The organism is Mesorhizobium sp. L-8-3, from assembly GCF_016756615.1.
In the GTDB taxonomy this organism is placed as follows: domain Bacteria; phylum Pseudomonadota; class Alphaproteobacteria; order Rhizobiales; family Rhizobiaceae.
Map to the genome: position 1 here is coordinate 4,732,112 of NZ_AP023262.1, position 111,773 is coordinate 4,843,884.

Annotated in this window: 108 protein-coding genes and 1 tRNA gene (2 of these 109 running past the window's edge); 60 read left to right on the forward strand and 49 right to left on the reverse strand. The window is 64.7% G+C overall.

The window, feature by feature from the left end; genetic code table 11:
• Positions 1–186, reverse strand: partial view of a GTP 3',8-cyclase MoaA gene (gene moaA / locus JN302_RS21905; RefSeq protein WP_244741867.1) — the 5' portion only. Its footprint begins 822 nt before the window's first position; only the first 186 of its 1,008 coding nucleotides appear in the window; the start codon lies at positions 184–186; the stop codon falls past the left edge of the window.
• A 207-nt stretch (positions 187–393) separates the two neighbouring features.
• Here moaA and JN302_RS21910 point away from each other — a divergent pair, with 207 nt between their 5' ends.
• From JN302_RS21910 to JN302_RS21920, 3 genes are all read left to right on the forward strand, one after another.
• On the forward strand, positions 394–744 hold the full coding sequence (locus JN302_RS21910) for a gamma-butyrobetaine hydroxylase-like domain-containing protein (protein WP_202305044.1): 351 nt from the start codon (positions 394–396) through the stop codon (positions 742–744).
• Positions 745–822: 78 nt separating this feature from the next.
• The gene (locus JN302_RS21915) at positions 823–1,434 is read left to right on the forward strand and encodes a pyridoxamine 5'-phosphate oxidase family protein (protein ID WP_202329072.1); all 612 of its coding nucleotides are present in this window, start codon (positions 823–825) and stop codon (positions 1,432–1,434) included.
• A gap of 111 nt (positions 1,435–1,545) precedes the next feature.
• Positions 1,546–2,409 (forward strand): sulfite oxidase heme-binding subunit YedZ, encoded by an 864-nt coding sequence (locus tag JN302_RS21920; protein WP_202329074.1) that lies wholly within the window; start codon positions 1,546–1,548, stop codon positions 2,407–2,409.
• 19 nt (positions 2,410–2,428) lie between these two features.
• On the opposite strand, the gene JN302_RS21925 is transcribed toward JN302_RS21920, so the two are convergent.
• Positions 2,429–2,884, reverse strand: coding sequence for a MarR family winged helix-turn-helix transcriptional regulator (locus tag JN302_RS21925; RefSeq protein WP_202305047.1), 456 nt, complete (start codon positions 2,882–2,884; stop codon positions 2,429–2,431).
• 47 nt (positions 2,885–2,931) lie between these two features.
• Between JN302_RS21925 and JN302_RS21930 the strand changes: the two genes are divergently transcribed.
• Both JN302_RS21930 and JN302_RS21935 read left to right on the forward strand, forming a co-directional pair.
• Positions 2,932–3,843: an alpha/beta hydrolase gene (locus JN302_RS21930; protein ID WP_202329076.1), complete on the forward strand. Its 912-nt coding sequence runs from the start codon at positions 2,932–2,934 to the stop codon at positions 3,841–3,843.
• Between the two features lie 198 nt (positions 3,844–4,041).
• Entirely contained in the window at positions 4,042–5,904 is a 1,863-nt protein-coding gene (locus JN302_RS21935; protein WP_202305049.1) for a L,D-transpeptidase family protein, read from the forward strand.
• Between the two features lie 27 nt (positions 5,905–5,931).
• On the opposite strand, the gene JN302_RS21940 is transcribed toward JN302_RS21935, so the two are convergent.
• The 3 genes from JN302_RS21940 to JN302_RS21950 form a co-directional block, all read right to left on the reverse strand.
• Positions 5,932–8,472, reverse strand: a complete 2,541-nt coding sequence (locus JN302_RS21940) for a M10 family metallopeptidase C-terminal domain-containing protein (protein WP_202329077.1) — start codon at positions 8,470–8,472, stop codon at positions 5,932–5,934.
• Between the two features lie 712 nt (positions 8,473–9,184).
• Positions 9,185–9,259: transfer RNA gene (locus JN302_RS21945), tRNA-Val, on the reverse strand.
• Positions 9,260–9,358: 99 nt separating this feature from the next.
• Positions 9,359–10,042 (reverse strand): phosphoglycolate phosphatase, encoded by a 684-nt coding sequence (locus tag JN302_RS21950; protein WP_202329078.1) that lies wholly within the window; start codon positions 10,040–10,042, stop codon positions 9,359–9,361.
• Between the two features lie 146 nt (positions 10,043–10,188).
• Between JN302_RS21950 and rpiA the strand changes: the two genes are divergently transcribed.
• From rpiA to gor, 3 genes are all read left to right on the forward strand, one after another.
• Positions 10,189–10,890 (forward strand): ribose-5-phosphate isomerase RpiA, encoded by a 702-nt coding sequence (rpiA, locus tag JN302_RS21955; RefSeq protein WP_202305052.1) that lies wholly within the window; start codon positions 10,189–10,191, stop codon positions 10,888–10,890.
• 15 nt (positions 10,891–10,905) lie between these two features.
• The gene (locus JN302_RS21960; RefSeq protein ID WP_202305053.1) at positions 10,906–11,475 is read left to right on the forward strand and encodes a DUF2059 domain-containing protein; all 570 of its coding nucleotides are present in this window, start codon (positions 10,906–10,908) and stop codon (positions 11,473–11,475) included.
• A 216-nt stretch (positions 11,476–11,691) separates the two neighbouring features.
• On the forward strand, positions 11,692–13,083 hold the full coding sequence (gene gor / locus JN302_RS21965) for a glutathione-disulfide reductase (protein WP_202329079.1): 1,392 nt from the start codon (positions 11,692–11,694) through the stop codon (positions 13,081–13,083).
• Positions 13,084–13,320: 237 nt separating this feature from the next.
• Here the strand turns inward: gor and JN302_RS21970 are convergent, their stop codons facing one another.
• Complete coding sequence (locus JN302_RS21970) at positions 13,321–14,187, reverse strand: alpha/beta hydrolase family protein (RefSeq protein ID WP_202334401.1); 867 nt, start codon at positions 14,185–14,187, stop codon at positions 13,321–13,323.
• A 159-nt stretch (positions 14,188–14,346) separates the two neighbouring features.
• A complete protein-coding gene (locus JN302_RS21975; protein ID WP_202329080.1) occupies positions 14,347–15,555 on the reverse strand; it encodes an ISAzo13 family transposase in 1,209 nt (402 codons plus the stop codon).
• 362 nt (positions 15,556–15,917) lie between these two features.
• On the opposite strand from JN302_RS21975, the gene JN302_RS21980 reads away from it, so the two are divergent.
• Positions 15,918–17,294: a class II 3-deoxy-7-phosphoheptulonate synthase gene (locus tag JN302_RS21980; RefSeq protein ID WP_202329081.1), complete on the forward strand. Its 1,377-nt coding sequence runs from the start codon at positions 15,918–15,920 to the stop codon at positions 17,292–17,294.
• A gap of 181 nt (positions 17,295–17,475) precedes the next feature.
• Here JN302_RS21980 and JN302_RS21985 read toward each other — a convergent pair whose 3' ends face one another.
• Together JN302_RS21985 and JN302_RS21990 are read right to left on the reverse strand one after the other, a co-directional pair.
• The gene (locus JN302_RS21985) at positions 17,476–18,555 is read right to left on the reverse strand and encodes a GGDEF domain-containing protein (RefSeq protein ID WP_202329082.1); all 1,080 of its coding nucleotides are present in this window, start codon (positions 18,553–18,555) and stop codon (positions 17,476–17,478) included.
• A 275-nt stretch (positions 18,556–18,830) separates the two neighbouring features.
• Positions 18,831–19,082 carry a hypothetical protein gene (locus JN302_RS21990; protein ID WP_202329084.1) on the reverse strand — a complete coding sequence of 84 codons (252 nt, stop codon included), beginning with the start codon at positions 19,080–19,082 and terminating at the stop codon, positions 18,831–18,833.
• Between JN302_RS21990 and JN302_RS21995 the strand changes: the two genes are divergently transcribed.
• The 3 genes from JN302_RS21995 (at position 19,075) to JN302_RS22005 (ending at position 20,839) form a co-directional block, all read left to right on the forward strand.
• Positions 19,075–19,494: a GFA family protein gene (locus JN302_RS21995; protein WP_202305061.1), complete on the forward strand. Its 420-nt coding sequence runs from the start codon at positions 19,075–19,077 to the stop codon at positions 19,492–19,494. The two genes, JN302_RS21990 and JN302_RS21995, sit on opposite strands and share 8 nt — an antisense overlap.
• A gap of 104 nt (positions 19,495–19,598) precedes the next feature.
• On the forward strand, positions 19,599–20,399 hold the full coding sequence (locus tag JN302_RS22000; protein ID WP_202329086.1) for a DODA-type extradiol aromatic ring-opening family dioxygenase: 801 nt from the start codon (positions 19,599–19,601) through the stop codon (positions 20,397–20,399).
• An 80-nt stretch (positions 20,400–20,479) separates the two neighbouring features.
• The gene (locus JN302_RS22005) at positions 20,480–20,839 is read left to right on the forward strand and encodes a diacylglycerol kinase (RefSeq protein WP_202305065.1); all 360 of its coding nucleotides are present in this window, start codon (positions 20,480–20,482) and stop codon (positions 20,837–20,839) included.
• Between the two features lie 215 nt (positions 20,840–21,054).
• Here JN302_RS22005 and JN302_RS22010 read toward each other — a convergent pair whose 3' ends face one another.
• Positions 21,055–21,633, reverse strand: coding sequence for a DedA family protein (locus tag JN302_RS22010; protein WP_202305066.1), 579 nt, complete (start codon positions 21,631–21,633; stop codon positions 21,055–21,057).
• Positions 21,630–22,193, reverse strand: coding sequence for a DUF1003 domain-containing protein (locus tag JN302_RS22015; protein WP_202334402.1), 564 nt, complete (start codon positions 22,191–22,193; stop codon positions 21,630–21,632). Before JN302_RS22015 ends, JN302_RS22010 begins: the two co-directional genes overlap by 4 nt.
• A 110-nt stretch (positions 22,194–22,303) precedes the next feature.
• On the opposite strand from JN302_RS22015, the gene JN302_RS22020 reads away from it, so the two are divergent.
• Positions 22,304–23,017, forward strand: coding sequence for a DNA-3-methyladenine glycosylase I (locus JN302_RS22020; protein ID WP_202329088.1), 714 nt, complete (start codon positions 22,304–22,306; stop codon positions 23,015–23,017).
• A 51-nt stretch (positions 23,018–23,068) separates the two neighbouring features.
• A complete protein-coding gene (locus JN302_RS22025) occupies positions 23,069–24,772 on the forward strand; it encodes an NAD+ synthase (protein ID WP_202329090.1) in 1,704 nt (567 codons plus the stop codon).
• A gap of 279 nt (positions 24,773–25,051) precedes the next feature.
• Here the strand turns inward: JN302_RS22025 and JN302_RS22030 are convergent, their stop codons facing one another.
• On the reverse strand, positions 25,052–25,315 hold the full coding sequence (locus JN302_RS22030; protein WP_202305069.1) for a hypothetical protein: 264 nt from the start codon (positions 25,313–25,315) through the stop codon (positions 25,052–25,054).
• Positions 25,316–25,778: 463 nt separating this feature from the next.
• Here JN302_RS22030 and JN302_RS22035 point away from each other — a divergent pair, with 463 nt between their 5' ends.
• Both JN302_RS22035 and gltX read left to right on the forward strand, forming a co-directional pair.
• Entirely contained in the window at positions 25,779–27,581 is a 1,803-nt protein-coding gene (locus JN302_RS22035) for an ABC transporter ATP-binding protein (protein ID WP_202329092.1), read from the forward strand.
• Positions 27,582–27,710: 129 nt separating this feature from the next.
• Complete coding sequence (gene gltX / locus JN302_RS22040; RefSeq protein WP_202334403.1) at positions 27,711–29,084, forward strand: glutamate--tRNA ligase; 1,374 nt, start codon at positions 27,711–27,713, stop codon at positions 29,082–29,084.
• Here the strand turns inward: gltX and JN302_RS22045 are convergent.
• The 3 genes from JN302_RS22045 to JN302_RS22055 all read right to left on the reverse strand — a co-directional run bounded on the left by JN302_RS22045 (position 29,002) and on the right by JN302_RS22055 (position 33,365).
• Positions 29,002–30,057 carry a DUF2865 domain-containing protein gene (locus tag JN302_RS22045; RefSeq protein WP_202329094.1) on the reverse strand — a complete coding sequence of 352 codons (1,056 nt, stop codon included), beginning with the start codon at positions 30,055–30,057 and terminating at the stop codon, positions 29,002–29,004. The genes gltX and JN302_RS22045 overlap by 83 nt on opposite strands.
• 62 nt (positions 30,058–30,119) lie before the next feature.
• Positions 30,120–32,444, reverse strand: a complete 2,325-nt coding sequence (locus JN302_RS22050; protein ID WP_202305072.1) for an NADP-dependent malic enzyme — start codon at positions 32,442–32,444, stop codon at positions 30,120–30,122.
• Between the two features lie 156 nt (positions 32,445–32,600).
• The gene (locus JN302_RS22055; protein WP_202329096.1) at positions 32,601–33,365 is read right to left on the reverse strand and encodes an SDR family oxidoreductase; all 765 of its coding nucleotides are present in this window, start codon (positions 33,363–33,365) and stop codon (positions 32,601–32,603) included.
• Positions 33,366–33,483: 118 nt separating this feature from the next.
• Between JN302_RS22055 and JN302_RS22060 the strand changes: the two genes are divergently transcribed.
• Together JN302_RS22060 and JN302_RS22065 are read left to right on the forward strand one after the other, a co-directional pair.
• Positions 33,484–34,296: a UDP-2,3-diacylglucosamine diphosphatase gene (locus tag JN302_RS22060; RefSeq protein WP_202305075.1), complete on the forward strand. Its 813-nt coding sequence runs from the start codon at positions 33,484–33,486 to the stop codon at positions 34,294–34,296.
• 163 nt (positions 34,297–34,459) lie between these two features.
• On the forward strand, positions 34,460–35,710 hold the full coding sequence (locus tag JN302_RS22065; RefSeq protein WP_342215851.1) for an MFS transporter: 1,251 nt from the start codon (positions 34,460–34,462) through the stop codon (positions 35,708–35,710).
• Here the strand turns inward: JN302_RS22065 and dgcA are convergent.
• Positions 35,662–36,645, reverse strand: a complete 984-nt coding sequence (dgcA, locus tag JN302_RS22070) for an N-acetyl-D-Glu racemase DgcA (protein WP_202329100.1) — start codon at positions 36,643–36,645, stop codon at positions 35,662–35,664. The genes JN302_RS22065 and dgcA overlap by 49 nt on opposite strands.
• 168 nt (positions 36,646–36,813) lie before the next feature.
• Between dgcA and JN302_RS22075 the strand changes: the two genes are divergently transcribed.
• The 4 genes from JN302_RS22075 to JN302_RS22090 all read left to right on the forward strand — a co-directional run bounded on the left by JN302_RS22075 (position 36,814) and on the right by JN302_RS22090 (position 40,889).
• A complete protein-coding gene (locus JN302_RS22075; protein WP_202305081.1) occupies positions 36,814–38,001 on the forward strand; it encodes an ABC transporter permease in 1,188 nt (395 codons plus the stop codon).
• 13 nt (positions 38,002–38,014) lie between these two features.
• Positions 38,015–38,830 carry an ABC transporter ATP-binding protein gene (locus JN302_RS22080; protein WP_202329101.1) on the forward strand — a complete coding sequence of 272 codons (816 nt, stop codon included), beginning with the start codon at positions 38,015–38,017 and terminating at the stop codon, positions 38,828–38,830.
• Positions 38,831–40,204 carry an MlaD family protein gene (locus JN302_RS22085; protein ID WP_202305084.1) on the forward strand — a complete coding sequence of 458 codons (1,374 nt, stop codon included), beginning with the start codon at positions 38,831–38,833 and terminating at the stop codon, positions 40,202–40,204. It abuts the gene before it with no gap.
• Positions 40,205–40,331: 127 nt separating this feature from the next.
• Complete coding sequence (locus JN302_RS22090; protein ID WP_244846691.1) at positions 40,332–40,889, forward strand: ABC-type transport auxiliary lipoprotein family protein; 558 nt, start codon at positions 40,332–40,334, stop codon at positions 40,887–40,889.
• Between the two features lie 345 nt (positions 40,890–41,234).
• On the opposite strand, the gene JN302_RS22095 is transcribed toward JN302_RS22090, so the two are convergent.
• Positions 41,235–48,821 carry a hypothetical protein gene (locus JN302_RS22095; protein WP_202329107.1) on the reverse strand — a complete coding sequence of 2,529 codons (7,587 nt, stop codon included), beginning with the start codon at positions 48,819–48,821 and terminating at the stop codon, positions 41,235–41,237.
• 289 nt (positions 48,822–49,110) lie between these two features.
• Between JN302_RS22095 and JN302_RS22100 the strand changes: the two genes are divergently transcribed.
• The 3 genes from JN302_RS22100 to JN302_RS22110 all read left to right on the forward strand — a co-directional run bounded on the left by JN302_RS22100 (position 49,111) and on the right by JN302_RS22110 (position 51,059).
• The gene (locus tag JN302_RS22100) at positions 49,111–49,485 is read left to right on the forward strand and encodes an Hpt domain-containing protein (RefSeq protein WP_202305088.1); all 375 of its coding nucleotides are present in this window, start codon (positions 49,111–49,113) and stop codon (positions 49,483–49,485) included.
• Between the two features lie 162 nt (positions 49,486–49,647).
• Positions 49,648–49,968, forward strand: coding sequence for a 2Fe-2S iron-sulfur cluster-binding protein (locus JN302_RS22105; protein ID WP_202305090.1), 321 nt, complete (start codon positions 49,648–49,650; stop codon positions 49,966–49,968).
• Between the two features lie 65 nt (positions 49,969–50,033).
• Positions 50,034–51,059: an NAD(P)/FAD-dependent oxidoreductase gene (locus JN302_RS22110; protein ID WP_202305091.1), complete on the forward strand. Its 1,026-nt coding sequence runs from the start codon at positions 50,034–50,036 to the stop codon at positions 51,057–51,059.
• A 48-nt stretch (positions 51,060–51,107) separates the two neighbouring features.
• Here JN302_RS22110 and JN302_RS22115 read toward each other — a convergent pair whose 3' ends face one another.
• The gene (locus JN302_RS22115; RefSeq protein WP_202329111.1) at positions 51,108–51,725 is read right to left on the reverse strand and encodes a DUF922 domain-containing Zn-dependent protease; all 618 of its coding nucleotides are present in this window, start codon (positions 51,723–51,725) and stop codon (positions 51,108–51,110) included.
• 154 nt (positions 51,726–51,879) lie between these two features.
• On the opposite strand from JN302_RS22115, the gene folP reads away from it, so the two are divergent.
• Genes folP through folK form a run of 3 tightly spaced genes read left to right on the forward strand, consistent with a single transcriptional unit; the run spans position 51,880 to position 53,597 of the window.
• Positions 51,880–52,734, forward strand: a complete 855-nt coding sequence (gene folP / locus JN302_RS22120; protein ID WP_202329113.1) for a dihydropteroate synthase — start codon at positions 51,880–51,882, stop codon at positions 52,732–52,734.
• 4 nt (positions 52,735–52,738) lie between these two features.
• A complete protein-coding gene (folB, locus tag JN302_RS22125; RefSeq protein WP_202305094.1) occupies positions 52,739–53,098 on the forward strand; it encodes a dihydroneopterin aldolase in 360 nt (119 codons plus the stop codon).
• Positions 53,082–53,597 carry a 2-amino-4-hydroxy-6-hydroxymethyldihydropteridine diphosphokinase gene (gene folK / locus JN302_RS22130; protein WP_202329115.1) on the forward strand — a complete coding sequence of 172 codons (516 nt, stop codon included), beginning with the start codon at positions 53,082–53,084 and terminating at the stop codon, positions 53,595–53,597. The genes folB and folK overlap by 17 nt, the downstream gene beginning before the upstream one ends.
• 149 nt (positions 53,598–53,746) lie before the next feature.
• On the opposite strand, the gene JN302_RS22135 is transcribed toward folK, so the two are convergent.
• A complete protein-coding gene (locus JN302_RS22135) occupies positions 53,747–55,600 on the reverse strand; it encodes a monovalent cation:proton antiporter-2 (CPA2) family protein (RefSeq protein WP_202329123.1) in 1,854 nt (617 codons plus the stop codon).
• Positions 55,601–55,824: 224 nt separating this feature from the next.
• Here JN302_RS22135 and JN302_RS22140 point away from each other — a divergent pair, with 224 nt between their 5' ends.
• From JN302_RS22140 to JN302_RS22150, 3 genes are all read left to right on the forward strand, one after another.
• Positions 55,825–57,021, forward strand: coding sequence for an alpha/beta hydrolase (locus JN302_RS22140; RefSeq protein WP_202329125.1), 1,197 nt, complete (start codon positions 55,825–55,827; stop codon positions 57,019–57,021).
• The gene (locus tag JN302_RS22145) at positions 57,018–57,602 is read left to right on the forward strand and encodes a protein-S-isoprenylcysteine O-methyltransferase (protein ID WP_202329127.1); all 585 of its coding nucleotides are present in this window, start codon (positions 57,018–57,020) and stop codon (positions 57,600–57,602) included. Before JN302_RS22140 ends, JN302_RS22145 begins: the two co-directional genes overlap by 4 nt.
• A gap of 93 nt (positions 57,603–57,695) precedes the next feature.
• Positions 57,696–58,370: a thioesterase domain-containing protein gene (locus tag JN302_RS22150; RefSeq protein ID WP_202329129.1), complete on the forward strand. Its 675-nt coding sequence runs from the start codon at positions 57,696–57,698 to the stop codon at positions 58,368–58,370.
• Positions 58,371–58,397: 27 nt separating this feature from the next.
• Here the strand turns inward: JN302_RS22150 and JN302_RS22155 are convergent, their stop codons facing one another.
• From JN302_RS22155 to JN302_RS22170, 4 genes are all read right to left on the reverse strand, one after another.
• Positions 58,398–58,943 carry a hypothetical protein gene (locus JN302_RS22155; RefSeq protein ID WP_202329131.1) on the reverse strand — a complete coding sequence of 182 codons (546 nt, stop codon included), beginning with the start codon at positions 58,941–58,943 and terminating at the stop codon, positions 58,398–58,400.
• A gap of 144 nt (positions 58,944–59,087) precedes the next feature.
• A complete protein-coding gene (locus JN302_RS22160) occupies positions 59,088–60,167 on the reverse strand; it encodes a YcjF family protein (protein ID WP_202329132.1) in 1,080 nt (359 codons plus the stop codon).
• Positions 60,164–61,642: a YcjX family protein gene (locus JN302_RS22165; RefSeq protein WP_202329136.1), complete on the reverse strand. Its 1,479-nt coding sequence runs from the start codon at positions 61,640–61,642 to the stop codon at positions 60,164–60,166. Before JN302_RS22165 ends, JN302_RS22160 begins: the two co-directional genes overlap by 4 nt.
• Before the next feature lie 73 nt (positions 61,643–61,715).
• Positions 61,716–62,219: a SixA phosphatase family protein gene (locus tag JN302_RS22170; RefSeq protein WP_202305119.1), complete on the reverse strand. Its 504-nt coding sequence runs from the start codon at positions 62,217–62,219 to the stop codon at positions 61,716–61,718.
• 292 nt (positions 62,220–62,511) lie between these two features.
• On the opposite strand from JN302_RS22170, the gene dksA reads away from it, so the two are divergent.
• Positions 62,512–62,928, forward strand: coding sequence for an RNA polymerase-binding protein DksA (gene dksA / locus JN302_RS22175; RefSeq protein ID WP_202305125.1), 417 nt, complete (start codon positions 62,512–62,514; stop codon positions 62,926–62,928).
• A 97-nt stretch (positions 62,929–63,025) separates the two neighbouring features.
• Here the strand turns inward: dksA and JN302_RS22180 are convergent, their stop codons facing one another.
• A complete protein-coding gene (locus JN302_RS22180; RefSeq protein ID WP_202329140.1) occupies positions 63,026–64,111 on the reverse strand; it encodes a citrate synthase/methylcitrate synthase in 1,086 nt (361 codons plus the stop codon).
• A gap of 75 nt (positions 64,112–64,186) precedes the next feature.
• On the opposite strand from JN302_RS22180, the gene JN302_RS22185 reads away from it, so the two are divergent.
• Positions 64,187–65,338: a citrate synthase gene (locus JN302_RS22185; RefSeq protein ID WP_202329142.1), complete on the forward strand. Its 1,152-nt coding sequence runs from the start codon at positions 64,187–64,189 to the stop codon at positions 65,336–65,338.
• A gap of 2 nt (positions 65,339–65,340) precedes the next feature.
• Here JN302_RS22185 and JN302_RS22190 read toward each other — a convergent pair whose 3' ends face one another.
• On the reverse strand, positions 65,341–66,138 hold the full coding sequence (locus JN302_RS22190; protein WP_202305128.1) for a flagellar biosynthetic protein FliO: 798 nt from the start codon (positions 66,136–66,138) through the stop codon (positions 65,341–65,343).
• A 322-nt stretch (positions 66,139–66,460) separates the two neighbouring features.
• Between JN302_RS22190 and cckA the strand changes: the two genes are divergently transcribed.
• The 8 genes from cckA (at position 66,461) to JN302_RS22230 (ending at position 76,450) form a co-directional block, all read left to right on the forward strand.
• Positions 66,461–69,076 carry a cell cycle histidine kinase CckA gene (cckA, locus tag JN302_RS22195; RefSeq protein ID WP_202329149.1) on the forward strand — a complete coding sequence of 872 codons (2,616 nt, stop codon included), beginning with the start codon at positions 66,461–66,463 and terminating at the stop codon, positions 69,074–69,076.
• Positions 69,077–69,187: 111 nt separating this feature from the next.
• Complete coding sequence (gene deoD, locus JN302_RS22200; RefSeq protein ID WP_202305131.1) at positions 69,188–69,913, forward strand: purine-nucleoside phosphorylase; 726 nt, start codon at positions 69,188–69,190, stop codon at positions 69,911–69,913.
• A gap of 333 nt (positions 69,914–70,246) precedes the next feature.
• Positions 70,247–71,551: an urea ABC transporter substrate-binding protein gene (gene urtA, locus JN302_RS22205; protein ID WP_202305133.1), complete on the forward strand. Its 1,305-nt coding sequence runs from the start codon at positions 70,247–70,249 to the stop codon at positions 71,549–71,551.
• Positions 71,552–71,630: 79 nt separating this feature from the next.
• Complete coding sequence (gene urtB / locus JN302_RS22210) at positions 71,631–73,244, forward strand: urea ABC transporter permease subunit UrtB (RefSeq protein WP_202329160.1); 1,614 nt, start codon at positions 71,631–71,633, stop codon at positions 73,242–73,244.
• On the forward strand, positions 73,241–74,392 hold the full coding sequence (urtC, locus tag JN302_RS22215; protein ID WP_202329169.1) for an urea ABC transporter permease subunit UrtC: 1,152 nt from the start codon (positions 73,241–73,243) through the stop codon (positions 74,390–74,392). The genes urtB and urtC overlap by 4 nt, the downstream gene beginning before the upstream one ends.
• Positions 74,393–74,395: 3 nt before the next feature.
• On the forward strand, positions 74,396–75,160 hold the full coding sequence (urtD, locus tag JN302_RS22220) for an urea ABC transporter ATP-binding protein UrtD (protein ID WP_202329176.1): 765 nt from the start codon (positions 74,396–74,398) through the stop codon (positions 75,158–75,160).
• A 173-nt stretch (positions 75,161–75,333) separates the two neighbouring features.
• Positions 75,334–76,029: an urea ABC transporter ATP-binding subunit UrtE gene (urtE, locus tag JN302_RS22225; RefSeq protein WP_202329184.1), complete on the forward strand. Its 696-nt coding sequence runs from the start codon at positions 75,334–75,336 to the stop codon at positions 76,027–76,029.
• Between the two features lie 244 nt (positions 76,030–76,273).
• Positions 76,274–76,450 carry a hypothetical protein gene (locus JN302_RS22230; protein ID WP_202305144.1) on the forward strand — a complete coding sequence of 59 codons (177 nt, stop codon included), beginning with the start codon at positions 76,274–76,276 and terminating at the stop codon, positions 76,448–76,450.
• A 79-nt stretch (positions 76,451–76,529) separates the two neighbouring features.
• On the opposite strand, the gene JN302_RS22235 is transcribed toward JN302_RS22230, so the two are convergent.
• From JN302_RS22235 to JN302_RS22245, 3 genes are all read right to left on the reverse strand, one after another.
• Positions 76,530–76,967 carry a hypothetical protein gene (locus JN302_RS22235; protein ID WP_202305146.1) on the reverse strand — a complete coding sequence of 146 codons (438 nt, stop codon included), beginning with the start codon at positions 76,965–76,967 and terminating at the stop codon, positions 76,530–76,532.
• A 222-nt stretch (positions 76,968–77,189) separates the two neighbouring features.
• A complete protein-coding gene (locus JN302_RS22240) occupies positions 77,190–78,722 on the reverse strand; it encodes an acyl-CoA carboxylase subunit beta (protein WP_202329186.1) in 1,533 nt (510 codons plus the stop codon).
• Between the two features lie 117 nt (positions 78,723–78,839).
• Positions 78,840–79,280, reverse strand: coding sequence for a VOC family protein (locus tag JN302_RS22245; RefSeq protein ID WP_202305150.1), 441 nt, complete (start codon positions 79,278–79,280; stop codon positions 78,840–78,842).
• Positions 79,281–79,520: 240 nt separating this feature from the next.
• Between JN302_RS22245 and JN302_RS22250 the strand changes: the two genes are divergently transcribed.
• From JN302_RS22250 to JN302_RS22265, 4 genes are all read left to right on the forward strand, one after another.
• On the forward strand, positions 79,521–80,114 hold the full coding sequence (locus JN302_RS22250) for a cold-shock protein (RefSeq protein WP_202305152.1): 594 nt from the start codon (positions 79,521–79,523) through the stop codon (positions 80,112–80,114).
• 274 nt (positions 80,115–80,388) lie between these two features.
• Positions 80,389–80,907, forward strand: a complete 519-nt coding sequence (locus JN302_RS22255; RefSeq protein WP_202305154.1) for a DUF192 domain-containing protein — start codon at positions 80,389–80,391, stop codon at positions 80,905–80,907.
• A gap of 22 nt (positions 80,908–80,929) precedes the next feature.
• Entirely contained in the window at positions 80,930–81,685 is a 756-nt protein-coding gene (locus JN302_RS22260; protein WP_202329188.1) for an alpha/beta fold hydrolase, read from the forward strand.
• A gap of 68 nt (positions 81,686–81,753) precedes the next feature.
• Positions 81,754–82,623, forward strand: coding sequence for an alpha/beta fold hydrolase (locus JN302_RS22265; protein ID WP_202329190.1), 870 nt, complete (start codon positions 81,754–81,756; stop codon positions 82,621–82,623).
• Positions 82,624–82,782: 159 nt separating this feature from the next.
• Here JN302_RS22265 and JN302_RS22270 read toward each other — a convergent pair whose 3' ends face one another.
• Positions 82,783–83,172 (reverse strand): SPW repeat domain-containing protein, encoded by a 390-nt coding sequence (locus JN302_RS22270; protein ID WP_244845816.1) that lies wholly within the window; start codon positions 83,170–83,172, stop codon positions 82,783–82,785.
• 166 nt (positions 83,173–83,338) lie between these two features.
• A complete protein-coding gene (locus JN302_RS22275; RefSeq protein WP_202305161.1) occupies positions 83,339–84,214 on the reverse strand; it encodes a LysR family transcriptional regulator in 876 nt (291 codons plus the stop codon).
• A gap of 99 nt (positions 84,215–84,313) precedes the next feature.
• On the opposite strand from JN302_RS22275, the gene JN302_RS22280 reads away from it, so the two are divergent.
• Positions 84,314–85,198, forward strand: coding sequence for a DMT family transporter (locus JN302_RS22280; RefSeq protein ID WP_202329192.1), 885 nt, complete (start codon positions 84,314–84,316; stop codon positions 85,196–85,198).
• A 64-nt stretch (positions 85,199–85,262) separates the two neighbouring features.
• Here JN302_RS22280 and JN302_RS22285 read toward each other — a convergent pair whose 3' ends face one another.
• From JN302_RS22285 to JN302_RS22295, 3 genes are read right to left on the reverse strand one after another with little or no spacing between them, the layout of a single operon-like run.
• Positions 85,263–85,670, reverse strand: coding sequence for a GNAT family N-acetyltransferase (locus JN302_RS22285; protein ID WP_202329194.1), 408 nt, complete (start codon positions 85,668–85,670; stop codon positions 85,263–85,265).
• Entirely contained in the window at positions 85,667–86,275 is a 609-nt protein-coding gene (locus JN302_RS22290) for an HD domain-containing protein (RefSeq protein WP_202329196.1), read from the reverse strand. The genes JN302_RS22285 and JN302_RS22290 overlap by 4 nt, the downstream gene beginning before the upstream one ends.
• Positions 86,272–87,054 (reverse strand): enoyl-CoA hydratase-related protein, encoded by a 783-nt coding sequence (locus JN302_RS22295; protein ID WP_202329198.1) that lies wholly within the window; start codon positions 87,052–87,054, stop codon positions 86,272–86,274. The genes JN302_RS22290 and JN302_RS22295 overlap by 4 nt, the downstream gene beginning before the upstream one ends.
• A gap of 129 nt (positions 87,055–87,183) precedes the next feature.
• Here JN302_RS22295 and cysE point away from each other — a divergent pair, with 129 nt between their 5' ends.
• Positions 87,184–88,032: a serine O-acetyltransferase gene (cysE, locus tag JN302_RS22300; RefSeq protein WP_202305167.1), complete on the forward strand. Its 849-nt coding sequence runs from the start codon at positions 87,184–87,186 to the stop codon at positions 88,030–88,032.
• 167 nt (positions 88,033–88,199) lie between these two features.
• On the forward strand, positions 88,200–88,403 hold the full coding sequence (locus tag JN302_RS22305) for a DUF3126 family protein (RefSeq protein ID WP_202329200.1): 204 nt from the start codon (positions 88,200–88,202) through the stop codon (positions 88,401–88,403).
• 199 nt (positions 88,404–88,602) lie between these two features.
• Here JN302_RS22305 and JN302_RS22310 read toward each other — a convergent pair whose 3' ends face one another.
• Complete coding sequence (locus JN302_RS22310) at positions 88,603–89,334, reverse strand: hypothetical protein (protein WP_202305169.1); 732 nt, start codon at positions 89,332–89,334, stop codon at positions 88,603–88,605.
• A gap of 342 nt (positions 89,335–89,676) precedes the next feature.
• Here JN302_RS22310 and JN302_RS22315 point away from each other — a divergent pair, with 342 nt between their 5' ends.
• On the forward strand, positions 89,677–90,204 hold the full coding sequence (locus JN302_RS22315) for a gamma carbonic anhydrase family protein (RefSeq protein WP_202305170.1): 528 nt from the start codon (positions 89,677–89,679) through the stop codon (positions 90,202–90,204).
• A 428-nt stretch (positions 90,205–90,632) separates the two neighbouring features.
• Here the strand turns inward: JN302_RS22315 and JN302_RS22320 are convergent, their stop codons facing one another.
• From JN302_RS22320 to JN302_RS22330, 3 genes are all read right to left on the reverse strand, one after another.
• The gene (locus tag JN302_RS22320) at positions 90,633–91,241 is read right to left on the reverse strand and encodes a transglutaminase-like cysteine peptidase (RefSeq protein ID WP_202329202.1); all 609 of its coding nucleotides are present in this window, start codon (positions 91,239–91,241) and stop codon (positions 90,633–90,635) included.
• A gap of 1,052 nt (positions 91,242–92,293) precedes the next feature.
• Positions 92,294–92,911, reverse strand: a complete 618-nt coding sequence (locus JN302_RS22325; protein ID WP_202314970.1) for a PilZ domain-containing protein — start codon at positions 92,909–92,911, stop codon at positions 92,294–92,296.
• A gap of 115 nt (positions 92,912–93,026) precedes the next feature.
• Entirely contained in the window at positions 93,027–93,665 is a 639-nt protein-coding gene (locus JN302_RS22330; RefSeq protein WP_202329204.1) for a PAS domain-containing protein, read from the reverse strand.
• 596 nt (positions 93,666–94,261) lie between these two features.
• Here JN302_RS22330 and JN302_RS22335 point away from each other — a divergent pair.
• Positions 94,262–94,969 carry a rhomboid family intramembrane serine protease gene (locus JN302_RS22335; RefSeq protein ID WP_244845818.1) on the forward strand — a complete coding sequence of 236 codons (708 nt, stop codon included), beginning with the start codon at positions 94,262–94,264 and terminating at the stop codon, positions 94,967–94,969.
• A gap of 149 nt (positions 94,970–95,118) precedes the next feature.
• Positions 95,119–95,550, forward strand: coding sequence for a CBS domain-containing protein (locus JN302_RS22340; RefSeq protein WP_202305174.1), 432 nt, complete (start codon positions 95,119–95,121; stop codon positions 95,548–95,550).
• 161 nt (positions 95,551–95,711) lie between these two features.
• Here the strand turns inward: JN302_RS22340 and JN302_RS22345 are convergent, their stop codons facing one another.
• The gene (locus tag JN302_RS22345) at positions 95,712–95,969 is read right to left on the reverse strand and encodes a YjhX family toxin (protein ID WP_202305176.1); all 258 of its coding nucleotides are present in this window, start codon (positions 95,967–95,969) and stop codon (positions 95,712–95,714) included.
• A gap of 381 nt (positions 95,970–96,350) precedes the next feature.
• Between JN302_RS22345 and gatB the strand changes: the two genes are divergently transcribed.
• Positions 96,351–97,853: an Asp-tRNA(Asn)/Glu-tRNA(Gln) amidotransferase subunit GatB gene (gene gatB / locus JN302_RS22350; protein ID WP_202329208.1), complete on the forward strand. Its 1,503-nt coding sequence runs from the start codon at positions 96,351–96,353 to the stop codon at positions 97,851–97,853.
• 28 nt (positions 97,854–97,881) lie between these two features.
• Entirely contained in the window at positions 97,882–98,364 is a 483-nt protein-coding gene (locus tag JN302_RS22355) for a GNAT family N-acetyltransferase (RefSeq protein WP_202305180.1), read from the forward strand.
• Positions 98,365–98,500: 136 nt separating this feature from the next.
• On the opposite strand, the gene JN302_RS22360 is transcribed toward JN302_RS22355, so the two are convergent.
• Positions 98,501–98,719 (reverse strand): dodecin, encoded by a 219-nt coding sequence (locus tag JN302_RS22360; protein WP_202305182.1) that lies wholly within the window; start codon positions 98,717–98,719, stop codon positions 98,501–98,503.
• Positions 98,720–99,168: 449 nt separating this feature from the next.
• Here JN302_RS22360 and JN302_RS22365 point away from each other — a divergent pair, with 449 nt between their 5' ends.
• The gene (locus JN302_RS22365) at positions 99,169–99,774 is read left to right on the forward strand and encodes a HupE/UreJ family protein (RefSeq protein ID WP_202329210.1); all 606 of its coding nucleotides are present in this window, start codon (positions 99,169–99,171) and stop codon (positions 99,772–99,774) included.
• Between the two features lie 122 nt (positions 99,775–99,896).
• Here JN302_RS22365 and ureC read toward each other — a convergent pair whose 3' ends face one another.
• From ureC to JN302_RS22390, 5 genes are all read right to left on the reverse strand, one after another.
• Positions 99,897–101,600, reverse strand: coding sequence for an urease subunit alpha (gene ureC / locus JN302_RS22370; RefSeq protein ID WP_202329212.1), 1,704 nt, complete (start codon positions 101,598–101,600; stop codon positions 99,897–99,899).
• Between the two features lie 3 nt (positions 101,601–101,603).
• The gene (locus JN302_RS22375) at positions 101,604–101,915 is read right to left on the reverse strand and encodes an urease subunit beta (RefSeq protein ID WP_202305188.1); all 312 of its coding nucleotides are present in this window, start codon (positions 101,913–101,915) and stop codon (positions 101,604–101,606) included.
• A 10-nt stretch (positions 101,916–101,925) separates the two neighbouring features.
• Positions 101,926–102,228 carry an urease subunit gamma gene (ureA, locus tag JN302_RS22380; protein ID WP_202305189.1) on the reverse strand — a complete coding sequence of 101 codons (303 nt, stop codon included), beginning with the start codon at positions 102,226–102,228 and terminating at the stop codon, positions 101,926–101,928.
• Positions 102,229–102,250: 22 nt separating this feature from the next.
• Positions 102,251–103,141, reverse strand: coding sequence for an urease accessory protein UreD (locus tag JN302_RS22385; protein ID WP_244845820.1), 891 nt, complete (start codon positions 103,139–103,141; stop codon positions 102,251–102,253).
• A gap of 175 nt (positions 103,142–103,316) precedes the next feature.
• The gene (locus tag JN302_RS22390; RefSeq protein ID WP_244845822.1) at positions 103,317–104,003 is read right to left on the reverse strand and encodes an urease accessory protein UreF; all 687 of its coding nucleotides are present in this window, start codon (positions 104,001–104,003) and stop codon (positions 103,317–103,319) included.
• A gap of 247 nt (positions 104,004–104,250) precedes the next feature.
• On the opposite strand from JN302_RS22390, the gene JN302_RS22395 reads away from it, so the two are divergent.
• The 6 genes from JN302_RS22395 to JN302_RS22420 all read left to right on the forward strand — a co-directional run bounded on the left by JN302_RS22395 (position 104,251) and on the right by JN302_RS22420 (position 107,703).
• Positions 104,251–104,784, forward strand: coding sequence for an urease accessory protein UreE (locus tag JN302_RS22395; protein WP_202329224.1), 534 nt, complete (start codon positions 104,251–104,253; stop codon positions 104,782–104,784).
• Positions 104,785–104,797: 13 nt separating this feature from the next.
• Positions 104,798–105,418: an urease accessory protein UreG gene (gene ureG / locus JN302_RS22400; RefSeq protein WP_202305198.1), complete on the forward strand. Its 621-nt coding sequence runs from the start codon at positions 104,798–104,800 to the stop codon at positions 105,416–105,418.
• A gap of 127 nt (positions 105,419–105,545) precedes the next feature.
• Positions 105,546–106,022: a GNAT family N-acetyltransferase gene (locus tag JN302_RS22405; RefSeq protein ID WP_202305200.1), complete on the forward strand. Its 477-nt coding sequence runs from the start codon at positions 105,546–105,548 to the stop codon at positions 106,020–106,022.
• Positions 106,023–106,130: 108 nt separating this feature from the next.
• Positions 106,131–106,529, forward strand: a complete 399-nt coding sequence (locus JN302_RS22410) for an NADH:ubiquinone oxidoreductase subunit NDUFA12 (RefSeq protein ID WP_202329226.1) — start codon at positions 106,131–106,133, stop codon at positions 106,527–106,529.
• A 164-nt stretch (positions 106,530–106,693) separates the two neighbouring features.
• The gene (locus tag JN302_RS22415) at positions 106,694–107,146 is read left to right on the forward strand and encodes a DUF2155 domain-containing protein (protein ID WP_202305203.1); all 453 of its coding nucleotides are present in this window, start codon (positions 106,694–106,696) and stop codon (positions 107,144–107,146) included.
• Between the two features lie 188 nt (positions 107,147–107,334).
• Complete coding sequence (locus JN302_RS22420) at positions 107,335–107,703, forward strand: hypothetical protein (protein WP_244845824.1); 369 nt, start codon at positions 107,335–107,337, stop codon at positions 107,701–107,703.
• On the opposite strand, the gene aat is transcribed toward JN302_RS22420, so the two are convergent.
• From aat to JN302_RS22445, 5 genes are all read right to left on the reverse strand, one after another.
• Positions 107,700–108,311, reverse strand: coding sequence for a leucyl/phenylalanyl-tRNA--protein transferase (aat, locus tag JN302_RS22425; protein WP_202329228.1), 612 nt, complete (start codon positions 108,309–108,311; stop codon positions 107,700–107,702). The two genes, JN302_RS22420 and aat, sit on opposite strands and share 4 nt — an antisense overlap.
• Before the next feature lie 281 nt (positions 108,312–108,592).
• Positions 108,593–109,945: an acetyl-CoA carboxylase biotin carboxylase subunit gene (gene accC, locus JN302_RS22430; protein WP_202329229.1), complete on the reverse strand. Its 1,353-nt coding sequence runs from the start codon at positions 109,943–109,945 to the stop codon at positions 108,593–108,595.
• Between the two features lie 19 nt (positions 109,946–109,964).
• Positions 109,965–110,435: an acetyl-CoA carboxylase biotin carboxyl carrier protein gene (gene accB / locus JN302_RS22435; protein WP_202329230.1), complete on the reverse strand. Its 471-nt coding sequence runs from the start codon at positions 110,433–110,435 to the stop codon at positions 109,965–109,967.
• A gap of 34 nt (positions 110,436–110,469) precedes the next feature.
• Positions 110,470–110,904, reverse strand: a complete 435-nt coding sequence (gene aroQ / locus JN302_RS22440) for a type II 3-dehydroquinate dehydratase (RefSeq protein ID WP_202305207.1) — start codon at positions 110,902–110,904, stop codon at positions 110,470–110,472.
• Positions 110,905–111,025: 121 nt separating this feature from the next.
• On the reverse strand, positions 111,026–111,773 hold the 3' portion of the coding sequence (locus tag JN302_RS22445) for a DsbA family protein (protein WP_202329231.1). 59 nt of this gene lie beyond the right edge of the window; the window shows 748 of its 807 coding nt (coding positions 60–807); the start codon falls outside the window, past its right edge; its stop codon occupies positions 111,026–111,028.

Consider the following 111,773-nt stretch of genomic DNA (forward strand, 5'->3'; position numbering starts at 1 on the left):
CTTCTCGATGAAGACGGTGCAAAGCCGGTCGAGTTCTTCCAGCGTCAGCAGGTCCTTCTTCGGCAGGAAGGCCATGTCCTCGGCCATGCAGTATGTGCAGCGGAAATCGCAGCGGTCGGTGACCGACACACGCAGATAGTTGATCGCCCTGCCGAACGGATCGATCATCGTGTCGTGAAAGCCCATGCGTCGCGTCCGTCCTGGCTGGCCCCTTGGGCACTTGTTACCCGCAATGTCGTAAATTCCACGCCGCGCTTCAAGTCCGCGGGTCAGCCATTGCCTGGCTTTTCCGCTGTATCGAACGCAATATATCGGATTCCGCCGAAAAATCCTCGCTTCCGCAACGTCGTGAAGCAGCGTAGGAACGACATCGCAAGCGCAGAGGAGACGTCCATGACCGCCCCGACCGAACTTCGCGTCTCGAAGGACCGGAGGCTGCTCAAGGTTACGTTCCCCGCCCACGCTCCGTTCGAGCTGTCCGCCGAGATGCTCAGGGTGCTTTCGCCCTCGGCGGAAGTCCAGGGACATTCGCCGGAGCAGCGCGTCACGGTTCCGGGAAAGAAGAACGTCGCCATCCTGAAGATCGAGCCCGTCGGCAACTATGCCGTGCGCATCACTTTCGACGACTTCCACGACACGGGCATCTTCACCTGGAACTATCTGCATCAACTCGGTCACGAGAAGGCGCAGCGCTGGCAAGCTTATCTCGACGAACTCGCCGAGAAAGGCCTCTCACGCGACTGATATCGGCGACATCGTCTGGTCTTGTCGCAAAAGCTTCATGAAATGGGTGAATGAGGCTGACATCGGCTGGAAGGATCCATGAACACCATCACCACGATCGAACAACTGGAAGCGCTCTACGGACGGCCCGGCGAAACCTCGCTGGTCAAGGAGCTCGACCATATCATCCCCGAATACGCGGCCTTCATCGAGTCTTCGCCCTTCGTGTCGCTGGCGACGAGCGGACCGGAAGGGCTCGACTGCTCGCCGCGTGGCGACAAGGCCGGCTTCGTGCGCATCCATGACGACAGGACGCTGATGATGCCCGACCGGCGCGGCAACAACCGGGCCGATTCGCTGAGGAACATCCTCCGCGATCCGCGCGTCGGGCTGCTGTTCCTGGTTCCGGGTTCGGGCACGACGTTGCGTGTCAACGGCCGCGCGGAGATTTCGATCGATCCCGAACTTTGCGCTTCCTTCACGGTTGAGGGAAAGCCGGCGCGGTCCGTCACCGTCATCGCGGTCGAGGCCGTCTACTTTCAATGCGCCCGCGCCATCCATCGCTCCGAACTGTGGAACCACGAGCGCCATGTCGATCCCGCGAGCCTGCCGACGCCGGGAGAGATCCTCGCCGTCACCAGCCGTCATCGCATCGACGGAGAGACTTACGACAAGGAATGGCCGGAGCGGGCAAAGAACTCGATGTGGTGAACACATCACGTTCGAGGGCACGTCAACTCACCGACACGTGATCGGGAGGGGCTGCAACATCGCCGGGTTGCGGGCGTATATCATCGCATTATGCTCGCTAAGCACTCTTCCATGATGCCCTGGACCGACCGCGCAGGGCGGTTCTCGCCGCTGAAGGCCGTCGTCTTCGTGGGGACGCTGGTGCCGGCCGCTATGATATGGTGGTCCTGGGAAGCGCGGCTGCTCGGGCCGCGACCGCTCACCGTCGCCATTCACGAAACCGGCGACTGGGCGATCCGCTTCCTGCTTCTGTCGCTGGCCGTCACGCCGCTGCGGCGCATCGCCGACTGGCCGAAGCTGATCGTGGTGCGGCGCATGTTGGGCCTTGCGGCCCTGTTCTATATTCTTGCACACCTGCTGCTCTATGTGATCGACCAGAAATGGGACCTCTGGCGTGTTGCCGGCGAGATTGCGCTCAGGCTCTATCTGACGATCGGTTTCGTCGCGCTGCTCGGACTGGTGGCTCTCGGCCTCACTTCGACCGACGCAATGATCAAGCGGCTTGGCCGCAACTGGAATCGGCTGCACAGCGCCGTCTATGCGATCGGTGTACTGGGCGCTGTCCATTTCTTCATGCAGACCAAGGCCGACGTCTACCAGGCGACCCTGATGTCGGGCATCTTCATCCTGCTGATGCTCTATCGCATCGCCCATTGGCGGGGTTTCCCGATGGCCAATCCGCTGGTGTTCGCCGCCGTCGCCGCGCTGGCCGCCGTCGGCACCGCCGCTGCGGAATTCGCCTGGTATGGCCTGGCGACGGGCGTGCCGCCGCTTCGGGTGCTCGAGGCCAATCTGCACTTCGCCTTCCAGATCCGGCCGAGCTGGTGGGTGCTGGCCATCGGGCTGGGCGTGTGCGTGCTCGCCTTCGCGCGGCGCCGGACCGGCGCGGGCAGGGCGCCCCGCGGCAGGCGGCAGGCCGCTGGAGCGGCCGCCTGATCGGATATCCACGAATGGATCAGTCGTCCGCCTTCAGCATCTCCTCGATGCGCCGCATCTGCTCGCCCATCGTGTCGCATTCGCTCGGGCTCGATTGCGCCATCACCCGTTCGATCAGCGTCGAATAGATCCTCAGCGCCTTCATCAGCAGCGTCTCACCGGTGTCGGTCAGATAGAGGCGCATGATGCGCTTGTCCTTGGGGTCGCTCTCGCGGCGCAGCAGGCCCTGGGTTTCGAGCTGCGGCAGCAACATGGTGATGTTCGAGCGGCCGACCAGCAGACGGCGGGCGACGTCGTGCTGCGACATGCCCGGGTGTCGGTAGAGATTCATGAGCACGTCGAGCTGGCCGATCTTCAGGTCGAGCGGGGCCAGGGCCTTCGTCAGGGCGCGCACCACCGCCTTTTCGGCGCGCACCAGCGCGATCCAGTTGCGGAATCGCGGATTGTCCCAGGGCAGGTCTTGCTTATTGTTCATGATTGAACTAATATGTTCATGTTTGAACCATTTTGTGGATTCTCACTATGCCATCATTCGCCGTGAAGGTCATCCGCAGTGCATTTGGGGTCGCGGAGCACGTTGCACCAGGCCTCACCGGGCGCGCCGCCTTCGAGCTTTTCTGCCGCACGCCCAACCCGAAATCGCTCTCGGCGGGCGAGCGGCGCGCCGTCGACCAGGCGGTGCGCTTCATGGCCGATGCCAGGCGCCACCGCCTCACCGCCAGGAGCGGCATGGTCATGGCGTTCGAGTTCAAGCCGGCGACGGGAAGTCGCCCCGTGGGCACCATGCTGGTCGTCCATGGGTGGCGTTCGCGCACGGAACATATGAAGTCGCTGATCGAAGGGTTCCGCGACGCCGGCTATCGCGTCATCGCGCTCGACCTGCCGGGGCACGGGCACTCGTCGGGACGCCGGCTCAACATGGCCATCGCCGTCGATGCGGTGCGCGTCGCCGCCGAATGGTTCGGACCATTCGCGGGCGTCGTCGGTCACTCTTTCGGCGGGGCCGTTGCCCTCAATTCAGCGGTGGGTTCGGTCACTGGCATCGAACCGATCCCGGCGTCCCGGCTGGTGCTGATATCGGCGCCGAGTTCGATGCCTGCGCTGTTCGAGGATTTCGGACGCTTCCTCAATCTCGGGCCGCGCTCGCAGGTCGCGGTCGCGGCCCAGGTCGAGCGCGTCGCCGGCCGGCCGCTCGAGGATTTCGTCGGCGCCGCGCAACTCGCGTCGATGCCGATCCCCACCTTGGTGATCCATGCGCCCGATGATCGTGAAGTACCGGCCGACGACGCCAAGGCATTGGCCGCGGCGGGCGACCATGTGAAGCTCTACTGGGCGCGCGGGCTCGGTCATCGCCGCATTCTCTACGATCCCGAGGTCGTGACGCAGGCGGTCGGCTTCGTGGAACGAAAGCAGAAGCTCGCGCTCGTGAACTGAGCGGTGGGATGCAAGGGCCGACCGCGCCGCATGTCGGCGCGGCGGTCACAAACCTGTGTGCGCCCGGCTGGCAGGGTCCAAATTCACACAATCTTAACGATGCCAAGTTGTATCGGTATGATCACGTCTCGCCGCACAGCGGAATCATCTCCGTAATGCGGCCAAGGCAGCGGATTTCCCGGCTGGATGGGGTGATCGATGAGACTCTTCGGCAGGAAAGCAGCCCTGCTTCCTTTCGTGGCGCTTTCGGCGGTGCTCGTCGCCGGCGTTCCACAGGCGAGCGCCCAGAACTTCTTCGAAAGGCTGTTTGGGGGCGGTCTGCGGGAGCGCCCGCGCCAGGGCGGGTTGCCGCCGGCGCCCTCCAAGCCCAGGCCGACGGCGCGGCGTGCGGTTCCGAAGATCTCGGGTCCTTCGTATTACGACTACAAGGTCGATCCGCTTGTGAAGGTCGACTTCTCGCCGCTGCTCGCCGCACCGCAGCCGGCCGGCCTCGAGCCGATCCTAGTCGGCGCCTCGTTTCGTGAGGCGGTCGCCGGCCTCGAGGGATTCGACCTGGCCGCCGAGAAGGACATCGCCGGGGCGCTGGTCGCCTACTACGCGCAAAATCCCGACTTCATCTGGGTGTCGGGGCTCGATCTGAACGCGCGTGCCGTCGAGGCCGTTCGTACCTTGAGCGATGCCGGCAGTTTCGGTCTGGCGGCGGACGAATATTCGATCGTTGTCCCGCCCGCCAACATGTCCCTGGAGAACCAGGGTGCGCGGCTGGCCGAGCTGATCCGTTTCGAGATGGCTCTGTCTGCGCGCGTGCTTCGCTATGCGCGCGACGCGCAAGGCGGCCGCATCGATCCGAACCGGTTGTCCGGATATCACGACTTTCCCGCCAAACCGTTCGATCCGGCCGGTGTGCTGAAGACGCTGTCCCGCACCTCCGAGGTGCGCACCTATCTGGAATCCCGGCATCCGCAGAACGCCGAATACCAGGCATTGCGGGTCGAGCTCGAAGCCTTGCGCGCCAGTGCCGAGAACGAGGTGGTCGTCGACCCCAAGCTGCTGCTGAAACCCGGCGGGTCCAGCCTCGACCTGCCGAAGCTGCTCGGCGTGATCGCGCGCGGACTCGACGACGAAACCGGCGCCGACTTCGGCGAAGTGCTCGCAAGGCTGGGCGGCAGCGAAACCTATTCCGAGGAACTGGTTCCGGTGATCCGGGCCGCGCAGGAGAAGGTCGGGCTGAAGCCCGACGGGGTGATCGGCCCGCGCACCGTCGCGGCGCTGGTCGGGACCTCGAAGGCGGACCGCATGGACAAGGTGCTCATCGCGCTGGAGCGGCTGCGCTGGCTGCCTTCGGATCTCGGCAGCCCGCGCGTCTTCATCAACCAGCCGGCCTTCACGGCGAGCTATGTCGAAGGCGGGGAAACGAAGCTGCTGACGCGCACCGTCATCGGCAAGCCGACCAACCAGACCAGCTTCTTCTTCGACGAGATCGAGCAGGTGGACTACAATCCCTATTGGGGCGTGCCGCAATCGATCATCGTCAACGAGATGCTGCCCCGCTTGCGCCGCGATCCGGGTTATCTTGACCGGGCCGGTTATGAAGTGACGGATTCCAAGGGACGCCGAATCCCGTCGTCGTCGATCAATTGGGGCGCCTACGGGGCACGGGTGCCGTTCAACGTGCGCCAGGCGCCGAGCGAGGCGAATGCGCTGGGCGAACTGAAGATCCTCTTCCCCAACAAGCACGCGATCTACATGCACGACACGCCGTCGAAGGATCTCTTCCGCCGCGACGTCAGGGCGTTCAGCCATGGCTGCGTCAGGCTTCAGGATCCGCGCGGGATGGCCGCCGCCGTGCTCGGCACCACGGTCGATCACGTGGTGCAGAAGCTGGGACAAGGCCATTCAACCGAGAAGGTCATGCGCAAGATTCCGGTCTATGTCGCCTATTTCACGGCCTGGCCTGATCCATCCGGGAACGTCGAGTATTTCGCCGACATCTATGACCGTGACGCGCGTCTCCAGACCGCGATCGACAAGACCGACGCGGTGCGCCGGCCGAGTACCTGAGCGCGACGCGGCTCTCCGCGCCCGCTCTCAGATCACGAAGAAATCCGCATGGGTGAGGGCGAGATGGGTGCCGACCCTGGCGAACAGGATCGCGCCGCCCGCGGCCGAACCATTGGCGTCGTAGAACAGCGCGCCGCTGTCGATATCGTAGATGATGCGGTCGTCTGCGTCATGCGCCACTCCGGCATTGCTCTTGAAGAACTGCGCCGCCGGTAGAAGCCCCGTCGTCCTCAACGCGGGGAAGACCGCGTTCTCCAGCCGGATCGTGTCGCTTGGCACATAGAAATCGGTGATCCTGTCCGTGTTGCTCAGGGCGTTCGGAAAGGTGTCGAAGACGAATTGATCCGCCCCGGAGCCACCGCTGAGCGTATCGTTGTCGGCGCCGCCAAAAAGAACGTCGTTGCCGCTTCCTCCCCAAAGGTGGTCGGCGCCGCGGTAGCTGCGCAGGACATTGTTTCCGGCGTCGCCGGCCAGCCGGTCGGCGTGGCCGGAGCCGATCAGGTTTTCAATGCCGGCCAGCGTGTCGCCCTTCGCGTCCCCGGTCGAGCCGAGACGCGTCGTCAGGCTCACCGAGACACCCGAAGCCGAAGTCGCATAGCTCGCGGTGTCGCGGCCTGCCCCGCCAACCAGACGGTCGGCCCCGGCGCCTCCGGTCAGCAGGTCGTTGCCGCCCGAGCCGTCGAGCGCATTGGCTGCGGCATTGCCGAAAAGCCGGTCGCCATAGGCCGAGCCCGACAGATTCTCGATCGAGGAGTTGAGGTCACCCTTGGCTTCGCCCGCGTTCGTCGCCGGGCTGGCCAGGCTGACGGTCACGCCGCCCGCCGCGGCGTAATAGGAGGCCGTGTCGATGCCGGTGCCGCCATAGAGGCGATCTGCCCCGGCGCCGCCCACCAACAGGTCGTTGCCTGCGTCGCCATGGAGCTGGTCGTTGCCCGCGCCGCCGAAAAGAAGGTCGTTGCCGACATGGCCGAGCATTGCCACGGAGATGTTCAGCGCGTAGGTGGCCCCGGCCGGGACAGAGGCGGCGAAGCCGCCGGTGGCGCCGTCGAAGGTCCCCACGGCGACGTAGTAGGTGCCGGTGCCGGGAACGGTGAAGGCAAGCCGGGAGTCCTGGGTGCGGCCCGCATACGGTTTCGAGCCGGGATCGCTCACGCCATTGTCGTCATTGCCGCTGAGCGGAACACCGGCGGCGTTCCTCATCTGGACGTAGCTGTCGAAACCCACGGCGTGGTCTATGTCGAGGGTGACCGTCATGCCCTCCGTCAGCTCGATCCGATAGAATGCCGCGCGGCCGTTGCCGGTCGCGTTGACGCTTGTGTGCGGCACATTGGTGGCGTCGGCGATGTCGGGATCGGGCGTCAGCGTGAAATTGCCGGTCAGGTCTCTTGCGGTCTGCAGGCTGTTGTTCGCTGTTCCTGCCGCCAGCGTCACATACCCCGTCCCGAAGCCGAGTTTGGTCGGCAGGAAATCGCCGCGCAGCACGTCGTTGCCGTTGCCTCCGTAGAGCCTGTCGTTGCCTCCCTGGCCGATCAGCGCATCGTTGCCGGCGTTGCCTTGCAGAGTATTGGCGGCCTGATTGCCCGATATCGTATCGCTGCCGGCGCCGCCGATGGCATTCTCGATCAGCGATCGTTGGTCGGTGCCGAATTGAAGCGCGTTGTAGATATTGGCCCGTGCGAAACTGCCGTCGCCGAGATCTGCGCGCTGCCATGCGGAGAACAGCGACCAGCCGCCGGGCGCGAGGCTGATCCGCATGCCGGCCGAATAGTTCGAGAAGTCATAGGTGTCGATGCCGTTGCCGTCCCAGATCGTCCGGAAGATCCGGTTGGAACCAGGTCCGCCCTGGCCAACGCCGTTGATGAACATCTCGCCCGTGTTCGGCGAAAAACGATAGACATCGTTGCCTGCGCGGGTGGTGAAGTTCGCGCCGTAGAGATGCTGGATGGCCGCTATGTCGTACATCATCAGCGTCTGCGCATAGCCGGAGGACTCGTTGGTGTAGCTGCCCGTGCCGCCCTCGACGTGAGAACGGTAGGTCATGACGGAGAATTCCATCGAATCCCGGTCCGGTGTCAGGGCCTGGTGGGTCAGGCCGTGATTGTTCTGATGACCGTGCTTGAGACCGAGCGTGTGGCCGATCTCGTGAAGGACGGTCACCCAGGCGAAATTGCTGCGGGTGGGGCGGTCGTAGTCCGTCGCGTTGAACCAGATGTCGCCCTCGTTCGCCCAGGTCGGGAAACGCGCGTCGGCGGTGAAGTCGATCGCCGCCCTGGCCGCGGTCAGGTCGGCCTGAACGCTGCTCCCGACTTCGGTGAAAGTCAGGCGGGAAACCGCCTCATACTGGCGGGTGGCCGCGCGAAAGGCGTCCGCGAGCTGTGGCGTGACGGGCAGGAAGTGAGCCGTTCGCGTGTCGAAATGGCCGGGCTCGCACTCATAGGAGGCGGGGTAGTAGGAGGCCGAGATTGGAAAGGTATAGGTGAGGCTGGTGCTGCTCCAGCGCGTTCCGAAAAGCAGGGCGTCGACGTTCTGGTTGCCCGTCACTGTGGTGGCGTAATCTCCGGCCGACATGCGCCAAGCTGCCAAGTGAATTCAACATGCTGACCGACACTGACGGCTCGGCCCGTTGGAAAGGCTAGCACGGGCGCCTCGCATTCGGTCCGGCCCAATAGGGAGCGAAACGGGCGCTGATGGTGGGCCGGCCTACAACGGTCGAAGGAGCGTCCGATACGTCTTTCGGAGGAGGGCAGGGCTGCTTTTGGCCATGAGCACCCCTGCGGCAGGGTGCAAGGCGTAAAGCGATCCGCCCCTCATGCGACGTTCCGCGAGGGATGGATCTTGGTCTTTTCTTTCAAGTTGTATGAAACATCGCGGGTTGAGCAATCGTATCTGAAGAGTGGAAGCCCTCACATCTCCGCTTTCCCCAACCCGGTGATCCGGGGCTTCCCCGCATTGTCCCGCGTCCTCGGTCCCTTCACCGGGGGCGCGGGCGTCTCGAGGCGTTAGGGGGGTTGCCGGCCAGGCAATTCGTGCGGCTCGAATCCGCATGGGGTCGGAGCGCAAAGCTGCGGGCTGGCCCAGGGGAGGCCATTCACCAAGATGTCGCCGATGTTGCCAAGTTCGTCATGGCCGAGTCCGACAGTACCGGCGGCTCGGCCGGGATCGAAAGGCAATCGCGTCGAAGCCGGTCTGCAATCCGGAAAGCGGAAGCGCCTGGCTCAGGAAACATTCCTCTGCGCCTGCTCGGCGCTTTCCACCCAAGCCCTGGCCTCGCTGGCTTGGATGGTGGGCGATGCAGGGATTGAACCTGCGACCCCACCCGTGTGAAGGGTGTGCTCTCCCGCTGAGCTAATCGCCCGCCAATGGCCAGAGGGGCCAAGCGAGCCGCGATATAAGGGGTCATGCCGGGGCAAGTCAAGGACGACTTGCCGTCATTTTTCCCCAGGTCCGATAGGGTCTATCCCCGGCTTGCGGCGATCAGCTTTTCGGCAAGCTGCAGCGTGAGCTCGTCGAAACTGGAGATGATCGTCGACGGCTCGAATTCGCGAACATGGCGGTCGGTATAGCCGAAATCGACGGCGACGACAGGAATGCCGGCCGCCTTTGCCGTGTCGATGTCGGTGCGCGAATCGCCGACCATCAGAGCATGGTCGCAGTCGCCGTCCGCACGCGCGATTGTCTCGATGAGATGGCGCGGATCCGGCTTGCGGAACGGGAAGGTATCCTGGCCGGCGATGAAGGCGAAGCGGTGCGCGATGCCCAGTTCCGTCAGCAGCCGCACAGCCATCATCTCGAACTTGTTGGTGCAGACGGCGAGCAGGTAGCCGGCATCGGCGAAGCGGTCGAGCGCGGCGACGGCGCCGCGGTAGGGCTGCGACTTGCCCGGCATGTTGTTGCTGTAGTGCTCGACGAAAAGATCGTAGAGACGGTCGTGCTCGGCGCCCGCGAGCGGCCGGTTCTGCGCGGCAAACGCCTTCTCGATCATCACCTTGCCGCCATGGCCGACGAAGCCGTAGAGGGCGGCGGCCTCCGCCGCGGCGAGCCCGCCTGCAACAAGGCTGTGGTTGAGGCTGTCGAGCAGGTCGGGTGCGGTGTCGACGAGCGTGCCGTCGAGATCGAAAACGATGATTGGCCGGGTCATGCGATCTTCCTTGCTGTCGGGACCGCCGATAGCGTGGTTGCTCGCCCGCCCGCAAGAGCGCGGCGCGCTCCTGCCTATAAAACCTTTGCCCTTCCGGACAAAAGTGATAGGAGCCGCAGCGGGAACAGGGGCATGCGGTCAATTCGATGGATGCGAAGGCGCTGAAGATAGAAGCCGCACGCGCGGCGCTCGAGCATGTGAGCGACGGCATGAAGCTCGGCATCGGCACCGGCTCGACCGCCGAAGAGTTCGTCAGGCTGCTCGCCGAGAAGGTCGCCGGCGGCATGACGATATCAGGCGTGCCGACATCGGAGCGCACCGCGAAGCTCTGCGGCGAACTCGGCATCACTCTGTCGACTCTCGATGAGACGCCCGAACTCGACCTGACGGTTGACGGCGCCGACGAGATCGACCCGGCCTTGTCGCTCATCAAGGGCGGCGGCGGCGCGCTGCTGCGCGAGAAGATCGTGGCGGCTGCCTCGGCCAGGATGATCGTCATCGCCGACCGCTCCAAGCTTGTCGACGCGTTGGGCGCGTTTCCGCTACCGATCGAGGTCAACAAGTTCGGCCTGAAGGCCACGACCATCGCGATCGCCAAATCCGCCAACGGCCTCGGTCTTGCCGGCTCGCTCACATTGCGCATGACGGATGGCGCGCCTTTTGTTACTGACGGCGGACATTTGATCCTCGATGCATCTTTTGGCCGCATTCCGGATACAAGAGCCCTGTCATTCGCGCTTCACGCCATCCCCGGCGTGGTCGAACACGGATTGTTTCTCGGGATGGCGACTGCGGCGATCGTCGCGGGAAAGAGCGGCATCGAGACCCTGCAAGCCACCCGCCAATAGGGAGTTTTATTCGTCATGACCTTGGCCGATCGTGCCCGCTGTCTTTCCGTTGCCTTTGTTTCCGCCGCGGTCCTGGCGTGCGCTCTTCCCGCCGCCGCACAGGACATCTCCGAATCGCACCTCAAGGCGGCCCGCGCCGCGGTTGATTCGATCAATGTCACGGATCAGTTCGACTCGATCCTGCCGCAGGCCGCGGCCGCGCTGAAGGCGGAGCTGATCCAGAAGAACCCGGATCGGCAGCAGCTCATCCTGCAGACGGTGGACGAAAAGACGCTGTGGCTGGCCGGACGCCGCGCCGATCTCGAGAAGGAGGCGGCCATGGCCTATGCTCGCACTTTCTCGGAGGAGGATCTCAATACGATCTCGACGTTCTACAATTCGGGCGCCGGCAAGAAGCTCCTGGCCGACGGCGCGATCGTGATGCGCCAGGTCATGCAGGCCGCGGAAATCTGGCAGCGCGGCGTTGCCCGCGATCTCGCCCAGTCCGTCGGCGAGGTCCTGAGCAAGGCTCCGGGCGCGCAGGCACAGCCGCTTTCTCCCGCCCCTGAGGCCCAGGCCGCACCGGCGCAGAACAACGCCAACTGACTTCGGCCTGGAGCGCATCGCGTCCGCCTCCACGCGCCAAAGGACGCTCCAGCGCTGCTATCGGCGCATCGGCCTTCCGAAGGTCGGATACGATTCCCCTGGGCCCATGCGGCAGGCGAAAACCCAGGCAGAAACGAGCCCGGTTCGCAGCCGGGCTTTTCTTTTGGCGTCGTCACCTCTACCTGTCTGTTCGCGCAGAATAGAGGGACCGCATCGATGGGCAGCTACGACTACGATCTCTTCGTCATCGGCGGCGGTTCGGGCGGCGTGCGCGCCGCACGTATTTCCGCCGGCCTCGGCAAGCGTGTCGCGATCGCCGAGGAGTTCCGCTTTGGCGGCACCTGCGTGATCCGCGGATGCGTGCCGAAGAAGCTCTATGTCTACGCCTCGCAGTTCCCGGAGCATTTCGCCGATGCGGCAGGCTATGGCTGGACCGTGCCGGAGGCGCGGTTCGACTGGCAGACGCTGGTCGCCAACAAGGACAAGGAGATCGCCAGGCTTGAGGGCCTCTACAGAAAGGGCGTGGAAGGATCCGGCGGGCAGGTCTTCCAGTCGCGCGCCACGCTGGTCGATGCGCATACGATCCGCATCGAGGCGGAGGACCGCACCGTGACGGCCGATCAGATCATGATCGCCACCGGCGGGCGTCCCAATCCACATCTCGCCCTTCCCGGCCATGAGCACTGCATCTTCTCCAACGAGGCCTTCGACCTGCCGGAACTGCCCGGGGCCATCATGATTGCCGGCGGCGGTTACATTGCCGTGGAGTTCGCGAACATCTTCCACGGTCTCGGCGTCGAGACCACGCTGGTCTATCGAGGCCGGGAGATCCTCAGCCGCTTCGACATGGATCTCAGGCGTGGCCTTCACGAGACCATGGAGAAGAAGGACATCCGCATTTTGTGCCATACCGTCGGCGAGGCAGTCGACCGGCGCGACGACGGGCGCCTCGACGTGCACCTGTCCAATGGCGAGCGCCTGGTCGTGGACCAGGCGATGCTGGCGCTCGGCCGCATTCCCAACACAGAGAATCTCGGCCTGGGAGAGGCTGGCGTCGAAACCGGCAAGATGGGAGAGATCGTCGTCGACGACTTTTCGCGGACCAACATCGAGAACATCTGGGCCATTGGCGACGTCACCAACAGGGTTCAACTCACCCCTGTCGCCATTCACGAGGCGATGTGCTTCGTCGAGACGGCATTCAAGAACAATCCGACCAGGCCCGACCACGACACGATCGCCACGGCCGTTTTCTCGCAGCCGGAGATCGGCACCGTCGGGCTTTCCGAAGACGAGGCGAGTACCCGTTTCGAGGAGATCGACATCTACCGCGCTGCGTTCAGGCCAATGCGCAATATCCTGGCCGGCCGCGACGAAAGGATGATGATGAAGCTCGTGGTCGATCGCGCAACGGACCGCGTGCTTGGTGCCCATGTGCTCGGCCCCGACGCCGGGGAGATGGCCCAGTTGCTCGGCATCGCCGTCAAGGCGCGCCTCGGCAAGCAGGATTTCGACCGCACGATGGCGCTTCACCCAACGGCTGCGGAAGAGTTGGTGACCATGTACAAACCGAGCCACAGCATCCGCAACGGTGAGCGCGTGGGGTAGGGGCGTCCCTGCTCACCGGCAACGTCGTCGGTGAGCGAGACGGCGCCCGGGCTCCCGGTTTTTCTGCGAGACCCGGTCGCAGCGACGCCCTTCAATCGGCAGGGAAGTGGCTTCGGGGCGGCACCTACGGTCATTCCTGGTTTGTCGGCGGGCGGCCGGGTTGACCATGGCCGCCTTTGCGAACACAGCCACGGCGGGAATGTCGGGCTCGTTCCCCGACGCCTTGGGCGATGCGATCTATGCCTGAGCGTCCGATGTCGTCCCTATCGTCATGGGTGTGCCGTCCAGCAGCCAGGCGGCGAACTGCGGCCATAGCGTTTCGGCGAAGCGGGAGCGGAAGAAGCCGAGATGGCCGATCTTCTGTCCGCCGCCGTCGCTCGGCGACAGCCAGCGCTCCTCGACATGCGCATTTTCGTAGTGCCGCATCAGCGCCCGGACGGCGCGTCTCGTGCCCCAGGGGTCGTCGGTGAGGCCGATAGCCAGGATCGGCGTCCTGACGTCGCGATAGCGCGCCGTCTCGGGTAGGCTCGGGTCGTCGAAGAAATAGTCCGGCATGCGGCACCAGCGCGCCCAGTCGCGGAAGACCGAACCGGGGATCGGCTCGCCGACGCCCAGCCGGCGCGGCATGTCGCGAAAGAGCAGCGAGGCCGGCACGCCGACCAGGAACATGCGCGGCCCGGCGAGGCGGTCGTCCAGGCCGCGCCAGTAGCCGGACATGGTGGCCACCATGCCGTAGCGCAGGAAGCGCCCTGGAATCCCCGACAGGCCCAGGGCCTGGCCGCCATAGGACTGGCCGACCCCGACCATCGGGTGGTCGGGCGACACGGCATCCAGTGCCCGCGCGGCGGCCGGCAGATCGAGCAGCGCCCAGTCCTTCATGCCGATACGCTTCTTCCAGCCGGCCGGGCGCGATGAGCCTCCCGTGCCGCGATAGTCGTAGATCAGCGCGGCTCGCGCGCCGGCCCTGACGACCGCTTCCGCAAAGCCGGCATAGAGACCGCGGGGCACGGCGGTTGCCGATGAGATCAGCACCAGCGGCCTGGTACCGCTGCCCTCGAACAGCGTGCCCTTGAGCGCAAATCCATCGTCGGCGAGGAAGGAAATGTCGCCGCGGCGGATGGCACTGCCGGGTGCGTGGGCCGAGTTTGCGGGTCTGGCTGCATTCCGGGAAGAAATGGCGGCATCGTCTGACATCGGCTGCACCTTTCGCAGGGAAGCGAGGAAAAGCTACCATTGACGTTAGGACAGCTGCAACGATAACCGCTACGCTATGGCCGACCGCCGCGGTTTGATTGTGTAATTCCATTCTGGATGGAACTGGTCGCCGGTGATATCGAGGGTCGCCATCTCGGCAGCCGAGACCTTCACGCCCTTCTCATAGGTGGTGGCGTCGAGCGCGCACTCGACCTTGAGCCCGGTCTTGGTCGTGGTCGCGCCGATCAACTCGACCACGGCGAGGCGATCCGTCAACGGACGGCCGCGCCAATTCTGCGTGATGTGGCAGAACAGTCGGTGCTCGATCTTGTTCCACTTCGACGTGCCCGGCGGATAGTGATGGACGTGGACGACAAGCCCGGTCTCGTCGGCGAGCTTCTGCAGTTCCACCTTCCACAGCCGCACGCGCGCCCCGTTGGAGCCGCCGCAGTCGGCGGTGATCGTCAGCGCGCCGGCCGAGGGATAGCGCTGGCGGCCCATGCGCTCGAGCCACGTGCGGATCGAGTGGACCGCGAACTCGGCGGTGTCGGCGGTGATGCCGACGCTGACCCAGCCCTCGTTGGCGGCCACGTCGTAGACGCCGTAGGGGACGACCTTGCCAAGCGTCTTGTCGACGAAGTCGTGCACCTTGACGCGCTGCGGGTCGCCCTTCGGGCGATAGTCGCTGCCGCCATTCTTGAAGGCGCCGACGAGCTCTTTCTTCTTTGTATCGACGGAGATGACGGGCTCACCGGCCGCCTGCGCGGCGACCACCTTGGCGTTGATGTGCGCGAACTGGGCATCGCGGTCGGGATGGTGCGCGCCTTCATCCGTCTTGCGGTTAAGCTGGCGCGAGAAGCCGAGCTTGACAAGCAGCTTGCGCACGCTGTTGGGGCTGATCGCATGGCCCATGTCGCCAAGCGCGCGCGCCAGCTTGTCCAGGCTCTTCGACACCCACAACAGAGGCCGCTCCGGATCACCCAAGGTCGCCGGCTCAACGAGGCGCTCAAGGTCGGCAAGCAGCGTCGGATCGCGCGCCGTCAACGGCCGCGGGCCGCCGCCTTCCCGGCGCACCCGACCGCGCGGCGGCGCCGCGTCGAGGTCTTTCAGCCCGCGCCCGATCGTCGAGCGGGCCAGCCCTGTGATCTCCGAGACCGCCGCCAGCCCACCCCGGCCCGCAGCGCGCGCCTCGCTGGCGGCGAACACGCGCCGGCCGCGCTCGTCGCGCTTCGAGCCGTCCGCCTCCCACCGCTGCTGGATCCCGCGCCGGTCGATCATGTCGCTACCGCTAGCGCGCCTCGCTCCGGCAGGGAATCCCTGCCGGGTGAGTCACACCGCCGCAGGTCGAGACAACCGACCGATTCAATTATCGTTGCAGCTGTCCTTAGCGTCAAAGTCAATAGCGATTCCCTGTACAGTTGTTCAGAAATATTGACGTTATTGTAAGACGGATCGTTTGCGGTACAGACATTCGCTGTCGTTCGAGCGCTCTTGTCGACCGCTGCGGGCGCGCATGCGCCATTCGCCTCACACTCAAATGCGGGCTAGAATAGGTGGCCGGCTTCGTGTAAGGAGCCGCGTTCCCGTAGAACGGGTCTGGCCGGCAATAGATGCCGGAAAGAAGAGCTTTGGGTGCTGTCATGACGAAATGGTCGCCGAATTCCTGGAGAGCAAAGCCTATCCAGCAGGTGCCGGCCTATCCGGATCCGGTCGCTCTGGCCGAGACCGAGGCTCGTCTGGCGACCTTTCCGCCACTGGTTTTTGCAGGCGAGGCGCGCAAGCTGAAGAAGCAACTGGCGAGTGTCGCGGAAGGCGAGTCTTTCCTGCTGCAGGGCGGCGACTGCGCCGAGAGCTTCGCCGAGCACGGTGCCGACAATATTCGCGACTTCTTCCGCGTGTTCCTGCAGATGGCTGTCGTGCTCACCTTCGCCGGCTCGCAGCCGGTGGTGAAGGTCGGCCGTGTCGCCGGGCAGTTCGCCAAGCCGCGTTCCTCGGGTTCCGAGACCAAGGGTGACGTCACGCTGCCGTCCTATCGCGGCGACATCATCAACGGCATCGAGTTCGACGAGAAGTCGCGGGTGCCCGATCCGGCGCGCCAGGAAATGGCGTATCGACAGTCGGCGGCCACGTTGAATCTGCTGCGCGCTTTCGCCCAGGGCGGCTATGCGAGCCTCGAGAACGTCCATCGCTGGATGCTGGGCTTCGTCGCCGACAGCCCGCAGGGCGACCGCTACGAGGCGCTCGCCAACCGCATCACCGAGACGATGGATTTCATGCGTGCGGTCGGCATCACGTCCGAGACCAATTTCGCGCTGCGCGAGACGGATTTCTACACCAGCCATGAAGCGTTGCTGCTCGGCTATGAGGAGGCGCTCACCCGCGTCGATTCCACCTCGGGCGACTGGTATGCGACGTCGGGCCACATGATCTGGATCGGCGACCGCACGCGCCAGCCCGATCACGCGCATGTCGAATACTGCCGCGGCATCAAGAACCCGCTCGGTCTGAAGTGCGGCCCGTCGATGACCGCCGAAGGCCTGCTGCAGCTGATCGACCTGCTCAATCCGGAGAACGAGCCGGGCCGCCTCACGCTGATCGCACGTTTCGGCTACGACAAGGTCGAAGATCACCTGCCGAAGCTCATCCGGGCGGTGAAGCGCGAAGGCCGCAAGGTCGTGTGGTCCTGCGATCCGATGCATGGCAACACCATCACGGCGGCCGGCTACAAGACGCGTCCCTTCGAGCGCATCCTCAAGGAAGTGCAGTCCTTCTTCGACATCCATCGCGCAGAGGGCACGCATCCCGGCGGCATCCATGTCGAAATGACCGGCAAGAACGTCACCGAATGTACGGGCGGCGCCCGCGCCATCACGGCCGAGGAGCTTCAGGATCGCTATCACACGCATTGCGACCCGCGCCTCAATGCCGACCAGGCGATCGAACTCGCTTTCCTGGTTTCCGATCTGCTCCGCAAGAGCCATGCCGGCGTGCCGCACAAGCAGGCCGTCAACAGTTAAGGGAACAGGCAGTCGCCAAACACCACGGGCCGCGGCAATACCGCGGCCCTTTGCTTGAAGCAGGTCTCCCGGAAGCGGGAACCGGTTTCGGGACAAAGACACGCGCAAGAAAATCGAGTCCTGAAGCGCGCAAAACGAATCTGAAAGATCGTGGCGCACTTTGGGGCGTCCGCCGACGGCTTCAGTCCTTCCGGTAAAGCAGCCAGCTCTTTCCGGGGCGGGTGTCCGGAATGGCGGAGAACTTCGTCACGCGGTTGCGGCCGGCGATCTTCGAGGCATAGAGCGCGCGGTCGGCCTTGGAGTAGAGGTCGTCGGGACCATCGGCGTCGCTGGCCATGCATACGCCCATCGAGATGGTGATCCGGCCGTAGTTCACGCCGGTCTGGGGGTTGGCAAAGGTCGCCTGTTCGATCGCGATACGGATCCGGTCGGCGATCTGGGCCGTGGTCTCCTCGCCGCTGCCGGTGACGATCAGCGCGAACTCCTCGCCGCCGGTGCGCGCCACGAACATGTCGTCGCGGATGCCCGACCGGAAGATGCCGGCGATCTTCTGTATGATCCTGTCGCCGACGGGATGGCCATAGCGATCGTTGATCTCCTTGAAACGGTCGATATCGGCCAGGATCAGCGCGCTGAAGGCGATGCTCTTCTTGTCGTTGTAGACACGGGCGATCTCCTTGTCGAAGGCACGCCGGTTCCAGATGTGGGTGAGCGGATCGGTATCGGCCAGGCGTTTGTATTCTTCGAGCTTGGACTTGACGTTCTCGAGCTCGCTCGTCTTTTCGCCGATGGTCGCGGCGACTTGCCTCCCATGCTCGATCGTCGAGCTGGTGGCGGTCGCCATCACGCCCACGATCTTCTGTAGGAGCTCGCGGCTCAGCGCACTGCGATTGTCCAGCCCGCTCGATGTCTCGCCGAGGATGCTGCCATATTTCCGGATCTGGTTCTGCTCGCTGCGCAACAGGCTCGCGACCTCCTCCAGTTCGCGGGCGATCACCTCACGGGCGTTCTCCACGATGCCCTGGCCGTGGCTCTGGGCGAAATATCTGCGTCCGATGCGATCGAGATCCGCCTGCGACGGGCGCTTGGCGAGTGACACGAATTCCAGTGCGAGCTCCGGATTGGAGCCGGTCATCGCCTCGTAGAAGATCTCGTAGTTCCGGGGTAAGCCGACAACACCCATCTGCCGCATCGTGGTGGCGATGGTGGTCGCTATGTCGGTCGCCGCTTGACCGTTGTCCTGGACAGTCGTCGGTTGCATCGTGCCGTTCCAACTCCCTCCGACGTGCATACCGCACTGGAACACCGCGCAGCCCTGTGGAAGCGCAGGGATGCCCTGTCGCTCTTGATCCAGGCATCGTGCCTTCAGAAAACCGATGCCGATTCTCGAGCCGATACAGTAGGGCCGCGCATCCACTTCAGGATGAGCGGCCATGCGTATCGGATCTCTCTGTGTGCATCTTTGGCACAGTTGGTTGAAGTTTCCGTAAATGTCGGTTGCAAAGAGCTTGCTTCGGCAGCGCTACTCAGAAACCCCTAATACAGAGGGCGCAGGCCGATTTCATTGGTCGGCAAATCTTCATCGAGCCCGCGTCCGGCAACCACGCGGAGCGTTTCCGCTCTCATGGATTGAGATGCGTTTCTCGCATCAGGGATATGGAGGACGCGCCTGTTCATCAAGCCGCGGTCGCAATCGCAGTTCCGTCCGGTCGCGATCTCGCGACCATCCGTCTTGAAGCTCTGGTTTGCTGGCCGGTGCGACAAGCCGGAGGAGACGACGATGACCAAGACCCATTCGGGCGGCTGCCTGTGCGGCGCGGTGCGTTACGAGACGAAGGGCGCCTTGCGCGAAGTCGTCTATTGCCACTGCTCGCAATGCCGCAGGCAGAGTGGCCTCTATTATGCGGCCACCGATGTGGCCGACGCCGACATCGACATCACCGGCGAAGACAACCTGACCTGGTATGCCGCTTCCAACGATGCGAGGCGGGGTTTCTGCCGGACGTGCGGATCGGCACTTTTCTGGAAGCACGATGAGCGGGACCATGTGTCGATTCTTGCTGGCTCGTTCGACCAGCCTTCCGGCCTGACGCCCGGCTACCACATCTTCGTCGCCGACAGGGGCGACTATTATTCGATCGACGACAACCTGCCGCAATTCGAGCGCTCGACACCTGCAATCACAGTCGCCGGAGATTGAACGTGTCTCTCGGGTGCGTTCTCTCCTGTTGAACGCTGCGTCGAGAAAACCTTGCCTGCCGGACACGGCGTGTCGGCGCTATATCATGGTCAAGGAGAAAGCCCATGACCGCGATGCCGACGCTCTTTATTTCCCATGGCGGCCCGAACATCGTCACCGACGACTCTCCGGCACGTGAATACCTTCGGACCTTGTCCGAGTTGCTGCCGGCGAAGCCGAAGGCCATCGTCATCGTCTCGGCGCATTTCGAGACCGACGGCGTCGCCGTCGTCACCGATCCCAATCCCTGCATGATCTACGATTTCGGTGGTTTCGCGCCGGAACTTTACAAGATGATCTATCCGGCCAAGGGCGATCCCGCTCTCGCCGAGCGGGTGTTCAAGAGGCTGGAGAAGGCAGGCCTTTCACCGCACACCTATGAGAAGCGCGGCTATGACCACGGCACCTGGACGCCGTTGCTTCTCGCCTTTCCCGATGCCGACATTCCTGTCGTACAGGTTTCCATCGATCCGAAACGCGATGCCGCCTGGCACTACGCTCTCGGCACGGCGCTGGCTGGCTTGCGCGACGAAGGCATATTGCTCGTCGGCTCGGGACACATCACGCACAATCTGCGCGCTTTCTTCTCGATAATGCGCAACGGCGCCGCGGCCGATCCGGTGCTCGCCGGCAAGGTCGACGCCTTCACCGGCTGGTTCGCGGAGAAATTCGCCGCCGGCGACAGGGATGCGATCCTGCATTGGAAGGAACTGGCGCCGTTCCCGGCGGAGAACCATCCCACCGACGAACACCTGATGCCGATCTTCTTCGCTTATGGCGCGGCGGGCGACGGTGGCAAGGCGGAGCGCGTGCACGCCTCGAAGCAGATGGGTTTCTTCGCCTTCGATTCCTATCTGTTCCGTTAGGCGATTACCATCTGTTCCACTGGGCAGCATTTGCGGTAAACGGATCGCCTTCCGACTGCGCGGCAAGGGATCCTGTCTTCATGGAGCGGCTGATCAAGGCATTTCAGAACTCGGTGCGGGCATTCGGCAAGCTGATCCGCACCGAGAAGGCGTTCCAGCAGGAGATCGCCCTGCTGGTCCTTGCGCTGCCGCTCGGCTGGTTCATCGCCGACAGCTGGCGCGGCTTCGCTCTGCTGATCGGATCGATCCTGCTGCTGATCATGGTCGAAGTGCTGAACACCGGCATAGAGGCGACCTGCGATGCCATCAGCCGCGAGTTCAACATCGATATCCAGCTTGCCAAGGACTGCGGCTCGCTGGCGGTGCTGATCTCGATCGTGATCGCGCTCGGGGTCTGGGGCATCGCCCTGGTCGAGCGTTTCGTCGGGCTGTCAGTCTAGACAAGGGCATGCGAAAGCTAAAGCATGTCTCCCGAAAGCGGGTACCGGTTTTCGGGAGAAAGACATACGTCAAATCAAAGACCTACAGCGTTGCGTGAATCCGTTTGCACGCAACACGCTGTAGTCTCGGTTTCGGATGAACCCGATGCGACAACAGACGGATAGAGCGGCAGCACCGATCTTGGCGGTGCGGCCGCCGCTCTGAGACAGCCCGTTCAGTCGCGATGTCGCCTGACGAGGCGGTGCGCCAGATACCACCCGGCAAAGCTTGACGCGAGGCCGATGCCGAGCCCCGCCAGCAGTTTTTCGTGCTTGGCAAGGGCCGCGCCGAAAATCTGCTCGGCGCCCAATCCGAAAACATATCCCAAGCCGGTGAAGGCGGCTGCCCAGACCAGCGCCGACAGAGCGTTGAGGAGCACGAATTTCGACACCGCAATGCCCGAGAGACCGGCTGCGACGCCGCCGACCAAGCGGAAACCGTAGACGAAGCGGTTGCCCAGGACATAGAGCGCCGGGTGCGCACGCACCAGGGCATAGGCATGGCTGAAACCTGGCTTGCCGCGCAGCCGGACCACCCAGGCATGATCCGAGAAACGCCGCCCGGCGAGGAAGAACAGCGTGTCGCCGATAAAGGCGCCGAGGAAGGCCGCGCCGAAAGCGTTCGATGCCGCGAAGACATGCTGATGGGCGAAGAAGCCGCCAAGGATCGCCGCGCTCTCGCCCTCCGCCAGGCAACCGAGGAAGATGGCGATGAGCCCGTATCTCTCGACCAGCAAGTGGATCGTGTCGGTCATGCGGCGGTCGGTCCGGAGCCCAGCCGCGCTTCGATACGGGCAACGCAGACCGCGATCCGGTCGACGTCCTCGCGCATGGCAATCAACTCGCTATGGTGCAGGGCGTCGAGCTTCTCATGCAGCGCCATGATTTCGATCTCGGCCTTGAGGTTGACCTCGTAGTCGTGGGCGGCGTCGAGGCGATCCCGCTCGGCCTGGCGGTTCTGCGACATCATGATGACAGGCGCTTGAAACGCGGCGATCATCGACAGGACGAGGTTGAGGAAAACGAACGGGTAGGGATCGAACCGATCCTGCCCGAGAAGCCAGGCATTGGCTGCCGTCCACGCGATCAGGAAGGCCATGAAGCCGAGGATGAAGTTCCATGAGCCGCCGAACCGGGCGATCCAGTCGGCGACGCGCTCGCCGTGGCTTCTGGCTTCGGCCAGACTTTCATTGACGTTGCGTGACACGGGTTTTCGTTCGACGGCGCTCCGGAGCACGCGCTGCTCGCTCTCGTTGAGCGCTTCGGGTGTGCGGCTCAGCCAACGCTTCGCCAGATCGGCCACGCTTACTTTCATCATCGCCTCCTTCTCGCCGTGCCTGCTTGGCAGCCGCGATTCCTTATAGGAAAATGAGATCGGCGCCGCGACAAGGGCGGCGCGGGGAAAGGTGGGGAAGGAGCGTCGTCATGTCCGGTTTTGCCAGGATTCGCGCCCGCGCGGCGGACCGCAAGGGCGGGGACAAGGTCTTGGCGTCGTTGCTCGGGCCAAAGTTCGACAATGCCAAGGTTGCGGCTGTGTCCGACGATCGCATCCTGTCGACCATGGCGGAGCGTGTTTTCGCCGCCGGATTCGTCTGGCGGGTGATCGAGCAGAAATGGCCGGGTTTCGAAGAGGCCTTCCTCGGCTTCGAGCCCAAACGGCTGCTGTTCCAGCCCGACGATTTCTGGCACGAGCTTACCGGCGACAGCCGCATCGTGCGCAATCCGCAGAAGATCAAATCCGTGAAGGAGAATGCCGCCTTCGTCGAGCGCGTCTCGCGGGAGCATGCCGGCTTCGGCAGGTTTCTGGCGTCATGGCCGGCCGGCGACCAGGTCGGACTGATGGACTATCTCGGCAAGCACGGCAGCCGCCTCGGCGGCAATACCGGGCAATATTTCCTGCGCTGGGTGGGGTGGGATACGTTCATCCTGTCCGCCGACATGGCCGCGGCGTTGCGCGATTCCGGCCTCGACATCGCCGAAAGTCCAAGCTCGAAGCGTGACCTTGCGCGCGTCCAGGAGCAGATGAATGCCTGGAAGGCGGAGACCGGGCTGCCATACGCGCATCTGTCGCGCATCCTGGCCATGTCGATCGGCGAGAACCATTCGGCCGAGTCGCTTCGCCAATATATGGGCGAATAGGCCTGATCGATCGGCATTGCCGCTCGCTTGTCGGCACGCTACACGGGTTGCATGACCAAGAAGCCCGACATCCTCCGCATTGCCGTCGCCCAGCTGAACCCAATCGTCGGCGACGTCGCCGGCAATCTCGCCAAGGCGCGCGAGGCTCGCGCCGACGCTGCCCGGCAGGGCGCCGACCTCGTGCTCTACACGGAGCTCTTCATCGCCGGATACCCGCCGGAGGATCTGGTGCTGAAGCCCGCCTTCCTCGCAGCTTGCGAGACGGCTGCGCAGGAGTTCGCGGACGATACAGCGGACGGTGGCCCCGGCGTCATCATCGGGACGCCGCTGAAGCGCAAGAGCGGCATTCATAACGCCGTCATCGTTGCCGATGGCGGCAAGATCATTGCCGAGCGTCTCAAGGTCGATCTGCCGAACTACGGCGAGTTCGACGAGAAGCGTGTCTTCCAGGCAGGGCCGGACATGCCTGGACCGGTGAATTATCGCGGAGTCCGGCTCGGCATTCCGATCTGCGAGGATATCTGGGGCGAGCTCGGCGTCTGCGAAACCCTTGCCGAGAGCGGGGCGGAAATCCTGCTCGTTCCAAACGGTTCGCCCTACTACAGGAACAAGGTCGACATCCGCCATCAGATCGTCATCCGCCAGGTGATCGAGAGCGGCCTGCCCATGCTCTACGCTAATCAACTCGGTGGCCAGGACGAGCTCGTGTTCGACGGAGCGTCCTTCGCCATCGGAGCGGACAAGTCGCTTGCCTTCCAGATGAGCCAGTTCGAGGCGGCCGTCGTCTTGACGACGTGGAAGCGGGGAAGGGACGCGGCCGGTGTCCCGAACGGCGAGGACGGCTGGGTGTGCACCGACGGGCCGAAGTCGAAGATCCCCGACACGGAGGAGGCCGACTACCGCGCCTGCATGCTGGGCTTCCGCGACTACGTCAACAAGAATGGCTTCAAGAACGTCGTGCTCGGCATGTCCGGCGGCATTGATTCCGCACTCTGCGCCGCCATCGCCGTCGATGCGCTCGGCGAGGAGCGGGTGCGCGCCGTGATGATGCCCTACCGCTATACGTCGGCCGATTCCTTCAGGGATGCCGAGGATTGCGCCCGCGCCCTCGGCTGCCGCTACGACATCGTCCCCATCTTCGAACCGGTCGACGGATTTGCGCATGCGCTGACGCAGCTCTTCGAAGGAACCAAGGAAGGCATCACCGAGGAGAACCTGCAGAGCCGCGCCCGCGGCACGATCCTGATGGCGATCTCCAACAAGTTCGGTTCCATGGTTGTGACCACGGGCAACAAGAGCGAGATGTCGGTCGGCTACGCCACGCTCTACGGCGACATGAACGGCGGCTTCAATCCGATCAAAGACCTCTACAAGATGCAGGTCTACGGACTGGCGCGCTGGCGCAACACCCACGTTCCCCCCGGGGCGCTGGGGCCGTCCGGCGAGGTGATCCCGCGGAACATCATCGACAAGGCGCCGTCGGCGGAGCTTCGGCCGAACCAGACCGACCAGGATTCGCTTCCGCCCTATCCGGTTCTCGACGACATCCTCGAATGCCTGGTCGAGCACGAGATGGGGGTCGAGGACATCGTCAGGCGCGGTCACGACAAGGCGACGGTATCGCGTGTCGAGCACCTGCTTTATGTCGCCGAATACAAACGACGTCAGGCGGCGCCGGGCGTGAAGATCACCAAGAAGAACTTCGGCCGCGATCGAAGGTATCCCATCACGAACCGGTTCCGCGACGGCGGGTGAGCTTGCAGTCGCCGTTCCGGGAACCGGGTTCGTGCGGGCCTGCCTGTGCTCGTTTCATTCGTTCGTGAAATGGCGTCGCCCCCGGGAACAGCCTTGCATCGGTCATGGCTGGCGCGGCCGCCGGTGCTCTGTTCTGTGATGCTGGCGGCAACGGCGAGGGGGCGCAGATCCGGTTCGCGACGCTGCGGGTGGGGAACGGCGACGTCTGCGGATTTCCCGTTGTGTGGTCCGCGCTGAGCCAGGTCGGCCGCAAGACAAGAAAACCCGCGTTGCGGGACTTCAAGAGAGCTCTGGGGGAACCCGTTCCACGGGTTCCTTGTGCTCAGCCGGGGACCGTCCCTTCAGCATGTTCCGGCTGCGGAACAGCAGCCGGCCCAACCACGGCAGCAGGCGCGGACGTGCCTGTTGCCGGCTGGCGAAGGCGTTGGCTTTTGCCGCAAGCGCATCCAGATCTCGGATGCGTGTCACGTGTTCGGCGCAGCCGCAGCCTTCGCCAAGCCCTACCTTCTCGTAGTAAAATCGGTCGAAGCCATCCTGGCGCATGAGCAGCCCCGTTCGTTGTCGGCGCCGGTTCGAGCCTAGCATAGCCGGTTCCCGGCGCAACAACCGGCGCAGGTCGCTCTCAGGTCGCTCCCGAATGTTGCAACCTGGCCGCATCATTAGTCCAACGACGCTTTTCTCTTCGCGTCGGCTTGGCGAGGCGGATCGTCTCGCCTATAAGCAGCCTCCCGCGAATCCCTTACGGGAGGGCACGAATGCCAGGATTTGACATCTCTACACGAGGCCGCGAAGCGTAGTTCCTCGGCGCCGTACCGACCGGTCATCGACCGCGTCGGGCAAGGACGCGCCATGAACTAGGCTTTTGCCTCCCCCGGTCACCGCCAGGTCTCGGCCTGGCGCCATCCTCGTTCGCCTTCCGCCATTCGAGTGACGATCAGGTCCTCTGCGCGGCATTTCATTCAGACATCATAGTGGGATCGGGTGCTTTGCCGCACCCGCAAAAATCATGGCTCGTTTTCGTATCGACATGCGCGGTGGCGCATTCCGGAACGTTTTTGGTTTCACCGCGGCGCATTGGCGCCGCCAACCCGGTCGACTCGTAGTGATCGCGCTCGCCGTGCTCCTGTCAACACTGGCCGACGTGCTGACGCCGCTCTATTCGGGCCGGCTGGTCGACGCCGTGGCTGGCGGCGCGGCGAGCGACGCGGCCGCCTGGAATGCGGCGCTCGCCGCCTTCGTCATGCTCGTCGCGCTCGCACTCGGGGCGATCGTCATGCGCTACATCTCCTTCCAGCTTATCATCGACCTGACGCTGAAGATGATGTCCGACATTGCCGCCGACGCGTTCCACCGCGTCCAGCGCTTCTCGACCGACTGGCATGCCAATGCCTTCGCCGGCTCGACCGTGCGCAAGGTGACGCGGGGCATGTGGGCATTGGATCTCCTCAACGACACGCTGCTGATCGCCCTGTTTCCGTCGCTGGTGATGCTGGTGGGCTCGACCCTGCTGCTCGGCTGGTATTGGCCGATGATGGGCGTCATCGTCGCCGCCGGCTCGCTCGTCTACATCGTCCTCACCGTGGCCCTGTCGCTCGCCTATGTGGCGCCCGCCGCGAGCCTCGCCAATCGCTGGGACACGCGGCTCGGCGGCGCCCTTGCCGATGCGGTGAGCTGCAACGCCGTGGTGAAGGCGTTCGGTGCCGAGCAACGCGAGGATGAACGCCTGGCGGCGGTCGTCGACAAGTGGAGCGACCGCACCCGGCGCACCTGGCGGCGCGGCACCATCAACGGAACGGTGCAGGGCGCGACCCTGCTCGTCCTGCGTATCGCCGTGATAGGCTTCGCCCTGCTCCTGTGGTCGAGAGGAGAGGCGAGCGCCGGGGACATCGCCTTCGTCTTGACCTCGTTCTTCGTGCTGCAAGGCTATCTGCGCGATGTCGGCATGCATGTGCGCAACCTCCAGCGTTCGGTGAACGACATGGAGGAACTCGTCGATATCCAGGGGCAGGATCTGGGCATCGAGGACAGGCCCGGTGCCGGACCGATCGCCATCGGCCACGGACACATCGAGTTCAGCAACGTCACCTTCCACTACGGCAACCATCTCGCGCCGCTCTACGAGGATTTCTCCGTCACCATCAAGGCGGGCGAGCGGGTAGGCTTGGTCGGGCATTCGGGATCCGGGAAGACGACCTTCGTGAAGCTCATCCAGCGGCTCTACGATGTCAGCGGCGGGCGCATCCTGATCGACGGACAGGACATTGCCGCCGTCGCACAGTCGTCTCTGCGCCGGCAGATCGCCATCGTCCAGCAGGAGCCGATCCTGTTTCACCGCTCGCTTGCCGAGAACATCGCCTATGCCCGGCCGGATGCGACCCAGGCGGATATCGAGCGGGCGGCCCGCCTGGCGAGCGCACACGACTTCATCGCCAGACTGCCGAAGGGTTACGGGACGCTCGTCGGCGAGCGTGGCGTGAAGCTCTCCGGCGGCGAGCGCCAGCGTGTGGCCATCGCCCGCGCCTTCCTGGCCGATGCGCCGATCCTGATCCTCGATGAGGCGACATCGAGTCTCGATTCGGAATCGGAGGTGCTGATCCAGAAGGCGATGGAGCGCCTGATGGTGGGACGCACCACGCTGGTCATCGCGCACCGCCTGTCCACCGTGCGGGCGCTCGACCGGCTGCTGGTGTTCTATCGCGGCAGGATCGTCGAGGAAGGCGACCATCAGGCGCTGATCCGCATTCCCGACGGCATCTATCGGCGGCTGTTCGAACGACAGGCGCTGGAACTGACCAAGGGCCTGGCGTGACGCCGCCGGGCAAGGCCGGGTGGCCCGTGGCCCGGCCGCCTTCTCATGGCCACGGTAATCGGCTATCTGTCGATTGGTGCGGGGGCGCACCACCTTGCCAAGAGGGGAGCCATTCGCTACGCCCCGTTCATGACAGTCACCGTCCGTTTCGCCCCGTCGCCGACGGGCCACATCCATATCGGCAACAGCCGCACGGCTCTGTTCAACTGGCTCTTCGCGATGAAACATCGCGGCCGCTTCATCCAGCGTTTCGACGACACCGACGTCGAAAGGTCGAAGCAGGAATATGCCAACGCGATCCTCTACGACCTGCATTGGCTGGGCATCTTCCCCGATGTCATCGAATACCAATCCCGACGCTTCGATATCTACGATGCCGCCATCGAGCGGCTGAAGGCGGCGGGAGTGCTTTATCCCTGCTACGAGACGGCCGAGGAACTCGACCTGCGCCGCAAGATAAGGCGCACGCGCGGCCTGCCGCCGGTCTACGGGCGCGAGGCGCTCAATCTGACCACGGAGGAGAAGGAAGCTTTCGAGCGCGATGGACGCAGGCCGTACTGGCGCTTCCTGCTGCCCAATTTCGATACCGACCCGTTCGAGACCCGGCGTACCGAGGTGCATTGGAACGACCTGATCCGGGGCGAGGAAACCGTGGACCTCGCATCGCTCTCCGATCCGGTGCTGCGGCGCGAGGACGGCACTTACCTCTACACCTTGCCGTCCGTCGTCGACGACATCGATTTCGGTGTCACCCATGTCATCCGGGGCGACGACCACGTGACCAATACGGGTGTCCAGATCGCGCTGTCCAAGGCGCTGGGGTCCAAGCCGCCCGTGTTCGGCCACCACAACCTGCTGACGACCACGACGGGCGAGGGCCTGTCGAAGCGCAGCGGCGCGCTCTCGGTGGCAAGCCTGCGGGAGTCGGGCATCGAACCGATGGCGCTGGCGTCGCTCGCGGTGCTGGTCGGTACCTCCGAGAATGTCGCGTCCGTGCCGACGATGGCGGAACTCGCCGATCGCTTCGATCCGGCCAAGACGTCGAAATCGGCGGCGAAATTCGATCCCGCCGAGCTCCAGCTTCTCAACAAGGCGCTGCTGCACCACATGGCTTTCGAGGCCGTGCGCGAGCGGCTCGCAGCGCTCGGCATCTCCGGCGACGACGCCGAGCCCTTCTGGACCACCGTACGAGGCAATCTCGACACGCTGGCCGAGGGGGTGGTCTGGTGGCGAATCGTGAAGGAAGGGCTCATCCACCAGCCCGACCTGTCGGAAGCGGATCGCACCTTCGTCCGCCAGGCTTTCGACCTGCTGCCCGACGAGCCCTGGGACCGGACGACGTGGAAGACCTGGACCGACGCGGTGCGTGAGGCGACCGGACGCAAGGGCAAGGCGCTGTTCATGCCGCTCCGGCTCGCGCTTACCGGGCTTGCCTCGGGGCCGGAGCTCGCAGATCTATTGCCGCTTCTGGGGCGGGAAGGAACGTTGGCCCGACGACCCTGACCTTGCGGTCGTCCATCGGCCGGGCCTCGGCTTGCGGCGGGGCCGCCGGCGTTGATTGGACCGGCACGGCAGGTTCTTTCTCTTCGCTTTCCGGAGGGCTCTCGGTCCCGAGCGTTATTATGGAGCCGCCGGTCTTTTCCGCCGCCGCCGCCGGCCCACCGGCGGTAGTAGAGGGATCATTCGCCGCGCCGCAGCCGCATCCTGCCGGGCGCGGCATGCCTTCGACCTTGTAGAGAAAGGCATTCGGCAGAGCCGTGTAGGCTTCGCCGGTGACGGTCGACATCATGCCTTCGGCACCCGCGCCTTGCCGGTAAAGCCGCATTTCAGCGCCGGGGCAGGCGGCTTCGCAATTCTTCTGGTCGCGCTGGAAGTCGGACCACCTCGACGCGTTCGACATCGGGAAGAAATAACCGTCGCAGGTCCTGACGCAGACCGTGCGGAATTCGCCTTCGGGACCGGCAGCGACACTGTCTGTTCCCTCATTGGCGTCGGGTGGCGCGGTATTCTCGTCGGGCCCTTCCTCGGACGGTGGGGCTGACCTTGCCATCGGCCTGGGCCGGCGGCAACCGTTGGCGTCGAGCTCCGCCAGTATGCGCAGCCGGGTGCGCCGAGGCGCCCCCGGGGCCAGTTGCGCCCGCTTGCGCCGCAAGGTGGAGAGATTGCTCTCCATCCGGCCGATCCTGTCGTCGAGAGCGTTGCAGGCAGCGCTGGTGCCGAGGATGCGAAAGCCGCAGCCGGCGGCGCGCGCCTGACGCCTTGCGATCGCGATCTGCTCCGCTTGCGCCGCGACGGCGCGGTCGTATTTTCGATGGAGGCCCTGTTTGATACCGCCGCGGGCCGCGGCCAGTTCGGCTTCGAGCTGACGACAGACGCGGCTTGCCGCTGCTGCGGGTTCGAGCTGCGGCGCTATCAGCAGCAGCGATGCGCATAGCACTGCGCCGATCCGCCCCGCTGCTGTCCAAGCCGCCGACATTCGCCCTCCGGTCGAGACAATCACCAGGTCGCGCATCCTGCCTTTGCGCGACCGCGCCACGTTCAATCGGCCTTGAGCAGAGCCTGCGCCTTGTGGGACGCTTCCACGACCGCAAGCGCCGTCATGTTGACGATGCCGCGGGAGGTGACCGACGGCGTCAGAATATGCGCCGGCTTGTCGGTGCCGAGCAGGATCGGTCCGACATGAAGCGCGTCCATCATGCTCTTCACGGTCGTCAAGGTGATGTTGGCGGCGTCGAGATTGGGGAAGACGAGCAGGTTGGCTTCCCCTTTCAGGGTCGAATGCGGATATGCGCGATGGCGCAGCGTCTCGGACAGGGCCGCGTCTCCATGCATCTCGCCATCGCCCTGGAGACCCGGCGCGATGCGTTTCAGGATCTCGGAGGCCTCGCGCATCTTCTTGGCGCTCGATGTGTCGCGCGACCCGAAATTCGAATGCGACAACAGCGCAGCCTTCGGTTCTATGCCGAAACGGCTGATCTCCTCGGCGGCCAGGACGGTCATCTCAGCGATCTCCTCGGCGGTCGGGTCGACCGTCACGTAGGTGTCGGTCAGGAAGATCACGCCGCGCTGGGAGATCAGCATGGACAAGGTGGACAGGTCGCGGTCGCTGATGCCCGGCCGCGGGCCGATGATCAGCGTGACGTTCCTGAGATGTCGCTCGAAGCGGCCCTCCAGGCCGCAGATCATGGCATCGGCGTCGCCGCGCTTCACCGCGATCGCCGCGATCACGCCGGTGTCGGTGCGGACCTGCGTGCGGGCCGCTTCCAGCGTGACGCCGCGCCGGCCCGCCTGGTGGATAAGAAGGTCGACATAGTCGCGATAGCGCGGATCGTCCTCGGGGTTGATCAGGCTGAAATCGATGCCGGGCCGGATCTTGAGCCCATAGCGCTTCAGTCGCACCTCGATGACATGCGGACGGCCGATCAGGATCGGCTCGGCGATGCCTTCCTCGAGCACCACCTGCGCGGCGCGCAGCACACGCTCGTCCTCGCCGTCGGCATAAATGACGCGCTTGGCGCTTGCCGCCTTGGCCGTCGAGAAGACGGGCTTCATGACCAGGCCGGAGCGGAAAACGAATCTGTTGAGACGGTCGAGATAGGCCGGCCAATCCTCGATCGGCCGGGTCGCCACGCCGCTTTCGCAGGCTGCCCTCGCCACGGCGGGGGCGATCCTGAGGATGAGACGCGGATCGAAAGGCGAGGGGATCAGGAAATTGGGACCGAAGGTCGGCGTCTCGGCCGTGTAGGCGCGGGCGGCGACGTCGGACGGTTCCTCACGGGCGAGGGCGGCGATGGCGCGGACGGCGGCCATCTTCATCTCCTCGTTGATGGCGCTCGCGCCGCAGTCGAGAGCGCCGCGGAAGATGTAGGGGAAGCACAGCACGTTGTTGACCTGATTCGGGAAGTCCGAACGGCCGGTACAGATCATAGCGTCGGGCCGCGCCGCGCGCGCCTCCTCCGGCATGATCTCGGGAACGGGATTGGCCAGCGCCAGGATCAACGGCTTTTCTGCCATGTGCTGCAGAAGTTCGGGCTTGAGGACGCCGGCGGCGGAAAGCCCGAGGAAGACGTCCGCGCCCCCGATGACGTCGGCCAGAGTGCGGGCATCGGTGTCCTTGACGTAGGGCTCCTTCCACCGGTCCATCTCCTCGACGCGTCCCTTCCAGGCGACGCCGAAGCGGTCGGTGACCCAGATGTTCTCGTGTCTTGCGCCGAGCGAGACCAGCAGGTTGAGGCAGGCAAGCGCGGCAGCACCTGCCCCCGATGTCACGATCTTGACGCTGTCGATCTTCTTGCCGGCCAGTTCGAGCGCATTCAGCACAGCGGCCGCGACGATGATCGCGGTGCCGTGCTGGTCGTCGTGGAAGACGGGAATGCCCATGCGGGCCTTGAGCTGTTCCTCGACCTCGAAGCACTCGGGCGCCTTGATGTCCTCCAGATTGATGCCGCCGAAGGTGGGTTCCAGGGCTGCCACCGTCTCGACCATGCGGCCGATCTCGGGCGCGTCGATTTCAATGTCGAACACATCGATGCCGGCGAACTTCTTGAACAGCACGGCCTTGCCTTCCATGACGGGCTTGGAGGCCAGCGGACCGATATTGCCCAGCCCCAGCACGGCGGAGCCGTTGGAGATCACGGCGACCAGATTGGCGCGTCCGGTATAATCGGCCGCACGTGCGGGATCGTCGCGGATTTCCAGGCATGGGGCGGCGACTCCCGGCGAATAGGCGAGCGCAAGGTCGCGCTGGTTGCCGAGCGGCTTCGTCGCCTGGATCTCCAGCTTTCCGGGGATGGGATATTTGTGGAAGTAGAGCGCGGCCTCGTCGAGGTCCGACCGTTGCTGTTTCTTGGCGTCGTCGTTCATCGCGGCCACCCGTCCCGTTCTTGTCCTTGTCAGTATTAGCCATACACCGCCGGATTCGCGAGCGCTTCGCGAAGGGGGCGACACGAGCACACATCCCGCGCCGGCTTCGCGCCGGCGCGCTGGCTTTCCCGCCGCGGATCCTGCCGGTCGGCGCGGTCAGAAAGCGCTCACATAGGAGCCTCCGTCGACGGGAATGTTCTGCCCCGTCAGATAACCGGCATGGACCGAGCAGAAGAAGGCGCAGATCTGGCCGAATTCCTCCGGCGTTCCCAAGCGTTTCGCGGGAATGTCGGCGCTCAGCCGCGCGATGCGCTCCCCTTGTGGCATTTCGGAACCGAAGGCGCCGCGCAGGCGGTCAGTGTCGAGCTTGCCGGGCAGGAGATTGTTGATCGTTACATTGCTTGCCGCAACCGTGCGGGCGATACCCGCCAGAAACGAGGTGAGGCCGGCGCGCGCGCCAGAGGAGACGTCGAGGCCCGGGATCGGCACATAGACCGACAGCGAGGTGATGTTGACGATGCGCCCGAAGCCGCGCTGCACCATGCCGTCGATGACGGCCTGGATCAGTTCGATGGGGGTGACCATGTTCTTGACGACGCCGTCGAGAATCGCCTGGCGGTCCAGATCGTGGAAATCGCGACGCGGCGGGCCGCCATTGTTGTTGACGAGGATATCCGGCGACGGACAGGCGGCGAGCAGGGCCTTCTGCACCTCAGGCAGGGCGACGTCGCCGACGACCTCCGTGACGATAACGCCGTAGCGGCCGCGCAAGTCGGCGGCCGTGGCCGCGAGCCTGCCGGCGTCACGGCCGTTGACGACGAGGTCGCAGCCCGCCTCGGCGAGTGCGGCCGCGCAGCCGCGGCCGAGGCCCTTGCTCGAAGCGCAGACGATGGCCTTCTTGCCCTTGATACCAAGATCCATGGCGTGTCCTTTCCCAAAAAGCGGAACCTATCCTGCGGGCTCACCGAACCGCAACCGTCATACGCCTGTTGCATGAATCGGGGCATAGCCACACTGAAACAACGGTTCGGATCAGCCAATGCACGGCGAAACCCCGCGCAAGGTGCGCACGCTCTTCATTTCCGACCTCCATCTCGGATCGAAAATCGCCAAGGCCGATTTCCTCCTCGACTTTCTGCGCGATCATGAGGCGGAGACGATCTATCTGGTCGGCGACATCGTGGACGGCTGGCGCCTGCGCCGTTCCTGGCACTGGCCGCAATCGCACAACGATGTCGTGCAGAAGCTGCTGCGCAAGGCGCGCAAGGGCGCCAGGATGGTCTACATCGCCGGCAATCACGACGAGTTCCTGCGCGACTTCCAGGGCGTGCATTTCGGAGGCATCGAGGTTGCCGACCAGGCGATTCATGTCGCGGCGGACGGGCGCCGCTACCTCGTGATCCATGGCGACCAGTTCGATACCATCGTCCACAATGTCCGTTGGCTCGCCTATCTCGGCGACAAGGCCTATGACCTCGCCATCATCGTCAACCGCATCGTCGGTCGTTTCCGCCGCCTGTTCGGCATGCCCTACTGGTCCTTCTCTTCCTGGGCGAAGGTGACGGTCAAGCGGGCTGTCAATTTCATCAGCGCCTTCCAGACCATCGTCGCCGAGCAGGCGAAGAACGCCGAGGTCGACGGCGTCATCTGCGGGCATATCCACCACGCCGCAATGGAGGACATCGCCGGCATCCGCTACATCAACACCGGCGACTGGGTGGAGAGCTGCACGGCCGTCGTCGAACATTTCGACGGCACGATGGAGATTCTGCGCTGGACGGAGACGGCTGCACAGCCTGCCGCCGGCCGCTTCGTGCCTGTCGTGATCGACGCCAAGGCGGCTGCCGCCTGAGCCCAGCCGCCGGCGCTTGCGCAGGCATCCATGCGAGCCTCCCGAGGCGAAATCAGCGCGGCGATCCGATTGGGCCAGACGTTCCGCTCCGGCAGCCGGCGTGGTATCGACGATGTCGTGCTGGCGACTCGCCCTTCGGCCGGCCATCTCCCGGACCGCCTCGTTGTCATCGCTCCCGCCACTTTCGCCCGAACAACTCGTCAAGCCGCGCCATTTCGAGCTGCGGATCGCGGCCATCTTCGCCTTCCTGTTCATCCCGCAAGGGTTGCATCTGCCCTACTTCCCGCTCTGGCTCGAACTGAAGGACTTCGGTCCCGAGCAGATCGCGGTGATCCTGTCGGCGCCGATGTTCCTGCGTGTCTTCACCACGCCACTGATCACCGCTTTCGCCGACAGGGCCAAGGACAGGGCCAATGTGCTCATTGTGCTCGCCGCCGCGACGCTGACGCTCAGCTGCGGCTACTTCCTCGAACCGAGCTACGTCCTCGTTCTCGGTATCTCGCTGGCGCTTTCGGTGGTCTGGACGCCGCACTCGCCGCTCGCCGATTCGCTCGCTCTGTCGGGAGTTCGTCGTTTCGGATCGAACTACACGAGCATGCGGGTGTGGGGCTCGATTTCCTTCCTTTGCGCCAATCTTGCCGGCGGCGTCGTCCTTGGCTGGAGCGGAGCGGCGATCGTGCCGCTGCTAATGGCCGTCAGTCTCGCCATCGGGCTTGCCGCGAGCCTCTTCGCGCCCCGTCTCGGCCGGCCCCGACTCGCTTCGCCGCTTTCGGCGAGCGGCATGCGCGGCGCCGGCTCGGCGCTTCTCGACCGGCGATTCCTCTTGCTCGCCGGCGGAGCTGGGCTGATCGTCGCAAGCCACGCCTTCTTCTACGGCTTCGTCTCCATCTATTGGAAGTCGCTTGGTCTTTCCGATACGCTGATCGGCCTGCTTTGGGCGTCGGGCGTGATCGCCGAGGTGTTCATCTTCGCCACCTTCACACGGGTTTTCGGCCGGCGCTCGGCCGCGGCCCTGCTGATGATTGCCGGCCTCTTCGCGATCCTGCGTTGGCTGGTCTTTCCCGTTGTCTGGCCCGTGGGAGCGGGAGTTCTCGGCTTTTTCGTCGTGCAGGCAATGCATGCCTTCTCGACGGGCATCGTCATCATCGGCGTGCAGAAGCTGATTGCCGAGGCCGTGCCGGAGGAACGAACGGGAGCTGCGCAGGGCATTGCCTACTTCGCCAACGGCATCTTCATGGCGCTGTTCACGCTGCTTTCAGGGCCGCTCTATGACCGCTTCGGCGCCGGCGGTTTTTTTGTCATGGCCGTTGTGGCAGCGGGCGGCGCCGGCCTCGTCCTGCTGGCGCGCCTGTCGGCGGCGTCAGGTCATCCCCAAAGTTCGGCCTCGGGCGGCGAGACGAGGGATCCCCGATAGACCAGGCCGGGCGCACGGTCCCGGGCGAGCAGCAAGGGGCCGTCGAGATCGACGAAGTCGGCATCCTGCGCGAGCAGCACGGCCGGTGCCATGGCGAGCGAGGTGCCGACCATGCAGCCGACCATGATCGAGAAGCCGAGCCTGCGGGCCTGGTCGCGCAGCGCCAGCGCCTCGGTCAGGCCGCCGGCCTTGTCGAGCTTGATGTTGACCGCCTCGTAGCGGCCGCGCAACGCCGCGAGGTCCTTCGCCGCATGCACGCTCTCGTCGGCGCAGAGCGGCACCGGGTGGGGGATGGATGCCAGGATCGCGTCCTCGCCGGCCGGCAGGGGTTGCTCGATCAGGGCGACACCCAGTTCCGCGGACGCCGCGAGGTTGCGCTCGATGTTCTTTGCGGTCCAGCCTTCATTGGCGTCGAGAATGATCCTGCTGCGCGGCGCTGCTTCCACGATCGCGCGGATGCGCTCGATGTCGCCGTCGCCGCCGATCTTGACCTTCAGCAATGGCCGCCCGGCATTGGCGCTGGCCTGCGCGGCCATGGCTGCGGGCTCCGCGAGAGACAGGGTGTAGGCGGTGACCAGCGGCCTGGGTGTCGTCGGGCAGACGGTCTTCCAGGCCGGCTCGCCGGAGAGCTTGGCCTCCAGGTCCCAAAGCGCGCAGTCGATCGCGTTGCGCGCGGCTCCCGGCGCGAGCGCTTCGCGGAGCCCGACCCGGTCGATCCCGCCTTCGATGGCGCTGCGCTGGGCCTCGATCGCCTCACGCACGCTCTCCATGGTCTCGCCGTAGCGCCGGTAGGGCACGCATTCGCCCCGGCCGGTTACACCTGCCTCGCCGATGGTGCAGGTTAGCACCTCGGCTTCCGTCTTCGAGCCGCGTGAGATGGTGAAGCTTCCGGCAATGGGAAAGCGTTCGGGCTCGACGGAGAGGCTGCGTGCCATCGTTCTTCCTCGTATTTGCAGGCTTGAGTGGCTTCGCCCACGCTTCACCTGCCTGGCCTCTTCTTGTCGCAGGTCTTTCGTGGGAAAACCGTAGGACACCTTTCCGAAACCTGCTTAGCTGCGTCACGCAAAGTGACAGGCTGGAAACGAACGTCTAAGACAGACGCCATGTTGACCAACGGCGACAAGGAAGCAAGCAGCAGGGCGGAACAGGAACGTGGGGTCCGCCCCGCGATCTCTGCGAGCGAGGAGGGCGGCGTTCTCATCTGTCGGCTCTCAGGCAACTGGACCACGCGACGGGTGAGCGAGATCGACGAGCAGATGCGGACGCTGGAAGAGCGGGACAATCTGCAGTCGGTGACGCTTGACCTCTCCGATGTCGGCAGGATCGACACAGCGGGGGCGTGGCTGATCGACCGCATGGCGACCGCCCATTCCGCGAGGGGCGCCAAGGTGACGCTTTCGGGGCAGAGCGCGTCGGCGCGCATACTGCTCGAAGCCGTTGGCGAGACAGGCGACAATCGTGACAAGCCGATCGGCGAGGCGGGAGCGCCGTTCCTGCTGCGCCTGCCCGAGGCGATCGGCCGCGGCGTCTACGAATTCCGCGACGACTTCCTTGCCTCCATGAACATTCTCGGCGCCACCATCCACGGCGCCCAGATGAAGCTCGGCCGCGGCCACGCCGTCAACATGGCCGCCATCTTCAATCAGATCGATCGCATGGGCGTCGGCGCGATCCCGGTCGTCTTCCTGATGTCCTTCATCGTCGGCGCGATCGTTGCGCAGCAGGGCGCCTTCCAGCTCCGCTATTTCGGTGCCGAGATTTTCGTCGTCGACCTGGTCGGCATTCTGGTGTTGCGCGAACTCGGCGTGCTGATGACGGCGATCATGATTGCCGGCCGGTCGGGCAGCGCGATCACGGCCGAGATCGGGTCGATGAAGATGCGCGAAGAGGTCGACGCACTGAAGGTGATCGGGCTCAATCCGATCGGCGTGCTCGTGTTTCCACGGCTGGTTGCGCTGGTCGTGGCGTTGCCTTGCCTGACGGTTCTCGCCAATTTCGCGGCTCTGGCAGGCGCCATCTGGATCGCGTGGATCTATTCGGGGATCACCCCTGGCGCCTTCATCGACCGGCTGCGCGTCGGCATCGACCTCGGCACCATATCGGCCGGTCTCATCAAGGCGCCGTTCATGGCCATGATCATCGGCATCATAGCCTCGGTCGAAGGCCTCAAGGTGGGCGGCAGCGCCGAGTCACTCGGCCGGCGGGTGACCGCCTCGGTGGTGAAGGCTATCTTCGTGGTGATCGTCGTCGACGGCCTGTTCGCCATGTTCTACGCGGCGGTCAATCTCTGAGCGGGGCGGGCGAGTGGCATCAAAGACTTCGAACGGCCAGGGGGCGGCGAATGCCGAAGAGCCCGAAGTGATCCTCTCGGCACGCGACGTCACCGTCGGCTTCGGCGATAATCTGGTGCTTGAGAGGCTGTGCCTCGACGTCTATCGCGGCGAGATCCTTGGCTTCGTCGGTGCCTCCGGCGCGGGAAAATCGGTGCTGCTGCGCACCGTTCTCGGCCTGATGAAGAAGCGGTCGGGCTCGATCCGGCTTTTCGGTGTCGATGTCGACAAGGCCGACGATGCCGAGCGGCTGCGTATCGACATGCGGCTGGGCGTGCTCTTCCAGCAGGGCGCGCTGTTCTCGTCGCTCACCGTGCTGGAGAACGTCCAGGTGCCGATGCGCGAATATCTCGACCTGTCGCAGAAACTGATGGACGAACTCGCCTTGCTGAAGCTCGAACTCGTCGGCCTGCCGCGCGATTCCGGCGCAAAGTTTCCATCACAATTGTCAGGCGGGATGGTCAAGCGAGCGGCGCTGGCCCGCGCGCTGGCGCTCGATCCCGACATCGTGTTCCTGGACGAGCCGACGTCGGGCCTGGACCCGATCGGCGCAGCCGATTTCGACGAGCTGGTGGCGAAACTGCGGGACACGATGGGGCTGACTGTCTATATGGTGACGCACGATCTCGACAGCCTGTTCTCGGTCTGCGACCGAATCGCGGTGCTCGGCAAGAAGAAGGTGCTCGTCGAGGGAACGATCGACGACATGCTGGCCAGCGAGGAGCCCTGGGTGAAATCCTACTTCCGCGGAAAGCGCGCGCGGCAGATCGATCGCGAGGCACGAGGCTAGATGGAAACGAGAGCGAACTACGTCATCGTCGGCATCTTCACGATCCTGGCCGTGCTTGCCGCCTTTGCTTTCGTCTATTGGCAGCAGGGCATCGGTGAACGCGGTGAGACTGCGACCTTGCGCATTCGTATCCCCGGTTCGGCGTCCGGCCTGGGACGCGGCAGTGCCGTGCTCTTCAACGGCGTGAAGGTGGGCGACATCCAGCGGGTCTATCTCGACGTCAACAAGCCGACGGAGGCGGTCGCCGACGCCGAGATCGACCGGCTGACGCCGATCACCAGGTCGACCCGCGCCGACATCGGCATTGCCGGCCTCACCGGCCAGGCAAATGTCGACCTGAAGGGCGCGAGTCCGGATGAGCCGAATCTGCTGGCCGAAGCAGAAGCGCGCGGGGAGATTGCCGAGATCACCGCAAATCCCTCCGCCGTGACGAACCTGCTGGAAACCGCCCAGGATATCTTTACCCGTGCCGACAACGTGCTCTCCGGCCTCGAAGGCTTCGTGCGGGATGCCCGCGGCCCGCTGACGGCGACCATCGACAACGCCCAGAAGTTCTCCGAGGCGCTTGCCCGCAATTCGGACGGGGTCGGCGCTTTCCTCGACAGCGTGTCGAAACTCTCGGGTGAGCTGTCCGGTGTATCGGGCAAGCTCGACGGCACGCTGAAGGCTGCCGAGGATCTGCTGAAATCGGTCGATCGCGACAAGGTGGCGTCGATCGTCGCCAATGTCGACGACTTCACCAAGCGTCTCAAGTCTACCGGCGACGACCTCGACGACCTGATGCGAGGGGTTCAAACGACCGTGAAATCGGTCAACGAATTCACCCAGGGCGCCAACGAGACCATCGCCAAGGTCAACGGCATCCTCGATGAGGTCGACCGTGAGACGGTGAAAACCGCGCTGGCCGACATCGGCAATGCCAGCCAGAACGCCCGCAAGGTGGTCGAGGACGTGGCCAAGGTCACCAGCAAATTCGGCGACCGGGCGGACGACATCGATCGAATCATCACCGATGCGGGCGAACTGGCGCAACGCCTCAACCAGGCTTCCGTGCGTGTCGACGGCGTGCTGGCTAAGGTCGATTCGCTGCTCGGCTCGGGCGAGGCGCAAGGCGTCATGGCCGATGCGAGCGCCACGCTGAAGGAATTCCGCAAGGTTGCCGAGACGCTCAACGCCCGACTCGGCACGATAACGGAAGGCTTGGCGCGGTTCTCGGGCCAGGGATTGCGCGACGTCGAGGCGCTTGTTGTCGACAGCCGCCGCGCCGTCGGCCGCATCGAACAGGCGATCAGCGACCTGGAGCGCAACCCGCAGCGTATCCTGACTGGCGGCGATGGGACGGTACGCCAGTATGACGGGCGAGCCCGGCGTTGACATTGGCGTGCTCACGCCCCAAACACGCATTATCGAACGAATTCAACAGGGACCTGCCGCGAAGGGGGTGGCGGGGCGGCGGGTGAAGCAGCCAACAGCTCTCGTTTCGAGTGTCTTCGTCCTGGCGATGCTGCTGCCGGGCTGCGCGCTGCTGCCCGGAGGCGGGCCGGCACCGCTCGACACCTATGAGTTGACTTCTCCGTCTGCCGAAGCCCACCATGCCAAGCGCCGCACGCAGGTGCTCATCGCCGAGCCATCGGCGCTCAAGGCGCTCGACGGACAGAACATCGTCATCAGATCCGGGCCTGGTGTCATCCAGTATCTCAAGGGTGCGCAGTGGGCGGACCGCCTGCCGAAGATCGTGCAGGCGCGGCTCGCCGAATCGGTTCAGCGGTCAGGCGCGTTCGCCGGCGTCGGCCGGCCGGGCGAGGGGCTGGCGATCGACTTCCAGGTGCTGGTCGAGATTCGCGAGTTCGAGATACGTCTCGGCGGCGGCGACACTGCCACCGTCGAGCTCTTCGTGAAGATCCTCAACGACCGCAACGGCGTGGTCCGGGCGGCCAGGACCTTCAAGGCAAGTTCGCCCGTCTCCGGCACAGGCAACGATGCCTATATCGCTGCGCTCGACCGCGCCTTTGGCAAGGCGGCGTCCGAGATCGTCAGCTGGTCGGTTACGGTGATGTAGGACCGGGCGACTGTCCACAGCTTGTACTGCCGGTGTGTCGCTTCAATCCGGTGCGCGACGTCAAGATATCAGAGGGGTCCCTTGCGTTTCCAAGGTACGCGCGGCGCCCTGGGCACGAGCCGGCTGGAACACCCTGATGGCGAACAATCCCGCATAAGAAAGTCCTGCCACCTTCAGGTGCTTTGCGAGCCGACCTGTCTGGTCGCAGGGCGCTTGAGTTCTGGTGTGGGCTGCGGCCGGCACCGCAATCCTCAGGCCGCGACCATCGTCAATTCTCATTGCTGAAAAGCGAACGGCGGACAGGGAGCCTGTCCGCCGTTCGCTTCGCGATCCGTTCGCTGCCGGCTACCGAAGCCGCCCGCTCGCATGCGCGAGCATGGTATAGACCTTGCCCGTGTCGGAGGTGAGATAGGTCTGCGTCATGATGTTGTCGCGATCGTTGCGGGCGACGTCACGCAGGAGCTTCTCGAAATCGTCGCAATAGCGGTCCACGGCGGCGCGGAACTCCGCCTCCGACTGGTACTTGCGGCGGATGTCGTCGAAGGTCTGCTGGCCCTTCAGCGTGTAGAGGCGACGGGTGAAGACGTCGCGCTCGCCGCGGCGGTAGCGATCCCACAGTTCAATCGAGGCTTCGTGATCGATCGCGCGGGCGATGTCGACAGACAGAGAGTTCAGCGATTCCACCACATGGAGCGGCGAGCGCTGCGCCGGCGCGGCGCGGGGCGTCGTCTCGGCCACGGTCGTCGCCGCGGCAGCCCCGCTTTCGTCGCGGGAAGCGCCGCGCAGCAGGTCGCTCACCCAGCCGCTCTGCTGCGCGCCCTCACGCGGTCGGGCTGCGGAACGGTCCGGGTCGAGCGTGCGCCGCTCGGGTGCCGCCGCCGGAGCCGGCTGGGCACGCCGCGGCGGCTCGGGCGCGCGAGCCGCCGGAGCCGTGGGAGCAGGCGCAGCGCGGCTGAGGCTGCGATCGCCGACATCGGTCGTGCGGCCGGAGCGCGCGACGATATCGGACAGTTCCTTGAGAGCATTGATCTGCTCGGTCACGGCGCGGCGGATCGCGGTGGTCGACTCCTTGGCCTCGACCGGCATGTCGATGACGCCGCGCTTGAGTTCCGCGCGGGTCTGTTCGAGCTCGGTGCGGATCGTGCCGGCGGTCCTACGCATGTCCTCGGTCGCATCGGCGAAGCGCTGCGTGGCGGCTTCGACGACTTCGGCGATGGTAGCCCGGATCTTGTCGGCCGACGCCACGGTCCGCCCCTCGGCCTTGTCCAGCGCCTGGCCGACGAGGCCTTCGAACGACTTCATCACCTTCTCCAGGTCCTCCGACTTCTTGACCAGCCCCACGGCCAGATCCTCCAGCGTCGTCTGACGCTCGAGGGTGTGCTCAAGATTGGACTGCGCCGAGGTCAGAAGATCAGAGGCGCTCGCAAGGAGGCGGCTGTGCTCGTCGAAGCGCGTTGCGATGGAAGCCACTTCCTTGAGCGTGTTCGACGACAGCTCCGTGAGGCGCTGCGTGTTGGAATCGACCAGCCGTGCCGAGCTCGCGAAGGTTTGCGCCGCCCGCTCCGTGGTTGTTGCGAAGCTGCGCGTGCTGGTGGTGAGACGCTCGTCGATACCGGTGAGGTTCTCGGAGGCCAGCTCGATCAGCTCGCTCAGCTGGCGGCTGGACGCGCTGAGGCGGTCGATGAGGTCGGATACGCCCTTGGCCAGGCCCGAGCGGGCGCCATCGACGGCCGACAGCGTCTCGGCCGTGCGGTTGGCGAGCGCGTTGACCAGCGTGGCATTCTCCGCCCTCAGTCGCTCGGTCGCCTTGTCGGTGACCTCCTCCATGCTGCGCTGGAGTTCGCCGCCGCTCTGGGCGAAGCGGTCGACCAGCGGGCGGGCCGTCTCGTCGAGGATCTTGGTGATCTCGGCCGAGCGTGCCGCCAGCATGGCATTGAGCTCGCGGGTGTTGGCGCCGATGGTGCGCGCGGCCTCGTTGGTGCTCTGGCCGATATGCTGGCCGACCTTGGTGAAGGTTTCGGCGATCACGTCGGCGCGCGCCATGAGCTGGGTCTCGGCGGCCGAAACCTGCTCGCCGAGCTTCTGCCCGACCAGCGTGGCACCCTGGGTGAGCCGCTCTTCCGCTGCCGCCATGCGCTGGCCGACGCGGGCGGCCGTGGCATCGGCGCTCGCGGCGAGCCGTTCGCCGGCTCCGGCGAGAGCGTCCTCGATCGACTGGGCACGCGCATCGAGATCCGCCGCGGCCTGCCTTGCGTGAGTGGCGATACGCTGCTCGTTGTCGGCGAAGACATTGGCGACGTCAGCGGCGTGGGCGCCGATCGTGGCGGCACTTTCGCTGACGCGCGCCGCGAGCTCGCGGTCGGCCGTCTCGAAGACCCGGCCGATCTCGATCGCACGGCCGGCAAGCGAAGCCGCCGTCTCGTTGACGCGTGCCGCGATGCGCTCGTCGGCCTGCTCGAAGACCTGTCCGATCTCGGCTGCACGACCGGAGAGTGCTGCGGCCGTCTGCTCGACACGCGAGGCGATCTGACGATCGGCCCTGTCGAACACCTGGCCGACATCGTCGGCGCGAGCGACCAGACTCTCGGCGGAGGCCGCGACCCGTGCCGCCAGCCTCTCGTCGGCCTGCTCGAAGACCTTGCCGAATTCCGCGGCACGGCCGGAGAGCGCCTCGGCCGTCTGCTCGACGCGCGCTGCGATCTTGTCGTCGGCGGCGGCGAAGACACGACCGATCTCGACGGCGCGTCCGCCGAGCGATGCCGCCGTCTCGTTGATGCGGGCGGCGATGCGCTCGTCCGCGCTCTCGAAGACACGGCTGATCTCGGCGGCGCGACCGGAGAGGGCTTCCGCAGTCTGCTCGACGCGGGCGGCGATCTGCTGGTCTGCATTGTCGAAGAGGCGGCCGATTTCGCCGGCACGACCGGCGAGCGCGTCGGCGGTGGCCGCGGCACGCTCTCCAAGCCTCTGGTCGGCTTCCTCGAAGCGCCGGACGACGTCGCCGGCCTGGCTGCCGAGGGTCGAGGCGCTTTCGGCGACGCGGGCCGCGAGCCGCTCGTCGGCCGCGTCGAAGATGCGGCCGAGCTCGGCCGCGCGGGCGGCCAGGGCCTCGGCGGACTCGCCGATGCGCAGGCCGAGCTTCTGGTCGGCCTCGTCGAAGTTGCGCAGTATGTCGCCTGCGCGGGCCGCGAGAGCCGAAGCGGATTCGGCGGTGCGGGCCACGAGCTTCTGGTCGGCATCGTCGAAGACGCGGGCCATGTCCTCGGCACGCATCGACAGCAGACCCGCGGTCTCCTCGACCCGGGCGATCAGGTTGTCCGACGTCTCGGTGGCGCGGGCCGCAAGGCGCCGATCCGCGTCCTCGAAGGCCCGGGCGATGTCGCCGGCCCTTTCGAGCAGTTCCTCGGAAGTCTGGGCGGCACGCTCGGCGATCCGGCGATCGGCGTCGGTGAAGGCCTTGCCCGCTTCTTCGTTGAGAGCCGCAGTCACTTCCAGGACCTTCTCGCGCAGTGCTCCGGCAACCACCACCGCGCTGCGTTCCAGGACGCCGCGAACATTGTCTATGCCCGTGGCAAGCGCACGTTCCATCGTGCCGGTACGCTCCTCGATGACGCCCGTCTGGCGACGGAACGCCTCCTCGATCTTCTCGACATCGCTGGCGATCGCGTCGGTGATCAGACTGCGCCTGTCGGCGATGGTCTCGATATGCTGCGACAGGGTGGCGTCCATGTCGCGGCGGGTCTCGGCCAGCCGGCCGAGATCTTCGTCCAGCGCCCTGGCGAGAAGGCTGCGGCCCTCGGCCAGCTTCCCGACATGGCCGGCGATGACCTCGTCGATCTCGGAGCGGGCCCCGGCGATCTTCTGCAGGTCCGCTTCCAGTGCGCCGCGCAGGATGTCGCGGCCTTCGGCCAGCTTCTCCACCTGGCCTGTGACAAGTCCGTCGATGCCAGCGCGGCTCTCGGCGATCTTGCCGAGATCGTCCTCCAGGGCCCTGGTGAGAATGTCGCGGCCTTCCGCCAGCCTCTCGACCTGGGCGGCGACAAGGCCGTCGATCTCGGAGCGGCTGTCGGAGAGCTTGCGCAGGTCCGCCTCGAGCGCCCTTGTGAGGAGATCGCGGCCTTCGGCGAGTTTTGCGACCTGGCCGGCGACGATGTCGTCGATGTTCGCGCGACTCTCGGCGATCTTCTGCAGATCGTCCTCCAGCGCGCGGCTGAGAACGTCGCGTCCTTCGGCGATCTTGCCGACCTGGGAGGCGACAAGACCGTCGATCTCGGCGCGGACGCCTGCGAGCTTGTTGAGGTCCGCCTCGAGCGCGCGACGCAGGATGTCACGGCCTTCCGCGAGCTTCTCGACCTGGCCCGAGACGATGCCGTCGATGCCGGCCCGCGTCTCGGCGATCTTCTGGAGATCTTCTTCCAGCGCTCGCTTGAGCAAATCGCGGCCTTCGTTCAGCCGCTCGAGCTGCCCGGTGACGATGTCGTCGATGCTGGTGCGGCTCTCGGCGATCTGTCGCAGGTCGTCCTGCAGCGCACGGGTGAGCACGTCGCGCCCCTCAGCGATCTTGCCGACCTGGGCGGTGACGAGGTCGTCGAGGTCGGTGCGGGTGTCGGCGATCTTCTGCAGATCGTCTGCCAGCGCACGGCTCAGTACGTTCCGTCCCTCGGCGATCCTGCCGACCTGGGCGGCGACGAGGCCGTCGATCTCGGTGCGGACGTCGGCGAGCTTGTTGAGGTCGACCTCAAGCGCGCGGCGCAGGATGTCGCGGCCCTCGGCAAGCTTCTCGACCTGGCCGGCGACGATGCCGTCGATGCCGGCGCGGCTCTCGGCGATCTTCTGGAGGTCCTCCTCGAGCGCCTGCTTGAGGATATCGCGACCCTGGTTCAGCCTTTCGAGTTCGCCCGTCACGATGTCGTCGATGCTGGTGCGGCTCTCGGCGATCTGCCGCAGGTCATCCTGCAGCGCGCGGGTGAGCACCTCGCGGCCTTCGGCAAGCTTGCCGACCTGCGCGGCGACGATGCCGTCGATCTCGGCGCGCGTGTCGGCGAGCTTGGCGAGATCGGCCTCGAGTGCGCGGCGCAGGATGTCCCGGCCCTCGGCCAGCTTCTCGACCTGGCCGGTGACGACGTCGTCGATGCCGGCGCGGCTCTCGGCGATCTTGCGGAGATCTTCCTCCAGCGCCTGCCTCAGCACGTCACGGCCCTCGGCGATCTTGCCGACCTGGGCGGCGACCAGACCATCGATCTCGGTGCGGGTGTCGGCGAGCTTCGCCAGGTCGGCCTCGAGGGCGCGTGTGAGGATGTCGCGCCCCTGCGCCAGCTTCTCGACCTGCCCGGCGACGATTCCGTCGATGCTGGCGCGGCTTTCGGCGATCTTGCCGAGATCGTCCTCCAATGCGCGCTTGAGAAGGTCGCGGCCCTCGGCGATCTTGGCGACCTGGGCGGTGACGAGGCCGTCGATCTCGCCGCGGGCGTCGGCGAGCTTGACGAGGTCGGCTTCAAGCGCGCGGGTGAGGATGTCGCGCCCCTGCGCCAGCTTCTCGACCTGGCCGGTGACCAGCCCGTCGATGCCGGCGCGGCTTTCGGCGATCTTGTGGAGATCCTCCTCCAGCGCCTGCTTCAGCATGTTGCGGCCCTCGGCCAGCTTGCCGACCTGGGCCGTGACGATGCCGTCGATCTCGGCGCGGGTGTCTGCGAGCTTGTTCAGGTCCGCTTCGAGGGCGCGTTTCAGGATGTCGCGACCCTCGGCGAGCTTCTCGACCTGGCCGGCGACGATACCGTCGATGCCGGAGCGGCTCTCGGCGAGCTTCTCGAGATCGGCTTCGAGGGCGCTGGCCAGTATGTTGCGCCCCTCGGTCAGCTTGCCGACATGACCGGCGACCATTTCGTCAAGGTGGGCACGCGATTGCGACAGTTTGTTCAAGTCGTCCTGCAGCACCCGGGCGAGGTTGCCGCGGCCCTGTTCCAGGCGTTCGAGCTGCTCGCCGAGGGATGCGTCGATGGCAGAGCGCTGCTCGTTGATCTTGCGCAAGTCGTCTTCCAGCGCCCGGGTAAGGAGGTTGCGCCCCTCCGACAGCTTCTGGATCTGGAAGCCCACAGCGGCGTCGATCGTGGCGCGGCCATCGGCGAATTTCTGAAGGTCGGCCTGCAGGGCGGCGGCCATGCGCTCGCGGCTCTCGCCGATCCGGCGCGTCTGCTCCTCGATCGCCTCGCCGAGACCGGCGCGAGCCTCGGCCAGCTTCTGGATGTCGGCGTCGAAAGCCTTCGATACTCCCTGACGGGCCGCTTCGAGGCGGCCGGTGAAGTCGGTGGCCCGCGCCTCCAACATGGTCGACGTCGACATGACGATATCGGCCATCTCGGCGCCGATGCGGGCCTTGCCTTCGTCGATCATCGAGAACAGCGTCTGCTTGCTGTTGGAGTAGACGTCGGAAATCTCGCGAGCGCGCTCCACGAGCGTCTCGTTGATCTGCCGCGCGCGCGCTTCGAGCGCTGCGTTCAGCTTCTGCGTTCCGGTATCGAGCGCCTCGGCGCGGGTCTGGAACTCGGTGATCAGCGCCTGACCGCGTTCGGCCAGCGTGCGCTCGATGCCCTGCAGCCGCGCCTCGAACTCGGAATTCAGCGACTTGGTCGCCCCGCCGAGCAGGGACACCATGCCGCTGGTGCGTTCGTCGAGCATGTCGGAAAGCGAGCGCGTGGCGTCGTCGGTGGTCTGGGTCAGGCGTGCGATCCGCGTATCGAGCAGGCTGGCGAATGCCTCGCCTGATGTGCTGATGCGGTTCGCGATCGTGTCCATGCGCGTGTCGATCGATTCATAGAGCGACGCGCCGCTTTCGTTGATCCGGTCGATCAGCGTGTCGCCGGAATTGGTGATCGTCATCGACAGTTTGGTCGAAGCGGAAAGGATGCTGTCGCGAATGGTTTCGCTCGCGGAGCTGATCTCCTCGCGCAGCGTCTCGTGCGCGCCGCTGATCGACGAACGGACGCGCTCGGCGTGGCTTACGACGGCGTCGCGCTCGGAGCCGAGCCCGTCGACGAGCGAGCGGATGCGAACCTCGTTCTGGGAATAGGCGCGTTCGAGCTCGTTGACCTCGGTGTGGACGAGCGTCTCCAGCTCGACGGCGCGCGCAATGGTGCGCTCAATGCCTTCGCCCATGGCGGCGACCTCACGGCGCACGGCCTGGCCGACCGTCATGATGCGGTCCTGCGCCATGCTTTCCGGTTCGGCGAGGCGGAAGGCCACTTCCGTCATCGACTGCGCGGCAAGGCGCATTTCCTGGGCGCGGCGGATCATCAGGGCGAAGGCCCAGAACACGATCAGCGGCACCAGCATGGCCACGAGCAGCACGATGAGATAGGGGCGGTCCGCGACCTGCTCGATCGAACGGATCTGCCAGATCTCGGGGCCGAGCAGCTTGTGGCCGATCGCGGCGCCGAGGCCGAGCCAGCCGGCGGTGAGCAGGGCGACGATCCAGTAGACAGCGCGCGAGGCACGACGGTTCATGCCGTGCAGCAGCGTGCGATAGTCCTTCTGGCGGTCGTCATTGGCCGGGGCCAGGCCCGCCGGCTGTGCGATCGCCGACTGTGTCGGGGCCGCCTGGGCGGATGTCGGCTGGCTCTGCGGAAGCGGCGCGGCCTTCGGCATCGTGGATTGCTCAGCCGGCTTCGCCCCGGCCTTCGCCGTGGGAGCCTTCGCCGCGCTCTGCTGCGCGGCGGGAGCGGAGGTCTGCCCGGAAGCTGCGGAGACGGTCTGCTTGCCGTTGCGGCTCTCGCGGGCGAGTTCGTCGGCGGCGGCTGAAATTTGCGCCTCGAGGTCTTCCATGGAGGCGGCTATGTCGAGGTCGCCGCTGTCCTCGGATAGATCGAGATCCAGAGCCTTCTCGAGTTCCCTGGCGACCTCCTGATCGAGGTTCTTCGTGGTCGTCGGTTTCTGCGCCATGCCGCCGTTACCCTGTACTCGCTGTGCGCAGCCGCCGTTTTCCGGCTGTTTTCGGTCCGCACATGTGGCTCACTATGGTCCTGCCGTATCGTAGTGGCACAGGCCGGTAAAGGGAACACGCAAACCACCACATGCTTAAAAGTTTAAACATAAGGTTAACGGCCCCGTAGGAACCGGCGCTTTTTCGCCGCTTTCTGGCGCTTTCAATAACCGACAAACATTAACCCGTTGTCCACAAGAACGCCCTAGTTTGAGCAATGATATCAACCATTGATTGGGGGGTGCCCCGATGACTCTCGGTGGAGACGGAACGGCGGCGTTCGGCCGGCCGGGCGGCGAGTCGTCCCGCAAGGCCTGTACGCGTCCGATCGATTTGGCACACCTTTCACGGCAGACGCTGGGGGATCGCGAGATCGAGCGCGAGGTCCTCGATCTCTTCGTCCAGCAGGCGGTCTCCGTTTGCGATCAACTGGGAGCGGCGAGCCCCGTGGAGCGGCTCCGCCTGGCGCATGCCTTGAAGGGCGCGGCGCGAGGCGTCGGCGCCTTCGCAATCGCCGACTGTGTGGGCAGGATCGAGACGCAGCCCGACGATAGCGGTGCGGTCAGACATCTCTCCGCCTTGATCGAGGAAGCGCGCGACTTCATCGCCTCCATCAGCCGCTGACGGACCTTCCCTGGGGATCGACGATCCACGACTGGATAGCGGCGAGCATTCGTTGTACGTCCAAGCGAGGCGCATGGCGCTTCGATGCCGCTTTTTGGCCGCAGTTGACATGCGTGCGGGAGTCATTATCTCGGCATGGTTTCTTCCATGCGGGACCGGCTGATGACCAAGCTTACCTATATCGCCTTTGACGGCACGCAGTTCGAGGTCGAGGCGGAGAACGGGTCGACGGTCATGGAAAACGCCATCCGCAACGCCGTCCCGGGGATCGAGGCCGAATGCGGCGGCGCCTGTGCCTGCGCGACCTGCCACGTCTATGTCGACGAAGCCTGGTCCGAGGTCGTCGGCGAACCCGAGGCGATGGAAGAGGACATGCTCGATTTCGCCTACGACGTTCGGCCGAATTCGCGGCTGTCGTGTCAGATCAAGGTGCGCGACGAGCTCGACGGTCTTGTCGTGCGCATTCCCGAACGGCAAGGTTAGCACCTCGCGCCGGGTGACCCGGCCTGCACGCTCCGGGCCGGCTTCCGGAGCCTCCTGGAGGACGCATGAGCTCGCCCAAGAAGACCGACATCCTGATCATCGGTGCGGGACCGGTGGCCCTGTTCGCCGTGTTCGAACTCGGCCTGTTCGACATGAAATGTCATCTCATCGACATTCTCGACCGGCCCGGCGGACAGTGCGCGGAGCTCTATCCGGAAAAGCCCATCTACGACATCCCGGGCTATCCCTCGATCTCGGCCCAGGGGCTGGTCGACAAGCTCATGGAACAGATCGCTCCGTTCCACCCGGAGTTCACCTTCAACCGCATGGTCTCCGGGCTGGCGCAACTCGACGACGGCAGCTTTCGCGTCACCACCGACGAGGACGAGGTGTTCGAGGCGAAGGTGGTGGTGATCGCCGCCGGCGGCGGCTCGTTCCAGCCGAAGCGGCCGCCCATACCCGGCATCGAGGCCTATGAGGGCAGGAGCGTCTTCTATTCGGTGCGCCGCATGGAGGAGTTCCGCGGACACGACCTTGTCATCGTCGGCGGCGGCGATTCCGCTTTGGACTGGACGCTCAACCTGCAGCCGGTCGCAAGGAGCGTGACGCTCGTCCACAGGCGGCCGGAATTCCGCGCTGCGCCCGACAGCGTCAACAAGATGTACGCGCTGCAGGAGATGAAGCAGCTCGATTTCCAGGTGGGGCAGGTGACGGCCCTTGCCGGCAATGACGGGCTGCTGCGCTCCGCGACGGTCAAGGGACCGGGCGGCGATGTCGAAGTCCCGTGCACGCGGCTGCTTCCGTTCTTCGGCCTCACCATGAAACTGGGGCCGATCGCGGATTGGGGCTTGAACCTGCACGAGAACCAGATCCCGGTCGATACCGAGAAGTTCCAGACCTCGGTGCCCGGCATCTTCGCCATCGGCGACATCAACTGGTATCCGGGCAAGCTGAAGCTGATCCTGTCGGGCTTCCACGAAGCGGCGCTGATGGCGCAGGCGGCGAAGCGGATCGTCAGCCCCGGCGAGCGGATCGTCTTCCAATACACGACGTCGTCGACCAGCCTGCAGAAGAAGCTGGGAGTGGCCTGAACCCAACGTCACAGGACCCCGCCTGCGGGGGCAAGCTCCTTCGCGGCGCTATTGCCGTTTCTGGCTCGCGCGGATCTGCTCCATCCGGTACTTCAGCAGAGACAGGATCCGGTTCTCGAAATTCATGCCTTCGATCCTGTCGAAGCGGTCCTGGGCGGCGTCGTGTTTGGCCAGCACCCTGCTCGTCACGGCCTGCGCCTTCGCTTGGGCGGTTGCGCAGTCCTTCTGCCGCCCGATCTGCTTCAATTGCTCCTCCATGTCGCGCGCATGGTTCTTGGCGATGACGACATGGCTTTCCTCGTGCCGCTTGATGTCGGACGACAACGTGTCCCAGATGAGGCGTACATCGCGCTCCGCCTTGCCGCGCTGCTTCCAGCGCGGCAAGATCATCTTGGCGCGGACGGTCACCTTGGCGTCGTTCACCGAACAGCGGCCCTTCTGGTCGGTGGCATAGGTGATGCGCGAGGTGAACTCCATCTGGGTGGCGCCCGGATGGCGACGGCCGGTGCTCTTGACCTGTGGACCGCGTACGCTCAGCTCGTTCTCGATCTCTTCCAGCGTGCTGCCGCCGATCGTGAAGTAGCTGTAGCTCTTTGCGATGGAAGCGCCCTGCGCCGGAAAAAGGGCCAGGCCCAGGAAGCCGGCGGCGAGAAAAGCTGTTTTCATGGACACCTCGAACTCCACCTTGCTCGACCCGGCCATGACGCGCAACGGCAAATGCGCCAATATGGGACGGATGCGCAATATTGCGCCCGAATATGAAAAGGCCGTTGCATTTCGGATACGCCGACCGCACAAGGCGCCGAAACCGGATCGGCCCATGAAGACGATACGTTGGCATCTGGCGCATGGACGCCACATCGACATCGGCGCAAAGGCGCTGGTCATGGGGATATTGAACGTGACGCCGGACAGCTTCTCCGACGGGGGGCGTTTCGTTGCGGCCGAGGCAGCGCTGGCGCAGGCTGAACGCATGGCGGCGGAGGGCGCGGCGATCGTCGATGTCGGCGGAGAATCGACGCGGCCAGGCGCCGCGGCCGTTTCGGCGGCCGAAGAACAGGCGCGTATCCTTCCCGTGATCGAAGCTCTCGCCGGGAGTGGCATGCTGGTTTCCGTCGATACATATCGCGAAGAGACCGCTCGTCGCGCCGTCGCGGCCGGTGCGCATATCGTGAACGACGTCTGGGGCCTGCAGCGTGAGCCCGGCATCGCCAGGGTCGCTGTCGAGACCGGCGCCGGCCTGGTGATCATGCACACGTCGCGCAACCGCGAGAGATGCCCCGATGTCATCGCCGACCAGTTCCACTTCCTGCGAAGGTCGCTCGAGATCGCCGACGCGGCCGGCGTCGCCCACGACAGGATCGTGCTCGACCCGGGCTTCGGCTTCGGCAAGGAGACAACCGAGGAGAACGTCGCGCTGATGGCCCGCTTCGAGGAACTCCACGCGCTCGGCTTTCCTCTCCTGGCGGGAACGTCACGCAAGCGCTTCGTCGGTGCCATTACGGGCCGCGAGGCGGAGCGCCGCGACGTCGGTACGGCGGGGACCAGCGCCATATTGCGGCTTAAGGGCGCTGCGCTTTTCCGCGTCCACGATGTCGCAACCAATGTGGACGCTCTCGCCGTCGCGGATGCTATTCTTGCCGCCCAGGACACCTCGAACCCGACGGAATGCTGAAGCCATGTATGTGATCCGCATGAAGAACTGCGCGTTCTTTGCCCGCCATGGCCTGCATGACGAGGAAGAAAAGCTGGGGCAGCGTTTTTATGTCGACGCTGTGCTGGCGGTGGATCCCGGACGCGCGCTGGAGGAGGATCTGATCGCCGGCACCGTGGATTATGGCGTGGCCTTCGGTGTGATCGAGAAGATCGTCACCGGCGAACGCCGCTTCCTGATCGAGGCACTGGCGCTTGATGTCGCCAAGGCCCTGGTCGATCGTTTCCCACAGATCAAGCGCGCGGAGATCACCGTGCGCAAGCCGAACGCGCCGGTCCCGGGCGTGCTCGACCATGTCGAGGTGACCGTTGCCTGGCCCGAGTGAGCAGCGCGCCTTTCTCAGTCTCGGCGGCAATCTGGGCGATCCCGCGAAGTCGATGGGCGCTGCCTTGCGCATGCTGGACGAGGATCCGCTGACCCGCGTGGTCACCGTCTCCTCCCTTTACCGCACGCCACCCTGGGGCAAGCTCGACCAGCCCGACTTCCTCAACAGCGCCGCAGAGATCGCGACGCGCCGGACGCCGCACGACCTGCTCGATCTCTGCCTGGCCGCAGAGCGGGCGTTGAAGCGGGTCCGCAAGGAGCGATGGGGGCCGCGCATCGTCGATATCGATCTCCTGGTCTTCGGTGACGTCGAACTGCATGAGCCCGGGCTGGAGCTCCCCCATCCGCGCATGGGTGAGCGCGCCTTCGTGCTGGTGCCGCTGGCCGAGATCGCACCAGGTCTGATGATTGCCGGAAGCCCGGCCGCCGAACGGGCCGCGACCATCGACCGGACCGACATCGAAAGGCTGCTAGCCGGAAACGACTGGTGGAAGGCATGAAGCATGTCTCCCCGAAGTGTGTAGCGGTTTCGGGGAAAAGACATATGCGCCAAATCAATAACCTGCAGCGTTGTCGCGTGAAGCCTTCTTCACTCGACACGCTGCAGGTCTCGGGCGCGCGCCTGATGCCAACGGAATTGCCGTTGGCATCACATGGATGAGGCGCCGGCCTTCGCCGCCTCGTCCAGCACGGCGGCGGTCTCCTCGTTCATCGCACGGCCGGTCTGGCGCGGCGGGGTCAGCGGGGTGGGCACAGGCACCGGCATATTGCCCTTCATGAAGCCGCGGCCCGCCTGCAGCCCACCGGTGAGTTGCGCCTCGAAACGCCCCTCGTCGCGGCGGCGCACGTCGGCTATAAGCTCGGCCGCCTCTTCGGTGTCGACCCCCAGCGTTTCGAGCGTCTGCTGGCCGAAGACGAGGGCGGATTCAAAGGTCTCGCGGAGCTGATAGTCCGCTCCGGCGCCGACGAGTTGCAGTGCGATGCCTCGGTCGTAGGCGCGGACGAGGAGCGGCACGAGCGGATATTCAGATTTGATCAGCTCGGTGATGCGGACGGCGATGTCGCCCTTGTCGACGCAGACGAGCACGGCGCGCGCCCGCCCGGCGCCGGCGGCATGCAGGATGTCGAGGCGCGTGCCGTCGCCATAATAGACCTTGAAGCCGAAATTCGCCGCCGCCTGGATCATCTCGACATCGTTGTCGATGATCGAGACATCGACGCCGTTGAGAAGCAGCGGCTGGCTGGCGATCTGGCCGAAACGGCCGAAGCCGATGACGAGCACGGAGCCGTTCAGTTCCTCGACCATGTCGACGCCGTCGAGCGACACTTTTTCGGCCGGTGTCAGCAGTCGAAGCATGAGCAGCGCCAGCGGCGTCAGCACCATCGAAATGATGATGATGGCGGTGAGCACGGCATTCGCCTCGCCGTCGATGATGCCGGCGCTCATGGCGGAGGAGTAGAGTACGAACGCGAATTCTCCGCCTTGTGCCATCATCACCGCGCGTTCGAGCGCTTCGCGATGGCCCGAGCGCAGGATGCGCGCCACACAATAGATGCCGAGCGCCTTCACCACCATGTAGGCCACGACATAGACCGCAACGAGCCGCCAGTTGCTGGCCACGACGCTGAGGTCGAGCGACATGCCCACCGCCAGGAAGAACAGGCCGAGCAGGATACCGCGGAACGGCTCGATGTCGGCCTCGAGCTGGTGGCGGAAGGTCGACTCGGAGAGCAGCACGCCAGCGAGGAAGGCGCCCATCGCCATCGACAGGCCGCCGAGCTGGAGGGCGAGCGCGGAGCCCAGCACCACCAGCAGGGCGGCAGCCGTCATCACCTCGCGGGCGCGCGAATCGGCGAGGATCCGGAAAAGGGGATTGAGCAGGTAGCGGCCGGCGACGACGAGGCCGACGATCGAGCCGACTCCGATTGCGATCGAGGTGAAGCGGGCCGCAAGACCGGTTTCTTCCCCGCTGGTGGTTGGAGCAAGGAATGCGACCGCGGCCAGCAGGGGCACGATCGCCAGATCTTCCAGCAACAGGATCGCAACCATGCGCTGGCCGCTCGGCGAAGACATGTCGCCGCGCTCCTCGAGCGACTGCATGACGATCGCCGTGGAGGTCAGCACGAAGCCGGCGCCGGCGACGAAGGACACGGCTGCCGGAAAACCGCCGGCGAGTCCGAGCAGGGTAAGCAGCGCGGCACACAGGCCAACCTGGAACGCACCGAGGCCGAAGATCTCTGCACGCAGGCTCCATAGCCGCGAAGGTCGCATCTCGAGCCCTATGATGAACAGGAACATGACCACGCCGAGCTCCGCGACATGGAGGATTGCCGCCGGGTCCGTGAAGATTCGCAGGCCGAACGGGCCGATCAGCAGCCCGGCGGCGAGGTAGCCGAGGATAGAGCCCAGGCCGAGGCGCCTGAAGATCGGCACGACGACGACCGCGGCGCCGAGCAGCGCGACAACATGAACCAGATCGTTTCCGGTCGCTTCGGCAGCCATGCTCAGGTAATCTCCATCTGTGATACGCCGCGCGGGCGCTTCGTCGTAGACTATGAGCAGCGGAATGAGCAAAGGCAACCTGACTACTCTGCCAGAGTTTCCATGACCGCAACCGGTCAACGGTCGCCGTTCGACGCTTGCACGCCGGTGAGCGACCCGGGTAGAAGCGGCGGCGCTCCGTCGAGCTTTCCGCCCGATCGCGAAATCGATGATCCCGAATTGCCATGACTGACAGGATTACCCGGCGCGCCGTCTTCTTCATCGGCGGATACGACCCGAAGACGGCGGAATCCTTCTTCGGCCGGCTCGGCAAGGAGATCGCGCGCTTCGACAAGGTCTGGGGCGTGTCGACCTCCATCTCCCCCGTAGAACTGTCTCCGGACGGCGAAGTTGGCCGCGCCGCAATCCGGACCAGCGCTGGCAACTGGGCGACCGAGACGGACTTCAGTTTTTTCGTGCTCGACAGGATCGTGCTGGGAGACTTCGCCAAGCCGCTGCCGAAGCGCCTGTGGAAATATCTGGTGATGTTCGGCGACTATGTCGCGAGCGGCACGTTGTTTCGGCTCTTCGCGGCGAGCTGGCGCTTCGGCCTCTACATGCTCTACCCCTTCTTCATGCTTTTCGTCTTCGCGGCCGCCGGTACGTTTGTCGGCCGGTGGCTGATACAGACCGGGATGCCGGGCGCGTTGCCGCTCGGCGCGGCCGCCGGGCTCATCCTCTTCTTCGGCCTGCTCGCCACGCTGGGCAGGCGCTGGTCGATCACGCATCTCATGGATCTGTGGTCCTTCTCGCGCGACTATCTGCGTGGTCGGCGGCCGGACGCCGATGCGCAACTCCGGCGTTGTGGCGACTTGGTCGCGGCGCAGGCCGTGCAATTCGACTATGACGAGATCCTGCTGGTCGGCCACAGCACCGGCGGCGCTCTGATCCTGGACGTCGCTGGCTACGCGCTCGCCGCCGACCGGCTTCTGGCACGTCGCAAGGCTCGTGTGTGCGTGCTGACACTGGGCTCGACCGCCCTCAAGATCGGACTTCATCCGGCGGCTGGGGCCTTCCGACGGAAGGTGCAGACGCTGGTCGACGACGGTCGGATCGACTGGGTCGAGATCCAGTGCCTCACGGACGTCATCAATTTCTACAAGACCGATCCGGTAGCATTGATGGAACTGAGCCCGCGCCGGGCCGGCGAGAACCTGCCGTTCCCGCTCGTGCGGCAGGTTCGCATGCGCGACATGCTGGAGGACGCGACCTACAAGCGCATCAAGCGCAATTTCTTCCGCGTGCACTACCAGTACATTTTCGGCAACACCAAGCGCTATTTCTACGACTTCTTCATGATCTGTTGCGGCCCGCTGCCCCTGCGGGTCCGTGCGGAGAAGAGCTTCGTCGGCGCGGGTCTCTCCGAGGAGAGCACGATATGACGCAGACTTTCGCCCACGCGGTCTGGATCGCCGGCCTGATCGCCTGGTTCGCCATACGCTGGCCGTATCAGCGGCGGTCGCGCAGGATCGCCGTGGTCAGCGACGGCCGCTCCCTGGCAGACCGGATCGTGCTGGCGGCCGCCGGCGTCGGACTTTCGCTCATTCCAGTGATCTATATGGCCACAGGCTTCCCCGCTGCCGCGGACTATACCTTTCGCCCCTGGATGGGCTGGATCGGCACGGCGCTGCTGGTTCTTTGCCTCGTGATGTTCCATGTCAGCCATCGCCAGCTCGGCAAGAATTGGTCGGTGACGCTCGAAATCCGCGAAAGGCACCAGCTTGTCACCGACGGGCTCTACAGATATGTCCGCCACCCCATGTATTCGTCGTTCTGGCTTTGGGCGATCGCGCAGGCTTTCCTTATTCCGAACTTTGCTGCCGGGTTTGCCGGTCTCGTGGGAGTCGGACTGCTCTATTTCCATCGCGTCGGCCGCGAGGAGGAGCTTATGCGACGAACGTTCGGCGCGGATTATGACGAGTACGCGGCACGGACCGGACGCGTGATACCACGGGTCTTCTGATCACGATCGCGTGGGTTGCAGGCGGGCTGCTCGACTTCGCGGCAATGTTTATGCAGTAAGCGCCCCAGATTCTTGGGCGGGGCTTGATCGATCGTGACGCCGATACCCTTTCGGGTTTCCGTGAGGCTGGTATTGGCCGTGCTGGCCGCAACGGCCGTCCCTGCCGGCGCCGATGCCGAAGGCAGGCCGGCACAGGTCAACAGACCGGCCGCTGCGTATGCGGGCGCCGCGACGAAGCAGGCCTATGCGGGCGATATCTATCTGCTGCGCGGCTTCGCCGACATATTCTCGCGTGGCCTCGACGAGCTTGGTGCCAAGCTCGTCGAGCATGGCATCGACGTGAAGGTTATCGGCCATGGCGCCTGGGAATCGGCGGCGTCGACCATCATCGCGAACCAGAAGCGTCATGGCCGCAAGCCTGTCGTCCTTATCGGCCATTCGCTGGGCGCCAACGCGGCCATACTGGTCGCGGAACGGCTGCGCGCGCGGAACATCGAGGTCCAGTACCTGGTCACCTTTGCGGCGACCGCACCAGAGCCGGTGCCCGGCAATGTGGAGAAGGTGGCCAACTATTATTTTGCCACCCATGGCTGGGGCGAGAAGCTCGTCGGAGCCGCCGGTTTCCACGGGGCCCTCGACAACAAGGACTATTCAGAGTCGCCGAACATCGGTCACTTCAACATCGAGAAGCAGGCCAACATCCATCAGGAAGTGATCCGTAACGTGCTTCGTATCATCCGGCCCGGCAAGGGCACGGCAAAGTCCTAACCGTCCGCGGCCAGCCGCCCGGGACGGCTATTTCTGGGCGACGGAGCCAACCGCCGCGCCGTCGACGCGCTTCAGATTCATGCCGATGACGGGCACCATCTGCTTCTCGACACGAACCGAGACGGTCACCGTCATGGCATCGTCGTCGGAGAGCCTGGCGATCATGGCGCCCTTCAGCGCGGCACGGTTGAGGCCGAGCACCACCCGGCGGCCGTCGACATTGCCGGAGACGACGTCCAGCCCCTTGCCGGCGGCGCCGTCCATGAAGGTTCCGCGATAGCCGCTGCCCTTGCGCTCCACCGTCGCCGACATCTTCTGGGTGAACACGCCCACCCGGCAGCTTCCGTCCAGCGTCATGCCGACCGATGCCTCGGGCGTGGAGCCGGTGAACGAACAGGTGAATTTGGTGCCCTTGTATTTGCCCGCGACGATCTCGCCGGGACCGACCCACTCGCCTTCAACCTGCTGGAAGAACTTCTTGTCGCGCTCATTGGCCTCGGCGGCCGCGGTAAGGCCGACAACGGCCGAAGCCGTCGCGAGCGGCAGGAAGGCGGACAGCATAGCGCGTTTCATCAAGGAACACCTGGCTACGTCGGGACGGGGGGAACAATTACCTGACTGAACCATGAACATGATTGGTTAACGCTTCGTCTACCTGTCTCCGGCCGCCGATTCAATCCACAACGTGCATGCGGGGTCGGCCGGGCACCGAGCGGATCAGCTCTGCCCGCCCGTTTCCTCCTTGCGTTTGGAGAACGAGGCCAGGGCGGCCAGGAAGTCGCCGAGGCCGGGCCGAGCGACAGCCAGGAAGGGCAGCGGCCGTGCCGTTTCCATGGCTGCCAGGCCGATGCGTGCCGTCATCATGCCGTTGACCACGCCTTCGCCGAGCTTGGCCGACAGCTTGGCGGCGAGGCCGTGCCCGACGATCTGCTGGACGAAACTGTCGCCGACCGCCATCGAGCCGGTCACCGCCAGATGGGCAAGCACGCTGCGCGTCAGCCGGAAGAAACCCAGCGTCCCGGGACGTCCGCCGTAGAGCTCGGCAAGGCGCCGGATCAGCCGGCCGGCCTCGAACACGACATAGGCCACATCGACAAGGGCCCGGGGGCTGACGGCGGTGACCAGGGAAACACGCTTGGCGGCGTCAAGCACGAGGATCTTGGCCTGTGCGTCGAGCGGCGCCAGGATCTCGGCCTCGGCAATGCGGATGAGGTCGCTGCCGTCGATGATTTCGTTCCCGAGGTCTGCCACCGCGCGCCGCCCCGCTGCGGTCTCGGGTTTCGCCGAGACGAGCGTCGCGAGCTCGGATACGACGTTTTTCGCCAGCTTGGGGTCGTTGCGGGCGGCGGCGTCGGCGGCGCGGCTGCGCAGCTTCTCCACCGAGGCGAGACGCGCGAGTCCCAGTATTTCGCGCATCAGGATGATCAGCAGAGCCGCTGCCGCGACCGCTGCCGTGCCGATCGCCAGCCAGCCCAGCCAGTCCGCGCGCATGAAAAGGTCGCGGATCAGGCGATCAGTCCAAAGTCCGATGGCCAGCGTCACCAGAACGCCGGCCGCGCCCAGGAAAATGGCGCCGATACGCGAGCGCCGTTTCGGCGCCGTGGCCGGCGGCGGCGTGCTCGCCACCAGATCGGGTTCGTCGAAGATGTCGGTTTCGGCCGGCAGCACGACAGCGACATCCTTCACTGCGCGCGGCTTGCGCGGCGCCGCATGGGGCTTGGTCGTCGCGTCGTCCGTCTCGCCAGGCCGGGGTTCCGGATCGAGCCGGAAGGCGGCCGGTCGTCTTGGCTCCTTCATGACAGTCGGTCTCCGATAAGGAACTGCAGCGCGCGGTCGAGCCGGATGTGCGGCAGGGAAAGCGTTACGCCCTCTGCGGTGCGTTCGAGCTTGGGCGGCCGGAATCGGACGAACCGGATCGTCGGATGCCCGGAGTCGTGCGACCCGCCGGAAGCGGGCGACGCAAACACGGAACCCGGCTTGTCCGGAAGGTCGCCGGGGAAGATCGCGGTCTCCGTCGTGCCGTCGAAGGCTTCGCCGTTGATCGTCTCGCCCGCCAGAGGCGTCCCGATGATGACGGGCAGTGTTTCGCGGCCCTGCCTGACGGTGCCTTCGCGCGTGGCGCGCACCGCCGCAATGGCCAGGACATCGACCTCGGCGCCGGTGAGGTCCGCGCGTGCGACAGCGCGGTCGGCCAGACGCCGCACGATCGCCTGGAGGCGATCGTGGCTTTCGTGATGGATGTGGTCGGCTTTGGTCGCGGCGATCAGTATCCTGTCGATGCGCCGCGAGAAGAGGTCGGTGAAGAGGCTGCCGCGCCCGGGCCGGAAGCAGGAGAGGATTTCGGTGACGGCGCGCTCGAGATCGGTTACCGCAGCCGATCCGGCATTCAGGGCCTGCATGGCGTCGATCAGAACGATCTGCCGGTCGAGCCTGGTGATGTGCTCGCGGAAGAACGGCTTCACCACATGCGTCTTGTAGGCCTCGTAGCGGCGTTCCATCATCGCATGCAGCGAGCCGGGCTTGGCCCGCTTTTCGCCGAGATCGGGCAGCGGAGCGAAGGTGAGCGCCGGCGAGCCGTCCAGATCGCCGGGCATCAGGAACCGGCCGGGCGGCAGGGTCGACAAGGCCCGGCTGTCGCCCTTGCAGGCCTTGAGGTAGCTGGCGAAGCTCTCGGCCAGCCGGCGCGCAGTCATTTCGTCGGCGTCGGCGCGAGGGTCGGCCGCGGCCGCGAGCGCACGCCATTCCTCCGAGAGGTCGGCGCGGACTGGGAGGCTGGCGAGATGGAACGCGTCGGCGGAGAACTCGGCATAGTCCTTGCCGAGAAGCGGCAGGTCGAGCAGCCATTCTCCGGGATAGTCGACGATGTCGACCGATAGTCTGCCGCGCGAGAAGAGCCGGCCCCAGCCGGAAGCGGATTCATACTCGATGGTCAGCCGAAGCTCGGAAATGGCGCGCGTCGAATCCGGCCAGACCCGGCTCGAAACCAGCGCGTCGACATGGTCCTCGTACTGGAAGCGCGGCACGGCGTCGTCGGGCTGCTGCTCCAGAAAGGCGCGTGCGATGCGCCCGGATTTTTGCGCCTCGAAGAGCGGCAGGCGCCCGCCATGGATGAGGTTGTGGACGAACGCGGTGATGAACACCGTCTTTCCTGCCCGGGAAAGGCCGGTTACGCCGAGCCGCAGCGACGGCGAGAACAGGCCGGCCGCGCGCCCGGACAACGTATCGAGTGCGATCATCGCCTCGTCGGTGATTGTCGTCAGCGATGTCGCCAAATCGGTCGTCTCTTGCCCCGCAAACGCCCCCGATATAGGCGACCCGGCCCGGCTTTGGAACCGGCGGCCGCGCTCAGAGGTCGGCCGGCGTCAGGAAGGTCTCGAGATAGCCTCTGCCCGGCGCTGCCTGGGCAAAAGCGCCGGGAAAACGGATGACGGCCAGCGCCGATGTCGGAAAGCCGGCAACCATCGCGTGCCTTGCCTCTTCGACGCCGTCGCCGGAAAGGGCGAGGGCCACGTCTTCCGTCATCGGGTTGTGGCCGACGACGAGGATCGAGCCGACTGCAGGCGCGTCACGGATGATGTCGACATAGCCTGCGGCGTCGGTGTTGTAGAGGCCGTCAGTGTAGACGATGCGCCCGGTCCGCAGGCTCTTGATGACCCCTTCCAGCGTCTGGCGAGCCCGGCGCGCGGTGGAGCAGATCACCAGTTCAGGCACATAGCCGCCGTTGCGCATGGCAATCCCGGTGGCCTCCGCGTGACCCTGTCCCGCCGCGTCAAGGGGGCGGTCGAAGTCGCGCATTCCCGGTTCCGCCCAGCCGGCCTTCGCATGTCGCAGCAGGAAAAGCCGGCTCATCCGGATGGATCCTCTCATTTTGCCGTGGACGGTGGACGGAATGTCCAGAAGGCAATGCGAAGGATGTAGTCCGGCCGCGCGGCGCGCGCAACTGGCGGGGAGAGGATAGGCAGAACGTCCTAGACGTCGATCACCCCAGGGGTATCGCTCGCCGTGCAGACGATGTACGAGCCACCGCGATATGGTCTTCCGCGCTCGCGGACATTTGCACGAAGGTGTGGCCGTTTGATCTTGTGCCGTCTGTGGTCGCCGAATATATAGGCGCCCATCAAAGGGTTGTGGGTGAGTCGAAATGAACGAACTCGTTGATGCCGATTACGTACCCTCAGAAGACGAGCCGTTCATGAACGAACGGCAAAAGTCCTACTTCAGAGCCAAGCTCGTTTCCTGGAAGAACGATATCCTCCGCGAGGCGCGGGAAACCCTCGAAATTCTCCAGCAGGAAAATGCCAACCATCCCGATCTGGCTGACAGGGCGTCATCCGAGACGGATCGCGCCATTGAACTGCGCGCCAGGGACAGGCAACGCAAGCTGATTGCCAAGATCGATGCCGCGCTGCAGCGTATCGACGAGGGCACTTACGGCTATTGCGAGGAGACCGGGGAACCGATTGCGCTGAAGCGGCTCGACGCAAGGCCGATCGCGACCTTGTCCATCGAGGCCCAGGAACGCCATGAGCGGCGCGAGAAGGTCTATCGCGACGACTGATCGGCAGATTCGGCGCAAGCGGACGCCGTGAAGATCGTCGTATTGGAAGTGAAGGGGCGGCCATCGGCCACCCACTCCGGTTTTTTCAGGCCGTCTTTCAGGCTGCCTGTTTCGGCGCTGGGCCGACATAGCGCGACTGGGGGCGGATCAGGCGTCCCGTCAGTTCCTGCTCGCGGGAATGGGCGATCCAGCCGGGCATACGGCCGGCGGCGAAGATGCAGGTGAAGCTGTCGGCGGGAAAACCCAGCGCGTCGAGCAGGACCGCCGTATAGAACTCCACATTTGTTTCCAGCGAACGGCCCGGCTTCTCGCGGCGCAGGATATCGAGCGCCGCCTGCTCGACGGCTTCGGCGAGCGCGAGTCGGCTCGCTCCGGAGCGGGCGCGGCCGAGCGCCCGTAGGGCGGCCTTGAGCGCGTCGGCGCGCGGATCACGCACTTTGTAGATGCGGTGGCCGAAACCCATCAGTCTTTCTCCGCGCGCCAGCGCCTCACCGAGCCAGGCTTCGGCGGCATCGGGTTCGCCGATTGCCTCCAGCATGTCGAGCACCGGCCCCGGAGCGCCGCCATGAAGCGGACCCTTCAAAGCGCTGAGCGCCGCGACCGCGGCCGAGACCAGCCCCACACGGGTGGAGGCGACGATACGCGCGGTGAAAGTCGATGCGTTGAGGCCGTGATCGCAGACCGTCACCAGATACGCGTCGAGCGCGCGCCTTGCCTCATCCGATGTTTCCTCGCCGGTAAGCATGCGCAACATGTCGGCCGCCTGACCGGCGTCGGCAGTCGGCCCGATCGGCGCGAGACCGCGGCGCAGCCTTATGATGGCTGGCGTCAGCACGACAGGCGCGGCCAGAAGCCGATGCGCGGTAATGAGATCATCGCCGTCCGCGACAAACGAGAGGCCGGCGCGCAACGCATCGACCGGCGGCAGCGCCGCAAGGGCGGCCAGTTGCGGCGCGAGTCGGTCGAAGACCTCGACACGGGCGTCGCCGATCGAGCGGGAGAGCGTTTCCACATCGGAAAGGTCCGGAAAGAAACCGTCCAGCAGAAGATGCGCCGCCTCTTCCGCGCCAGCGCTTCGGGCGAGTTGCTCCACGGGTCTGCCGCGTATGGTCAATCGTCCGTTCAGGCCGTCGACATCCGAGAGAACGGTTTCGGCGGCGATCACTTCATCGAGACCCTGCATGAACTTTCTCCTTCGCAGTTTCACTCGATGTGATATGTCAATCATCGCCAGTCAATCTTGATCAAGATAATCAATATGTCTGCCTGGATAGATCGCGACGAGACGCTGCGGCTGCTCGGGGTCAAGCCGCAGACGCTTTACGCCTATGTCAGCCGCAAGCTGCTGACCGCTTTGCCGGATCCCGCGGATCCGCGGCGCAGCCTCTATTCGCGGTCCGAGGTCGAAGGGCTGGTGAAGCACAGGCGGCGCGGCAGGGGAGCTGCCGAGGTTGCCGAAGGCGCCATCTCATGGGGCGACGCCATCCTGCCCACTTCGATCTCATCGGTCGCGGGCGGACGCCTCTACTATCGCGGGCGCGATGCGGTCGTGCTCGCCCGCACGGCGACACTGGAGGCAGCGGCGGCGCTGTTGTGGGATGTCGCGGAACTGCCCGAGGTCGGCCAGCCGTTGGGCTTCGACGGCGACCTGCCGCCGATCGAGGCCGCCATGTCAATGCTGGCCGCAGCCGCCTGCCGGTCGGATCCCACCCGCGGCAGGGCGGCGGTTTCGTTGCTGGAGGAATCGGCGAAACTGCTCCGCTCCGTCGCTGCGGCGCTCGGGGCCGAGCTTTCGGCCGGGGCCGATATCGCCGCCGGCTTTGCCCGCAGATGGAACCGGGATCCGGCTGCCGAGAGGGCCATGAGGATGGCGCTGGTGCTCATGGCCGATCACGAGCTCAATGCGTCGGCATTTGCCGCGCGCGTTGCAGCGTCCACTGGCGCGCCGCTCGCCGCGGCCGCGTTGTCGGGTTTCGCCGCGCTTCTCGGGCCCTCGCATGGCGGCGCGACGCGTCGTGTCCGCGCGCTTGTCGACGAGGCCGCCTTCAAGGGGCCCCGCCGGGCCGTGCGCGAAAGGCTGGCGCGTGGCGATGCGTTGCCGGGATTCGGTCATCCGCTTTATCCGGATATCGATCCGCGCGCGGCGGCGCTGCTTGCGCAATTGCCCTTGCCCGACCTGCTGGAGGAGTTGTCGAGCGAAGCCGTCGATGCGACCGGCATCCGGCCGGACATCGATTTCGCGACGGTGGCGGTTGCCTGCACCTACGATCTTCCGAGGGATGCCCCGATCCAGATGTTCGCCGCCGCGCGTATGGCGGGCTGGCTCGCCCATGCCATGGAGCAGGCCTCGACAGGGCGGCTCATCCGTCCGCGCGCCCGCTATGTCGGGCCGGCGCTCGATCGCTCCTGAGGTCAGCGTTTGCCGTTCGACAACTCGCCGAGCAGCTTGTTCATCTCGTCTTCGAGCGACACGGGCCCAGCCTTGCCCGAAGGCTGCGGCTCGTCGTCCAGGGACGACGAGAGTTCGTCCAGAAGCGCCCTGTCGATGTCGTCTGCCGGGTTGGCCCGCGGAGGCGCCGAGCCCTGCAGGTCGCGCGGCAGATGGTCGTCGCGGCCGGCGGGTGGTGGCGCAGACGGGTTCGTTCGCATGGGCTGCGCCATGCGTTGCGGCTGAACGGCCGGTTGCGGCGCAGGCTGAGGCTGCGCAGCCCGCTGAGGCTGCTGGGGGGCAGCCTCGCGCTCCGGCGGACGAGGCTGCGGCCGCTGTTCGCGAAGCGGCGGCACCGGTATGCGCTGCTGGGCCTGTTGCATGCGCTGCGGCTCGGCTGGCCGGGATTGTTCGCCGGGGCGTTGGGGCCGCGGTGCGGAATCCTGCTGCACCGCCTCGCCGGTGAGGGCCGGTCGTCTCGTCTGGCCAAGCCTGATGTTCTGCTCGACCACGACATCGGTCGGCCCGCCAATCAGGATCAGATGCTCGACGTCGTCGCGGCGCACCAGCACCAGTCGCCTGTGACTGTCGACCGCCGTCGCGTCCATGACCGCCAGCCGCGTCTTGCGGTTGCGGCCGCCCGCCACGAAAGTTCCGAAAGTCATGCTGCGGATCAGCCGGATGATGACCAGCACCACGACGAGCAAGATGAGTGCACCGATCGTCCACAGCACGGCCGCAGCATAATCTGGGCCCGCAATGCTCTGCAGCCATTCCGGCATCGCTCTACCTCCCGCCAAGGATCGTTGAAGCGCGCGACACTAGACCGCGCACGCTGCCGACCGCAAGTTGGTTCGTGCATTCCCGGTTCGGTCGATCCGACGCTGATATCGGAAGTATGGGAAATGCGGGGCTGGCATTGCAAGTCCGTTTTGGGCGAAAGCGACGAGCAACCGGCCGCTGCGCCTTTCGGCCGGCCCCGATCGTGTGAGAAAAACCCGCTGGGCCTTTTCCGGGCCGGGAGAATATGATCCAAGCGGAAGGGCGGAGAGCGGCTGGAATCAGGGGAAGATCGCCGCCGTCGCCATCACGGGCAAGGGACGAATGACCAGGGAAACCCGAAACGAGTTCTATCCGGTCCCGATCGTCGACCAGAACATGCGCCCCGGCGCGATAACCAGGCTGATCGTTTTCATCATCGTGCTTACCGGCGCGGCTTTCGTCTTCGCTATCTTCCGCGAGCGCCTTGGCGATCCTTTCCTGCTCGGCCTTCTGGGCGTGCTGGCCATGATCGGCGTCGGCTACCTTTTCGCCACTGCGATCGGCTTCGTCCAGATCGCGCCGCGCTCGACAACGGACGAGCTGTCCAAGGCTTTTGTCGACTCCATGGCGCAGGGACTCATCGTCACCGACACGAAGGGTCGCATCATCTATGCCAACCGGGCCTATGCCGACATGACCGGCGCCACGTCGGCTGCCGACGTCAAGACGGTCGAAGGCCTGTTGTCGGATGTTCCCGAGGCGTCGGCCACCATCTACTCGATCGCTTCCGGCCTGCGCGACGGGCAGACCGGCGACGGCGAGTTCCGACTGCGCCAGGCGATCCGCCCGGGTGCCGAACCCGGCGCGCGCTGGTACAGGGTGCGGGCGCGCACCTTCAGCGTGCCGGGCCAGCGCCAGCCGCTGATGGCCTGGCAACTCGCCGACGTCTCGAAGGAACGCGCCGAGCAGGAACGCTTCTTCCTCGACCTGCAGAAGGCGATCGACCATCTCGACCACGCGCCCGCCGGCTTCTTCGCCGCCGATCAGGAGGGCCGCATCACCTATCTCAATGCGACGCTCGCCGAATGGCTGGGCATCGATCTCGCCTCTTTCACGCCCGGCGCGATGACGTTGCACGAGATCATTGCCGGCGACGGCATGGCGCTGGTCCGGTCGGTCAAGGCCGATCCCGGGACTACACGCAACGCCGTGGTCGACCTCGACCTCGCGACCTCGACCGGCGAGGCGCTTCCGGTTCGTTTCATGCATCGCGTGACCGCGACACGCGACGGCTCGCCCGGCCCTACGCGTACGATCGTGCTCAACCGCACCCAGGGCGAGGATTCCTCGGCGGATCTGCGTGCGTCCGAGGTCCGCTTCACCCGTTTCTTCAACTCCACGCCGATGGCGATCGCCGGCGTCGACGCACAGGGCCGCATCCTGCGCACCAACGCGCCGTTCCTGTCGCTGTTCTCGAGCGTCGTCGACCGCGACGCGGTCGACCGCCGGGTGCGCCTCGACACGGTGATCCACGAGCGCGACCGCGAGATGTTCGCCGCGGCGATCGAACGCGCCAGACAGCGGCAGGCCGACATCGCCCCGATCGACACCGTGCTGCCCGACAATGAGGAGCGTCACATGCGCTTCTACGTCAATGCGGTGGCCGACGGGACCGGCGGCGAGGGGGCTGAGGAAGCGGCAATCGTCTATGCGGTGGAGACGACCGAGCAGAAGGCGCTCGAGAGCCAGATGGCGCAGAGCCAGAAGATGCAGGCCGTGGGGCAGCTCGCCGGCGGCATCGCCCATGACTTCAACAATGTGCTGACCGCCATCATCATGGCGTCCGATCTGCTTCTGGCCAACCACCGACCGTCGGACCCGTCCTTCCCCGATATCATGAACATCAAGCAGAATGCCAACCGCGCCGCCTCGCTGGTGCGCCAGCTGCTGGCATTCTCGCGCAAGCAGACGCTGCGTCCGGAGGTGCTCAACCTCACCGACGTGCTGGCGGATCTGCGCATGCTGCTGGCGCGGCTCGTCGGCAACGAGATCCGGCTGAAGGTCGACCATGGCCGCGACCTCTGGCCGGTGAAAGCCGATATCGGCCAGTTCGAGCAGGTCATCGTCAATCTGGTCGTCAATGCGCGTGACGCCATGCCGACGGGCGGCGAACTGTCGATCCGTACCAAGAACCTGAAGCTCGAAGACACCCGGGCCTACAGCTATCGCGAGCTGACGCCTGCGGAATATGTGCTGGTCGAGGTCGAGGACAGCGGCACCGGCATCGAGCCGGCGGTGCTCAAGAAGATCTTCGAGCCGTTCTTCACGACCAAGGAGGTCGGCAAGGGAACCGGTCTCGGCCTTTCTATGGTCTATGGCATCATCAAGCAGACCGGCGGCTTCATCTACTGCGATAGCGAGGTGGGTAAGGGCACGGTGTTCCGCATCTTCCTGCCGCGGCACGTCGTGGAGCAGAAGCCGGTGCCGGTGATCCAGGACTTCAGGATCACCGAACAGAAAAGTCCGCCTTCGGCCGAGCCCGCCCAGCAGACCCCGCGGCCGTCGGATGCGCCCAAGGATCTTTCCGGTTCGGCCACTGTGCTGCTGGTCGAAGACGAGGACGCGGTGCGCATGGGCGGGGTGCGGGCGCTCACGTCGCGTGGCTACACGGTGCACGAGGCGTCGTCGGGCGTGGAGGCGCTGGAGATCTTCAAGGAGCTCGACGGCAAGGTCGACATCGTGGTCTCCGATGTGGTCATGCCCGAAATGGACGGGCCGACATTGCTCGGCGAATTGCGAAAGATCCAGCCGGGCATCAAGTTCGTCTTCGTCTCGGGCTATGCCGAAGACGCTTTCGCCAAGAACCTGCCCCAGGACGCACATTTCGGCTTCCTGCCAAAGCCGTTCTCCCTGAAGCAGCTCGCCACCGTGGTGAAGGACATGATCGACGGCAACTGATCCGCTGTCGCGCTCTTCCCGCGGGACGGAAGCTCGGTACGTCGTTGCATTCGTCCACAATATGCTCTTCGATGGATGTCGAGACGGTGGGGGCTGCCTTGAGGGTGCGCGATGACGCCACACAACAGTGCCGAAAAGGGCGACTATGCCGAGGCGGTGCTGTTGCCCGGCGACCCCGATCGAGCCGAGTGGATCGCCTCGACCTTTCTGTCTGACGTGCGTTGCGTGAACCGCATTCGCGGCGCGCTCGGTTTTACGGGCGTCTATCAGGGCATCCGGGTGAGCCTGCAGACGACCGGCATGGGGCATCCGTCGCTCTCGATCTATGTCCATGAACTCCTGAGCGTCTATGGCGCCAGGACCCTGATCCGGGTAGGCACCTGTGGCGGCCTTGATGCCCGACTTCCCGTGCGCAGCATTGTCCTTTCGCAATCGGCCAGCAGCGACGGCGGCATCAACCGGCAGATTTTCGGACGGTTCGACTACGCGCCCGCCGCAGACGTCGGATTGCTGAGCCTCGCCTCGGAGATCGCCCGCGCGAAGGGGCTGGCCCATACGGTGGGGCCCACGGTTTCCAGCGATGTCTTTTATCATCCGGACGGCATGGAACGTTTTGCGACGCTGCGGCGGCACGGCGTTCTCGCCGTCGACATGGAAACGAGCTCCCTCTATACGCTGGCCGCCCAGTTCGGCGCGAGAGCGCTGTCGATCTGCACTGTCGTCGACAATATGGCGACCGGCGAAGAGACGCTTCTTTCGGAACGCCAGGCTCTGTTTGCCGGCATGGCCAGACTGGCGCTCGACGTCGTTGCGACCGCGCCCGCGCTGAAAGCGTGAGGCTGGCAAAGAGCCGTCCGGGCGTGAGGCCGACACCGGGAAATTCTCCGCCCTGTCGAACGCCTGACTTGCCGGAGGGGTGTGCAGTTCTGCCTGTTTTGTTGGCTCCTGCAACTTTTGCCTAAAAATTCGCCACCTTGTGTTGCGTTGCGTAAATATTCCTCAGTGCCTGGCGTGGCGGGGCAGACATCCCGCGTCCGCCTCCCGAGGGCGCGTGGCGTAACCGCTTGGGTTCCCAAGCATTCCCCTGTGATTTTAGCGCTGCGTCGCGGACTGGCACGACGGTTGCTTTGCCTATTGCGACCCAAACAACAATCATCAGGAGGTGTCATAATGAGGGGTAAGTTCCTGTCGGCCACAAAGATGCTGTCGGCCGCCGTGTTCGGCGCAGGCATGCTTGTTTCCGTGCCTGCCTTGGCGCAGGAAGACACGATCAAGGTGGGCATACTCCACTCGCTGTCGGGCACGATGGCGATCTCGGAGACCACGCTCAAGGACACGATGCTGTTCCTCATCGACGAGCAGAACAAGAAGGGAGGGGTGCTCGGCAAGAAGCTCGAGGCGGTCGTGGTGGATCCTGCGTCCGATTGGCCGCTCTTCGCGGAAAAGGCCCGCGGATTGATCGAGAACGACAAGGTTGCCGCGGTGTTCGGCTGCTGGACCTCGGTCTCGCGCAAATCGGTGCTGCCGGTTTTCGAGGAACTGAACAGCCTGCTCTTCTATCCTGTGCAGTATGAAGGGGAGGAGAGCCAGCGGAACGTCTTCTACACGGGCGCTGCGCCGAACCAGCAGGCCATTCCGGCCGTCGATTATCTGATGAACGAGGAAGGCGTCGAACGCTGGGTGCTGGCGGGAACGGACTATGTCTATCCGCAGACCACCAACAAGATCCTGGAAGCCTATCTCCAGTCCAAGGGTGTGAAGCCCGAGGACATCATGGTGAACTACACGCCGTTCGGCCATTCGGACTGGCAGACCATCGTCACCGACATCAAGAATTTCGGCTCGGCCGGCAAGAAGACCGCGGTGGTCTCGACCATCAACGGCGACGCCAATGTGCCGTTCTACAAGGAACTCGCCAATCAGGGCATCAAGGCCGAGGACATTCCGGTCGTGGCCTTTTCGGTCGGCGAGGAGGAACTCGCCGGCCTGGACACGGCGCCGCTCGTCGGCCATCTCGCAGCCTGGAACTATTTCCAGTCGGTCGATACGACCGAAAACGAGGCCTTCATCGAGGCCTGGAAAGCCTTCACCAAGAACGACAAACGCGTAACCAACGACCCGATGGAAGCCCATCTCATCGGCTTCAACATGTGGGTGAAGGCCGTCGAAAAGGCGGGCTCGACGGATCCGGATGCCGTCATCGACTCCATCGTCGGCGTTTCGGTGCCGAACCTCTCCGGCGGTTATTCGACCATGATGCCGAACCATCACATCACCAAGCCGGTTCTGATCGGCGAGATCCAGGCGGACGGCCAGTTCCAGACGGTCTGGGAAACGGCCGGCCTCGTCGTCGGCGACGAATGGTCCGACTATCTGCCCGACTCCAAGAGCCTCATCGCCGACTGGCGGGCACCGCTGTCGTGCGGAAACTTCAACGTCGCCACCGGCAAATGCGGCGGAAAGGGCGTGAACTGAAGCAACCATCATCCGGGTCTTCGGGCGTTTCCTGCCCGCAGACCCGACGAAGCGACCTGAACCCAATGGTTTTCGACCGATGATCCTGCGCCTTCTCGGCCTCGTCGCGTTCGTCCTCGCCTCGGCCTTTGTTCCGGCCAATGCCGGCGAGGCCGAACTCCGGACCGCCATCTCAAAATTCGCCGGCGTCCGGAACTTCCAGGCGACCGAGGCGGTCGTGCTGGAACTCGCCGCGACGGGCGACGCGAAGGTCGAGCGCTCCCTGGCATCGCTTGCCGATGGCGCCCTTTACTTTCGCAAGGCGGATGGCGGCGTGTTCATCGGCAAGGAGAAGGGGGCGGCTGTCGAACTGCTCGATCCGTTGACCGGGGATACGGTCGGCGAGGCCGGCAAGGCGGAGGTCGCCAAGATCAAGATCAACAACGCTCTTCGCCGTACGATCCGCGACGCACTCGGCGCTCTCACGCTGGGCTCGGCCGATCCCGCACGGCGACTGGCTGCCGCCGCAACCATGTTCAGGAGCCCCGATCCTGCCGCGATCCCGTCCCTCGACGCGGCGATAGCGGCAGAACAGGTCGCGAGCGTCAGGACCGCCCTGGAACAGGCACGCGCGGCCGCCGTGCTCGTCTCCACGCTGCCCGACGCCGACAAGTTCGCCGCCGTTGCCCGGATCGGTGCGCGTGGCGACCGGGACGCCCTGTCCCTTCTCACCGCTTTCGAGGCCAGGACCGAGGGCTCGTTGCGCGAAACCGCCGCCTCGGCGATCCGCGGCATAGAGAGCCGGCTGGCCTTGTGGGCGGCGCTGCAGAATGTCTGGTACGGAATCGCGCTCGGTTCGGTGCTGCTGCTCGCCGCGATCGGGCTTGCAATCACCTTCGGCGTCATGGGCGTCATCAACATGGCGCATGGCGAGATGGTGATGCTCGGCGCCTACACGACCTTCGTCGTGCAGAATGTCATCCGCACCTCCTTTCCCGGCCTCTTCGACTGGTCGCTGGCGATCGCGCTGCCGCTTGCCTTCCTCGTCGCCGGCGGCGTCGGGCTGGCTATCGAACGCGGCATCATCCGTTTCCTTTACGGTCGTCCCCTCGAAACCCTGCTGGCGACCTGGGGCGTATCGCTGATCCTCCAGCAGGCGGTGCGTTCCCTTTTCGGACCGACCAACCGGGAGGTCGGCAACCCGTCCTGGATGTCGGGCGGCTTCGACATCGGGCAGATGTCGATTACCTGGAACCGCTTCTGGATAGTGATCTTTGCGCTCGCCGTGTTCGCGGTCCTGCTTTACCTGATGAAGCGCACACGATGGGGGCTGCAGATGCGCGCCGTGACGGCCAACCGCCGCATGGCCGCGTCCATGGGCATCCGCACCCCCCTGATCGACGCGCTGACCTTCGCGCTCGGATCCGGCATTGCCGGCATTGCCGGCGTGGCGCTCAGCCAGATCGACAACGTCTCGCCCAATCTCGGCCAGGGCTACATCATCGACAGTTTCATGGTCGTCGTGTTCGGCGGCGTCGGCAATCTTTGGGGCACGCTTGTCGGGGCGATGTCGCTCGGCATCCTCAACAAGTTCCTCGAGCCGTTCGCCGGCGCCGTATTGGGCAAGATCCTCGTCCTGGTGCTCATCATCCTGTTCATTCAGAAACGCCCGCGCGGCCTGTTCGCGCTGAAGGGCAGGGCGGTGGAGGCATGATCACGGCCGGTTTCTTCTCATCGGGCGCCGACCGCCGCATCGCGGTCACGATCGCGCTGCTGGTCGCCGCCGCCGTTGTCGTCCCGGTGCTCAACACCGCCGTGCCGCCGGACAATCCGTTGCACGTTTCCAGCTACTTCGTGGCATTGACGGGCAAGTATCTCTGCTATGCCCTGCTGGCCCTCTCGCTCGACCTGGTATGGGGATATGCCGGCATCCTGTCGCTCGGCCATGGCGCCTTCTTCGCGCTCGGAGGCTACGCGATGGGCATGCATCTGATGCGCCAGATCGGCAGTAGAGGCGTCTATGGGAATCCCGACCTGCCAGATTTCATGGTGTTCCTCAACTGGAAGGAACTGCCCTGGTATTGGCATGGCTTCGATCAGTTCTGGTTTGCGGCGGTGATGGCCGTTGCGGTGCCTGGACTGCTCGCCTTCATATTCGGATGGTTCGCATTCCGCAGCCGAGTCACCGGCGTCTACCTCTCGATCATCACCCAGGCGATGACCTATGCGCTGCTGCTTGCCTTCTTCCGGAACGACATGGGGTTCGGCGGCAACAACGGGTTGACCGATTTCAAGGACATACTCGGCTACAGCGTTCAGGCAGATACCACGCGTTCCGCCTTGTTCGCGGCCAGCGCCCTGGCTCTGGCGCTGGGTGTGGCCGTCACCTGGATGATCGTCCGTTCGAAATACGGCAAGCTGCTGGTCGCCGTGCGCGACGCGGAGAGCCGCACCCGGTTCCTCGGCTGGAGGGCGGAGAATGTGAAGCTGTTCGCCTTCACCGTCTCGGCAGCCATGGCCGGGATCGCCGGCGCGCTCTACGTGCCGCAGGTCGGGATCATCAATCCCGGCGAGTTCGACCCCGCCAATTCGATCGAGGTGGTGATCTGGACCGCGGTCGGGGGGCGCGGGACGATCGTCGGCCCGATCGTCGGCGCGCTTCTAGTCAATTCGGGCAAGTCCTATTTCACCAGTGCTCTGCCCGAGTTCTGGCTTTTCGCCCTGGGCGGCCTCTTCATCGCCGTTACGCTTTTCCTGCCGAAGGGTGTTCTCGGCCTGTGGGATGCGTGGCGGGCCGGCATCTCCCGACGCGGGACGAAACCGCTGGCCGACGAAGTGGCCGAAGCGCAGCCGGCGGAGTGACAGATGATACAGCAGGTGACGCAGGACAAAGGGAACACCATCCTCTATCTCGACGGCGTCTCCGTCTCCTTCGACGGTTTTCGCGCCATCAACAACCTGTCGCTCGTTCTCGACAAGGGAGAGATGCGCGCCATCATCGGACCCAACGGCGCCGGCAAGACGACGATGATGGATATCGTCACGGGCAAGACCCGCCCTGATGAAGGCGAGGTCTTCTTCAACGGCGATGTCGACCTTACGCAACACGACGAGGCCGACATCGCCATGATGGGCATCGGCCGGAAGTTCCAGAAGCCGACGGTCTTCGAGAGCCATACGGTCGAAGACAATCTGCTGCTTGCCCTGAAAGGGCAGCGCTCGATCCTTCGGGCGCTGTTCCATCGACGCTCGGAGGCGGAGGATCGCCGGATCGACGAGATCCTTGCGACGATCCGGCTGGAGCCGAAGCGGCACGAAATGGCGGCGAGCCTCTCGCACGGACAGAAGCAGTGGCTGGAGATCGGCATGCTGCTCGCCCAGGATCCGAAACTCCTCCTGGTCGACGAGCCCGTGGCCGGCATGACCGATGCCGAGACCGAGGAGACGGCGCGCCTCTTGAGGGACATCGCCAGGACCCATTCGGTGATCGTCGTCGAGCACGACATGCATTTCGTGCGCGAGCTCGGCGTGAAGGTCACATGCCTGCATGAGGGAGCGGTGCTGTCCGAAGGCTCGCTCGACTTCGTCTCGGCCGACGAACGCGTCGTCGAAGTCTATCTGGGGAGATGACGGATGATCCGGCGAATGGCTTCGACATGCTTCGGCGGCCCGGGAGGAGCGGCAAGCCGCACAGCGCTGGGGGCGGCCCGCCTCCTGCCGCCGAGTCCGCGGTCCTCCATGCCGCGGCCGTTCGGTGACGGGATGGCGGGCCGCCCGCGGATCGTCGGGCGGGGGCGCTGACCATGCTGGAGGTCGTGGACGCCACGCTTCACTATGGCGCGGCCCAGGCATTGCGGGGCGTCTCGCTGACCGCCGGCGCGGGCAGGATCACCTGCGTGCTCGGCCGTAACGGGGTCGGAAAGACGAGTTTGATGAGATCGATCGTCGGCCATCACAGGCTGACATCGGGCAGGGTAGCCTTCGAGGGGAAGGCGCTCGACCGGAGCGCGGCGTACGATCGCGCCCGGTCGGGCATCGCATTCGTGCCGCAGGGCCGCGAGATCTTTCCGCTGCTGAGCGTCCGGGAGAACCTCGAAACCGGCTTCGCGCCGCTCAAACGTGCCGATCGAATCATACCCGGCGAAGTGTTCGAGCTCTTTCCCGTGCTAGAGCAGATGCTGGCGCGGCGCGGCGGGGACCTGTCGGGCGGGCAACAGCAGCAACTGGCGATCGGGCGGGCGCTGGTCATGCGGCCGAAGCTGCTCATTCTTGACGAGCCGACCGAAGGCATCCAGCCCTCGATCATCAAGGATATCGGCAGGGCGATCCGCTATCTGCGCGACAAGGCCGGCATCGCAGTCCTGCTCGTGGAGCAGTATCTCGATTTCTGTCGCGAGCTGGCCGACGAGATCTACATCATGGATCGCGGTGTCGTCGTCCACAGGGGACCGGCGCGGGATCTCGACAGTCCCGAGGTCAGGAAAATGCTGACTGTGTGACAGTTTCGCCGTGCAACCCTGCATCACAATGATATCATTTGGATAGAGGTTCGAGTCGCCACTCCGATCAGGCGTTGCGATGTGTATCGCGACGCTTTCGAAATCGGATCGGGGGCGTCTCGTGTGGGGGCTCCTATGCGGGGCCGGTCGTGCCGGCGCGTCGACCGCAGCATGATGCTGCGCAGGCCAATGTACCCGATGATCGTTAATCCTCGAGTCCCACCCGCAACGGTGAGGTTGCCCGATGCATGCAGTGCTGGACGACTGCGAAAAGCGTCGCCTGACCGAACGTGTCGACATCCAGACAGCGGTGGACATATTGGAATCGCGCGGTGTGCGCCGCGACGATCTCCTCACCGAGATCACGAAAGTCTTCTATGTCGATCTCGATGAGTTCAACCGTGTGCTGAGATTGTCCTGACCGTTCGGCGGGTCATGACGGAATTCCTTCGGTCCGCCGGCCTCGGCGGACCGCAAAGCGAGATAACGGGCGTCGGGACCTAGCCCCCGAAGGCCTCGCGCAGGCGTGCAAAGAGCCCGCCGCGTCCAGCGTTCATCGCGGAACGGACGCGCTTTGCCGCGCTTCCGGCGCTCATCGTCTCGCCGAGATGGCAATAGCAGACGATCTCGTGCAACTGCCAGTCAGAGAGTTCGAAATAGCGCTTGGCTTCGCCATAGGTGTCGTTGCCGAGGCCGTCGGCCCTGAGGATCGGGTCCTCGAAGGCAATGGTGAGCGGCGAGTCGGCGCTGCGCATTTCCGCGCGTCTGTCCGGCGGCTGATATTCGGTGCCGTGAAGCGTGGCAAGACGCCGGTCCCTTTGTCTCTCGAGCAGTTCGGCCCAGCGTTGCAGACGCTCGCTCCGCGTGAGCGCGGGGCGAAGATCGTCGGGGCTTACTTCGGCGATGGTTCTGAGCTGCTCTAGGCTCTGGTGCTTCATGATGGCCTCCATTCCTCTTCAGGATCGTGGCCCAGCCCCCTTTCTTGGTTAGGAAAGCGTTACTCCAAGATCAGGAGAAGTCCAGCTTTTTTCCGGAGGAGGCAATTCACAAATTGGTGGCGGGGCGCCTTTGGTCGCACTTGGTCGCCCCTGCCCGAGCGACATGTTCGGGCGACGGCGACGATGCTCCGCTTGCCGGCGAGGCAGGAGGAGCGTGCCCAACTAAAGCGGGATGTTGTCGTGCTTCTTCCAGGGGTTTTCGAGGTTCTTGTTCCGCAGCAGCCGCAGTGCGCGCGCCACGCGGCGGCGGGTCGAGTGCGGCATGATCACCTCGTCGACATAACCGCGCTCGGCGGCCACGAAAGGCGACAGGAAACGGTCCTCATAGGCCTTGGTGTGCCTGGCGATCTTTTCGGCGTCGCCGATGTCCTTGCGGTAGATGATCTCAACCGCACCCTTGGCGCCCATCACGGCGATCTGCGCCGTCGGCCAGGCGTAGTTGATGTCGCCGCGCAGATGCTTCGAGGCCATGACGTCATAGGCGCCGCCGAAGGCCTTGCGGGTGATCACCGTGACCTTCGGGACGGTCGCTTCGGCGTAGGCGAAGAGCAGTTTCGCGCCGTGCTTGATCAGCCCGCCATATTCCTGCGCCGTGCCGGGCAGGAAACCGGGCACGTCGACGAAGGTGACGATCGGAATGCTGAAGCAATCGCAGAAGCGCACGAAGCGCGCCGCCTTCCGCGAGGCGTCGGAATCCAGCACACCGGCCAGCACCATGGGCTGGTTGGCGACGAAGCCGACCGTACGGCCTTCGACGCGGCCGAAACCGGTGACGATGTTCTTCGCGAAGGAGGGCTGGATCTCGAAGAAGTCGCCTTCGTCGACGGTCTTCAGGATCAGTTCCTTGATATCGTAAGGCTTGTTGGCATTGTCGGGAATAAGCCGGTCGAGCGACATGTCGGGCTCGGTGACGGACTGGTAGCACTCGATCTCCGGCAGTTCCGACGTGTTCGACGCCGGCAGGAAGTCGACGAGCCGACGCATCTGCAACAGCGCTTCGACATCGTTGTCATAGGCGCCGTCGGCGATGGAGGACTTGGTCGTGTGGACCGAAGCGCCGCCGAGCTGCTCGGCCGTCACCGTCTCGTTGGTGACCGTCTTCACCACGTCGGGCCCGGTGACGAACATATAGGAGGTGTCGCGCACCATGAAGATGAAGTCGGTCATCGCAGGCGAATAGACGTCACCGCCGGCGCAGGGCCCCATGATCACCGAAATCTGTGGAATGACGCCCGAGGCGAGCACATTGCGCTGGAATATCTCGGCGTAGCCGCCCAGCGCGGCGACGCCTTCCTGGATACGGGCGCCGCCTGCGTCGTAGAGGCCGATGATCGGCGCCCGGTTGCGCAGCGCCATGTCCTGCACTTTCATCACCTTCTCGGCATGGGCTTCCGAAAGAGACCCGCCGAACACGGTGAAATCCTTGGCGAAGAGGAAGACGGGACGGCCGTTGACCGTGCCCCAGCCGGTGACGATGCCGTCGCCGGCGACCTTGGTCTTCTCCATGCCGAAATCGGTGGACCGGTGCTCGACATACATGTCGAACTCCTCGAATGACCCTTCGTCGAGGAAGATCTCGATGCGTTCCCGGGCTGTAAGCTTGCCGCGACCATGCTGCGCGTCGATCCGCGCCTGGCCGCCGCCGGAGCGGGCGACCTCCCGACGGCGTTCCAATTCCTTCAGCACGTCCTTCATGGGTGTCTCCTCCGTCAGCCCGGCAAAGTCTGTTAACACGCCTCCGGGGGAGCGCAAGCCGGCAAGGATGCGGGACGGGCTCACCCGATGCCCGCGTCCGGCGGCCGCGAGGGCCGGTTACCAGGTCCCCGTATTGGCCATCGACGCCCAAGGCTCCTGGACGGGCAGGGCCTCGCCTTCCTGCAGCAGCTCGATCGAGATGTTGTCGGGCGACTTGACGAAGGCCATGTGGCCGTCGCGCGGCGGCCGATTGATGGTGACGCCGAGATCCATCAGGCGCTGGCAGGTCTCATAGATGTTGTCGACCTTGTAGGCGAGATGGCCGAAATTGCGCCCGCCCGTATAGGCCTCCGGATCCCAGTTATAGGTGAGCTCGAGTTCGGGCGCCCGGTTGGCGGCCGATGCGCCCTTGTCCTTGGGCGCAGCGAGGAAGATCAGCGTGAAGCGTCCACGCTCATTATCCATGCGGCGGACTTCCTCCAGGCCGAGCTTGTTGCAATAGAAGTCGAGCGAGGCATCGACATCCGTTACGCGGACCATCGTGTGCAGATAACGCATGAGTCTTTCCTGCGGGTTTGGATTCGAGATCATTCGAACATAGGGCGCGAAAGCGGCGAGCGGCAACCGCTCATGATCGCGTTCCTGCGGCTTGATGGTCGCGAAGGTTATCCGAGGCTGGAATCTCCGGTTTGAAAAGGTGAAAAAAGCCGTTGTGGCCCTTGCACTCGGCCGAATACGCAGTGCTATTCTCGCAATCAGGAATCAGCGACGGCGTCAACTAGGAAAGGGTGCGTTCGGATGGGGGAAAAAGCCTCTTTCACGGGGCTCGGTGCGGCCAAGGCGGACGCGCTGACCCGCGACGAAGGCGGCGAGTCCGCCGGGCTGATCGAGATCTCCGGCGCCATCAAGTGGTTCGACGTCGCCAAGGGATTCGGCTTCATCCTGCCGGACCAGCCGGGCATGGGTGACGTGCTTCTCCATGTCACCTGCCTGCGCCGCGACGGTTTCCAGACGGCGCTCGAAGGTGCCCGCGTGGTCTGCCTCGTGCGCCGCGGCGACCGTGGCATGCAGGCCTTCCGTGTCATCTCCATGGACAGCTCGACCGCGGTCCACCCAGCCGAGCAGCAGGTGCGCACCCATGTGGCGGTTGCGCCCGAGAGCGGGCTGGAGCGCGCACTCGTCAAGTGGTTCAACCGCACCAAGGGCTTCGGTTTTCTGACCAGGGGCGAGGGAACCGAGGACATCTTCGTCCATATGGAGACGTTACGGCGTTACGGCATCACCGAGTTGCGACCCGGCCAGGTAGTGCTGGTTCGTTTCGGACGAGGTGACAAGGGTCTCATGGCCGCCGAAGTTCACCCCGACATGGGCACGCTCTCCATCTCCCACTAAATTTAGGGCGCCGCGCGTCCATTTGGACGCGCAAAGGATGCCCTGTCACTTTGAATCCACGCGTCGTGCTTTCGGAAAATCGAGTAAGGTCTTCCGGTTGATGCGGTAGGGCGCCACCTGTCCTTTGCGTATGCAAGGACAGGTTAAAACCTTGAAATCGATACATCGCGCCTCGCCGAAACCGATATCGGTTTCGGCCAGGCGCGGCTGGTCGCGGACTTGACGGCGCGTGGTCGAGGACGATATCGGCAGCGCCATACCGCAAGGGGGCCGCATGTTTCGTTTGTCCTGGCTTATCGGTGCTGCTCTGGTTGCCGTGATCGCGGCATCGACGCTTTGCATCGCGTCGCACTCGCCGGCCGCGGCCGAAGGGCAGGCGATGACCCTGCCTGTCGACCCCACGCCCCTGATAGCCGAGACGAGCGCCGGCGAGCGGCGCTTCGACATCGAGATCGCCGACGATATGGGCGAGCGCGAGCAGGGCCTGATGTTCCGTCAGCGGATGGACGATGATCACGGCATGCTGTTCGTGTTCGAGGACACGAGGGAGGTCGGCTTCTGGATGAAGAACACGCCGATGCCCCTCGACCTCATCTTTATCGGCCAGGACGGGCGAGTACGCGCCGTCATGCGCGGAGAGCCGTTTTCGACCGCGGTGATCTCGCCCGGCACACCGGTCCGCTTCGTGCTTGAAGTCAAGGCAGGCATCGCCGACAAGGCGGGGATCAGGGACGGCGACCGGCTCCGTCACCCCGCGATCGACGCGGTCGCCAATCGGGGCAATCCCGGCTGACGCCGGAGGGGAGGGCGACAGCATGCAACTCTTCACCCACGATGGATTCGACCTCGCCTATATCGACCAGGGGACAGGCGATCCTGTCCTGCTCATTCACGGTTTCGCATCCAGCCATATCGTGAACTGGGTGTCACCGGGCTGGATCAAGACCCTGACCGAAGCCGGCTATCGGGCAATCGCCTTCGACAATCGAGGCCATGGCGCCTCGTCCAAGAGCTACGACCCCGACGCCTACTATCCAGGCAGGATGGCGAGCGACGCCGCGGCCTTGCTGGGTCATCTCGGATTGAGCCGTGCTCATGTGATGGGTTATTCGATGGGCGCACGCATCGCCGCCTTCCTGGCTTTGCGCGAACCGGCCATGGTCGCCACGCTTGTGTTCGGCGGCCTGGGCATCGGCATGGTGGACGGCGTCGGGGACTGGGACCCCATCGCCGATGCGCTGATGGCTGCGACCCCGGCCGAGATCACACATCAACGCGGAAGAATGTTCCGTGCCTTCGCCGACCAGACCAGAAGCGATCGCCAGGCGCTGGCCGCCTGCATCGCCACGTCGCGCGAACTGTTGAGCGAGGCGGACATGGCCCGCATCACCCAGCCGACCCTGGTCGCCGTCGGTACTACGGACGACATCGGCGGCTCGCCCGAAGATCTGGCGGCGCTGATGCCCAATGCCGTCGCCTTTTCGATCGAAGGCCGCGACCACATGCTTTCGGTCGGCGACCGCGCCTTCAAGAAACGCGTCCTGGAGTTCCTGCAGGAACATCCGCTGTAGGAAGGCTTCGCCTTGCCAGCGGCGACGATCCATAAATAAATATAGCAAACCAACTTCCGGAGGCCGCCTTGACCGGACCGCACGCGATCGACTTCATTGGTGCCGAAGGCAACAGGCTGAGAGGCGATTTATGGGACGGGCGCGGCCATCCGGTGCTTTTCTTCCACGGCGGCGGCCAGACGCGCCGGGCCTGGGACAAGACGGCCAAGCGGGTCGCCGCCGCCGGCATGCGGGCGGTCACGGTCGATCAGCGCGGCCATGGCGAGAGCGACTGGGTCGGGAGCGGCAACTACACCTTCCAGCATTTTGCCGAGGATGCGGCAGCCGTGGTTCGCCAGATGGCCGAACGCTTCCATGCCGCACCGTCGGTGGTCGGCGCGTCGCTCGGCGGTCTTTCGGCGCTCGCGGCCGAGGTGAGGCTGGGGCCGCTGCTCGACTCGCTCGTGCTGGTCGACGTGATCCCGCGGATGGACCCCGACGGCATCGCAAAGATCCAGGGCTTCATGGGCGAGCGCCGCGACGAGGGGTTTGCGTCACTCGAGGAGGCAGCCGACGCGATCGCGCGCTACCTGCCGCACCGTCAGAAGCCGACATCCCTCGACGGGTTGAAGAAGAACCTTCGCCGAACCGCAGACGGCCGCTACTTCTGGCACTGGGATCCGGGTTTCATGACCAGCGAGCAGAATATCAACCGCAACGCGCGTGAGTTGATGGCGGAGTTGACCGCCGCCCTGCCGAAGCTCACCTTGCCGGTTCTTCTGGTGCGCGGCATGCAGTCCGAGCTGGTGCAGGAGGGCTATGCGCAGGAGTTCGTCAGCCTTGCTCCCACTGCATCCTATGTCGATGTCGGCGGGGCCGGGCATATGGTGGCCGGCGACAAGAACGACATCTTTTCGCACGCGGTCCTGGAGTTCCTGACAGACCGCGAAGCCGCTTGAGCAACGGAACGCCGCCTCATGGCGGTGTTCCCAAAACGTGTCTCCCGAAAGCGTGCAGCGGTTTCGGGAAAAGGACATGCGCCAGATCAAGGCTTACCGCGTGTCGCATGAAACCTTTTCACGCGACACGCCGTAAAGTAATGCGTGCCCCGTCAGTGATCACGCTTCAAGTGCGCGGTTGCGGTCCTGCCATATCTCCAGCAGCGCCAGCAGCGCGACAACGCCGCCCAGCACGATATGCCAGATGCGCAGCGTTCCGCCGTAGTTCAGCACGAAGGGCTGGATCACCATCCATATGCCGGCGATGAACAGCAGGATTTCCTCCCAGCGGCGCAGCCACAACTGCTCGAGGCCGCTTAGCACGATGATCGCCGCGCCCACCAAAGCCGTCAAGCCGGTCACCGTCGTGTTGCCTCCCGTGTCGCCGAAGAAGCTGAACAAGGGGGACACCATGATGACCAGGCCGAGGGCCATCGACACTATGTCTTCCCATCGCCGATGTTCCATGAGCGCAGTGGGGCTCATTCTGTTGGGGGGTGTTGTTGCCATGACGAAACTCCTCTCAGGCTACATTCGAGCGTAACTCGAATATCCCGTGAGGACTGGTGCATTCGCGCCGAACTCCTCACCGGGATTCCGGACGCACTGGGAATATTATCTCAAGAAATGCGCTCCGTATCAATGACGTTGCGAAATCGTGTCGTGCGGGCGCTCCTCACGCCGCAGCGGCTTCCTCGACAAGCCAGTTCGCCAGGCGTTCGGCGAGCGCCCGACCCTGGCCGGAGCGGAGCAGCCTGAACTCGCCGAACTGAAGTTGCTGCGCACCCGGCAGTTCGACCAGCGAGCCCGCAGCAAGCTCCTTGGCGGTCAGCAATGGTGGCGCAAGCGTCATGCCGAGGCCGGCGGTCGCCGCGTGGATCGCCGCGTCGTCCGTGTCGAAGGCATGCGCGATACGGATCGCGCCGCGTTGGATGCCGAAAGCGAGAGCCCACAAACTCCAGTCCCAATTGTCGGTGGTGGCCTTGAGGGCCGGCACCCTGGCAATATCGGCAAGGCTTTCATAGCCGCAGGTGGCCAGCAGCGCCGGAGAAAGAAGGGGCCGGCTCAAGTCGGCCATCAGGAATTCGCCCGGGGTTTCGCCGTCGCCCGACCGACAATAGGTGATGGTGATGTCGGCACCGGCACCGGCGCGCAACCGCCCTTCATGGCTGGTCTCGACATGGATGCGGGCCATTGGGTTGCGCTGCTTGAAGGCTTCGAGCGCCGGGATCAACCAGCGCACCGCCAGCGAGACCGATGCCCTGACCACCACTTCGTCAGCGTCCCGGGTGAGGGATTGCGCAGCACGGGCGATGATGGCGAGCGCCGGCTCGACCTCGTCGAAGAAGCGCCTTCCGGCCTCGGTCGGAACAATCGCGTTGTTCCGGCGCTCGAAGAGAGCAACGCCCAGATCCGCCTCGAGCGCCTTAATCTGATGGCTGACGGCGCCAGGCGTGACGCCGAGATCGGCCGCGGCGGCAGCGATGCTCCGGCGCCGCGCCGCGACAGCGAACACGCGGACGGCATTGAGGGAAGGTCGCCGTTCCTGCATCAATATTCCTCATGCACGACTAATTTTTCTGGTTTGATCATAAGAGGTGAAACGGAGAATGGATATGGCTGCTCTCACTTGGAAAGTCTGGTGGCCTCCATGTCCCGCTCGCAAAATCTTGAGGCAATCCTCTGGGTGACGGCCGGTACGGCGGTCTTTTCGCTGATCTTCGCCTCGGGAAAATTCGCGGGCGATGCAGCGTCGACGCTGCAAATCCTGTTCCTGCGCTACATCGGCGGCTTTGCGACACTGCTCGCCGCGGTGGCGGCGACCGGTGGTCGGCTCTCGCAGTTCCGGAGCGCGCGGCCCGCTTCGCATTTCCTGCGCGCCCTGGTCGGGGCCTATGGCGGCGTGGCGCTCATCCACGCTTCCGCCAACATGCCGATCGTCGACGCCACGGCGATCGGGCTGCTCTACGTGATCTTCATGGTCGGGCTCGGCGTGTGGTTCCTCGGCGAGCGCATCACGGCGCAGCACTGCGCCGGCATCGTGCTGTGCACGGCGGGTGCGGCGGTCGTGATGGGCTCGCGCGGCGCTTTCCGCTCCTTCGATATCGCCTATCTGTGGCCGGCCGCCATCGCATTCGGAGGCGCGATCCTGCTCGCGCTCGAAGGCATATTGATCAAGACGCTCAGCCGCTCCGACCAGCCCTTGACCGTGCTGCTGCACGTCAACTTCTTCGGCATCCTGCTTCTGGCCGTTCCCGCGCTGCTCAGTTGGCGATCAACTGATTTGGCCGACAACCTGCCCTTGCTGCTGCTCGGCCCGGTCGGCATCACGGCGCAATATTTCATCATCCGCGGCTATCGCATGGCCGACGTGTCGGTGCTCGGTCCGGTCGACTATACGTGGCTGATCTTCGCTGGGCTGATCGGTCTTGCCTTCTTCCAGGAGGTGCCGACAATGGGCAGCGTGATCGGCTCGGCGGTCATTGCTGCCGGTGGCGTGGTGTTGGCGCTGCTCAAGCCGGCTAAGGCGGCCTAGTTCCAACGGCGATGGATGCTGGCGCATCCACCGTACCTCAATCGCCGGCGCTCCCGGCCGCCCGTCAACCCCACCGCTTCGCCATCCACACCCGATCCTGCCCCGGCGGGCGATCGCGAAGACGTCCGATCTCCCGGTAGCCGTGCTTCTCATAGAAGCCGATCGCCTGGAACGTCGACGTCGTGAGATGGGAGCCGATGGCGCCATGGGCTCGCGCCAGGAGCCTGCTGCCATGTCCCTGGCCGCGGAGGGCCACCTCGATCCAGAAATGGTCCACTTGAAGCCAGCACAAAGCGACCATGGCCCTGATACCGCCGCGGACCATCCCTGCATCATCCCTCAACAAAAGGGTCAGGGGCCTGCGCGGCCAGTCTCCGGCGTACTCGATCAGATGCGCCAACAGCCCCGCGGTGACGTCGTCGGCTCCGGACGGGCCTGGATCCTGATGGACTTCGACGAGCATCGGGGTCATGCTTGGCGGATCGCCAGTGCTGCCAACGAGCGCGACAGGTTATCCCGCGCCCGCGCCTCGTGGCTCTCGCGGAACAGGTCGGTGTGGAAGATACGGGGCCGAGACAGGAAGGACCGCAGCACGGCGCCGCGTCCTGCCCGCCAGGCCGTGTCGTCGACCCAGGCATATTCGAGCCGGATCGCCCGCTCATAAGCATCGAAGATTTCGGCTTGAGCACCGAGGATCGCCAGGTCCATATCGAGGAAAAGAGCAGCGTCCCCGCACGCTGCCTCGTCGGCGATATCCGGGACCACGTGCCTGGCCGTGGCCTCGATCATGTCGGTGATGCGCCGCAGCCGTTGCGCATCGGTCCTGTCGGCCAGGCGGTCGGCGGCCAGCGCGGCGCTCTTCTCTTCATTGTTGTTGCGGCGGCTGTCATAGATCGCGTCGTGGAACCATATGGCGGCTTCCACGGCCTCGGGATCGGCGAGCGCGGCGCGATGGTCGCCGGCCAATCGCAGCAGCTCATCTATATGGCCAAGCCCATGGTAGTGACGATCGGCGCGGCGGTAGAGCGCGCGAAGTTCCGCCTTCAGTGCCTCGTCCATCAGCGGCACGGCCATCATTCTCCCCTGAACACGGGGCGCCGCCGCTCGGCGAAGGCCGCGCGACCTTCGGCATAGTCGCTGCTTTCGAACGTGGCGTCACCCATGCATCGCGCCAGCTCGGTGTCCTCCGGCCTGCCGGAAAGCGCGGCGGCGATGGCCGCCTTGGAGGCCCGCACCGAAAGCGGCGCGTTTGCGGCGATGGCCTCCGCGAGTTCGGCGACGCGAGCATCGAGACGGCCGGCGCTGACGATCTCCAGCAGGAAGCCGGTCGCCAGGGCCGCCTCGGCATCGATGCGTGCGGCGGAGAATGTCAGATATTTCGCCATCTGCGGGCCGACCGCGTTGACGATATCGGCCATGGCGTCATGCGGATAGGCAAGGCCCAGTCGCCCGGCGGGGACTGAGAATTGCGCGTCGGGAGCGGCGAGCCTGATGTCGCAAGCGGCCGCAATGCCGAAGCCGCCACCGAAGCAGATGCCGCGGATCGCCGCGATGACGGGCACCCGCGCCTCGCGTATGGCGGCGAAGGCGGCAGAATTCGCCGCCTCATAGGCGCGGGCGCCCGCGCCGCCGGCCCGCAACGTCGCGAACTCGCCGATATCGGCGCCGGCCGAGAAATCGCTTCCCTGGCCGCGAAGCACGATGGCCCGCGTTGCGTGGTCCGCGCCGATCGCGCTCACGTGGCGCGCCAGGTCCTGCCACATCGCATAGGTGATGGCGTTCTTCTTTTCGGGGCGATCGAAGGTGAGGGTGGCGACGCCTGAGGCGAATTCGGTGATCAAGGCTTCGGCTTCCATGCTGGCTTGAATTCTGACGAACCAAAACCATTTGACACAGCATCAAGGAAAATAGAATTCAATAGCCTCGCGTCCTGGCCTATGATCGGCGGGAAAGCTGACAGGAACCGCCTCTATGGAGAGCGCATCATGAATTCGATCAGCATCGCACGCGGCGGACATGTGCAGCCGGTCGACCCCATCTGGCGCTCGATTCGCGACGAGGCGCAGGAAGCGGTCGAACGGGACCCGCTCCTGGCGGCTTTCCTCTACGCGACCATTCTCAATCACGATACGCTCGAGGACGCCGTCATCCATCGCATCGCGCAGCGGCTCGATCACCAGGACATCAGCGCCGATCTGATCCAGCACACCTTCAAGTCGATGCTCAAGGACAATCCGGACTGGAGCTCGATCGTGCGCGTCGACATCCAGGCCTACTACGACCGCGACCCCGCCTGCGACCGGTTCCTGATGCCGGTGCTCTACTTCAAGGGCTTCCATGCGATCCAGACCCACCGGCTGGCGCATTGGCTCTGGAACCAGGGCCGCAGGGATTTCGCGCTCTATCTGCAGAGCCGCTCATCGGCAGTCTTCCAGACCGACATCAACCCTGCCTCCAGGATGGGAAAGGGCATCTTCATCGACCATGCGACCGGACTGGTCGTCGGCGAGACCGCGGTCATCGAGGACAACGTTTCGATCCTCCACGGCGTGACGCTCGGCGGCACGGGCAAGTCCGGCGGCGACCGCCATCCGAAGATCCGCTACGGGGTGCTGATCGGCGCGGGCGCCAAGATCCTCGGCAATATCGAGGTCGGCCATTGCGCCAAGATCGCGGCTGGCTCCGTGGTGCTCTCGCCGGTACCGCACAACAAGACGGTGGCCGGTGTGCCGGCCAGGGTCGTCGGCGAAACCGGCTGCGACCAGCCGTCGCGCCAGATGGACCAACTCCTGCCGGCGCAGACCATGGACCACGTCGTCAGCTTCGACATCTGACTGCGGTCGGCCTTGTCCCGCCACGCTCCGGGTGGATCCGGGCGCATTCCGGCGGGAGTGGGTGCTTTGCGGCATATCGCTGCCGCGATCATTGCCTTTACATCGCCACGCATGCCATGCCAGAAGCGGCTTCCAAGCGAACCCGTATCCGTGACCGGAGAACCATCGTGAAGCCGGAAGAAATCAAGAAGCTCGACGCCTATTTCAAGCGCACCTTCCACAACCCCAAGCTCCAGGTGAAGGCGCGCCCCCGCAAGGACGATTCGGCGGAGGTCTATATCGGCGACGAGTTCCTGGGCATCGTCTTCAAGGACGAGGACGACGGCGACTACAATTTCTCGATGGCGATCCTCGACATCGACCTCGGATGATCCTGCCGGCGCAAATGCGCCCGATCCGCGCATCGTGCTTTCCGAGGATCGGACACGATCGTCGGGCCGATGCGCGAGGCTGCCGCGGCGGCGGCGTTAAAGCGCGTCGCGATCTTCAGACTCGCTTTACGCGCGTTAGGTGATTGTTCGTACGCATGTCTTTGTCCCGAAACGGATTCCCGCTTTCGGGAGACATGCTCTAACGACTGGTCCTGATTAAGTTCCTGGCCGTGGCAAGCACGGCGGCATCCAGCGCCCGCCAGCCTTGCAGGAGTTCCCGCGGAAAACGGTAGGTAAGGCTAAGATTGCCGCCGATGTGGATGTCGCGTTCGCAGGGCGCCAGCGATTCTTCGGCGCTTGGGCCAACGAGGCAGCGGGCGACGAAGGGAGCGGCACCCGACGAGGGCGCCACCGCCAGGACTTCGTTCAGATAGCCGGAATCCTGCTTGAACTCATAGAGCATGACGCCGCCCTGCGCGGCTTCGCCGGTCGGCTCGATGAGCGATCGGTAGATCGGCTCGAAGCGGCCGCTCATGTCCCGCGACATCATCCGCTGTTCGAAGGTGAGAAACAGGATGCGCCGGGCTCCGCCGGCATGGTTGAAATCGTCGCGCAGCTTCGGAGAATAGCCGCGCATGTCGGGCCAGTGGAGATAGAGGTCGAGACGCTCTGTCACACCGTCGCGGCGGGCGCGCTCGAAGCGGATGGCATTGGCCGGCGCCGCGATCACGTCGTTGCCGATCACGATCTCATGGACCGTCACGTCGTCTGTGTGACCGGCCATGGCGATCGACTGGCCGAACCATTTGCCGCCGACACTTATGGCGAGCGACAGCAAGGCCAGCACGGCGAAGCCGTAGAAGATGCGCAACATGAAGGCCGAATCGAGCAGTTTCACTTCCGCTTGGTCGAGGGTTGCGGTTGGTCTCATCCGATAGTTTCCAGTCACGCAGGGACGAGGCAGGCTGCCCATCATTTCCCGTCCAGTGACATTGGGCCGGTATGGTAAATGGCCGGTAAAGATCGGCTTCCATGGTCTGCGGCCAAAGGTCTTGTCATTCGGGGACCGCGTCTCGGAAGCGGGAACGGGATCGCAAACGCTCGTCCTCTCACGCGACACGCCTCAGGTTCCTGGTAGACGCAGTCTTTTTCCCGAAACCGCTGCACAGTTTCGGGAGACATGCTTAAGGTAAGGCGGGTCGGGATCGCGAGCCGACAGGCCGGCCTTCATCGGAATGGGAAACAGTGGGCGCCGCGGCGCCAGGGAGAAGACATGCCTCTTTATGAACTGGACGGGGTGCGCCCCGTTTTCGACGACGAGGCCAGCAACTGGATCGCCCCAGACGCCACGGTCATCGGAAACGTTGAGATCGGACGGGACGTGGGCATCTGGTTCGGCGTCGTGATCCGCGGCGACAACGAACGCATCGCCATCGGCTCGGGCAGCAACGTCCAGGAACATACCGTCATGCATACGGATCTCGGCTACCCGCTGACGATCGGCAGCGGCTGCACGATCGGCCATCGTGCGATGCTGCATGGCTGCACCATCGGCGACAACAGCCTGATCGGCATGGGCGCGATCGTGCTCAACGGCGCCAGGATCGGAAAGAACTCGCTGGTGGGCGCCGGCGCGCTGGTCACCGAGGGCAAGGTGTTTCCTGACAATTCGTTGATCATGGGCGTGCCGGCCAAGGTGGCGCGCACGCTCGACGATGGGGCGATGGCCGGGCTGCGCGCCTCGGCCGAGGGCTATGTCGCCAACGCCCGACGCTTCCGCAAAGGTTTGAAGGTGCTCTGAAACCGAGGTCGCATTCCGCTTCGTCCTGTTAAAAGCAGGAATTTTGCAGGACGAGGCCGAATCCGAGGGGACCGAATCCACCGTTCGGCCCGACGTGTCGCCATCGTCGGCAGGCATAGTCCCGGCAAAGTGAAGATAGTTGTCAAGAAATCAGCGATCTCCACGCGGGAGTCAATTGTCGACCCGGTGGGTCAGCAAGATTTGATTCAGCCGAGCGTGCCGCCACGGCCCTGTATAGGCGGAGCCGGCCCAGGGACTTGGGCCGGCTCCTGAACCCGGTCTTTGGGGACGGGGAGGGTGGGGACTCGACCGGGTTGTCTCTTCCTAAAGCGCGTTGCGTGAAAACGGATCTACGCAACACGCTCTAGGTCTCTGATTTGACGCATGTCTTTATCCCGAAGCCGGTACCCACTTTCGGGAGACATGCTTTATCGCGACGCCACGCTGCCGACCGCGATGGCGCGGCCGTCATTGATCGTGACCCAGGCACCCGAGTTTCGATCCGACTGGCGCTTCAGATAGGTGTATTCCGTGTCGCTCCAGGCGAGTACCCGAGGCTCGAGATTGTCGAGCACATAATCGCCCTGGCCGGTGCGGACCGTGAGCACCGCGTGGCCGTCGCCATTGGGCTGGCGCACCACTGTGATCAGGAGGTCCCCGGCGGGGATGCCGAGCTTCATCAACTCGCGCCGCTTCTCCAGCACATAGTCCTCGCAGTCGCCGAAACCGTCCGGATAGGACCAGAACTCCTCGCGCCCCCACATTTCCATATCGGTGCGTGGGGAAACCTGCGCATTGACCTGGTCGTTGACCTCGACCATGGCCGCCCAGAGCTTCCTGCTCAACTCGACCGGCGCATGCCTGGCAGTGACCTGCCGGCATTGCTGCGGTTCGCGCTGGCAGAATTCGTAGTGGCCGACGGGCTGCGTCGCGCGCCCGCCTGTGGGCATGAAGTTGCCTGCCGAGGCCGTCGCCGACCATCCCGCCAGAGGCAGGGCGACAGCAAGCAGCCACATCTTCTTCGCAATCCCTGTCATTTCGGCGTCTCCCCGTTTGAGAGCACAATGACAGGAGCGGATTTATTTGACGCAAAATGCGGAAGCAGATATTGAATAAATTGAGCCTTTAGCTCGAAACTATTTTGAAATGAACTTGCGAATTGTTTGTGTTATTCAAGTATAAAATCGTTACTAGATTTCCAGGGAACCGTTAACCATAGATCGGGATTGGCGACGGTTGGTGGCTCTCGAGGTTTCCCGGGCCCGGTGCAATGTCGACCTTGTGCCGGTGCAGCCTGCATTGCCGTCACGGCATGGATTCTCGGGTCACCTCCGGCTTCGCTGCGCTCGCCTGCGGACCCGAGAATGACGATGGTGGGGAGGTCGCCGTTCAGCGTATCTCCGACGCTTACGGCTAGCCGGAGCGCGCACCCTCCATCGTCATTCTCGGGCCTGAGCACGGCGCGCAGCGACGTGCGAGGCGCCCCGAGAATCCATGCCGTAACGGCGATGAGGCCGTCAACGGTTCGGACAAGGCATGTTTGAAGGGCCTTTGTCCTGCACCGCAGCGCCCGGCCGTGATCTCACGGCATGGATTCTCGGGTCACCTTCGGCTCGCTCCGCTCGCCTGCTGGCCCGAGAATGACGATGGTGGGGAGGCCGGCGTCCAGCGAGCTCCGTATCTCCGACGCTTACGCCTAGCCGGAGCGCGCGCCCTCCAATCGTCATTCTCGGGTCTCCTCGCACGGCGCTGCGCCGTGCTCAGGCCTAAGAATGGCGAGCGCAGGGGCGCTCTGCGTCAAGGGTCGAGGTCACCGCCGATATGGGCGTTCAGTTGTGCCGCCCAGGCCGCCGGGCTGATGGGAGACCCTTCTGAATCGTCGGCGGTCTGCATCGCAGTAACGGCACGGATCTGGAGTCATTTGGCACGTCGCTTCGCTCCGCGCCCAGGCCCGAGAATGACAGTTGAGGTGAGGAGCCTGCGTGTCGGCAATCCACGCGATGTGGGCCGACCGTATCGAGCTCTGGTTTCGATGGAGCGCGGCCGATCGCCGAAGGCGCGACGGGCCGACCTCCGGAAGTTCGAGCCGTCAGCCGCCGCGTCCGTTGAATTCCGAATCGAGCGTTTCCGGGCGCTGTATGATCGCGAACTCGATCGCGACGCCGTCCTCGAAATGGCGTACCACGCGGCCGCGCATCGTTCCGAGCGTGACCTGCACCCCGAGCGCCGGTTTGACCTCGATTTCCACCGCAGCGCCGGATAGCGACAGGTCGATGATGCGGCACGGATACCGGCGTCCATCGGAAAGCTGAAGCGTGCTCAGCGGGTTGCGTGGCGCCACGCGCTCGTGGCGGCGGTCCTCGGGCAGGTCGAGCTCATGCTTGTTGGCAAGCCAGGTGAGTTGCGCCGCGAGCTTGTCCCTCTTGCGGTCTGAGGCGATGACGGTCATGGCGAAGCCGTCGTCCAGGACACGGGTGACCACGCCTTCGATGCGGCCGATATGGTCTAGATAGGCGATCACCTTCTCGCCGGGTTCGCCCCGCCGATCGGCGCGCAAAGCGGCATTGCCGGGCGACATGTCGATCACCTGGCATGGATGTTCGCTGCGGTCCTCCAGCATGAAACGTCCGTAGATCTTCACGCGCACGCGCTGAAAATTGCGTCGTTCCATCCTGGACGGCGTCTGATCCACCGCCGCTGCCCTCATCACATGCCTCGACCTGTTCATTCCGCCTCGCGCGAAGACGCGCAAGTGCAGGAAAAAACTACGTGAAAACGAGTTAACAAGCCGTAAGCCCGAGACGCCTCGGGCAAGGATATCTTCAGCCTTCGCGCCCGCCGTCGAGCACCACGAGATGGCGGATCCTCCGCCCGGAGCCGGGCGCGATGCCGCTCTGCCGCAGGGACGAAACGCTGGGGACGAGGCCCGGAACCGAGATCGGCGACCGGTTGCGCAGGAAGACCGGCTCGCGGTCGGGGTCGACGATGCGTACCGCCTCGATCTGTGCCTCCCGCACCGGGTCGGCGCCCAGCCAGAAGGGCCGGGCCGCAGCCGAGATGATGCCCATGCAGCGTGGGCTTTCGGAGCCGCCGTCGAGAGGCAGAAGCAGAAGCTCGAACGGATTGGTCCGCCGGCCGCGGCTTACGCCCGAAAAGGTGATGACGACCACCGACTTCATGTTGAACGCACTGAAGGCAAGGCGGGCGATCAGCCGCTGGTCTTTCTCCTTCCACAGCGAGGAGAAGGCGAACCCCTTGAGCTCGCGCCCATAGATGGCGCAGAGCCTGGTGCCGGCGAGGCGGAAGATCGCCTCGCCGCGAGTGTCCTTCTCGAGGATGAACGTGTCGGCGAGCAGCGACCGGATGTCGGACGGCTCGATCTCGGTGCGCTTCGGCGCCGGGCGGCCGCTGCGCAATGCGTTCCAGTAATGGAACAACTCGATGGATCCGTCCTGCCTCATGCCTGGTGCTCCCCGTGTCCTGCCGTCTTGTTGTGCCATCGGCGAACAGATTCGCGCCCTCCGACGACCTTCATGCGTTGCACAGCAGGTTGCATGCCACTGCCCGTTAACCTTTATTCACGGGGCGGGGTCGTTAGGGTTAACAAAGGGTTTCCGTTGCCGGCGTAGCTGGGCCATGAGATGGTCTGCTCACCATAAGGGACGGTCGTTCCGATCCGCAGCCGACGTGCTTGCAATATGGCGCGCGGGAAGATAAGCGGTTCGGATACAAAAGGTTACCGAGGCCTGCTTGCGCCCTACGCGAGATATGGACCGATCAGGTGACCAGGCTGCTCAGGGGTGAGCATGGGGGCTCGGCCAGGCCGCTCGAGGGAAACTTCGGGCGGCCTTTCCAAAGTGCGCGATTCGCCGCTGCACTGAACGGTTCTACAGCGATGTGAAATGGTCTAAAGCGCGTCGCGATCTTTCAGATTCGCCTTGCGCGCTTTAGGTCTTTGTTCTTCCGCATGTCTTGCCCCGAAGCTCTTTCCCCCCGTTCGGGACAAGACATGCTCTAAAGCCGTGATGCGACCGAGCGGGGGCTGATGAACCAAGAGATGGAACGCAATAACGGCTTCACTGGCAACGCGCCGCGCGAGCCGGTGTTCAACATGCCTGGGATCATCGTGCTGTTGATCGCCACGTGCACTGCCGTCTTTCTCGTACAGACCTACGTTCTGACGGACAGGCAATATTTCGAGCTGCTGGTGCGCGGCGCCTTCATTCCGATCCGCTATTCGGGCAGGTACGCACTCGAGGTCTATGCTTTCACCTCGCCAGTCACCTATGCGTTCCTGCACGGTTCGTTCGCCCATCTGGCCGTCAACATGATCTGGCTCGCAGCTTTCGGCACGCCGCTGGCGAATCGGCTCGGCAATCCGAGCTTCCTCCTGTTCTGGATCGTGACCGGGTTCGCGGCGGTGGGGCTGCATTATGTGCTGCACCCGCTCGACCAGGCGCCCCTGGTCGGAGCTTCGGGCGCGATCTCGGGCATGATGGGCGCGGCCGCGCGGTTCGGCTTCCGGGCCAGCAGGGCGACGGGCAGATCGTCTTTCGACGGGCCCCTGCTGCCGATCGTCGACGTGTTTCGCTCGCGCACCGTCGTGACCTTCCTTGCGGTGTGGATGGTCATGAACCTGGCGACCGGGCTCATCGGCTTCGCACCCGGCGTGGACGATCGCATCGCCTGGGAAGCGCATATAGGCGGTTTCGCGGCCGGCTTCTTCGGGATCGGCTTCTTCGTCGGCGCAGGCCGGCGCTTCTGACACCTCGCGCGCGCCTACATTGCAAAGCTCGCGACGCAGTGCGCGGAACGGCGGTCTTGAAATGCCGCAAGGTCAAGCGCACCATAGGATCGGGCTTGGATCGGAAATCCCGCAAGGGTGTCGCGCGGCAGGAACGCTTGGAGGAAGTCATGACGGTGAAGGCAATTCTGGAGCAGAAGGGCCACGATGTTCTCACGATCGGTCCCAATGCGAAACTCTCGGAAGCCATCGGCATCCTGGCCGATCGCCGTATCGGCGCTCTCGTCATCACCAATGTCGACGGAAAGATCGTCGGCATCCTCTCCGAGCGCGATATCGTGCGGGTCATCGCCAAGGATGGCGCGGAGGCTCTAGACCACCCGGTGCGTTCCGGCATGACGGCCAAGGTGAAGATCTGCAACGAGAATCACACGGTGAACGAGGTCATGGAGATCATGACGCGTGGCCGCTTCAGACACCTGCCCGTGGAAAAGGATGGGCGCCTCGACGGCATCATATCGATCGGCGACGTGGTGAAGCGGCGTATCGAGGATGTCGAGCGCGAGGCAGAGGAGATTCGAACCTATATCGCGACGGCATGAGCGGTTGGAGCGCCGCGAAAGCCTCGCCGGGCGTAAGGCCCGACGAGGCGCGACAATGACCAAGCAGGCTTGCGTGGCTTCGCCCACTCTTGGCCTGCTTGGCTTCTTCTTCGCCGCAGATTTCTGTCGGCAAATCGCGGAACACCTTTCCGGAACCTGCTTCAGCGGTTGCTCTGTTCGGAGCGGACGAGCTCGAGCCCGCGTCGCGTGATGCGGTAGGGTCCGCCATTCGACGAGGCGACGGCCTTCTTGCGCTTCAGTTTCCTGAACAATTCCAGGTCAAGGCCGGCAAAGGCCCAGCCGTCGCGTGTCAGGCATCTGAGGGCCGCGATACCCTTGTCTTCGGTCTTTTCGATTTCGATGCGCCCACCCTGCGCGAGCAGGTGGAGGATGCGCTGTTCGCTGCGCGAAATATCCATGTCGTGGAGTCCGTGAAAACCTGGCCCCGGGGGCCAATGCAAAGGACCGCGACCGGCGGTCCGGCGCGGCGGCTTCGGTTTTCATGCCCTGGCGCCTGAAATGGGCCAGGGCCTCAGCGGGACTCAGACGAGTTGGACATTCACACTCCATCGGCGACGCGGCAGCACATATCCGAACCGGACGGTAATGACCAGACGGCAGACACTATCGCACGCGGGCGATTGCGATCGGCGCGCACCGGACCGGCAAGTGCCTGCGTCGGGAAGCGGCCTTCTCCCTTGCCTCACCAGCCGGATTGCACTAGCGAAGGCCAATCTATCCCGGCTGCTCCCGACGCCCATGGCGTCCCTCGGGCGCCAGCGAACGACGACAGGGCTTTCATGACCATCATCGACACCCGCATGCCCGACCCCAAGCGTCTGGTCCCAGGCGCCACCGGCGACTGGGAGGTCATCATCGGCATGGAGGTCCATGCCCAGGTGACCTCGGAGGCCAAGCTGTTCTCCGGCGCCTCGACCTCGTTCGGCGCAGCGCCCAATGCCAATGTCAGCCTTGTCGACGCGGCCATGCCCGGCATGCTGCCCGTCATCAACGAGGAATGCGTGCGTCAGGCGATCCGCACAGGCCTCGGACTGAAGGCCCAGATCAACCTGAAGTCCGTCTTCGACCGGAAGAACTATTTCTATCCGGACCTGCCCCAGGGCTATCAGATCTCGCAGTACAAGCAGCCGATCGTCGGCGAAGGTACGGTCACCGTTTCCGTCGGCCCCGACTCCAAGGGCAATTTCGAGGACATCGAGGTCGGCATCGAAAGGCTTCACCTGGAGCAGGACGCCGGCAAGTCGATGCACGACCAGCATCCGACATTGTCCTATGTCGACCTCAACCGCTCGGGCGTTGCCCTGATGGAGATCGTGTCGAAGCCCGACATGCGCTCCTCGGAGGAGGCGAAGGCCTATCTCACCAAGCTGCGGACCATCGTGCGCTATCTCGGGACCTGCGACGGAAACATGGACGAAGGCTCCATGCGCGCGGACGTCAACGTGTCCGTCCGCCGGCCGGGCGAGCCCTTCGGCACGCGCTGCGAGATCAAGAACGTCAATTCGATACGCTTCGTCGGCCAGGCCATCGAATACGAGGCGCGCCGCCAGATCGCCGTGCTCGAGGACGGCGGCAAAATCGACCAGGAGACGCGGCTGTTCGACCCTAACAAGGGCGAAACCCGGTCCATGCGCTCGAAGGAGGAAGCGCATGACTATCGCTATTTCCCGGATCCGGATCTCTTGCCGCTTGAATTCGACCAGGCCTATGTCGACGCGCTCGCCGGACATCTGCCCGAACTGCCTGATGACAAGAAGGCGCGGTTCTGCAACGCGCTCGGCCTGTCGGCCTACGACGCCTCGGTGCTCGTTTCGGAAAAGGCGATTGCCGACTATTTCGAAAAGGTCGCTGCCGGCCGCGACGGCAAGGCTGCGGCCAACTGGGTGATCAACGATCTGCTCGGCGCCTCGAACAAAGCCGGCAAGGATATTGAAAACGCACCAGTTTCTCCAGATCAGATCGGTGCGGTGATCGATCTGATCAAGGAAGGAACGATTTCGGGCAAGATCGCCAAGGACCTGTTCGAGATCGTCTGGAACGAGGGCGGCGACCCCCGGCAGATCGTCGAACACCGTGGCATGAAGCAGGTGACCGATACCGGGGCGATCGAAAAGGCGGTGGACGAGACGATCGCCGCCAACCCCGACAAGGCCGAGCAGGCGCGCGCCAAGCCGACGCTTGCCGGCTGGTTCGTCGGGCAGGTGATGAAGGCGACGGGCGGCAAGGCCAATCCGCAGGCAGTCAACGCGCTGGTGAAGGCCAAGCTCGGCATAGAGGAATAGGGGCGCGGCTTTTCGCGCGTGGATGCCGATGTTCATCCGTACAGCAAGCGAGCGTGATCTGGCATCGATCCGCGCCCTGCTGGTCGAAACATGGCATGCGACCTATGACCGGATCTACGGGGCCGAGCGCGTCGCCGAGATCACCGATCGCTGGCATTCGATCGACGCACTGAAGGTGCGGTTGACAAAGCCGCGCTCGGAATTCCTGGTTGCCGACGACGGAACCGAGATCGGCGGCATGGCCTTCGCCTCCGCCGACGGCGAGGGCGCAATCGTGACGCTGCTGCAACTCTATGTCCTGCCGCGCCATCAGGGGCGTGGCATCGGGGGGCTGTTGCTCGATGAGGTGATCGACAGCTTTCCCGAAGCCCGCCTGATCCGCCTCGAGGTGGAGCAGGAAAACGACCGCGCCGTCGCATTTTACAAGGCCTGCGGCTTTGTCGAGAAGGGAAGCGCGCCAAGCCCCGGCGGAGGCGAAACGTCGGTGGTCATGGAACGACCGCTCGGCTGACCGAGACCGACCGCTGCCGGCGGGTCGGCGGCTGCGCTGATCCAGGAAGCCACCGTCAATGGCGAACGCTTCCTGGCCCACACCTTCGTGGCCGATCTCCTGAGACTATGGCCCCGACAGAATTGGAAGGCACATCTTATGCGTCGGCGGCTTCCAAGGTGAAGGCGACCCTTAGCACAACCTGATAGTGGGCGATCTTTCCGTCTTCGACGTGGCCGCGAGTCTGGACCACCTCGAACCATCGCAGGCCACGGATCGTCTCATTTGCCCTGGAAATCGCGTTCTGGATGGCCTCCTCTATGCTGACAGGCGATGTGCCGACGAGATCGACCAACTTGTAAACATGGTCCTGCATGACGCTGCTCCTCGAGAAACGGGGGGTTGCACTGTCCAGTATTTCACTGTGTCGAACTTTCCGCGAGAAAATCCAGCGCGGCATGGCCAGATAGATGAGGGTCGCGCCCCAGGCGATTGGCGATCGGCGGCCCCTGCCTTCGGCGCCGCCGATTTATATGAAGCCGAATCAGGGCTTTATGGGGAGCAGCCCTTCCCAGCCGAATCGAAGCTTGTTACGGTACAGCCCGATTGCAACCACAGGCTTTGGCTCGATCAGCCAAGCGTGCTGTGACCAGGTTCGGCCCAGATGCATGGTCGATACTTTCTGGCGGACATCACGCGGGGCAACGTCGGAAGTGCGCCATCGCGCCGACCGACGGCGACGATTGTTCATGCCTTCCAGCACATTCGATTGGGCGGCGAGGCGTCCGAGAGCGTATCGACAATTCTGGTAGAGGGACAACTGACATGCTGAACAAACTTCTAATTGCAGCGCTGACGCTGACCGTATCGGTTGCCCCCGCGTTTGCCCATCTCAATCCGGACGAGCACGGTTCGCTGCTGGCCGGCGTCTCGCATCCGCTCTTCGGCCCTGATCATATACTGGCCATGATTGCGGTGGGCCTGTGGGCGGCGCTGCTTGGTTCAAAGACAGGCCGGAAGCCGGCGCTGTGGCCGATCCCCTCTGCCTTCGTCGGCACGATGATCGTCGGTTTCGCTGGAGCCCTCGCCGGAATGCCGCTGCCCTTCGTCGAGCCTGTGATCCTGGCCTCCGTGGTGGTCATCGGCCTGCTCGCTGCCGTTGCTCTGCAGGTGCCGATCTTGGCCGGCATGGTGCTGGTAGGGTTCTTCGCATTCTTTCATGGCCACGCCCATGGCGGTGAACTGGGTGCGGCCGGCGCGATTTCGTTCGGCATGGGCTTTGCGCTGTCGACCGCCTTGCTTCATGCCATCGGTATCGGGTTCGGCCTGCAGTTCGGACGTCTGTTCGGCGGAGAGAAGGGCCGCGCGATCGCCCGCGCCCTCGGTGGCGTCGCCGCCCTCAGCGGGCTATGGCTGGCCATGGCTGCCTGAGGAAGGCTCGACGGGCCGATGGGCATCTTTTCCTGGTGAACGGCCGTCTGTGCCGGCGATGAGCCGGCCCGGACGCGGATCACGTCGGCGGTGCAGCCGGAAGCTCCTGTGCCACCGAGCCCTCAGAACAGGAAATAGCGCTGCGCCATCGGCAGGACCTTTGCCGGCTCGCAGGTTATGATCTGTCCGTCGACCCTAACCTGGTAGTTCTGGGGATCGACTTCGATCTTCGGCGTCAGATGGTTGTGGATCATGTCTTTCTTGCGCACCGACCGGGTGCCGCGGACAGCCACCAGCGCCTTTTCGAGCCGCAGCTTTTCGCCGATCCCGTCGTCGATCGCGGCCTGCGAGACGAAGGTCACGCCGGTGGACTTCCGCGCCCTGCCGAGCACTCCGAACATCGGCCGGTAGTGAACCGGCTGCGGCGTCGAGATGGAGGCGTTGGGATCGCCCATCGGGGCCATTGCGATCATGCCGCCGAGCAGGGCCAGGGACGGCTTCACGCCGAAGAAGGCCGGCTTCCACAGGACAAGGTCGGCCCGCTTGCCCACCGCGATCGAGCCGATCTCGTGGGCGAAGCCATGGGCGAGCGCCGGGTTGATCGTGTATTTCGCGACGTAGCGCTTGGCGCGGAAATTATCGTTGCGTTCGCTGTCTTCGGCGAGCGGCCCGCGCTGCACTTTCATCTTGTGCGCGGTTTGCCAGCAACGCAGCGTGGTCTCGCCGATACGGCCCATCGCCTGCGAATCCGACGACATGATGCTGAAGGCGCCGAGATCATGCAGGATGTCCTCCGCGGCGATGGTCTCCCGGCGGATGCGGGATTCGGCGAAGGCGACGTCCTCCGGAATCTGCGGGCTGAGGTGATGGCACACCATGAGCATATCGAGATGCTCGTCGATCGTGTTGACAGTATAGGGCCGTGTCGGATTGGTCGAAGCCGGCAGGATGTTCTCCTGGCCGCAGGCGGTGATGATGTCGGGAGCGTGGCCGCCGCCGGCGCCCTCGGTATGGAAGCTGTGGATCGCCCGGCCTTTCATCGCCGCGAACGTGTCCTTGACGAAACCGCTCTCGTTGAGAGTGTCGGTGTGGATGGCGACCTGGATGTCCTCGATATCGGCGACGGTCAGGCAGTTGTCGATTGCCGCCGGCGTCGTGCCCCAGTCCTCATGCAGCTTCAGGCCCATGACGCCGGCGCGAACCTGCTCGTGCAGCGGCTCGGGCAGACTGGCGTTGCCCTTGCCCAGAAGTCCGACATTGACGGGCAGGTCCTCCAGCGCTTCGAGCATGCGATGGATGTTCCAGGGCCCCGGCGTGACGGTGGTTGCCAGCGTTCCAACCGACGGACCGGTTCCTCCGCCGACCAGGGTCGTTATCCCGTTCGCCAGCGCCTCCTCGGCTTGCTGGGGGCAGATCAAGTGGATGTGGGTGTCGATGGCGCCGGCCGTGAGTATCTTGCCTTCGCCTGCGATCACGTCCGTCGCCGGGCCGATGGCGATATCGACATTGGGCTGTATGTCGGGATTGCCTGATTTGCCGATGCCGGCGATGCGGCCGTTCTTGATGCCGATATCGGCCTTCACGACGCCCCAATGGTCGAGGATGACGGCGTTGGTTATCACCAGGTCGACGACCTCGGACGCCGGCCGCTGGCTCTGCCCCATCCCGTCGCGGATGACCTTGCCGCCGCCGAAGGTGACTTCGTCGCCATAGGTCGTGCGATCGTCCTCGATCTCGATCAGCAATTCGGTGTCGGCCAGCCGAATCCTGTCGCCCTTGGTCGGGCCGTAGAGATCGGCGTATGCCCTTCGCGTAATTGTTGCCATCGCTCAGCCCTCCAGTTTGCCCATGACCTTCGCGGCGAAGCCGTAGACGGCGCGCTCACCGGCCAGGGCGACGAGCTCGACGGTGCGCTGCTGGCCCGGTTCGAAGCGGACGGCTGTGCCCGCCGGGACGTTCAGCCGATAGCCTTTCGCCTGCGCGCGGTCGAAGACCAGCGCTTCGTTGGTCTCGAAGAAATGATAGTGGGAACCGACCTGGATGGGCCGGTCGCCGGAATTCGACACGGCGATCTTGCGGACGTCCCGACCGGCATTCAACTCGATAGTGCCTTCCTCGATGAAGAATTCACCCGGAATCATGTCAGTCTCCTCACGGTATCGGATTGTGGACAGTCACCAGCTTGGTGCCGTCGGGAAAGGTCGCTTCCACCTGAATGTCGTGGATCATTTCCGGGACGCCATCCATCACGTCCTCGCGCGTCAGCAGCGTCGAGCCGTAAGACATGAGTTCGGCGACATTTTTTCCGTCGCGCGCGCCCTCCAATATGGCCGCGGATATGTAGGCGACAGCTTCGGGATAGTTCAGCCTCACGCCGCGTGCCTTGCGGCGCTCGGCCAGCAAAGCCGCGGTGAAAAGCAGAAGCTTGTCCTTCTCGCGTGGCAAAAGTTCCATTGCAGGTTCCCTTCAAAGAATGTCATGTCGCCCATATGCGGGGCGCCGAGGCAGGTTTCGACTGAAGCGCGGTCCTCAGCGCATCCCAGACGCGGGCGAAGAGTATCTTGCCTTGCTCGGCATGCGGGCCGAGGTAACGGCAGACGACGACATCGTCGAGCTGGCTCGCGGAAAAGAGGCAACCGGCCATATCTCCCGCGGCCCGCCGCGCCAGTTCCGCCAGCCCGTCCCTCAGTGGGCCGGCATAGACCATGGTGCCGAACACCGGATGCCCGGCAAGCGCAAAGGCCGCTCCCTGGAGAGGCGAGTCGCCCGGCAGGCAGAACCGCTCGATCCATATCGGCTTGCCGTTCCGGCGGATCTCGACGCGCTGCGTGATTCCTCCCGAACGGAAGCGCTCCCTGGCTGCGGGGCGGCCGAGGCAGGTAAAGTCCCAGCCGACATAGGTCCCCGTCTCGGCGATCGTGACGCAAGTGCCGACGTCGGCGCTTGCGCCGTCGAACATGATGGCTTCCTGCGGCAGATATTCGCAGACGGCTCCGGCTTCGACATCGATGACGCTGCGTTGGGAGCCCTTGCCGGCAACGCTCCTATAGAACTTGGTCGCGCCCGGCGTGGTCAGCACGACGCGCGCGCCTTCGGCCAGATGGAACGTCAGTTCCAGGCTGTCTCCGCCCGCCACGCCGCCAGGGGGATGCAGCAGATAGACGTGGCAGGTCCCGTCGCTTTCCGGATGGAACGGCCGCTGCACCATCAGCGGCCCGGAGTGACGCCGGCGAAGCAGCCGCGTCTGTCCGCCCGCCGGCGCGAACCACAGCTCGAGTTCGGCCCGCCAGCGGCGTTCCGAGCCGCCGTCGAGGGAAAGGGGCTGCGCTGCGTCCTCGTCCAATTCGCGCTGCAGGTGTCTTGTCAACGACGGCGCCTGCATGCCGACTTGGTCTCCGTTCGGTAGAAACGAGGCTGAACAACCACGCATTTGGAAGGCTTTCACTGTACAGGCGCCCGTCGTGTGGGACAAGTTCGGTTGTCGTGCCGGTTGTGCCTTGCATGATCTCGGGATGCATTGCGGGCGACCGGAGGGATGTCCCTCAGGATCGGAATAGCCTGCTGTATTGCTCCTCATGCCAGGCGCTGGCCATGGCGAGGCCGATCGCCGTGTTGCCGATCTCGTCGTCTCCCAGCCGTTCGGCCTGCCGGGCGCTACGCTCGATCAGGTCGACGGCATCGATCAGGATCCGCTGACCCGACGTCTGGCCGAGCGGAACCAGCCGAATGGCAGCCGAAACCTGGCCTTCGGTCATGGCCCACATAAGGCCCCTCAGCGCCTGCCGGGGGACAATGCGCCAATGGTGCGCCGCTATCGCGAAGGCGGCAGGATAAGAGAGCGTGCAGTCACCGAACCGGTTCGCCGCTCCGATCTCCAGACTGCTCAGCAGGCGGAGCAAGGCATCGCCCATCAGCCGGTCCTCGGCCTGAATCTCGCGGCTTTCGCGACTCGCAGCGAGCCAGGCGTTGCTGCGCAGGAAGGCGTCCCGATCGTCCGCAGCCAGGGCCGCCATCATGCGAAGGAACAGCGGCGCATCGAGCAAGGCAAAGGCGTGTTCGAGCGTGCCGTGAATCCACTCCCGCGCGCTCGCTTCCGAATTCACCCAGCCATGCCGCACGGCGGCCTCCAGGCCGCGCGAATAGGAGAAACCGCCCACAGGGAGGCCTGGGCTCGCCAGGCGGAGCAGGTGGAGCGGGAACGTCGTGTCGCCCGGGCCCTGTGTGTCCATTGCGTCTCCAGCCCCGATTGCGTGTCTCATCTGCATTGTCCGCTCGTCGCATGCCAGTCAAGCCATTGCCTGGCGACGACGCTGTCAGCGACATGAAGGCGGGCGGACGACATCGACGCCGAGCGCGAGGCGGAGGCAGATTCCTTATGATGCAACGACGGGTCCCTTGGAAGATGCAGCCGGCCGGCTATAGTCGGCCCCTTCGACGCGCGCACTTGCCCGCCGGTCGATTCCACAGGAGTTGATAATGCTTCGCGTTGTTTCCCATCATCATGCCGGCCGCCATGGTGGTGAGCCCTTCGATGCCGTCGCACTGGCGCATGACGAGCGGCATCTGCGTCGCAAGGTGTTGACGCTCCGCGACGGGCAGGAGATTCTGGTCGATCTGCCCGAGGCGATTGCGTTTCACCACGGCGACGTGCTTGTGCTCGACGACGGGCGCATGGTGGAGATCCTCGCGGCGGAAGAACAGCTCTACGAGATCAGGAGCGACAGCCGGTTGCATCTGATGGAACTCGCCTGGCATCTCGGCAACCGGCACCTGCCGACGCAGATCGAGGAACATCGTGTCGTCATCCTGCGCGACCATGTCATCAAGGCGATGCTGGAGGGGCTGGGCGCCCGGGTAACGGAAATCGTCGAGCCGTTCCAGCCAGTGCGGGGCGCCTATCACGGCCATTCGCACGCTCACGGCAACGAAGGGCACGATCATGGCCGCGGCCATCGCCACCATGACGATCATTCCCATTCGAATGCGCCCGATCATCATCACCACGGCTGACAGGAGTTCGTCCATGACATCACCCAACGGGCCGCTTCGCGTCGGCATCGGCGGACCGGTCGGCTCCGGCAAGACGACGGTCACCGAAATGCTGTGCAAGGCGATGCGGGACCGCTATTCGGTCGCGGTCGTCACCAACGACATCTACACCAAGGAAGACGCGCTCATTCTCAACCGGCTTCAGGCCTTGTCGGAAGACCGCATCATGGGTGTCGAAACCGGCGGTTGCCCGCATACGGCCATCCGCGAGGATGCCACGATCAATCTGCAGGCCATCAGCGAAATGACGAGGCGCCATCCCGACCTCGACATCGTCTTCATCGAATCCGGCGGCGATAATCTGGCGGCGACATTCTCGCCCGATCTCGCCGACCTGACGATCTATGTGATCTCGGTCTGCCAGGGAGAAAAAATTCCGCGCAAAGGCGGGCCGGGCATAACCCGTTCCGACCTTCTCATCATCAACAAGAAGGACCTTGCGCCCTATGTCGGCGCCGATCTCGACGTGATGGACCGCGACACCAGGATCCAGCGCAACGACAAGCCCTATGTGTTTACCGACATGCTGCGCCGGCAGGGGGTGGACGACGTCGTCGCCTTCATCGAGCGCGCCGGGGGCTTGACGGCCGCGTAGGCGAACGCGCGCCGGGGAGGCGAAAGCGAGCACCGGAGCCGGGAGATCGCGGATCAGCATTTCCGGCGCCCGCTGGTCGCCGGTTCCGGCGACGACAGACAGACTCCAGCCAAGGACTGCGGAGGCCATGCCAGAAGAGTTTGTGGGAGGTCTTGTCATCCGGCACGCGGAAGCGCGCGACATTGCCGCGCTGGCGGCGCTTTTCGCCGGCGATGCCATTGGCGGGCACGGCGACACCACGGACCCCGCAGTGTTGCCCGATTATGAAGCGGCTTTCCGCAAGATTTCGCAGAGCCCCAACGATGCGCTTTACGTGGCGGAACTCGAAGGCGAGGTGGTGGGCACCTTCCAGACGACCCTGATCACCACCATGACGGCGCGGGGCGCGACCAATCTGACCGTCGAGGCGGTCCAGACGCGCGCCGACTCGCGCGGTCGGGGCATCGGCGCGGCAATGATCGCCTTCGCCATCGAGCGGGGCCGGGAAGCGGGCGTCAGGTTTGTCCAACTCACCTCGAGCAACAAGCGCGAGGCCGCTCATCGCTTCTACAGGCGGCTCGGTTTCGACCAGAGCCACGCCGGCTTCAAGATGACGCTGTCGTAGCGCGATAATCGTGACGAGGCCGCGCCAATCTCGGCCTCCACCCTTGCCAGCGGGCGCGGCTGACGCCATAAGGCGCATAGCCGGTGACGACCGGCGACGAGGATCCCGATGAAGAAATTCCTGCTTCAGTTGTTCACATGGTGGAATGGCGAAACGCTCAATACGCGTTTCCATACCTGGCGCCACGGCAAGCGCGTGGGCGAAGACGAGTTCGGTAACGTCTATTACGAGGGCGGCACGGATTCGGAAGGCCGGACCCGGCGCTGGGTCATCTATAACGGCTATTCGGAAGCCTCCGCGATCCCGCCAGGCTGGCACGGCTGGATCCATCATCGTGTCGACACGGCGCCGTCGAAGGAAAACTACAAGCCGCGCGAGTGGCAGAAGGCGCATCGGCCGAACCTCACCGGAACCGCCGCGGCTTACCGGCCCAAGGGGTCGGTGCTGGGCAACCAGCACAGGCCGCAGGTGACCGGCGACTACGATGCCTGGACGCCCGGCAGCTGAGTGGCGCGCCTTTCGGGACCATCGGCGGCAATGGACTTTTGTCGCCACATTTGCCGCGTAACCCGATTCACGATCAGTGCCGTGCCGGTTCCCGGCGCGTGCGCTCCCGATGCGCAGCGGTTTCCCGAATGACGATCTCCAGACCGACAGCGAAGAGTTCCCGAATGAAAACCGCTGCGATCGCGTTGCTTGCAACGACGCTCGCGGCAGTATCTGGTGGTCGGGCCGAGGAGCCCGCAGCCGAGCCCACGGCCCCGGCAACCCGGACCGAGGAGCGTGTCAAGAACCCCGTGGCCGAGTTCGCCGGCATCGACAAGATCACCGGCCGTATCATCACCTTCGACGTCTATATCGACGAGACGGTTCAGTTCGGCGCGCTTCAAGTGACGCCGCGTGTGTGCTATTCGCGGCCCGAGGCCGAAGAACCCAAGACCGATTCCTTCGTCGAAGTCGACGAGATCACCCTCGACCGCAAGATCCGGCGCATCTTCACGGGCTGGATGTTCGCCGAGAGCCCTGGCCTCAACGCGGTGGAGCATGCCGTCTACGACGTGTGGCTGAAGGCCTGCAAGCGGAAGTCCGACGTTCCGCCGCCGGAAGCCGCGAAGACGAACTGATCGCCGGTCGGCCTGGATGTCGACACTCCAGGCCGCGCGACCCTTGGAACGCCTGGCTTTCGCGCCGGCAGGCGCGGCGCGCGATCGTATGCAACATCCGGTCCTTCAACCATTGGCCTGAGCCGCTCGGAACATTTCTCGAGCCACATCGGTCCCCCGACATCCTTTCCCTGCGGCAGGAGATCGTGGTGACGGCCGACATAGACGAACTGCTTGTCCTCGAAAGAGCCTTCTGGACCGGAGACGCTGCCTTCTTCGAAGAGAACACCGATTCGGAATGTCTCGTTGCCTTCTCGCCCGACATGGCAGGGGTGATGGGAAACAAGGATCTCGCCGACACCGCCAAGGACGGCAATCGCTGGAAGGTCCTGGAAATCGACCTGAAGGGAATGCTTCAGCCGTGCAACGATGTCGCCATGCTGACCTACCAGGCGAGGGCGACGCGCGCAGATGGTGAGGACTATGCCGCGCTGGTCAGCACGGGCTATGTCCGTCGCGGCGGCAATTGGAGGATGATGTTCCACCAGCAGACGCCGCTCGGAATGCCGTCCGGCTAGAAGTAGGCCTCGCCCTTGAGGGCTTCGGCCAGCATCTTCTCGTATCTGGCGCGCGGCACATCGACGGCGCCGAAGCGCTTGAGATGTTCGGTGGTGAATTGCGTGTCGAGCAAAGCGAAGCCTCGCGCGCGCAAATGCTCGACAAGACGCACGAGGCACACCTTGGAGGCGTCGCGCTCCCGTGAGAACATGCTTTCGCCGAAGAAGGCCCGCCCGAGCCTGACTCCATAGAGACCGCCGACGAGATGTCCGTCTCGCCAGGCCTCCACGGAATGGCAATGTCCGCGCCGGTGGAGTTCCACATAGGCTTCACGGATCGGCGCGTTGATCCAGGTGCTGCGCCGTTCCGCGCGCCGTTCGGCGCAACCGTCTATCGTGGCTTCGAAATCGTAGTCGAACGTGACTTCGAACGGCGTCTTGCGCATGGTTTTGGCGAGGCTCTTCGGCACGTGGAAGCCGTCGAACGGGATGATGCCACGCGTTTCGGGACGGACCCAGAACACTTCCGGATCAGCCGCGCTTTCCGCCATCGGGAAGACGCCGGACGCGTAGGCCTTCAAGAGAAGGTCCGGCGGGATGCGATATCCGGGCGCGTAGGGGCGTGTCATGGCTCTCGACCCTTGGAGAGCAAGCTAGTGGAACAATTCTAGCATTTGCACCCCATCGATACAGCCGGTTCGAGCGAATGTCGGAATCAAGGGACCGCCGGAAACTATATGATTTCGCGCTTCAAATCCGGACATTCGCGCCACGGTTGCCCGGGAGCGAATGTCAATCTCGTTTTGCTGCCGCTTGTCGTGCGAAAAAGGATCCGCGCGACACGCGGCAGGTTCTTGAACCGACGCATTTCTTTGTCCCGAAACCGGTTCCCGCTTTCGGGAGACATGCTTCAGGCTGCGGCGGCCGTCTCCGCGAGATGCTTCTCAAGCCAATGAATGTCGTAGTCGCCATTGGCGATGTCGATATTGCCGACGAGATCGCGGAACAGCGGCAGCGTGGTCTTCACGCCGTCGACCACGAATTCGTCGAGCGCTCGGCGCAGCCGCATCATGCATTCGACGCGATTTCGGCCATGCACGATCAGCTTGCCGATCAGGCTGTCATAGTAGGGCGGGATGCGATAGCCGGAATAGGCGCCGGAATCGACGCGGATGCCGAGCCCGCCGGGGGTGTGGAAATGCGTGATCGTGCCGGGCGAGGGGGTGAAGGTGCGCGCATCCTCGGCATTGATGCGGCATTCGATGGCATGGCCGGCGAATTTGATGTCCTCCTGCCGCGTCGAAAGGCCGCCGCCCGAGGCGACGCGGATCTGCTCGTGGACGAGATCGATGCCTGTGATCGCTTCCGTCACCGGATGTTCGACCTGCAGGCGGGTGTTCATCTCGATGAAGTAGAACTCGCCGTTCTCATAGAGGAACTCGATCGTGCCGGCGCCGGAGTAGCCAAGATCGGCGATCGCCTTCGAGCAGATCTCGCCGATGCGCGAACGCTCCTCGGCATTGAGGGCCGGAGAGTTCGCCTCTTCCCAGACCTTCTGGTGCCGACGCTGCAGCGAGCAGTCGCGCTCCCCGAGGTGGATCGCCTTGCCCGCGCCGTCGCCGACGATCTGCACCTCGATATGGCGCGGCTTCTCGAGATATTTCTCGATGTAGACGGCGTCGTCGCCGAAGGCCGCACCCGCCTCCGAACGCGCCGTGGCCAGCGCGATCGGCAGGTCTTCGGCCGAACGGGCCACCTTCATGCCGCGCCCGCCGCCGCCGGCCGAGGCCTTGATGATGACGGGAAAGCCGATCTCCGAGGCAATGCGGAAAGCCTCGCGGTCGTCGCTGACCGCTCCGTCCGAGCCTGGAACCACGGGGATGCCGAGGCGCTTGGCCGTGCGCTTGGCCTCGATCTTGTCGCCCATGATGCGGATATGGTCACCCGAAGGTCCAATGAAGGTGATCTTGTGGGCGGCCAGTATGTCGGCGAATTTGGCATTTTCCGACAGGAAGCCGTAGCCGGGATGCACGGCGTCCGCCCCCGTGATTTCGCAGGCGGCCACGATCTGGTGGATGTTGAGATACGAATCGCGCGAGGGCGGCGGGCCGATGCAGACGCTTTCGTCGGCCAGCCTCACATGCATGGCGTCGGCGTCGGCCGTGGAATGGACCACGACCGTCCGGATGCCGAGCTCCTTGGCGGCGCGCAGCACCCTGAGGGCGATTTCGCCGCGATTGGCGATGAGGATTTTCTGGAACACGGGGCGTGGACCTCGAAGCTTATTCGATGACGACCAGCGGCTCGCCATATTCGACCGGCTGCGCGTCCTCGAACAGGATGGCCGTCACGGTGCCGGAACGGGGCGAGGGGATCTGGTTCATTGTCTTCATCGCTTCGATGATCAGCAGCGTCTGTCCTTCCCTGACCTTCTGGCCAAGCTCGATGAAGGGCTTGGCATCGGGCGAAGGCGCGGCGTAGGCGGTGCCGACCATGGGCGAGGTGACGGCGTTCTTGGCCGCGTCGGCGGCAGCTACCGTCGGCGCGGCACCAGCCGCCAGCGCGGCCTGCGGCGCCACGGCGGCGACGACCGGCGCGGGGGCGGCGACCGCGTTCACGGCCTGCGCCTGGCGCGATACCCTCACCTTGAGATCGCCCAGCTCGACCTCGATCTCGGTCAGGTTGGTGTCGTTCAGTATGCCTGCCAGATCGCGGATGAGCTGCTGGTCAACGCCGGATTTCTTGAGCGACATCGTGCCTAGGTTCCTTGTTGGTTCGGGCCGCGGCTCAGAGCCGGGCTGCGAGCGCCTGCAGCGCCAGCGTGTATCCGAGCGGCCCGAAGCCGCAGATCATCCCCGCAGCGACGGGGGAGATCATGGATTTGTGCCGGAACGCCTCGCGGGCGTGGATGTTGGAGAGATGGACTTCCGCCACGGGCAGCGGCGAAACGGCGCGGATCGCGTCGTGAATGGCGATGGAGGTGTGGCTGTAGGCGCCGGGGTTGATCACGATGCCGACGGCTTTCTCGCCGGCCTCCTGGATCCAGTCGACCAGGTCGCCTTCATGATTGGACTGACGGCAGACGACCTCCAGCCCGAGTGATGCGCCGGCCTTCCTGCAGTCTTCCTCGATCGCCGCGAGATCCTTGCCGCCATAGATGCCGGGCTCGCGTTTGCCGAGCATGTTGAGGTTCGGACCGTTGAGAACGTAGACTGTCTTCAAGATGCAGGCCTTTCCACGCCGGCCCGGCCGGCGTGCGCAATCCTCTATAATGGGCATAGGCGACCGCGCAAAGAGCGCAAGCGCCTTCTTCCACCGTCCACAAGTCTCGATTCGGCTGGATTCAGCAGCTTGCGTCGCCTAGGCAGGCCTTGGCGGCGGCGATCTTCTCGGCGAGGACAGCCTGGCCCAGCGCGCCGAAAACCACCTCGTTGCCGACGACGTAAGACGGCGTTCCCGTTATCGCCAGCTTGTTGGCCAGCTCGTATGTGCCGGCGAAGGCCTGCCCGATCGCCGGATCCTGCATCATGTCGCGCAGCTTGGCCTCGTCCGCGCCGAGCGACACGGCGAGCTTGACGGCGCTCGCCTCGTCGGCACGGCCGGGGCTGCCAAGGAGCTTGTCGTGGAACTCGCCGTATTTTTCCGGCATCAGCTTCAGGAAGGCCTGCGAGACCATATGCGCCTTCTGCGAATCCGGGCCGAGGATCGGGAACTCCTTCAGCACGAAGCGCAGTTCGGAATCCTGCGCGGTGAGCGCATGCATGTCCTCGATGGCGCGTTTGCAGAAGCCGCAATTGTAGTCGTAGAACTCGACGATCGTGACCTTGCCGTTCGGGTTGCCGACCACGCCGTCATGCGGGGAGTTGAAGATCTCGTCCTTCGACTGCTTGATGACGCCGAGCTGGGCGATGCGCTGCTCTTCCTGCTGCTTGGTCTCGAGCGCCTGCTGCACCTCGAGCAGGATCTCGGGGTTCTCGAGCAGATAGTTGCGCACGATCAGCTCGACCTCTTTGCGGTCGAGCGCGCCGGCGGTGGCCTGCTGCTTGTCCTCGGCATAGGCAGGTTGCGGCCGGCCGGCGACGTAGCCCGAT

Bases quoted from the DNA above. Each gene is read 5' to 3' on its own strand.
- JN302_RS21910 (WP_202305044.1), top strand. From the start codon at position 394: ATGACCGCCCCGACCGAACTTCGCGTCTCGAAGGACCGGAGGCTGCTC.
- JN302_RS21915 (WP_202329072.1), top strand. From the start codon at position 823: ATGAACACCATCACCACGATCGAACAACTGGAAGCGCTCTACGGACGG.
- JN302_RS21920 (WP_202329074.1), top strand. From the start codon at position 1,546: ATGATGCCCTGGACCGACCGCGCAGGGCGGTTCTCGCCGCTGAAGGCC.
- JN302_RS21925 (WP_202305047.1), bottom strand. From the start codon at position 2,884: ATGAACAATAAGCAAGACCTGCCCTGGGACAATCCGCGATTCCGCAAC.
- JN302_RS21930 (WP_202329076.1), top strand. From the start codon at position 2,932: ATGCCATCATTCGCCGTGAAGGTCATCCGCAGTGCATTTGGGGTCGCG.
- JN302_RS21935 (WP_202305049.1), top strand. From the start codon at position 4,042: ATGAGACTCTTCGGCAGGAAAGCAGCCCTGCTTCCTTTCGTGGCGCTT.
- JN302_RS21940 (WP_202329077.1), bottom strand. From the start codon at position 8,472: ATGTCGGCCGGAGATTACGCCACCACAGTGACGGGCAACCAGAACGTC.
- JN302_RS21950 (WP_202329078.1), bottom strand. From the start codon at position 10,042: ATGACCCGGCCAATCATCGTTTTCGATCTCGACGGCACGCTCGTCGAC.
- rpiA (WP_202305052.1), top strand. From the start codon at position 10,189: ATGGATGCGAAGGCGCTGAAGATAGAAGCCGCACGCGCGGCGCTCGAG.
- JN302_RS21960 (WP_202305053.1), top strand. From the start codon at position 10,906: ATGACCTTGGCCGATCGTGCCCGCTGTCTTTCCGTTGCCTTTGTTTCC.
- gor (WP_202329079.1), top strand. From the start codon at position 11,692: ATGGGCAGCTACGACTACGATCTCTTCGTCATCGGCGGCGGTTCGGGC.
- JN302_RS21975 (WP_202329080.1), bottom strand. From the start codon at position 15,555: ATGATCGACCGGCGCGGGATCCAGCAGCGGTGGGAGGCGGACGGCTCG.
- JN302_RS21980 (WP_202329081.1), top strand. From the start codon at position 15,918: ATGACGAAATGGTCGCCGAATTCCTGGAGAGCAAAGCCTATCCAGCAG.
- JN302_RS21985 (WP_202329082.1), bottom strand. From the start codon at position 18,555: ATGCAACCGACGACTGTCCAGGACAACGGTCAAGCGGCGACCGACATA.
- JN302_RS21995 (WP_202305061.1), top strand. From the start codon at position 19,075: ATGACCAAGACCCATTCGGGCGGCTGCCTGTGCGGCGCGGTGCGTTAC.
- JN302_RS22000 (WP_202329086.1), top strand. From the start codon at position 19,599: ATGACCGCGATGCCGACGCTCTTTATTTCCCATGGCGGCCCGAACATC.
- JN302_RS22005 (WP_202305065.1), top strand. From the start codon at position 20,480: ATGGAGCGGCTGATCAAGGCATTTCAGAACTCGGTGCGGGCATTCGGC.
- JN302_RS22010 (WP_202305066.1), bottom strand. From the start codon at position 21,633: ATGACCGACACGATCCACTTGCTGGTCGAGAGATACGGGCTCATCGCC.
- JN302_RS22015 (WP_202334402.1), bottom strand. From the start codon at position 22,193: ATGAAAGTAAGCGTGGCCGATCTGGCGAAGCGTTGGCTGAGCCGCACA.
- JN302_RS22020 (WP_202329088.1), top strand. From the start codon at position 22,304: ATGTCCGGTTTTGCCAGGATTCGCGCCCGCGCGGCGGACCGCAAGGGC.
- JN302_RS22025 (WP_202329090.1), top strand. From the start codon at position 23,069: ATGACCAAGAAGCCCGACATCCTCCGCATTGCCGTCGCCCAGCTGAAC.
- JN302_RS22030 (WP_202305069.1), bottom strand. From the start codon at position 25,315: ATGCGCCAGGATGGCTTCGACCGATTTTACTACGAGAAGGTAGGGCTT.
- JN302_RS22035 (WP_202329092.1), top strand. From the start codon at position 25,779: ATGGCTCGTTTTCGTATCGACATGCGCGGTGGCGCATTCCGGAACGTT.
- gltX (WP_202334403.1), top strand. From the start codon at position 27,711: ATGACAGTCACCGTCCGTTTCGCCCCGTCGCCGACGGGCCACATCCAT.
- JN302_RS22045 (WP_202329094.1), bottom strand. From the start codon at position 30,057: ATGTCGGCGGCTTGGACAGCAGCGGGGCGGATCGGCGCAGTGCTATGC.
- JN302_RS22050 (WP_202305072.1), bottom strand. From the start codon at position 32,444: ATGAACGACGACGCCAAGAAACAGCAACGGTCGGACCTCGACGAGGCC.
- JN302_RS22055 (WP_202329096.1), bottom strand. From the start codon at position 33,365: ATGGATCTTGGTATCAAGGGCAAGAAGGCCATCGTCTGCGCTTCGAGC.
- JN302_RS22060 (WP_202305075.1), top strand. From the start codon at position 33,484: ATGCACGGCGAAACCCCGCGCAAGGTGCGCACGCTCTTCATTTCCGAC.
- dgcA (WP_202329100.1), bottom strand. From the start codon at position 36,645: ATGGCACGCAGCCTCTCCGTCGAGCCCGAACGCTTTCCCATTGCCGGA.
- JN302_RS22075 (WP_202305081.1), top strand. From the start codon at position 36,814: ATGTTGACCAACGGCGACAAGGAAGCAAGCAGCAGGGCGGAACAGGAA.
- JN302_RS22085 (WP_202305084.1), top strand. From the start codon at position 38,831: ATGGAAACGAGAGCGAACTACGTCATCGTCGGCATCTTCACGATCCTG.
- JN302_RS22090 (WP_244846691.1), top strand. From the start codon at position 40,332: ATGCTGCTGCCGGGCTGCGCGCTGCTGCCCGGAGGCGGGCCGGCACCG.
- JN302_RS22095 (WP_202329107.1), bottom strand. From the start codon at position 48,821: ATGGCGCAGAAACCGACGACCACGAAGAACCTCGATCAGGAGGTCGCC.
- JN302_RS22100 (WP_202305088.1), top strand. From the start codon at position 49,111: ATGACTCTCGGTGGAGACGGAACGGCGGCGTTCGGCCGGCCGGGCGGC.
- JN302_RS22105 (WP_202305090.1), top strand. From the start codon at position 49,648: ATGACCAAGCTTACCTATATCGCCTTTGACGGCACGCAGTTCGAGGTC.
- JN302_RS22110 (WP_202305091.1), top strand. From the start codon at position 50,034: ATGAGCTCGCCCAAGAAGACCGACATCCTGATCATCGGTGCGGGACCG.
- JN302_RS22115 (WP_202329111.1), bottom strand. From the start codon at position 51,725: ATGAAAACAGCTTTTCTCGCCGCCGGCTTCCTGGGCCTGGCCCTTTTT.
- folP (WP_202329113.1), top strand. From the start codon at position 51,880: ATGAAGACGATACGTTGGCATCTGGCGCATGGACGCCACATCGACATC.
- folB (WP_202305094.1), top strand. From the start codon at position 52,739: ATGTATGTGATCCGCATGAAGAACTGCGCGTTCTTTGCCCGCCATGGC.
- JN302_RS22135 (WP_202329123.1), bottom strand. From the start codon at position 55,600: ATGGCTGCCGAAGCGACCGGAAACGATCTGGTTCATGTTGTCGCGCTG.
- JN302_RS22140 (WP_202329125.1), top strand. From the start codon at position 55,825: ATGACTGACAGGATTACCCGGCGCGCCGTCTTCTTCATCGGCGGATAC.
- JN302_RS22145 (WP_202329127.1), top strand. From the start codon at position 57,018: ATGACGCAGACTTTCGCCCACGCGGTCTGGATCGCCGGCCTGATCGCC.
- JN302_RS22155 (WP_202329131.1), bottom strand. From the start codon at position 58,943: ATGAAACGCGCTATGCTGTCCGCCTTCCTGCCGCTCGCGACGGCTTCG.
- JN302_RS22160 (WP_202329132.1), bottom strand. From the start codon at position 60,167: ATGAAGGAGCCAAGACGACCGGCCGCCTTCCGGCTCGATCCGGAACCC.
- JN302_RS22170 (WP_202305119.1), bottom strand. From the start codon at position 62,219: ATGAGCCGGCTTTTCCTGCTGCGACATGCGAAGGCCGGCTGGGCGGAA.
- dksA (WP_202305125.1), top strand. From the start codon at position 62,512: ATGAACGAACTCGTTGATGCCGATTACGTACCCTCAGAAGACGAGCCG.
- JN302_RS22180 (WP_202329140.1), bottom strand. From the start codon at position 64,111: ATGCAGGGTCTCGATGAAGTGATCGCCGCCGAAACCGTTCTCTCGGAT.
- JN302_RS22185 (WP_202329142.1), top strand. From the start codon at position 64,187: ATGTCTGCCTGGATAGATCGCGACGAGACGCTGCGGCTGCTCGGGGTC.
- JN302_RS22190 (WP_202305128.1), bottom strand. From the start codon at position 66,138: ATGCCGGAATGGCTGCAGAGCATTGCGGGCCCAGATTATGCTGCGGCC.
- cckA (WP_202329149.1), top strand. From the start codon at position 66,461: ATGACCAGGGAAACCCGAAACGAGTTCTATCCGGTCCCGATCGTCGAC.
- deoD (WP_202305131.1), top strand. From the start codon at position 69,188: ATGACGCCACACAACAGTGCCGAAAAGGGCGACTATGCCGAGGCGGTG.
- urtA (WP_202305133.1), top strand. From the start codon at position 70,247: ATGAGGGGTAAGTTCCTGTCGGCCACAAAGATGCTGTCGGCCGCCGTG.
- urtB (WP_202329160.1), top strand. From the start codon at position 71,631: ATGATCCTGCGCCTTCTCGGCCTCGTCGCGTTCGTCCTCGCCTCGGCC.
- urtC (WP_202329169.1), top strand. From the start codon at position 73,241: ATGATCACGGCCGGTTTCTTCTCATCGGGCGCCGACCGCCGCATCGCG.
- urtD (WP_202329176.1), top strand. From the start codon at position 74,396: ATGATACAGCAGGTGACGCAGGACAAAGGGAACACCATCCTCTATCTC.
- urtE (WP_202329184.1), top strand. From the start codon at position 75,334: ATGCTGGAGGTCGTGGACGCCACGCTTCACTATGGCGCGGCCCAGGCA.
- JN302_RS22230 (WP_202305144.1), top strand. From the start codon at position 76,274: ATGCATGCAGTGCTGGACGACTGCGAAAAGCGTCGCCTGACCGAACGT.
- JN302_RS22235 (WP_202305146.1), bottom strand. From the start codon at position 76,967: ATGAAGCACCAGAGCCTAGAGCAGCTCAGAACCATCGCCGAAGTAAGC.
- JN302_RS22240 (WP_202329186.1), bottom strand. From the start codon at position 78,722: ATGAAGGACGTGCTGAAGGAATTGGAACGCCGTCGGGAGGTCGCCCGC.
- JN302_RS22245 (WP_202305150.1), bottom strand. From the start codon at position 79,280: ATGCGTTATCTGCACACGATGGTCCGCGTAACGGATGTCGATGCCTCG.
- JN302_RS22250 (WP_202305152.1), top strand. From the start codon at position 79,521: ATGGGGGAAAAAGCCTCTTTCACGGGGCTCGGTGCGGCCAAGGCGGAC.
- JN302_RS22255 (WP_202305154.1), top strand. From the start codon at position 80,389: ATGTTTCGTTTGTCCTGGCTTATCGGTGCTGCTCTGGTTGCCGTGATC.
- JN302_RS22260 (WP_202329188.1), top strand. From the start codon at position 80,930: ATGCAACTCTTCACCCACGATGGATTCGACCTCGCCTATATCGACCAG.
- JN302_RS22270 (WP_244845816.1), bottom strand. From the start codon at position 83,172: ATGGCAACAACACCCCCCAACAGAATGAGCCCCACTGCGCTCATGGAA.
- JN302_RS22275 (WP_202305161.1), bottom strand. From the start codon at position 84,214: ATGCAGGAACGGCGACCTTCCCTCAATGCCGTCCGCGTGTTCGCTGTC.
- JN302_RS22280 (WP_202329192.1), top strand. From the start codon at position 84,314: ATGTCCCGCTCGCAAAATCTTGAGGCAATCCTCTGGGTGACGGCCGGT.
- JN302_RS22285 (WP_202329194.1), bottom strand. From the start codon at position 85,670: ATGACCCCGATGCTCGTCGAAGTCCATCAGGATCCAGGCCCGTCCGGA.
- JN302_RS22290 (WP_202329196.1), bottom strand. From the start codon at position 86,275: ATGATGGCCGTGCCGCTGATGGACGAGGCACTGAAGGCGGAACTTCGC.
- JN302_RS22295 (WP_202329198.1), bottom strand. From the start codon at position 87,054: ATGGAAGCCGAAGCCTTGATCACCGAATTCGCCTCAGGCGTCGCCACC.
- cysE (WP_202305167.1), top strand. From the start codon at position 87,184: ATGAATTCGATCAGCATCGCACGCGGCGGACATGTGCAGCCGGTCGAC.
- JN302_RS22310 (WP_202305169.1), bottom strand. From the start codon at position 89,334: ATGAGACCAACCGCAACCCTCGACCAAGCGGAAGTGAAACTGCTCGAT.
- JN302_RS22315 (WP_202305170.1), top strand. From the start codon at position 89,677: ATGCCTCTTTATGAACTGGACGGGGTGCGCCCCGTTTTCGACGACGAG.
- JN302_RS22320 (WP_202329202.1), bottom strand. From the start codon at position 91,241: ATGACAGGGATTGCGAAGAAGATGTGGCTGCTTGCTGTCGCCCTGCCT.
- JN302_RS22325 (WP_202314970.1), bottom strand. From the start codon at position 92,911: ATGAGGGCAGCGGCGGTGGATCAGACGCCGTCCAGGATGGAACGACGC.
- JN302_RS22330 (WP_202329204.1), bottom strand. From the start codon at position 93,665: ATGAGGCAGGACGGATCCATCGAGTTGTTCCATTACTGGAACGCATTG.
- JN302_RS22335 (WP_244845818.1), top strand. From the start codon at position 94,262: ATGGAACGCAATAACGGCTTCACTGGCAACGCGCCGCGCGAGCCGGTG.
- JN302_RS22340 (WP_202305174.1), top strand. From the start codon at position 95,119: ATGACGGTGAAGGCAATTCTGGAGCAGAAGGGCCACGATGTTCTCACG.
- JN302_RS22345 (WP_202305176.1), bottom strand. From the start codon at position 95,969: ATGGATATTTCGCGCAGCGAACAGCGCATCCTCCACCTGCTCGCGCAG.
- gatB (WP_202329208.1), top strand. From the start codon at position 96,351: ATGACCATCATCGACACCCGCATGCCCGACCCCAAGCGTCTGGTCCCA.
- JN302_RS22355 (WP_202305180.1), top strand. From the start codon at position 97,882: ATGTTCATCCGTACAGCAAGCGAGCGTGATCTGGCATCGATCCGCGCC.
- JN302_RS22360 (WP_202305182.1), bottom strand. From the start codon at position 98,719: ATGCAGGACCATGTTTACAAGTTGGTCGATCTCGTCGGCACATCGCCT.
- JN302_RS22365 (WP_202329210.1), top strand. From the start codon at position 99,169: ATGCTGAACAAACTTCTAATTGCAGCGCTGACGCTGACCGTATCGGTT.
- ureC (WP_202329212.1), bottom strand. From the start codon at position 101,600: ATGGCAACAATTACGCGAAGGGCATACGCCGATCTCTACGGCCCGACC.
- JN302_RS22375 (WP_202305188.1), bottom strand. From the start codon at position 101,915: ATGATTCCGGGTGAATTCTTCATCGAGGAAGGCACTATCGAGTTGAAT.
- ureA (WP_202305189.1), bottom strand. From the start codon at position 102,228: ATGGAACTTTTGCCACGCGAGAAGGACAAGCTTCTGCTTTTCACCGCG.
- JN302_RS22390 (WP_244845822.1), bottom strand. From the start codon at position 104,003: ATGGACACACAGGGCCCGGGCGACACGACGTTCCCGCTCCACCTGCTC.
- JN302_RS22395 (WP_202329224.1), top strand. From the start codon at position 104,251: ATGCTTCGCGTTGTTTCCCATCATCATGCCGGCCGCCATGGTGGTGAG.
- ureG (WP_202305198.1), top strand. From the start codon at position 104,798: ATGACATCACCCAACGGGCCGCTTCGCGTCGGCATCGGCGGACCGGTC.
- JN302_RS22405 (WP_202305200.1), top strand. From the start codon at position 105,546: ATGCCAGAAGAGTTTGTGGGAGGTCTTGTCATCCGGCACGCGGAAGCG.
- JN302_RS22410 (WP_202329226.1), top strand. From the start codon at position 106,131: ATGAAGAAATTCCTGCTTCAGTTGTTCACATGGTGGAATGGCGAAACG.
- JN302_RS22415 (WP_202305203.1), top strand. From the start codon at position 106,694: ATGAAAACCGCTGCGATCGCGTTGCTTGCAACGACGCTCGCGGCAGTA.
- aat (WP_202329228.1), bottom strand. From the start codon at position 108,311: ATGACACGCCCCTACGCGCCCGGATATCGCATCCCGCCGGACCTTCTC.
- accB (WP_202329230.1), bottom strand. From the start codon at position 110,435: ATGTCGCTCAAGAAATCCGGCGTTGACCAGCAGCTCATCCGCGATCTG.